This window comes from Streptomyces sp. NPDC058051, from assembly GCF_042885475.1.
Lineage (GTDB): Bacteria > Actinomycetota > Actinomycetes > Streptomycetales > Streptomycetaceae > Streptomyces.
In genome coordinates this window covers 1-115343 of the sequence record NZ_JBHVRW010000015.1, presented here as the reverse complement: position 1 = coordinate 115343, position 115343 = coordinate 1, and the positions used below count along the sequence as shown (strand labels likewise).

The following is a 115343-nucleotide window of genomic DNA, read 5'->3' as shown; positions in this document are numbered from 1 at the left end:
GGTTGTCCAGGGACACCGCGAGCGCGCTGCTGATGTAGTCGTCCGAAGCGCTGCTGTTGCTCAGGTCGGCGGTGGCGAAGATCTGCTGTCCCCAGTCCACCGGTACCCGGTAGAAGAGCGTCTGCCCGGGTGCGATGCTGTCGTGCCACTCACCGGTCTCCAGGCTGGTCGCGTCGTAGTAACTGCTGCCGCCTGACCGGTTCTGCGGGGCCGCGGTGGGCGGCACGGGCGACGCCGAAGGCCAGTCCTCCGGCGCCTCGGTCGGCACCGAGGCCCCCGGTTTCAGCTGCGGCTCCGACGCGTAGCGCAGTTCCAGGTCCCACGCCTCGGGCGAGGAGGTGGCCTTGCTCTCCCGCTCGATCAGGACGTTGTAGGTTCCGGCCTCCTGGCAGATGTGGCTGTCCTTGTCCGTGATCCGGTAGGCGTAGGCCGCGATCGGACGCGGGAACTCCGTCGACTGGAACCGCGCGTCCTGCGCACCGCATTTCAGATCGGTGCTGTCCCTGATGCTGACCGAGATGCCGTCGCCGTAGGCGACCTGGCCGCCGCCCTTGGGCACGGCCACCGCCGAGACGTAGGCGTTGGTCGTCGCGTCGAGGTTCAGGCGGTAGTAGAGCTTCTCACCGGGCTTGATCGAACTCTTGTAGACCGATCCGGCAGTCAGCACCGACGCCTCGGTACTGACGTCCGCGCCGCTGACCTTCTTCGCCCCGGGGTCGAAGGTGTACGTGGCGGTCTCCCCGGCCGCGTACGCCTGCCCCGGCAGCGCCGCCGCCGCGCACATCGCCGCCGCCGCGGCCAGCGCCGCCCGGCCCCTGTTGCGCTGCCTCATCACGCGCTCCCCCTCGTCGTCTGTGCGGCGCGCCCGCGACGCCCTCGTACGCACGCGAGCACCACGATCACCACCACCACGGCGCCCGCCCCGGCAGCGGCCGCGATGCCGGTCCATCCTGCCCCGCCCGCACCACCGGTGTCTTCGGCGCTGCTCGAATTGCCCCGCTTGTCGTCCTTCTCGGCCACGGCGACGGCATGATGTGCGGGGCCGGTCCGTACGCCGCTACGCCCTCGGCCCGGTTGCCCGGTTGCCCGGTTGCCCGCTTGCCCGCTTGCCCGCTTGCCCGCTTGCCCGCTTGCCCGCTTGCCCGCTTGCCCGCTTGCTCCGGAACGGTAGCCGTCCGCGGAGAGTTGCGGCGCCCCTTGAAGCTGCGGGGCCGGCGATACAGCATCCGGTGCGTTGCTCCGGTGAACCCACGAGCACAGGCGCCACGGTCCCGCAACAGCACGAAGCCCCGGCCGCTCAGCGACCGGGGCCCGCAATCAGGCTGTTCTGTCTCACACACCCGAACCTGCGGGCACGGAGTCAGTCGCCTCCGTCCACAGATCCTGCTCGGCGCGATCCGCCTGGATCTGGCGGTACACGAGGAGCCCGCCGATGGCGGCCAGTGCGACCAGGAGAAGCTTCTTCACCGCGCGACCTCGTCTTTCCTTGACGTAGGGGACTTCTGCCGCCCGACTATACACACCGGCCGATATCGATCGGTGACCTCCCCGCGGCCCAACTGGAGCCCGGGGAAAAGGGATCACCCGAGGTGCGCACGAGTGCCGTCCCGGCCGCAGGCTCCAGCCGCTCCGATCGCCTCTCGCGAGTCCCTCGACGCCGGTTGAACCAGAAGAGTGGTGTTCATCAGAAGATCGTCGGATCAGCAGCGTCGGTCCACGAAACCGCGAGCCACATCCACATCATCGGAAAGGTAAGCAAACCGGATCATTCGGAAGTGAGGGGCCATGAGCACCGTCAAGGCCAAGAACATCTGGACCGCCTTCGTCACCGCCTTCTTCGCACTCCTCGCCGCACTGGGGTTCATGAGCGCCCCGGCGTCGGCCACGGAGTCCGGGACCACGGAGCCGGCCGCCACGAACCAGAAGCACACGGGTGCGACCGCGGCAACCGCGAGCACCCCGTCGGTGCGCTGGACCCTTCCGCGTGACAGGGCGCTGCCACCCACGATGAAGCAGCGCATCCGCGCCGAGGCGCACGGCTCCTCACCCGCCACCCGGCATCTGTCCGCAGACACGACGGACGCCCCGGAGACCAGAAGCATCGCCCGCTCCGCCCACGGGGCCACGGCGGGGGACGCCTCCCTGCTCCCACCGTGAGAGCCGCGCAGCTGACATGCCGCGCAGCTGACATGCGGAGCCCCCGGGACCGGTTCACACCGGACGGGGGCTTCTTCGTGTGCGGATTCTTCGCATGCCCTCTCCGTACGCCCGCCCCTTCGCGTGCCCTCTCCGCACAGCCCCCCTTCGCGCGGTCTCTACGCACACCTCCCCGCACGAGGACCGCACCGGAACCGCGTCCCTCACCCCCTGACCGGGCACGCGCACACAAACGGGAGCACATCGCACCGACCACGCGCAGAAGGCCCGGTATCTCCGAAGAGATACCGGGCCTTCAACTTTCACTGTGGGGCTAACAGGATTTGAACCTGTGGCCTCATCCTTATCAGGGATGCGCTCTAACCAACTGAGCTATAGCCCCGCCGCGCTGCGCGCTGACTTCTGAAGATTAGCGCACGTCGGGGCCAGTCCCAAAATCGATACCCGGCGCTCTACTCGTCCTCGGCCAGCGTGAGCTCGATGCCGCCCACGAAACCCGCCGACAAGTTGTAGATGAAGGAGCCCAGCGTCGCCAGAGCGGTCGCCAGAACCACATCGATCACCGCGATGACCGAGGTGAAGATGAGGACCCGCGGCAGCGACAGGAACGACTGGAGATCGAAGCCGTTGTTGTCGTTCGAGCCGGTGGCCTCGCTGATCGTGCTGCCCACGGTGGAGAAGACGCCCATCGCGTCCATCACCATCCACAGGACCGCGGCCGCCACCACCGTGCAGATGCCGAGCGCGATGGAGAGCAGGAAGCTGACCTTCATCACCGACCACGGGTCGGCCTTGGCCACCCGCAGGCGCGCCTTGCGGGTGCGCGGAGTGGTCCGCGCACCTGTCCGCGGCAGCCGGGCCGCCTGCGCTGCGCCGGCAGCCTGCGCAGCGCCCTGGGCACCGCCCTGCGTGCCGTACGGCTGGCCGCCCTGGGTTCCGCCCGCGGGCGAGGGGTATGCCTGCGGCGGGTGGTACGGCCCGCTCGCCCCCGGTGCGGGCTCGCGCTCACCGGGCAGCGGCCCGGTCGCGTAACCCTCGTACTGGGGCTGAGGCCCCCGAGTGTCCGTCACTGTGCCCCCTTGGGAGTCCGTGGCGGGGCCACGGGCACCGTTCGCTCCAGCTCCGGAAGCGGCCGAACCGGCACCCGTGGCTCCACTCACGCTCTACTCCTCGTGCTCCCCGGCCGAAGGCGACGTGCCTTCGACATTGCCCTCGACCGTGCTCCCGGCCGTCTCTGCCGTCGTGGCCTCGGCGTCCTCGGACCCCTCGACCTCTTCGGCCTCGCGGCCGGCTTCGGCGTTGCGAGCGATACCGACGACGGCATCGCGCTTGCCGAGATTGATCAGTTGGACGCCCATGGTGTCACGGCCCGTCTCCCTGACTTCATTGACTCGCGTACGAATCACACCACCACCGAGCGTGATGGCGAGGATCTCGTCCGACTCCTCGACCACCAGTGCTCCCACCAGCGAGCCCCTGTCCTCCACGATCTTGGCGGCCTTGATGCCCAGGCCGCCGCGACCCTGAACGCGGTACTCGTCGACAGGAGTCCGCTTCGCGTATCCGCCGTCGGTGGCAGTGAACACGAACGTACCCGGCCGGACAACATTCATCGAGAGCAGTTCGTCGCCTTCGCGGAAACTCATGCCCTTCACGCCCGACGTGGCACGGCCCATCGGGCGCAGCGCGTCGTCCGTCGCGGTGAACCTGATCGACTGGGCCTTCTTGCTGATGAGCAGCAGATCGTCCTCGGCCGACACGAGCTCCGCACCGATCAGTTCGTCGGCCGTGCCTTCGTCGCCGTGGTCCATCTCCCGGAGGTTGATGGCGATGACACCGCCGGAGCGCGGTGAGTCGTAGTCCTTCAGCGCGGTCTTCTTCACGAGACCGCCCTTCGTGGCCAGGATCAGATACGGCGCGACCTCGTAGTCGCGGACCGCCAGGATCTGGGCGATCCGCTCGTCCGGCTGGAAGGCCAGCAGGTTGGCGACATGCTGACCGCGGGCGTCGCGGCCGGCATCCGGGAGTTCGTACGCCTTCGCCCGGTACACCCGGCCCTTGTTCGTGAAGAACAGCAGCCAGTGGTGCGTCGTCGACACGAAGAAGTGGTCGACGATGTCGTCTTCCTTGAGCTTCGTACCGCGCACGCCCTTGCCGCCGCGCTTCTGCGAGCGGTAGTCGTCCGTCTTCGTACGCTTCACATAGCCGCCACGCGAGATCGTGACGACGATGTCCTCCTCGGCGATCAGGTCCTCGATGGACATGTCACCGTCGAAGGGCACCAGCTTGGAACGCCGGTCGTCGCCGAACTTCTCGACGATCGCCGCCAGTTCCTCGCTGACGATCGTGCGCTGCCGCTCCGGCGACACCAGGATCGCGTTGTACTCGTTGATCTTCGCCTGGAGTTCGTCGTGCTCCGCCGTGATCTTCTGGTGCTCCAGCGCGGCCAGTCGGCGCAGCTGCATCTCCAGGATGGCGTTCGCCTGGATCTCGTCGATCTCCAGCAGGCCCATCAGGCCCTCACGCGCCACCTCGACCGTCTGGCTGCGCCGGATGAGGGCGATGACCTCGTCGATCGCGTCCAGCGCCTTGAGCAGACCACGCAGGATGTGCGCCCGCTCCTCCGCCTTGCGCAGACGGAATTTCGTGCGCCGGACGATGACCTCGATCTGGTGCGTCACCCAGTGGCGGATGAACGCGTCGATCGACAGGGTGCGCGGGACGCCGTCGACCAGCGCCAGCATGTTGGCGCCGAAGTTGGTCTGCAGATCGGTGTGCTTGTACAGGTTGTTCAGCACGACCTTGGCGACCGCGTCCCGCTTCAGCACGACGACCAGACGCTGGCCCGTACGCGACGAGGTCTCGTCACGGACGTCCGCGATCCCGCCGACCCTGCCGTCCTTCACCAGGTCGGCGATCTTCTGCGCCAGGTTGTCGGGGTTGGTCTGGTACGGAAGCTCCGTGACGACCAGGCACTGCCGGTTCTGGATCTCCTCGACCGCGACGACCGCCCGCATCGTGATCGACCCACGGCCGGTGCGGTACGCCTCCTCGATGCCCTTGCGGCCCACGACGAGCGCACCCGTCGGGAAGTCCGGGCCCTTGATCCGCTCGATCAGCGCCTCCAGGAGCTCCTCCTGCGAGGCCTCCGGGTGCTCCAGGTACCACTGCGCACCGGAGGCGACCTCGCGCAGGTTGTGCGGCGGGATGTTGGTCGCCATACCGACCGCGATCCCCGCGGAACCGTTGACCAGCAGGTTCGGGAAGCGCGCCGGCAGAACCGTCGGTTCCTGGTTGCGGCCGTCGTAGTTGTCCTGGAAGTCGACGGTCTCCTCGTCGATGTCCCGGACCATCTCCATGGACAGCGGCATCATCTTGCACTCGGTGTACCGCATGGCGGCGGCCGGGTCGTTGCCCGGGGAACCGAAGTTGCCGTTGGAGTCCACCAGCGGCATGCGCATCGACCAGTGCTGCGCCAGGCGCACCAGGGCGTCGTAGATCGAGGAGTCGCCGTGCGGGTGGTACGTACCCATGACGTCACCGACGACACGGGCGCACTTGTAGAAGCCCTTCTCGGGCCGGTAGCCGCCGTCGTACATCGCGTACAGGACCCGGCGGTGGACGGGCTTCAGGCCGTCCCGCACGTCGGGCAGGGCACGCGACACGATCACGGACATCGCGTAGTCGAGGTAGGAGCGCTGCATCTCCGTCTCAAGCCCGACGGGCTCGACACGCATGCCCACGCCCTCGACGGGCGGGACCTCTTCGGGCGTCACGGGGACAGGGGTGTTCTCGTCGGCCATTGCTGGTCAAAGTCCTTTCGCGCTGCGGCTTGCTTGTACGGCCGACTCAGATGTCGAGGAAGCGGACGTCCTTGGCGTTGCGCTGGATGAACGAGCGCCGCGCCTCGACGTCCTCACCCATCAGCACCGAGAACAGGTCGTCGGCCTGAGCCGCGTCGTCGAGCGTGACCTGGCCGAGGACGCGGTGGTCGACGTCCATCGTGGTGACGCGCAGTTCCTCGGCGTTCATCTCACCGAGACCCTTGAAGCGCTGGATCGAGTCTTCCCTGATCCGCTTGCCGTTCTGCTTGCCGAGCTCCACCAGGGCGTCGCGCTCGCGGTCCGAGTACGCGTACTCGAAGTCGTCCCGGCCCCATTTGATCTTGTAGAGCGGCGGGCGCGAGAGGTAGACGTGCCCGGCCTCGACCAGCGGTCGCATGAAGCGGAAGAGGAACGTCAGCAGCAGGGTGTTGATGTGCTGGCCGTCGACGTCGGCGTCCGCCATCAGGATGATCTTGTGATAGCGGAGCTTCTCGATGTCGAAGTCCTCGTGGACCCCGGTGCCGAAGGCCGAGATCAGCGCCTGGACCTCGGTGTTCTGCAGGATCTTGTCGACCCGGGCCTTCTCGACGTTCAGGATCTTGCCGCGGATCGGCAGGATCGCCTGGTACATCGGGTTGCGGCCGGACTTCGCCGAACCACCGGCGGAGTCACCCTCGACGATGAAGATCTCGCACTTCGTCGGGTCGTTGGACTGGCAGTCACTCAGCTTGCCCGGCAGCGAGGCGCTCTCCAGGAGCCCCTTGCGACGGGTCAGGTCACGCGCCTTGCGCGCCGCCACCCGGGCGGTCGAGGCGGCGATGCCCTTGCGGATGATGTCGGCGGCCTCGTTGGGGTTCCGGTCGAACCAGTCCGTCAACTGCTCGTGGACGACCTTCTGCACGAAGGTCTTGGCCTCCGTGTTGCCCAGCTTGGTCTTCGTCTGGCCCTCGAACTGCGGCTCGCCCAGCTTCACCGAGATGATCGCCGTCAGACCCTCGCGGACGTCCTCACCGGTGAGGTTGTCGTCCTTCTCGCGCAGCAGCTTCTTGTCGCGCGCGTACCGGTTGACCAGCGAGGTCAGTGCCGCACGGAAGCCCTCCTCGTGCGTACCGCCCTCATGCGTGTGGATCGCGTTGGCGAAGGAGTAGACCCCCTCGCTGTACTGCGTGTTCCACTGCATGGCGATCTCGACCGAGAGGAGACGGTCCTTGTCCTCGGCCTCGATGTCGATCACCGACTGGTGAATGACGTCGCCCTTGCGGGAGTTGAGGTACTTGACGAAGTCGACGATGCCGTTCTCGTAGTGGTACGTGACCGAACGGGTCGTCTCCTCCTCGGCGACATCGACCACCTCGGCGCTGTCCGCGCCCGCCGTGGCCTTCGCCGACTCGCGCTCGTCGGTGAGCTTGAGGGTGAGGCCCTTGTTGAGGAAGGCCATCTCCTGGAAGCGCCGCGAGAGGGTCTCGAAGGAGTACTCGGTCGTCTCGAAGATGTCGCCGTCGGCCCAGAAGGTGACGGTCGTACCCGACTCGCCGGTGGCCTCGTTGCGCTTCAGCGGGGCGGTCGGGACACCGAACTTGTAGTCCTGGGTCCAGCGGTAGCCGTCCGCCTTGACCTCCACGGCCACCCGCGTGGAAAGGGCGTTGACCACGGAGACACCGACGCCGTGCAGACCGCCGGAGACCGCGTAGCCGCCGCCTCCGAACTTGCCGCCGGCGTGCAGCACCGTGAGGACGACCTCGACGGCGGGCTTGCCCTCGGAGGGCACGATGCCGACCGGGATACCCCGGCCGTTGTCGATGACGCGGACCCCGCCGTCGGCGAGGATCGTGACGTCGATGGTGTCCGCATGACCGGCCATCGCCTCGTCGACCGAGTTGTCGACGACTTCTTGCACGAGGTGGTGGAGGCCTCGCTCACCGGTCGAGCCGATGTACATGCCGGGTCGCTTACGGACCGCGTCCAAGCCCTCGAGGACGGTGATCGCGCTCGCGTCGTACGCGGAGGAGACCCCGCCGGGGGACGATGCCCCGCCCGAGACGGTTGCCTCGACGTTCTCACCGGGTGTGGACGGAATGTTCTCGTTGGGGTTGCCCGAATCGGCCACGAAGCGCCCTTTCTGGCACAGCACAGGCCGTTCTCCGGACAGTCGGGAGCGGCTGCGTCGTTCGGCTTGTATCGACGACTCCCGCGAGGAAGCGGGATTGTTCACCAGTCTACCGGTAGCGCCGACACGAATGGGGGTTTGCCGGTACCTGAGTACGCATGTGCCGCCCTGAATGAGCGCCTGACGACTCCCCATATTCAGGAAGGGCCTTCAGGAGGCTCACACGGGCATTGAGCGCTTCGGCCTGTCAACCTCCCGCTACCGTGAGGGACGCCCCACTCTCCCCGCACGACCTCAACCACCGCATACCGAACAACCCGGGCGGGACGGGCAGTACCGCCCCGGAGACGGCACACGGCCACGACTCACCCTGGAACGGGGCCTTCCTGGATCTCTGAAACAGGGAAAAGACCAGCTCAGAGGCTTCAGCCGTACGTATCGCCAGGCCCGGTGCTCCCCGGCGCCCGCAGCGGACCGAACCTGCGCTGCGGCCCACCCGGCCCCAACACCTTGATCAACCTCACCGTGCCGTGCCCCAGATCCGCGTTCAGCCGGGCCACCAGTTGAGGCGCCAGCAACCGCAGCTGCGTCGCCCACGCCGTCGAATCGCACTGCACCGTCAGCACGCGCTCGTCCGGATCCTCGTCGTACCGCAGCGGCACACAGTGATTGGCCAGGTCCTCGCCGACGATCTGCGGCCACCGCCCCATCACCCCGCCCACCGCCGCCGGGGTCTCCCAGCCGCGCTCGGTGATCAGCCGATTGATCGCCGCACCCAGGGGCAACGGATCACGCCCGTCCGCCCGCGCCCCAGAACGCAGCCCGCCGCCCCGTCTGGCCTGCTTCTTCTGCTGCGCCGCGGCACCACGCGCCCGCGCCTGCTCCTTCGCCGCGCGCAACGCCACCCGCGCCAGATCGACGCCTGACGGCTCCGGCTGCTCGGCGTCACCCGGCCGCTCCCCGGGCGAAGCCCCGGACATGTCCCCGGGCCGCCTCACAGCCGCTCCACCTCACCCGCGGACACCGCGTACCGTGCCCCCGCCAGCACACCCGGAACATCGTCGTCCACCGCGGCCGTCACGAGCACCTGCTCGCCCGGGGCCACCAGCTCCGCCAGCCGCTCACGACGACGCGCGTCCAGCTCCGCGAAGACGTCGTCCAGCACCAGCACCGGCTCATTGCCCTCGCCACGCAGCAGCTCGTACGAGGCCAGCCGCAGCGCCAGTGCGAACGACCAGGACTCACCGTGGCTCGCGTACCCCTTGGCCGGCATCCCCCGCAGTCCCAGCGACAGATCGTCGCGATGCGGACCGACCAGCGTCACCCCCCGCTCGATCTCCTGCTTGCGGACCTCCGCGAGGGCGGCGATCAGCTGCTCGTAGAAATCGTCGCGGGTACGGGCCGACGCCAGGTCCGCACCGACCGAACTGCGGTACTCCAGTGTCACGGGACCGCCGCCGGGCGCGACGTCCGCGTACGCCTTGTCGGCCAGCGGCTGCAAGGTCGCGATCAGATCCAGCCGCTGCGCCAGCAGTTCCGCGCCCACCCGGCCCAGATGCTGGTCCCACACATCGAGTGTGGACAGATCCATCGAGCGCCCGCCGTGCCTGCGCGCCATCGCCGCCGACTTCAGCAGGGTGTTGCGCTGCTTCAGCACCCGCTCGTAGTCCGACCGCACCCCCGCCATCCGCGGCGAACGCGCCGTGATCAACTCGTCGAGGAAGCGCCGGCGCTCCCCGGGATCCCCCTTGACCAGCGCGAGATCCTCCGGCGCGAACAGCACCGTACGTATGATTCCCAGCACATCACGGGGTCTGACCTGCGACGATCTATTGATCCGAGCGCGGTTCGCCTTGCCGGGATTGAGCTCCAGCTCGACCAGCTGCGCACGCTCGCCCTGCGTCACGGCAGCCCGGATCACGGCCCGCTCCGCACCCATCCGCACCAGCGGCGCATCGGAGGAGACGCGGTGGCTGCCGAGCGTGGCGAGGTAGCCGACGGCCTCCACCAGATTCGTCTTGCCCTGGCCATTGGCCCCCACGAAAGCGGTGACGCCCGGATCGAGCGGTACCTCGACCCGGGCGTACGAACGGAAGTCGGCCAGCGAGAGATGCGTGACATGCATGGGTGTGCGCCGACCTTCCCGGCTTCCTGCTCCGTGCTCCGGGTCGGGCACCGCGGCCCGGCCCGCTCCTCGTTGCGGCTACTTCTTGTTCTCGACCGCGTGGCCGCCGAACTGGTTGCGCAGTGCGGCGATCATCTTCATCTGCGGGGAGTCGTCCTGGCGCGAGGCGAATCGCGCGAAGAGCGACGCCGTGATCGCGGGCAGCGGCACCGCGTTGTCGATCGCGGCCTCCACCGTCCAGCGGCCCTCACCGGAGTCGGCTGCGAAACCACGGAGTTTGTCGAGGTGCTCGTCGTCGTCCAGCGCGTTGACCGCCAGGTCGAGCAGCCAGGAACGGATGACCGTGCCCTCCTGCCAGGAGCGGAAGACCTCACGCACATCCGTGACGGAGTCGACCTTCTCCAGCAGCTCCCAGCCCTCGGCGTAGGCCTGCATCATGGCGTACTCGATGCCGTTGTGGACCATCTTCGCGAAGTGGCCGGCACCGACCTTGCCCGCGTGGACGGAACCGAAGTCGCCCTCGGGCTTCAGCGCGTCGAAGATCGGCTGCACCTTCGCCACGTTCTCGGCGTCGCCGCCGTACATCAGCGCGTAGCCGTTCTCCAGGCCCCAGACACCGCCGGAGACGCCGCAGTCCACGAAACCGATGCCCTTGATGCCCAGCTCGACCGCGTGCTTCTCGTCGTCCGTCCAGCGGGAGTTCCCGCCGTCCACGACGATGTCGCCGGGCGAGAGGAGCGCGGCCAGCTCGTCGACGGTGGCCTGGGTCGGCGCACCGGCCGGCACCATCACCCAGACGACCCGGGGGCCTTTCAGCTTGCCCACAAGCTCTTCGAGGCTGTGGACATCGGAGACGTCCGGGTTGCGGTCGTAACCGATGACGGTGTGGCCTGCGCGGCGGATGCGCTCGCGCATGTTGCCGCCCATCTTGCCGAGGCCGACGAGACCGAGCTCCATCAGAGATTCCTTAAGCGTTGTGCCGATTCGTACCCAAGGCCGAGCCTACGCCCGGCCGGGGACAGACCGACGGGCATGCTCGGCGCTGAGCGTGCCCGTCGGGAGCTGCCGTTGCAGGACCGATGGCCGGATCAGCCGGAGAGGCGCACCGGCATGATCAGGTACTTGTATGCGTCATCCGCCTCCGCGTCCACGGCCGGTCGGCCGCTGAGCAGGGCAGGCTTGGTGGACGTCGTGAACGAGAGCTGGGCGACCGGGGAGTCGATCGCGCTCAGCCCGTCCAGCAGGAAGGTCGGGTTGAAGGCGATCGAGATGTCGTCGCCCTCCAGCACCGCGTCGACCCGTTCCACAGCCTGTGCGTCGTCGCTGGATCCCGCCTCAAGAATCAGCACGCCCTGCTCGAAGCTGAGCCGCACCGGGGTGTTCCGCTCGGCGACGAGGGCCACACGCTTGACGGCCTCGACGAACGGAGCGGTCTCGATGACCGCGACCGAGTTGAACTCGGTGGGGAACAGGGTCCGGTACTTCGGCAGATCGCCTTCGAGCAGTCGCGTGGTCGTACGCCGGCCCGCACCCTCGAAACCGATCAGGCCCTCGCCGGCACCCGAGCCGGACAGCGCCAGAGTCACCGTGTCACCGCTGGTCAGCGCCTTGGCGGTGTCCAGCAGCGTCTTGGCGGGCACCAGGGCGACAGCGGAGGTATCAGGGTTCTCCGGCTTCCAGTGGAACTCGCGGACCGCGAAGCGGTAGCGGTCGGTGGAGGCCAGGGTGACGGTGTCGCCCTCGATCTCGATCCGCACACCGGTCAGGACCGGCAGCGTGTCGTCCCGGCCGGCTGCGATGGCGACCTGGGCCGCGGCCGAGGCGAAGACCTCGCCCGGGACCGTGCCCGTCGCGGTCGGCATCTCCGGCAGCGACGGGTACTCCTCCACAGGAAGGGTGTGGAGTGTGAATCGCGAGGAGCCGCAGACCACGGTCGCCCGCACACCGTCTGTGGAGATCTCCACCGGACGGTTCGGAAGGGCGCGGCAGATGTCGGCCAGCAGCCGGCCGGAGACCAGCACCGTGCCGTCCTCGTCGACCTCGGCGTCCACCGAGACCCGGGCCGATACCTCGTAGTCGAAGCTGGAGAAGCTGAGGGCGCCGTCCTCAGCCTTCAGCAGAAGGCCCGCAAGAACGGGCGCCGGCGGACGGGCCGGGAGGCTACGGGCCACCCAGGCCACAGCCTCCGCGAGTACATCGCGCTCCACCCGGATCTTCACCGGAACCGCCTCCTGCTGTTGCTCGCTCGCCCTGCCGGCCTTCGTCGTCTGATCGGGTCTCCCGCCGATGACAGCGGGAGGACGCCGGGGACCAGTCTGACGTACGGCACCGACACTCGGTGCTGCTCGGGGTCAAGTCGAGACGAGAGGCGCGGAGGGGTCCGGCGCCGAGTTGTGCACAGGCCCTGCTTCGAAGCGGATTCCGGGCTAACTCTAGGTGGCAGTAGTAGTAGGGCCTGTGGAAACCGTGGATAACGTCGTTTCCGCAGGTCAACCCACGTTTTTTGTCCACCGGTCCTGTGGGTGGCACCAGTGGACAACCCGGTGTTTCTGTGGACACGCGAAAGTTCTGCACACCCGATGCACAGGACAGGGGGGTTTCTCCCCAGCTCTGTCCCCAGCTTTACCCACGTTCCCCACAGCCCAACCGAGCCTCTTGGTGTGACGCCTTTCACTCGGCGCAGTGAAGGGCGGTGTTGCGTTGCCGAACAGTGGACAGAGGTGTGGAGAAGCTCGACGAAGCTGGGGACAACACGGCCCAGGCTGTGGGTCGCCGGTGGACAACATCATCGGGCCCTTGTCGGTGAATCCTCTGTCCACAGGCTGTGGATCACGGTTGGCCACAAATCCCCAGGGTCTTGACCTGGCCTGATGGAGTATCGACAGTCGCCCCTGTGGAAGCAATATGGACAACTCCTGGATCCCCAGGCTGTGGAGGAGAAAAATCCCCCGGATCTGTGGAGAACGGGCGATCGGAGTCGACTATTCGAACACCGCGATTGTGTCGAGGACCTGGAAGCCCGGTCCGGAGGCGGCTTCCGAGGCGGCTTCCGAGGCTCAGGAAGGACCTCGGGTCGGGGCGGGACGGATGCCGGAGGGCTCCGTATTGGCCTCCGTATCGGCACCGCGAGGGCTTCGCAGTGGCATCAGGAGGGCTTCGCAGCGGCTCCGCGAGGGCTTCGCAGCGGCTCCGGGAAGGCGGAGGGAGCGTTCCGGAAGGCTTCGGGCCCGCACTGGACGAGCCCGGGGACAGCGCTGAATGAGAAGGGGCAGCTCTCCGGACACGTCGGGCGCCCCCTCCAGCACCGACGGACAGATCCTTCTGGCACCGACGAGGGCAGCGCTCCGGCCGACGCGGGCAGCCCTCCGGACGCCACAGGGACACTCCTCGGGCTGCGAAGAAGGGCGTTGGGGGGGGACCCCCCGGGGGGGGCCAACCCCCACAAAGGGGCCACACAGCCACCGACCCCGCGGCCCCCCCGCCCCACCCCTCGGGCACCACCCTGGGGCTGCTTATAGGGGCGTTGGGAGAACCCCGCGGGGTTCTCCCAACGCCCTTCTTCGTGCCTACGGAACGTCGACCGGTGGCCGACCCGTCAGCCGTTCTTGATGCGGTTGGTGAGCTCGGTGACCTGGTTGTAGATGGAGCGTCGCTCCGCCATCAGCGCGCGGATCTTCCGGTCCGCGTGCATCACCGTCGTATGGTCCCGCCCGCCGAACTGCGCACCGATCTTGGGCAGCGAGAGATCGGTCAGTTCCCGGCAGAGGTACATGGCGATCTGCCGGGCCGTCACCAGCACACGGCTGCGCGAAGTTCCGCAGAGATCGTCCACCGTCAGACCGAAGTAGTCCGCGGTCGCCGCCATGATCGCCGCGGCCGTGATCTCCGGAGCCGAGTCCTCACCGCCGGGAATCAGGTCCTTCAGCACATGCTCGGTCAGCCCGAGGTCCACCGGCTGACGGTTGAGACTGGCGAAGGCCGTGACCCGGATCAGCGCCCCCTCCAGCTCCCTGATGTTCCGGGAGATGCGGGAGGCGATGAACTCCAGTACCTCCGGCGGGGCGTTGAGCTGCTCCTGCACCGCCTTCTTACGGAGGATCGCGATCCGCGTCTCCAGCTCCGGCGGCTGCACATCGGTGGTCAGGCCCCACTCGAAACGGTTCCGCAGCCGGTCCTCCAGGGTCACCAGCTGCTTGGGTGGCCGGTCCGAGGACAGCACGATCTGCTTGTTCGCGTTGTGGAGCGTATTGAAGGTGTGGAAGAACTCCTCCTGCGTCGACTCCTTGCTCGCCAGGAACTGGATGTCGTCGACCAGCAGGATGTCCACATCGCGGTAGCGCTTGCGGAAGGTGTCGCCCTTGCCGTCGCGGATCGAGTTGATGAACTCGTTGGTGAACTCCTCGGAGCTCACGTACCGCACCCGGGTGCCCGGATAGAGGCTGCGGGCGTAGTGCCCGATGGCGTGCAGCAGGTGGGTCTTGCCGAGACCGGACTCCCCGTAGATGAAGAGCGGGTTGTACGCCTTGGCGGGTGCTTCGGCGACGGCGACCGCGGCGGCGTGCGCGAACCGGTTGGACGCACCGATGACGAAGGTGTCGAAGAGGTACTTCGGATTCAGCCGCGCCGCCGGCTCGCCGGGGCCGGGTGTGGGAGCGGGCTGTGCGCCCATCGGTCCCGCGACGCCGCCGGGCCGCCCGGTGCCCGCGCCGGGCTGACGGTGCTGCGGCTGGGCCGACTGCATGTCGTGACGCTCGGGGTGCTGCTCGTACCCCTGGCGCTCGGGGTGCTGCTCGTACCCCGAGCGCTCGGGCGGCTGCGACCGGTAGTCGTGCTGCGGCTGCTGGGCGCGGCCGCCGGCGTACGGCTCGCGCCACTGCTCCGCCGACGTGTCGCGGTCCTGGAAGCCGCCGAGCCGGGGCTGCTGCCAGGAGAGATCCTCCTGGGTACGGGGCCACGCACCGGGTTCGGGGCGTGGCTGCTGGTAGTCGGGGTAGGCGGGCCTGGCGGTCGGCATGCCGTCGTCGGAGGGCCGGTGCCCGTATCCGTCGTACGCGTCGTTGTGCTGGCGCTCGTCGTGCTGCGGTCCCTGGTAGCGATGCTGCTGAGGCTGCTGGGACTGGTGCATCGGAGGCGCGGGCGGGCTCGGCGGCTCGCCCACGGAGTCGTCGACGGTGATCGCGATCCGGATCGGACGGCCGCACTCGCGGCTCAGCGTCTCGCTGATGAGCGGTGCGAGCCGGCCTTCCAGCACGCGCTTGCCCCATTCATTGGGGACGGCGAGCAGCGCCGTGTCGGCGACCAGTGCCAGCGGCTGGCAGCGCTCGACCCACTGTTTGTCCTTCGGCTCGATGCCTTGCTGGCCCTCCCCGAGGAGTTGTTCGAGCACTCGTGGCCACACTGCGGCAAGATCGGCAGGTACGTCAGCCACAAGGCACGCTCTCTCGCTGGTCCCACGAATGTGTGCTTCTCGGGACGGGATGGGTCGGGATGGGTGAGGACCGGCAGGCAGGAAGAAAAGAACCGGAGTTCAGCCACGGTAGTCAGGCCGACCCTGGTGGTTCAAGTTGTTGTCCACAGGCTGTGCACAGTGGTGGGTGCTGTGGAGCCGGTTTGACCGGATGGCGTAGCCGCGCGTACCGTGACCAGGTCGAGTTGTCGATGGCTGCTGCCGCCTGCCTCCGATGGGCAAAGATCACGATCTGTGATCGTGAAGCGGTGCACTAGGGCGTTTACGCGAAGTCTCTCGTGGGCGCACGGTGACAGCCAGGCGATGTCCCGCCAACACACGAGTCATTTCTGGAGCCCCCGAGTGAGCAAGCGCACCTTCCAGCCGAACAACCGTCGTCGCGCGAAGACCCACGGCTTCCGGCTGCGTATGCGCACCCGTGCCGGCCGCGCGATCCTCGCGTCCCGCCGTGGCAAGGGTCGCGCCAACCTGTCCGCCTGATCGTCTACAGGTCATGACGTGCTGCCTACCGAGAATCGGCTGAGGCGGCGCGAGGACTTCGCGACCGCAGTACGTCGAGGACGCCGGGCTGGTCGCCCGCTTCTCGTCGTTCATCTACGCAGCGGTGCCACGGACCCGCACGTGACTGGGGAGAACTCTCCCCCGCCGCGTGCGGGTTTCGTTGTCAGCAAAGCTGTGGGTGGAGCGGTTGTGCGCACAGCAGTGAAGCGCAGGCTTCGCCATCTGGTCCGCGAGCGACTGGCCCTGCTGCCCCCCGGTAGCCTGGTTGTCGTACGAGCGCTGCCCGGAGCGGGCGACGCCGACCATGCACAGCTGGCCCGAGACCTGGACGCCGCTCTGCAGCGGCTGCTGGGAGGGGGCGCGCGATGAAGTACCCGCTGCTGGCTCTCATCAAGTTGTATCAGTGGACGATCAGCCCTCTTCTCGGGCCTGTCTGCCGTTACTACCCGTCGTGTTCCCACTATGGATATACGGCGATCGACCGGCACGGAGCGATCAAGGGAACCGCGCTGACGGCTTGGCGCATCCTGCGGTGCAATCCGTGGTCGTCCGGCGGCGTGGACCACGTTCCACCACGTAAACGTCCGCGTTGGCACGAACTGCTGCGCAATGCCATGCGCGGCAGGAAGGGCGGGGACTCCGCCGCTGATGTGCCTCCCCGGGGGCCGGTTTCCGAACCCCCGAGCCCGGCCGCAGAGACTTCGCCCAATGCTCAAGGAGCCTGATTAGTGGACACGATTGCCAGTCTGTTCAGCTTTATCACCTGGCCTGTTTCATGGGTCATCGTCCAGTTCCACAAGTTGTACGGAGCGATCTTCGGCGATGACACGGGCTGGGCCTGGGGCCTGTCCATCGTGTCCCTGGTGGTGCTGATCCGGATCTGCCTGATCCCGCTTTTCGTGAAGCAGATCAAGTCGACCCGGAACATGCAGGTGCTCCAGCCGAAGATGAAGGCGATCCAGGAGCGCTACAAGAGCGACAAGCAGCGTCAGTCCGAAGAGATGATGAAGCTGTACAAGGAGACGGGTACCAACCCGCTCTCCTCGTGCCTTCCCATCCTGGCGCAGTCGCCGTTCTTCTTTGCCCTGTATCACGTGCTCTCGGCCATCGCCTCGGGCAAGACGATCGGCGTCATCGACCAGCCGCTGCTCGACAGCGCCCGGAAGGCACACATCTTCGGTGCCCCGCTCGCTGCCAAGTTCATGGACAGCGCGTCGGACGTCAGCGCTCTCGGTGCTTCTCTGACCGACGTCCGGGTCGTCACCGCGGTCATGATCGTGATGATGTCGGCGTCGCAGTTCTTCACTCAGCGCCAGCTGATGACGAAGAACGTCGACCTGACGGTCAAGACGCCGTACATGCAGCAGCAGAAGATGCTGATGTACATCTTCCCGCTGATCTTCGCCGTCATGGGTATCAACTTCCCCGTCGGTGTCCTCGTCTACTGGCTGACCACCAACGTCTGGACCATGGGTCAGCAGATGTACGTGATCAACCAGAACCCGACCCCGGGCAGCAAGGCGCAGGACCAGTACCTGGGGCGTCTGCTGAAGAGCATCACCGCGCACAGCGAGGTCCGCGGCAGGACCAAGCGCAATACGATCAAGCGCGTCGTGTCCAAGGGTGCGGATCGCAATGACATCGAGCGGAAGTTCATCACGGGACTGGCCAAGCTGGGCTTCGTCGCCCAGGAGGACGGCACCGTGATCAAGGGCGATACGGCGCATGCCGAGTCGGAGAGCGGAACCGCTCAGCGGCGTCAGCAACCCAAGCGCCAGAGCAAGGCCCAGCGCCATACCGGTGCCGCGCAGCAGCCGGGAACCAAGGGAACCGGATCCGACGCGTCGGATGCCAAGACCTCTCTGGACAAGCCAGGCACGTCGCAGGACGACAAGCCCAAGCCGGAGGGCAAGTCCGCGTCCGGCTCCTCACGCCAAGCCAAGTCCGGACAGCGCAAGGGTCCGCAGCGGCCCAAGCACCCGTCCAAGAAGTAAGAAGGAGTCCATCCGTGACGGAAGGCACCACCTCCACGGCCGCCGAGGGCAGCGACACCTTGACCCGCCTTGAGCAGGAGGGCGAGATCGCAGCGGACTACCTCGAAGGTCTGCTCGACATCGCCGATCTCGACGGCGACATCGACATGGATGTCGAGGCTGACCGGGCCGCGGTCTCGATCATCAGCGATTCGGCACGTGATCTGCAGAAGCTCGTGGGCCGCGACGGTGAGGTGCTGGAGGCGCTCCAGGAGCTGACGCGGCTTGCTGTGCACCGCGAGACCGGTGATCGCAGCCGGCTGATGCTGGACATCGCGGGCTTCCGTGCCAAGAAGCGGGCGGAGCTCGCCGAGCTGGGTGCCAAGGCCGCGGATCGCGTCAAGAGCACCGGTGAGCCGGTGAAGCTGGATCCGATGACGCCGTTCGAGCGCAAGGTCGTGCACGATGCGGTCGCGGCCGCCGGTCTGCGCAGCGAGTCCGAGGGCGAGGAGCCGCAGCGCTTCGTCGTTGTTCTCCCGGCCTGACCGGACCCTTGTTCTGTCGGCCCCGTCTGTTCGCAGACGGGGCCGAACTTGTCAGCCTGATAGTCAGCCACCCACGGTGCGGTAGTGCGGTATGGAAGGACGGTTCCCGTGACGGAGGAAGTAGAGCTTCCCGAGGCGCCCGAAGGAGCGCAGGAGGTTTTCGGTGAGTTCTTCCCGGAGGCTGTCCGGTACGCGGAACTGCTGGCGGACGCGGGCGTGAAGCGGGGGCTGATCGGCCCGCGTGAGGTACCGAGGCTGTGGGAGCGGCATCTGCTGAATTGCGCGGTGCTCTCCGAGGTCGTGCCCGATGACGTCACGGTCTGCGATGTGGGCTCCGGAGCGGGGCTGCCGGGTATCCCGCTGGCGCTGGTGCGCCCGGATCTCAAGATCACTTTGCTGGAGCCTCTGCTCCGACGGACGAATTTCCTTCAGGAAGTCGTCGAGCTGCTGGGCCTGGACCATGTGACGGTCGTACGTGGTCGGGCCGAGGAGGTTCTGGGCACACTTCAGCCGGTTCACGTGGTGACGGCACGGGCCGTGGCGCCGCTCGATCGGCTGGCCGGCTGGGGCGTTCCGCTGCTGCGTCCGTACGGAGAAATGCTGGCGCTCAAGGGTGATACGGCTCAGGAGGAGATCGACGGCGCGCGTGCGGCCTTGAGCAAGCTCGGTGTGGTGGAGACCGAGGTGCTGCATGTCGGAGAGGGTGTTGTCGATCCGATGTCCACAGTGGTGCGTGTCGTGGTCGGCGAGAGCCCGGGTGGTGTGAGGTTCGCCGCAAAGCGAGCCAAGGCCGCAAGGACAAGCCGGACCAGACGTCGCCGGTGACGCTTCCGGTGACGCCATGAGATGAGTCATTACATACAGTTTGCGCGGTCTGTCCGTGGCGCTCCCCACAAACAGGCATACGGATCCCGCGCGGAGTGTCGTGCCCCTGTAGCTAGGCTGCAGGGGCATCGTGTTTCACGTGAAACGTCGCTCTCTGCTGCATGGGATCATCGGCCGCGGCCGCGCGGCCGCCGCGCCGCGGTATCGCGGGCCCGTTAGGGCTACGGGGTTGTCCACAGAAGTGGATTCATCCACAGAAGAGCGGGCCTCGCTGGTTCACGACCCCGAAAGCATGGCAGGCTCTGCTCATTGCGAGCCTGAAGTCGAGGAGAGTGAATCCTTGCGGTCCGACGCCAACATTGCGGGACCGATGACCGATCCGGTCCCCGGTCCCCGAACCGAATCGGCGGGGGAGGGTGTTTCACGTGAAACACCGCCGCCGATGGATGACACACCCATCGGTCGCGCGGCCCAGCTGGCGGTTGAGGCCCTTGGCCGCGCCGGCGAAGGGCTGCCCCGTCCTGACCGGACGCGCGTCATGGTGGTGGCCAATCAGAAGGGCGGAGTGGGCAAGACGACCACGACGGTCAACCTTGCTGCCTCGCTGGCGCTCCACGGCGCACGCGTTCTGGTAGTCGACCTTGATCCGCAGGGGAACGCCTCTACGGCTCTGGGTATCGATCACCATGCCGAAGTTCCCTCCATCTACGACGTCCTGGTGGAGAGCAGGCCGCTCTCCGAGGTGGTTCAGCCTGTTCCGGACGTTGAAGGTCTTTTCTGCGCCCCTGCCACGATCGATCTTGCTGGTGCGGAGATCGAGTTGGTGTCGCTGGTAGCGCGAGAGAGTCGACTCCAGAGGGCGATCCAGGCGTATGAGCAGCCACTGGACTACATCCTTATCGACTGCCCGCCCTCGCTCGGTCTACTGACGGTCAACGCCATGGTCGCCGGTGCCGAGGTGCTGATTCCTATCCAGTGCGAGTACTACGCGCTGGAGGGGCTGGGGCAGTTGCTGCGCAATGTGGACCTGGTGCGGGGACATCTCAATCCCGATCTTCATGTGTCGACGATTCTGCTCACCATGTACGACGGCCGGACCAGGCTCGCTTCGCAGGTTGCGGAGGAGGTGCGCAGCCACTTCGGCAAGGAAGTGCTGCGGACGAGCATTCCGCGGTCGGTGCGGATCTCGGAGGCGCCGAGTTATGGCCAGACCGTGCTGACCTACGACCCGGGTTCGAGCGGGTCGCTGTCGTACCTTGAGGCAGCGCGTGAGATCGCCCTACGGGGTGTCGGGGTGCAGTACGAGGCCAAGCATGCCCACACGGGCACGGGGAACAGTCAGCAGAGCATTTCGGAGGGGATCCAGTGAGTGAGCGTCGAAGAGGGTTGGGGCGTGGGCTGGGTGCCCTGATTCCCGCCGCTCCGCAGGAGAAGCAGGTGCCGTCCACGGGAGTGGGCTCGGCCTCTCCAGGGGCGGGGTCTGTCATGTCGGCAGAGCGGGGGGTGGCCGCTGCGAAGCTGGCGGCACTCGCCTCCGCTCCCGTTGTGCCGGAGCCGAGTGCGCCGGTCTCGGAATCCGAGGCAACCGCGGAGTCGGTGGGATCTTCGGGGGCGTACTTTGCCGAGGTTCCTCTCGACTCCATCACCCCGAATCCTCGTCAGCCCCGTGAGGTGTTCGACGAGGACGCGCTTGCCGAGCTGGTGACCTCCATCAAGGAGGTGGGTCTTCTCCAGCCTGTCGTGGTGCGGAAGACGGGTCCGGAGCGCTACGAGCTCATCATGGGTGAGCGGCGTTGGCGGGCCTGCCGTGAAGCGGGCCTGGAGCGGATCCCGGCCATCGTCCGGGACACGGATGACGAGAAGCTTCTCCTGGATGCGCTGCTGGAGAACCTTCACCGGGCTCAGCTGAACCCGCTGGAGGAGGCAGCCGCGTACGACCAGCTTCTCAAGGACTTCAAGTGCACCCATGATCAGTTGGCCGACCGGATCGGGCGTTCTCGCCCACAGGTGTCCAACACACTCCGTCTGCTGAGGCTGTCGCCTCCGGTGCAGCGGAGGGTCGCGGCCGGGGTGCTGTCGGCCGGTCACGCACGGGCCTTGCTGTCCGTGGATGACTCGGAGGAGCAGGACAAGCTGGCACACCGCATCGTGGCCGAGGGGCTGTCGGTGCGCGCGGTGGAAGAGATTGTGACCCTCATGGGCTCCAGGCCCACGAGCACCGCCAAGGCCAAGGGTCCGCGGGCCGGCGGCCGGGTATCACCGGCGCTGTCCGATCTTGCTTCCCGGCTCTCGGACCGTTTCGAGACCAGGGTGAAGGTCGACCTCGGACAGAAGAAGGGAAAGATCGTCGTCGAGTTCGCATCGATGGAGGATCTGGACCGCATTCTCGGCAGTCTGGCACCGGGCGAGGGGCGTGTGCTGGATCAAGGTTCCTCTGAGGATGCTGCCGACAGCGACGAAGGCTGACCGCCGCTGGAGCGTCTGGAGGCGGGCTGTGTTCCGGTGGGTACCGGAACACAGCCCGCCCTTTGCGTTCTCTCGGTGTCAGGTTCATCTCTGGGTGGATACGATGCGTTCTGGTATGGCACATCCGGCTTGAGTCACCTCGGCGGGGGGAGAGCCATGCGGCCAGTGAGCCGCAGCCGACTGGTGACAGTAGGGCTGGGCCTGGGGGGCTGTCGGAGAGTCCGTCGGCAGCCTGCTCCTTGAACGGAGCGCAGTGACTCTCGCGCGCGACGCGGCGGGCGAAGGAAGCGAGGAACAGCCTTCATGGGGCGTCGGCTCGTACCGCTCACACTGGACAACCTTTCCGATCTCCCCAGGCGTTGCCGCTCATGTGTCTTCTGGGAGCTTGATCCGGTCAGCGGAGAAGCTGCAGTGAAGGCGGGAACGCCTGGGCGGGAGAAGGAGGCATGGATCTCTGCTGTCCTGCTGGAATGGGGATCGTGCGGCCGTGTTGTCCATGTCGACGATGTACCGGTGGGCTTCGTTCTCTATGCGCCCCCTGCTTACGTACCGCGTTCGACCGCGTTCCCGACGAGTCCCGTCTCCCCCGACGCTGTGCAGTTGATGACGGCCTGGATCCTGCCGGAATACCAGGGGCAGGGGCTGGGCCGGGTGATGGTGCAGACCGTTGCCAAGGATCTGTTGCGTCGGGGATTCAAAGCGATTGAGGCTTTCGGTGACGCTCGCTGGAAGGAGCCTGCCTGTGTGCTTCCCGCAGATCATCTCCTTGCGGTCGGCTTCAAGACCGTGCGGCCCCACCCTGTCCATCCGCGGCTGAGGCTGGAACTGCGCACGACGCTCTCCTGGAAGGAAGACGTGGAGCTGGCACTGGACCGGTTGCTGGGGGCTGTCCAGAAGGAACCGGCGCTGCGGCCGCTCTGAACCCGAGCGCCCATGACAACGTGAAACGGGCCCATCCCCCGAGGGACGGACCCGTTTCACGTGAAACAGCGGACCGTGGTCCTAGCCGATGAAGCCTTCGAGGTCGCGAAGGATCGCGGCCTTCGGCTTGGCTCCGACGATGGTCTTGGCGACCTCTCCGCCCTGGTAGACGTTCAAGGTCGGGATGGACATGACGCCGTACTTGGCAGCTGTGTTCGGGTTCTCGTCGATGTTGAGCTTGACGATCTCGATCTGGTCGCCGTGCTCAGCCGCGATGGCCTCCAGCGACGGTGCGATCTGGCGGCACGGACCGCACCACGCGGCCCAGAAGTCCACCAGCACAGGCTTGTCGCTCTTCAGGACGACCTCGTCGAAGGAGTCGTCGGTCACGTTCTTCAGGGCGCCGGCCACGGCGGCCTCCTTAACTTCTTGGGGTGTGGGGTGAGGCGTGGATCAGACGGCGGCCGCAGCGGCCTTCTCGTCGTCGGCGAGCGCAGCGAGGAAGCGCTCGGCGTCGAGAGCGGCCGAGCAGCCCGTACCAGCAGCAGTGATGGCCTGCCGGTACGTGTGGTCGACAACGTCACCGGCGCCGAAGACACCGGTCAGGTTGGTACGCGTCGAGGGAGCTTCGACCTTGAGGTAGCCCTCTTCGTCGAGGTCGAGCTGGCCCTTGAAGAGCTCGGTGCGAGGGTCATGGCCTACTGCGATGAACAGGCCGGTCACCGCGAGCTCGGACGTCTCGCCGGTCTTGGTGTTCCGAAGGGTCAGGCCGGACAGCTTCTGCTCGCCGTGGACTTCGGCAACCTCACTGTCCCAGGCAAACTTGATCTTCGGATCGGCGAATGCGCGGTCCTGCATGGCCTTGGAGGCACGCAGCGAGTCGCGGCGGTGGACGATGGTGACCGACTTCGCGAAGCGGGAGAGGAAGGTCGCCTCCTCCATCGCGGTGTCGCCGCCGCCGACCACGGCGATGTCCTGGTCCTTGAAGAAGAAGCCGTCACAGGTGGCACACCAGGAAACGCCGCGCCCGGAGAGGGCGTCCTCGTTGGGCAGGCCGAGCTTGCGGTGCTGGGAGCCGGTGGTCACGATCACGGCCTTGGCGCGGTGCACCGTGCCCGCGGTGTCGGTGACCGTCTTGATGTCTCCGGTGAGGTCCACGGAGACGACGTCGTCCGGAACGAGTTCGGCACCGAAGCGCTCTGCCTGCGCGCGCATGTTGTCCATGAGCTCCGGGCCCATGATCCCGTCCTGGAAGCCCGGGAAGTTCTCCACGTCGGTGGTGTTCATCAGCGCACCGCCCGCAGTGACGGCGCCTTCGAACACCAGCGGCTTCAGCGAGGCGCGTGCGGTGTAAAGGGCGGCCGTATAGCCCGCGGGGCCGGAGCCGATGATGATCACATTACGGACGTCGCTCACGGGTTTCTTCCTCGTCTCTGCAGACTGCCTACTGTCCACGCCTACTGGGGCCGGTTCAACGACTCTCACCCCACCCAACGGATCCTACGGGGGATGCATTCCCGACGTGCCGGGGCGGCGGCAGGCGGGATTCTCAGGGGCGCGGGTAGGCGTGAGTCAGCAGGAGCTTGCCCTTCGAAGCGGGCTCGTCCCGGACGCAGGCGGCATCGACGACGTACGCCTGGACGCGGGTCGGGTCGGAAGAATGAGGGAGGACGACGAGGAAGGCATCTGAGCCTTCGAACGTGCCTTCTTCCATGGCGAGGGCTGCGGTCTCCCGCCCGATGCCCTGCTCCACACAGGCCGGGACGGACACGACCGGTGCACGCAACGGTGTCCGGGGTGCATCGGTCGCGGAAGGGGTGGGCGTCGACTGCGCCTCGATGGATGGGTTCTGCTGCTCAGCGCCGACGTCGTCCGGACTTGATGGCTTCGTGTTCAGAAGGAGCGTCTGAACCTGGCCTTCGAGTGCGGATTCCGAGAAGGCGGCTGCGCGTTTTGCCGCCGAACTGGATCCGCGGTCTGCTGCTGTGACGTCGGATTTCTCCTGGGACGGTTGGACACTCTGCAGCATGAAGACGCTCACGCCGACCACGGCCGCACCGAGAGCAGCGCCGAGCACGACGGCACCGCGGCGGCGTCGGGCGGGGCGCCGACCGGGGCCGGTGATGGCCCGGGGATGTCCTGTCGGGCGGTCCGGGGGGCCCGATGCTGTGTCCGGCTTCCGTGCCACGGAGAGCTCTGTTTCACGTGAAACATGCACCGCGCCATCCGGTGCCGTGGCGTTGAGTGCTTCGGCGGCCAGCGCGGCGTCGATACGGTTCGCGACGTCGTCGGGCATCTGTTGTGGCCCAGGCACGGTGCCGAGAAGTGTGCTGATCTCCATGAGGGAGGCACGGACATCACCGCAGAGTTCGCAGCCGTCCACGTGGTTCCGCACCTCTGCCGCATGGGGTGGCGGGAGCAGGTCTTCCAGGAGGTCGGAAATCTCCGAGACATCCGGGTGCCGGGTTGTGCCGGTCGTTGATGTCATGTGCGCCCACCTCCGCCCTTCACTGCCGCGGGATCACTCGTCCCCGCGTCTCTCGGCCCCGATGCTGGTGGGACGGATGCACGCGGTGTTCGGTTCCTTCCCGTGGCGGGTTCGCCGGCTTCTGTGCCTTCGCCGCGTAGATGGGTGAGCAGAGGGGCCAACCGGGCCCGGCCCCGTGCACAGCGGCTCTTCACGGTACCTGTCGGAACGTCGAGGATGCGTGCCGCCTCAGCCACGGGGTAGCCCTGCATGTCCACAAGGACCAGAGCGGCACGCTGCTCGGTGGGAAGAGTGGCGAGTGCGGCCAGAAGTTCGCGATGGAGGTCCTGCCGTTCCGCCGGCGCCTCCGCGGACTCGTGCGGTTCAAGGAACTGCTCGAACCGTTCGGCGTCACTGACCGGTGAGGTCTTGCGGGTGGCCGCCTTACGGACCCGGTCGAGACAGGCATTGACCGTGATGCGGTGCAGCCAGGTGGTGACGGCGGATTGACCGCGGAAGGTATGGGCGGCCCGGAAGGCGGAGACCAGGGCGTCCTGGACGGCGTCGGCGGCTTCCTCGCGATCGCCCAGGGTACGCAGTGCCACGGCCCACAGCCGGTCGCGGTGGCGTCGTACGAGCTCACCGAAGGCGTCCGGTTCACCGGCCACGTGGCGAGCGAGGAGGTCTGAGTCGCTGAGTGGTTCTGACGGCTCGGCGGCCACCTCCCCCTCCCTCTCTCTCTGCGTCACGGTGCGTCTGTCTATCACGATTCGCGGGACCAGGGGCAGAGGGCGGGGAGATGCGCAGGAGGCCGTGGGGGCGTGATCGTTCGCGGCGGACCGGCCAATTGCGCGAAAGGCCGATGGGAGGTGTTCTCCCATCGGCCTCTTTCGTCAGCCGAGCACCGAGATCTCCGAGATCCCGCCCCGGTAGCCGTCACCTGTTCCGTCCGACGGCAGTTCGGTGAGGTGGATCAGGACGTAGCGGGCCCGTACGGGCTGGTCCAAGGTCTTCTTCAGATCGCTCCCCACGGTTTCGAGCTTCGTGAGGCGCTGAGAGAAGTCCGAGAGCGACGACGGGGCGGAGGTGCTTGCGTCGGCGGCGAGTACCTCGGCCTTCTGTCCGCTGCGGTACATCGTGACTTCGATGCCGCCGATGTTCTGCACGCTGCCGAGGTCGACGATTATGCCGCTGCCGTCTCGACGCTTGGCGATGTTGCCGAAGTTCGCGTAGCCGAGGTACCGGGGGGTGACCCAGGCGGTGTCGGCGTTGCCGTCGACCGCGTTGGGTACGTCCTTCTGGCTTATCCCCGAACCGCTGGGCATGAACTCCGCCGCACTGCTGATCCGCAGCGGTTCGGCCGAGGCCGGAGGCTCGTTGTCACCGTTCTTCGGAGTGGTCTGTGTGGTGTCGTCGGTGCCCGAGCCCTTGCCGCGGTCGATGAGCGTCTCGGCGAGCTGCCAGCTGCCGAGGCCCAGGGCTGCGATGAGCAGCGCGGACACCGCCCACTTGAGGACCTTGCCGGTGCGGCTCTGGAGCGGGGCCGGCGGCACGGCGATCACGGGCTGCGGAGCGACGCCAGGGCCTGCGGGCGGTCGTCCGTAGGTGCCCTGCTGGTAGGTCGTGCGCTGGTACTCCGGAGGCGCCGTGAAAGCGGGCTCCGGGGGGCGGATGCGAGGCATCGCGGCAACGGCTTTGGCCAGCTCGTCGGGGGTCGTGCACGGCTGCTCCTGACGGGATGCGGTGGCGCCGTCATTGGCGAGTGCACGCATGGCGAGCTCGGAGAGGCCGCGGTGCACACCGGCCCGTACCTGGTCGGGAGCGATCAGCCCCACTCCCTTGGGCAGCCCGGACATTCCGTAGGCGTCGGTCTCGTACGGCCAGCGCTGGGTCAGTGCGGCGTAGAGCAGGGCACCGATGGCCTCGGTGTCCGCACGCTGTGGACCGTCGGCGGTGATCCCCCGGAGGGCGGCGTTCACCGCGAGGCCGCGGATCCGGTACTGCCCCGTCGAGCTCCGCAGCACCGCGCCCGGGGTCAACCTCAGATGGGCGAGCCCTTCGCGATGGGCCGCGGCCATGGCCTGCGAGACCTGGCTGACGAGCTGGTACGCGTCGTGCGCGTCCATCGGCCCCGCGGCCAGCAGAGAAGTGAGCTCGGTGGCGTCGGGGAGCCATTCGTGGACGACGTAGACGAGGTCGTCCTCCTCCACCGCATCGAGTACCTGCACGAAGCGCGGGTCGCCGAGCAGGGCGGAGGAGCGGGCTGCCGCCAGTACGGAGCGGGCCCGGGGGTGGTCGGCGGGCAGCAGATGGACGCCCACGGCGCGGCGCAATTTCTCGTCCACGGCACGCCAGCTGCTGAATCCGTCCAGACGGGTGACGCACTCTTCGAGCCGGTAGCGTCTGGCCAGTTTGTGTCCGCTGTGCAGATCAGGGGTGAGCAGGGTGGCCTCGGAGCTGGTGCGCTCATCGTCCGTGTCCTGCGGCTTTGTGCCCGTTGTGTCCTGAGCTTCTGCCGTCCCGTCGGTCGTGACCTCGTCCGCCTTGGCGGTCAGCGGTTCATCACCGCTGTTGTCGGCCACGTCGACGGCAGCCGTGCTACGTTCCGCCACCGTCGTTCCTGCCTCCCCATCCGTTGCGCGATGCCAGCCAGCTCTGCACAGTCACGCCAATTGTGCCCACACTCCGGCGCTATGCACGACACGCAAAGGGCGGTGATGGTTGTGCGGCCGTGAACCTCAGCGCCCGAGCCGCCCTCGGACCATACCGACCATGCCGTTGATCTCCTCGATCCGCATCCGCTTGGCGGCGACGAAGAAGACGCCCAGCAGAACGGCCCCACCGAAGATCAGCGCGACGAGGGAACCGAAGGCACCTTCGCCGAGTCCCAGGAGAATGGCGAAGCCGACGCCGCCACCCAGCACCGCTGCCGGGATGGCAGCCAGGCACAGGCGGGCGTAGGTACGAACGACGTGGGAGCCGTCCAGATCGCCGCCCAGGCGGTTGCGCAGCCGTCGCCAGGCGACACCCACGCCGACGGCGTAGGCGAGCCCGTACGCGCCGGCCATGCCGACCACGGCCCACTGGGCCGGCAGAACCACATAGCAGAGGGCCGACACGGCCGCGTTGACCGCAGCGACGATGACCGTGTTGTAGAAGGGCGTCCGGGTGTCTTCGTAGGCGTAGAAGCCTCGCAGCACCACGTACTGCACGGAGTACGGGATCAGGCCGAGTCCGAAGGCCATCAGGATGAAGCCCATGGAGCGGGCGGCCTCGGTGCCCGCGGAGGAGTACAGGAGGCTGCACATCGGCAGGCCGAGGGCGAGGAACGAGAAGGCCACCGGCACGATGGCCACGGCGGAGTTCCGCAGCCCCTGGGAGATGTCGTCGCGGACGGCGCCGGGGTCGTTGTCGTGGGCGGCGCGGGAGATGCGGGGCAGCAGGGCCGCCATGACCGACACGGTGATGATCGCTTGGGGCATGCCCCAGATCAGCTGGGCGTTGGAGTAGGCCAGGAAGCCGGTTCCGTCCTTGCCGGACAGCTTGCCCGCCGAGGTCGCGAGCTGTGTGACGACGATGACGCCCGCCTGGTTGGCCAGGACGAACAGGACGGTCCACTTGGCCAGCTTGATCGTCTTTCCGAGTCCGTGTCCCTTCCAGTCGAAGCGCGGGCGGAAGCGGAAGCCGGCGTCACGCAGGTACGGGATCATGGCCAGGGCCTGGACGACCAGACCGAGCAGGGTGCCGATCCCCAGGAGCCGGACGCCCTCCGGAGGGATCGTCTGGACGCCCATCCGGGACTCGGCGGACGTGCCGTAGACCCAGATGAACATGCCGAACGTGAAGATCATCACGATGTTGTTGAGGACCGGGGTCCACATCATCGCGCCGAACTTGCCGCGGGCGTTGAGGATCTGCCCCATCACGACATGCACGCCCATGAAGAAGATGGTCGGCAGGCAGTACCGGGCGAACGTCACGGCGACGCTGTTGGCGGCCTGGTCTCCGGCGATCGTCGGCGACATCATGTGGATCAGCAACGGTGCGCCGAACACCGCGATCGCGACGATCACACCGAGGGCGACCATCACGAGGGTCAGCAACCGGTTGGCGTAGGCCTCGCCGCCGTCCTCGTCGTCCTTCATGGAACGGACGAGCTGGGGAACGAAGACCGAGTTCAGTCCACCGCCGACGGTGAGGATGTAGATCATCGTCGGCAGGGTGTACGCGATGGTGAAGCTGTCCCCGAGCAGCGCCGCACCGAGCGCGGCGGTGATCACGAGGCTGCGGACGAATCCGGTGAGCCGGGACACGAGCGTGCCCGCCGCCATCACCGCACTGGACTTCAGCAGACTGGATGCCCGGCCGCCGGACTTCGGCGGTGTGGGCGCCGGGGCCGGCTCGGGCTCGGCCGGAACGGGAGAGGATCCTGTCGGGCCCTCCTGATCCCGGAAAAGGTGCGCGAAGGCATCCTGCTGCCCGCGGTCCTGGGACGCCTGGCCGACGAGATCGTCCACACCGACGAACTGGGTGGTCGCCGGGTCATCGCCGTACGGCAGGTATCGCGAGGCCCCGTCGGGCTCGGGCGGCGGGGCCTGCGCCCAGATACGCGGATCGGGTGCGTACTGCGCCGCGGGCGGCTGCTGATAGAGCGGCTGGGGCTGCTGGTACGTGCCCGGGGGCGGTGGCGGGTGCGAGGCGCGGTCGTACAGCGCCTCGGTCACCGGGTCCTGGGCGGACAGATCCTGGGCCCGGTAGGGATCGTGGTCGTAGGCGGCCTGCAGGTACGGATCGGGCGTCGGTGGAACCTGGCCCGGTCCGGGTGGCATCGGGGGTCCGCCGGAAGACCCGGCTCCGCCCGCACCCTGACCGCGGTCACCGTCGTACGGCGCGTTCATCGAAACCCCACCTCATCGTCCCCGGCCGACCGGCCACGACAGACATCGCTCAACGTTCCACTTTCTCACCCGAGTCCGACGGCTCCGTGCTTTCCGGACCGGTGTCCGGAGTCGGGTCACTCGGCTGCTCGGGTTCGCCACCGTTGTTCCCGTCGGCGCCGTCGGCGTTGGCCCGCTTGCGATGGGTGTACATCCTGATGCCCGCGAGGACCAGAAGAAGCAGCCCGCCGGCGATCACCAGCAGCACGGTCGGCGTGAGTTCGGACACCTTCACCGTGAAGTTCATCTCCCCGCCGTAGGGAGTTCCGTCCTCGGTGTAGAGCTGTGCGGTCATCTGCACCTGGCCATTGATGTTGGCCGCTGCGTCGAACTTCACGGACTGACTGTGGCCGGCGGCGATGCGGATCGGCTGTTCCGCCACGGCCCCGCCGTCGTTCAGCTTGAGCCGGGTCGCGTTCTCCGACTTCAGCCGGAGGACCAGGTGGTCCACCCCCTGCAACAGCCTGTTCTGCACGGTCACCGGGATTGTCGCGCTGCGACCGGACAGGGTGACGTCCGACTTCGAGATGAGCTGGACCTCGTTGACGAGGCTCTGCAGATACGTGCGCACCGAGTCCCGGTACTGCTGGGCCTTCAACGGCCTGCCGCGCCACGACGTCGACATGGACCGGTTGACCGCGTTGCCGAAGGGGGTCACCACCCGCTCGGGCTGGGTGAGGATGACCTGGAAGTTGTTGAGCGAGGCCTGGGTGGACTTGATGTCCTGGAACGCCTGGGTGGGCAGCTCCTGGCTACGGAGACCCTTCGGGTACTGGGAGGACCCGGGGACGGTGGTCGTCGCGTCCGAGTCGGGCTTCGCTTCCGCCGCGTCCACGAGCCCGAGGGGCTCTGTCCAGCGTTCGTCGTCGAGGGCGTGCAGGGTTTGGGCCATCGACTGGGCCTGGGCGACCGTCGGCATCCGCTGCGGCGCGACGACGATGCTCCGTTCCTTGTCGGTGTCCTGCTGGGACAGTGCCAGGGTCAGAGCGAGGAACTTCTGCACGGCGAGGGTGGAGCTGCCCGCCTTCGACATGTCGCCCTGGAAGGCGGTGGAGAGCCGGGCATCGGAGACCACGGCGGTCGTCCCGCCGCCGATCGGCCGGGCCGCGGTCGGCGTGTACGGCAGACCACCGGTCTCCTGGAGGCTGTCGTTGCGAGCGATCACCTTGTGGGCACCGGCCGAGGTGGCGACATCGACGATCGACGGGTCGATCGCCCCGTCGACGGGCCACGCGAAGTCGGTCGACGGCTTCACATGGAGGATGGTCTGCACCGTTGTCCCGGCCACCTCCGTGGCGGTCTGCAGGTGGCCGAGGGTGCCCGAGACGTTCTTGCCGCGGTGTGCGATGGACGCGAGATCGGGGTCGGCGAACGGCAACGCGACGACCTTGCTGTCCGAGACCGCGGCCTCCAGGGAGGCGAGCCATTTCTTGGCGACGGCCTGGTTCTTGCCGGCGACGGTGGTGTCGCCGGACTTGACGCGGTAGCTCCTCGCCATCGCGTCGACGCTCGCCAGCAGATCCGGGTCGACGACCCACGTCACGGGCAGCTGGCTGCCCAGTGAGACGAGCTGTTCGAGGCGTCCCCCCGGAGCGAGCTCGGCGGCCAGGTCGTCGTCCGTGAATACGGGTGTCTGCTGATCGTCGGAGCCCGTCTCAGCCGTGACATGGGCCGATGAGATGAGCGGCCAGAGATAGGTGATCTTCGTCTTGGAGTCGCGCTCCTCCTCCTGCCACGGCAGGAAGGTGCGCTGGATCCCCAGGACATGGTCGTACTGTGCGCGGGAGGTCTGCCCCGACAACGAGACACCGAGCTGGTAGACGCCGTCGTCACCGAGTTCCAGCTTGTTGACCGGGACGGACAGCGTGAAGTCCTGGCTTATTCCGGAACGGAGTTTCGCGAACTTCACCGTGTATTTGCCACCGAGCGGGGCGGGGTCGGTGCCGGGGATGTACCCCGTGCGCTTGGCAGCGGTGTCGATCGATGTCCTGCTGAAGAGCCTCGGGCCCACCCGCAGATCGACCTGCGCCTGCGTAATGGTTTCCTTGCCCCTGTTGGTCAGGGTGCCGGAGACGGTCAGGGTGTCGCCCTTCACGGGTGCACTCGGAGCGAGGGTGTCCAGGGACACCTTGACTGTTTCGGAGCCGGTGGGCGTCTTGGCGGTCACGCCGGCCTGTGCGGCGGGCGCGCCCGCGCCCGCCAGCAGAGCCGCGACGATCGGTGCCCCGATGATCAGCGAGGCTGTGCGCCGCAGCCACCGGCGAGCAGGAGAGGGACCGATCCCCTGAATGTCTGCCGCCTCGGCCACGCGCCTACCCGTCCCTCGTCGTCGTCAGCTGGTGTCGATGGTTGTCGGTTGTTGCGTCCCCGCATGGTAACGATGTACGCGGGTGCCACGTGCTGCGGAGTCCGCTACATGATCGGAAGAGTCTTGCGGGACGGGACGAAACCAGGACGACCGGGCCGGTCCGGGCACGTACCCTTTTCTGTTGTGTCGAACGCCAACGAAGACAGCTCCCGTGCCCTGACCCTGGTGCAGCACCGCGCAGTCAGCGAACTGCTGCGGGTGTCCCCGGTCGCCGATGACCTCGCAGGCCGATTCCAGGATGCCGGATTCAGTCTCGCCCTGGTCGGCGGTTCGGTCCGGGACGCGCTTCTCGGCAGGCTCGGGAACGACTTGGACTTCACGACCGACGCCCGCCCCGAGGCCGTACTGGAGATCGTCCGGCCGTGGGCCGACTCGGTGTGGGAGGTCGGGATCGCCTTCGGCACCGTGGGTATCCAGAAGGACGGTTACCAGATCGAGGTCACCACCTACAGGTCGGAGGCGTACGACAGGACCTCGCGCAAGCCGGAGGTGTCCTACGGCGACTCCATCGAAGAGGATCTCGTCCGTCGTGACTTCACGGTCAACGCGATGGCCGTAGCGCTTCCCCAGAAGGACTTCATCGATCCTCACGGAGGTCTTGAGGATCTCGCCGAACGGGTTCTTCGGACTCCGGGAACGCCCGAGGAGTCGTTCTCCGACGATCCGCTGCGCATGCTGCGTGCCGCCCGCTTCGCCGCGCAGTTGGACTTCGATGTCGCTCCCGACGTGGTCGAGGCGATGACGGAAATGGCCGGGCGGATCGAGATCGTGTCCGCGGAGCGGGTCAGGGAGGAGCTCAACAAGCTGCTGCTCTCCGCCAACCCTCGCAAGGGGCTGAGGCTGCTCGTCGACACGGGCCTGGCACAGCAGGTACTGCCGGAACTTCCGGCGCTGTGCCTGGAAAGTGACGAGCATCACCGTCACAAAGATGTCTACGAGCACTCGCTGACCGTTCTGGAGCAGGCGATCGACCTGGAGGAGGGCGGCCCTGATCTGGTTCTGAGGCTTGCCGCTCTCCTCCATGACATCGGCAAGCCGAGGACGAGGCGCTTCGAGGAGGACGGGCGCGTCTCGTTCCATCACCACGAGGTGGTGGGCGCCAAGATGGTCAAGAAGCGGATGACCGCCCTCAAGTACTCCAACGACATGGTCAAGGACGTCTCGAAGCTTGTGGAGCTTCATCTGCGCTTCCACGGCTACGGCGACGGCGAGTGGACCGACTCCGCGGTGCGCCGATACGTACGCGATGCGGGGCCCCTGCTTGAGCGGCTGCACAAGCTGACCCGCTCGGACTGCACGACGCGGAACAAGCGCAAGGCCGCCGCCCTCTCGCGGACCTATGACGGGCTTGAGGAGCGCATTGCGCAGTTGCAGGAGCGGGAGGAGCTGGATGCCATCCGGCCCGACCTCGACGGCAACGAGATCATGAAGATCCTGGGTGTCGGTCCCGGCCCGGTGATCGGCAAGGCCTACGCGTTTCTTCTGGAGCTGCGGCTGGAACACGGGCCGATCGGGCATGACGCGGCGGTCGAGAAGCTCAAGAAGTGGTGGGCCGCACAGGACTGAGGCTGTCGGCGGAACGAGGTGCGGGGTGTGGTCAGTTTCCATTTAAACTTACACACCACCCCGCCATGGTGAGGGGCGCTGTTTCACGTGAAACAGCGCCCCTCACCATGGCTCGCAGACCGGTGCTGTGACCGGAAAGCTTCACCGGCTCGCGATGCCCAGCCGCAGCACTAGAGCGTTCTTTCGGTACGGCTCCACCGGAACAGCATGACGGCGGTAACTGTGTAGAGCACGGCCACCCCGGTCACCACCACGAACGAGCGCCCGTCAGGAGGCAGCAGCAGGGCTGCGACTGCGGCGGCGCCCACGAATGCCACGTTGAACAGCACGTCGTAGAGGGAGAAGATCCGGCCGCGGAAGGCGTCGTCCACCGAAGTCTGTACCACCGTGTCCGTCGCGATCTTCGCTCCCTGGGTGATGAGCCCGAGGACGAACGCTGCGACGAGTACGGGTGCGGGGGTGAACCACAGCCCCAACGCGGGTTCGAGTACGGCAGCCGCTGCCGCACACACCGCCATCCAGCGGAAGCGTCCGAGCCGCCCCACCGCCCAGGGTGTGACGACGGCCGCCACGAAGAAGCCGGCTCCGGAGATCGCCACAGCGAGTCCGAGAAGAGCCAGGCCTTCGGACTCGCTGTCCGACCAGGCGTACCGGCACAACATCAGCACCATCACCGTCAGCGCCCCGTAGCAGAAGCGGATCACGGTCATGGCGGCCAGCGCCAGGCCTGCTCGCCTCCGTTCCGCCAGATGGCGCAGCCCGTCGGCAAGCCCCCGTGCGGTGATGGCCAGCGACTTCCTCAGCTCGACGCGGTGATCGTTCCGATCCGGGCCGAGGAGCGCGGTGGCAAGGCTCAGAGATGCCAGCGCCGAGGCGAGGTAGAGCGCCGCGCCCAGCAGTACCACCGCAGCGTCGGAGTCGGCGAGCAGCAGGCGCACGACGAAGGCGAGGCCGCCGCCGGCCGTGGCGGCGAGCGTGCCGGCCGTCGGTGAGAGCGAATTCGCCAGAAGCAGCCGGTCCCTGTCGACGACGCGCGGCAGCGCGGCCGAGAGCCCGGCCAGCACGAAGCGATTGACCGCGGTGACGCACAGCGCCGAGGTGTAGAAGAGCCAGTCGGGCGCGGAGCCGAGGATCAGGAGTGCGGTGCAGCAGGCGAGAGCGGCGCGCAGCAGATTGCCGTACAGAAAGACCTGGCGCCGTGACCAGCGGTCCAGCAGCACACCGGCAAAGGGGCCGATGAGTGAGTACGGCAGCAGCAGGACGGCCATCGCCGAGGCGATCGCCCCCGCCGACGCCTGCTTCTCCGGGGAGAAGACGACGTGAGCCGCCAGCGCCACCTGGTAGACGCCATCGGCCGACTGTGAGAGAAGTCGTACGGCGAGCAGACGACGGAAGTTCCGAAGGCGCAGGAGTATGCGTAGATCACCTACGACAGGCATGTGATCAAGGGTCACATACGTTGAGGGCCCCCGGGTGGATTACCTGGGAGCCCTCAACGGCGCGGTAAGGCAGAAACACTGCCGCTCGTCACCGAGCCGCGCCGACGTACCGTGTCCGGTCGCGTCAGTTGGCGACTTCGCCCTTGATGAACTTCTCGACGTTCTCGCGGGCCTCGTCGTCGAAGTACTGGACCGGCGGGGACTTCATGAAGTACGAGGACGCGGAGAGGATCGGGCCACCGATGCCGCGGTCCTTGGCGATCTTCGCCGCGCGGACGGCGTCGATGATGACACCGGCGGAGTTCGGGGAGTCCCAGACCTCGAGCTTGTACTCCAGGTTCAGCGGAACGTCACCGAAGGCGCGGCCCTCAAGGCGCACGTACGCCCACTTGCGGTCGTCCAGCCAGGCCACGTAGTCCGAGGGGCCGATGTGGACGTTGTCCGCGCCGAGCTCGCGGTCACGGATCTGCGAGGTGACGGCCTGCGTCTTGGAGATCTTCTTGGACTCCAGGCGCTCGCGCTCAAGCATGTTCTTGAAGTCCATGTTGCCGCCGACGTTCAGCTGCATCGTGCGGTCCAGGACGACGCCCCGGTCCTCGAAGAGCTTCGCCATCACGCGGTGCGTGATGGTCGCGCCGACCTGCGACTTGATGTCGTCGCCGACGATCGGGACACCGGCCTCGGTGAACTTGTCCGCCCACTCCTTGGTGCCGGCGATGAAGACCGGGAGAGCGTTGACGAACGCGACCTTGGCGTCGATGGCGCACTGCGCGTAGAACTTCGCAGCGACCTCGGAACCGACGGGCAGGTAGCAGACGAGGACGTCGACCTCGCGGTCCTTGAGGATCTGGACGACGTCGACCGGAGCCTCGGCCGACTCCTCGATGGTCTGGCGGTAGTACTTGCCCAGGCCGTCGTGGGTGTGGCCGCGCTGGACCGTGATGCCGGTGCTGGGAACGTCGGCGATCTTGATGGTGTTGTTCTCGCTGGCACCGATGGCGTCCGCGAGGTCGAGGCCGACCTTCTTCGAGTCGACGTCGAAGGCGGCGACGAACTCGACGTCCCGCACGTGGTAGTCGCCGAACTGGACGTGCATCAGGCCGGGCACCTTGCCGGCCGGATCGGCGTCCTTGTAGTACTCGACGCCCTGGACCAGCGAGGCGGCGCAGTTGCCCACGCCGACGATGGCTACGCGAACCGAACCCATTCCGGTTGCTCCCTGTGTGTAATGGATGTTCCTGATGAGGCCCCGCGGAACTGCGGGGACCTCACTGTGAGGTGTCGTCGGACGGATCCGGCGGGGTGTCACCCCGGTGCCGGGGCAGGCCGCCCGTCTCTCCTGCTGTGTTCCGCTGAGCTTCGCTCCCGGGCGAGGATCGTCGCTGATCCCGTCCCGACCGCTCGCTCTCGATGAGCTCGTTCAGCCAGCGCACTTCGCGCTCCACGGACTCCATGCCGTGTCGCTGCAGCTCAAGTGTGTAGTCGTCGAGGCGCTCGCGGGTGCGGGCGAGAGACGCCCGCATCTTCTCCAAGCGCTCCTCCAGCCGACTGCGCCGGCCCTCCAGCACCCGCATCCGCACTTCGCGCTCCGTCTGTCCGAAGAAGGCGAAGCGGGCTGCGAAGTGCTCGTCCTCCCAGGAGTCGGGGCCGGTGTGCGAGAGCAGTTCCTCGAAGTGCTCCTTACCTTCCGGGGTCAGCCGGTAGACGATCTTGGCGCGACGCCCGGCCAGCGAGGAGCTGGGGGCGGCCGCACGGCCGGCAGTCGGCGGAAGGTCGGCCGGGGAGCTTCCCGGCTCCTCGATCAACCAGCCGTTGGCGACCAGCGTCTTGAGGCAGGGATAGAGGGTGCCATAGCTGAAGGCGCGGAAGATCCCCAACGAGGTGTTGAGGCGTTTGCGCAGCTCGTACCCGTGCATCGGGGATTCGCGGAGCAGACCGAGAACGGCGAATTCGAGGATGCCGGAGCGTCTGCTCAATTTCGCCTCCTCCTTCTCCGAGTGCTCCGCGGAGCCTTCTGCCGGGCCGATGTGCCGAGCTGATGTATCGAGTCGATACATCATGACGATAGATCGGTCACCGCGCTGCGACAAGGGGGAGCATCGTGAACGGCGTCACATCGCGAATTCCTAGGAACCGACTTGCGTTGTTTGGGGTGAAGTTCGGCCCTAGGAGGGTTTTGACCGTGCGTAGTCTGTGCGGCATGCAGACCACCGGGAACCGTGAGACGCCTGTACGCGTCAGTCTTCGCGGGCTGATCGGATGCACTGCGGACGGGCCTGTCGCAGGGTCGGTCCGCAATTCGGGGGGACCGGATCTCAACTGCCGCTTCCAGGCGCTCTTGCCTGCCCGAGGAGTAGTCGTTCGATGAGCGAGCACCGTCGCAAGACGCCCGAACCGCAAGGTGGCGGGCGTGCAGCGGCCAGACGAGCCGCCCAGCAGTCCTCCAGACGCCGCGTCGCTCCGTCACGCGGAGTTACGTCTGAGTCACCGTCAGAGTCATACGGCGAGGACCGTCCCTACAGCGGACGGGCCGAGGCGAGACGAGCCGCCCAGCGGGGCGGCGGGGGCCGGGGAGGCAGTGGTGGAGGCGGCCGCCGCCGAGGCGGCGGTGACAGCGGACACGATGGCCCGGGCAGGGGGCGTGGCCGCGGCGGCCAGCGCCCTGCCAAGAAGCGTTTCATCGACTACCCCCGCGCCGGCAAGTACGGCGTGCGGCGCTGGGTGCCGTCGTGGAAGCTGGTCTCCAGCCTCTGTATCGGCTTCATCGGGCTGCTCATGGGCCTGGCCGGCGTCGCGTACGCGATGGTGACCACACCCAAGGTGAAGGACACCGCCACAGCGCAGAACAACGTCTACTTCTGGGACGACGGCTCGCAGATGGTTGCCACGGGCGGCGAGGTCAACCGCCAGATCATCGACTACGAGCAGATCCCCGCAGCCATGCGGAACGCGGTCATCTCGGCTGAGAACAAGTCCTTCGAGCATGACCGGGGCATCGACCCCATGGGCATCGGCCGCGCCCTGTTCAACATGGCCAGCGGTGGCGAGACCCAGGGTGGCTCGACGATCACCCAGCAGTACGTGAAGAACTCCTACCTGTCCCAGGACCAGACCCTGAGCCGGAAGTTCGAGGAGCTCTTCATCACGGTCAAGGTCGCGAACAAGATGGACAAGAAGAACATCATTCGCGACTACCTCAACATCTCGTACTACGGGCGAGGTGCCTCGGGGATCCAGGCGGCGGCCCGTACGTACTACGGCAAGGACGCCAAGGATCTGAACCCGAGTGAGTGTGCGTTCCTGGCCACGCTGCTCAAGGGCGCGACCTACTACGACCCGGCAGGCGTCCCCGAGATCGATGCCAAGCTGGCCACCGAGGCGAAGAACACCGATCGGGCCAAGAGGCGCTGGAAGTGGATCCTCGACGAAGAGGTGAAGGACAAGCGCCTCTCGGCCGCGGAGCGTGCCAAGTACACCGAGTTCCCGATGCCCGATCCGCCGAAGAAGAACGCTCAGCTGGGCGGCCAGGTCGGCTACATGGTCGACCTTGCGAAGTCGTACTTCCTCAACAACAACACCGAGGGCGTCACGGCGGAGAAGCTCGCCCAGGGCGGCTACGAGATCCACACCACCTTCAACAAGAAGAAGGTCAACCAGCTCAACACCGCGGTCAAGAAGGTCTACGACAACAAGATCAAGCCGAAGCAGCGGCCCAAGACGGACACCCACGTCCAGTTCGGCGGCGGGTCGGTCGATCCCAAGACCGGCGCCATCGTGGCGATCTACGGCGGTCAGGACGCGACCAAGCACTACACCAACAACGCCGACCCCACGGGTGCGCAGGTCGGTTCGACCTTCAAGCCGTTCGTGCTGGCGGCAGCGATGGAGTACGGCAAGCGCGACCCCTCGCTCGGCGAGGACCAGGATCTGTCGCAGCGCGAACAGGTTTCGCCGCTGAGCATCTACAACGCCGACGACAGGCTGAAGATCAAGAAATACGACGGCCAGATCTGGACCGACGAGAACGGCGACGAGTGGCTGCAGGCCAACGACGGCCATGAGTCGAAGGGCAACATCACCCTTCGCGAGGCGATGCAGTGGTCGGCCAACTCCCCCTACGTGCAGCTCGGCATGGACGTAGGCACCGACAAGGTGAAGGACGTCGCGATAGCCGCCGGTCTCAAGGACGACCAGAACATGGCGGACTCGCACGTGCCGTCGTTCTCCATCGGTACGTCCTCGCCCAGCGCCATCCGTATGGCCGGTGCGTACGCGACCTTCGCCGCCAGCGGTCAGCAGCGCGACCCCTATTCGGTCGCCGAGGTGAAGTACCGGGGAAGGTCCATCTACCGGCACAAGGACGTCACCAAGCGTGCCTTCGGTCCCGAGATCGCCGACAACGTCACCGATGTCCTGAAGAACGTCGTCGAACACGGAACCGGTACCCCCGCGCAGCTCCCCGGCCGCGACGTGGCAGGCAAGACGGGTACGACGGACGAGAACAAGTCGGCCTGGTTCGTCGGCTACACCCCGCAGCTGTCGACGGCCATCAGCATGTACCGGCTGGACGACGACGAGAACAACGCGGACCGCAAGTTCGAGGAGATGTACGGCACGGGTGGCGAGAAGACGATCCACGGTGCTTCGTTCCCGGCCCAGATCTGGCACGACTACATGGCTGAGGCGATGAAGGGCAAGCCGGTCCTGACGTTCCCGAAGCCGACGTCGATCGGCAAGAAGGTCTACGGTGGCGGCGCGTCGAGCCCCAAGCCGTCGCCCAGCGCGTCCCCGTCCCCGTCGCCGTCCCCGTCGGAGCCGGCGATGCCCTCGCCCACCCCGTCCGCGCCCGAGCCCGACCCCAGCGACACCTGTGGCACCTGGGACGTGACCTGCCAGAACAACAACGGTGGGACCAACTCCGGTACGGGGGATGGCGGGACCGACGGCGGTGCCAGCACCAGTCCGACGACATCAGCCTCGCCACCGGGCAACGGCAATGGGAATGGCAACGGCAACGGCAACGGCGGCTGGTTCGGCGGACCGTCCGGCTGACGTCCGTCCGGCCGGGGCCGGTGATCCGGCCGACGCGACCCGGTCATGAGGGCCGCCGCACCACATGGTGCGGCGGCCCTCGTCGTTTCCACAGTCCCGTACGGCAGGATGAGCGGCATGCCAAGCGCCAAGGACACGAGTGTGCAGCAGGAACGGTCCATCGTCCGGCCGACGCATCAGGACGAGATCGCCGAAGCGGGCAGCGAGCTGATCGGTGGCCGGTCGGGGCGCTGGACGCGGATCGGCAGCACGGCGCTCACGCCCGTGGCGGTCGTCGCGCTGATGGCGCTCGGCATGTTCGCGCTGGGGATGGTGCAGAAGCTGCCCTGCTACAACTGGGCCTGGTTCAGGGGCGCCGGTTCGCAGTACACGCACGCCTGCTACTCGGACATTCCGCACCTCTATGCCGCGCGTGGCTTCTCCGACGGCCTCGTGCCGTACTTCGACCGACTGCCCGGCGACATGCAGTACCTGGAGTATCCCGTCCTGACGGGCCTGTTCATGCAGATCGCGTCCTGGCTGACACCGGGCGGATCCCTCCAGCACCGTGAGCAGATGTACTGGATGGTCAACGCAGGCATGCTGATGATCTGCGCCGTGATCATCGCCGTCTGTGTCGCCCGTACGCACCGGCGCCGCCCCTGGGACGGACTGCTGGTGGCCCTCGCACCGGCCTTCGCGCTCACCGCGACGATCAACTGGGACCTGCTGGCCGTCGCGCTGACGGCCGCGGCGATGCTCATGTGGTCCCGGGGAAGGGCGCTGGCGTTCGGCATCCTCATCGGGCTTGCCACGGCCGCCAAGCTCTATCCCGTGTTCCTGCTGGGGCCGGTCTTCGTGCTGTGCTGGCGGGCAGGCAAATGGCGGGAGTTCGGCTCGGCGACGCTCGGGGCGGCGGTGTCCTGGCTGGTGGTGAACCTGCCGGTGATGCTCCTCGCTTCCGAGGGGTGGGAGAAGTTCTACACATTCAGTGAGAAACGGGGCATCGACTTCGGCTCGTTCTGGCTGATCATCACACAGCGCACCGGAAGGACCTTCGAGGTCACGACCGTCAACACCGTCTCGTCGCTGGTAACGCTCCTGCTGTGCGCCGTCATCGGTGCGCTGACGCTGACGGCACCGCGCAGGCCGCGCTTCGCGCAGCTCGTCTTTCTCGTCGTCGCCGCCTTCATCCTCGTCAACAAGGTCTATTCGCCGCAGTACGTGCTGTGGCTGATTCCCCTGGCCGCCCTGGCCAGGCCGCGCTGGCGCGACTTCCTGATCTGGCAGGCGTGCGAGGTCATGTACTTCCTGGGCATCTGGATGTACCTCGCGTACACGACGAGCGGGGACAAGCACCAAGGCCTGCCCACGGAGGGATATCAGCTGGCGATCACCCTGCATCTGCTGGGCACGCTGTACCTCTGCGCCGTGGTCGTACGGGACATCCTCATGCCGGAACGGGACGTCGTACGGCGCGACGGCTCGGACGATCCGTCCGGCGGGGTGTTCGACGGGGCCGAGGACGTGTTCGTGCTGGGGCCGGCGGCGCATCCGCCGCGGCATGCCGTGCCCGCCGTCGAGGGACCGCGGGTGGAATGGGGCGCCGCGCGCGCACCGGCCGTCGACTGAGCCGGTTCTCTCCGGGTGGGCCGTGGCCCCCCGGAGAGCCTCTCAGCACCCCCGTACCGGCCCGCGGGAACCGGACCACCGGTCGCGACGAGGCGCGGCCGGACCACCGGCCGGGCAGCCGGCCCAACGGTCGACGAGGCAGTCGAACCGGGTGGTCGTCTAACGGTCGACGAGGCGGTCGAACTGGGTGGTCGTGTGGCGCAGGTGGGCCACCAGTTCGTCGCCCACCTTCGGCTCCTGCGCGTCCGAGGGGACGAAGAGGATCGACACCTGCATGTGCGGCGGTTCGGCGAACCAGCGCTGCTTGCCGGCCCAGACGAACGGTGAGAGGTTGCGGTTGACGGTGGCCAGGCCCGCCCGGGCGACCCCCTTGGCGCGCGGCATCACACCGTGCAGGGCCTTCGGGGCCTCCAGGCCCACGCCGTGCGACGTACCGCCCGCGACGACCACCAGCCAGCCGTCCGACGCGGTCTTCTGCTGGCGGTAGCCGAACCGGTCGCCCTTGACGACGGGCGTGACGTCCAGAACGGCACCCCGGTACTCCGTCGCCTCGTGGTCGCCGAGCCACAGCCGGGTACCGATGCGGGCGCGGAAACGGGTCTGCGGGAACTGCTGCTGGAGCCGCCCCAGCTCTTCGGCGCGCAGATGGCTGACGAACATGGTGTGCAGCGGCAGCCGGGCCGCGCGCAGCCGGTCCATCCAGCCGATGACCTCCTCGACCGCGTCGGAGCCGTCCGTGCGGTCCAGCGGCAGGTGCAGGGCGAAGCCTTCGAGACGTACGTCCTCGATGGCGGCGTGCAGCTGCCCGAGCTCTTCCTCCTTGACGCCGTGGCGCTTCATCGAGCTCATGCACTCGATGACGACGCGTGCGCCCACGAGGGCGTGCACGCCGTCCACGGAGGAGACGGACCGGATGACCCGGTCGGGCAGCGGCACCGGCTCCTCGCCCCGTCGGAACGGGGTGAGGACCAGGAGATCGCCGCTGAACCAGTCCTTGATGCGGGCCGCTTCATAGGTGGTGCCGACGGCGAGCATGTCGGAACCGAAGCGGATGGCCTCGTCGGCGAGCCGCTCGTGACCGAAGCCGTATCCGTTGCCCTTGCAGACCGGGACGAGGCCGGGGAACTGGTCGAGGACGGATTTCTGGTGCGCCCGCCAGCGCGCGGTGTCGACGTAGAGGGAGAGCGCCATGGCCGGTCCGGAACCCTTCTGGTGGCTGCGGTGTGTGGGAGGTGTACGGATCTTGTCGGAGCGCCGGTCGCGGGAACCGGCGGAGGGATCTGCCGGACTGTGCGCCGGCGCGATGCCCTCGTTGGCTCGATGTCCCCATTGAAACGAACAAAGCCGGTTTCGTCAGCGGGACGACGCGTATCAGCGACGCGACATATAGATGTCGAGCGCCTTGTGCAGCAGCTTGTTGAGCGGGAAATCCCACTCGCCGAGATACTCGGCCGCCTGCCCGCCGGTGCCCACCTTGAACTGGATCAGGCCGAAGAGATGGTCGGTCTCGTCCAGTGAGTCGGAGATCCCGCGCAGGTCGTAGACGGTGGCGCCCATGGCGTAAGCGTCGCGCAGCATCCGCCACTGCATCGCGTTCGAGGGCCGGACCTCGCGCTTGTGGTTGGCGGACGCGCCGTACGAGTACCAGACGTGCCCGCCGACGATCAGCATGGTCGCCGCCGCGACGTTCTCGCCCTCGTGCCGGGCGAAGTACAGCCGCATCCGGTTGGGGTCCTCATTGTTGAGGGCCGTCCACATGCGCTGGAAGTAGCCCAGCGGACGCGGACGGAACCGGTCGCGCTCCGCCGTTATCTCGTAAAGACGCTGCCACTCGGCGAGGTCCCCGTAACCGCCCTGGACGACCTCGACGCCGGCCTTCTCGGCCTTCTTGATATTGCGTCGCCACAGCTGGTTGAAGCCCTTGTGGACATCTTCGAGAGACCGGTTCGCCAGCGGCACCTGGAAGACGTAGCGGGGCTGCACGTCCCCGAATCCGGCCCCGCCGTCCTCGCCCTGCTGCCAGCCCATCTTCCGCAGCCGGTCGGCGACTTCGAAGGCACGCGGCTCGATGTGCGTGGCCTCGACGTCGCGCAGGCGCTTCACGTCCTGGTCCTGGATGCCGGACTTGATGGCGGCCGCGTCCCAGCGGCGGATGACGACTGGCGGGCCCATCTTCACGGAGAAGGCGCCCTGCTGCTTCAGATGCGCCAGCATCGGCTGCAGCCAGTCCTGCAGATTCGGGGCGTACCAGTTGATGACCGGGCCCTCGGGAAGATAGGCGAGATAGCGCTTGATCTTGGGCAACTGCCGGTAGAGCACCAGGCCGACGCCGACGAGCTGTCCGGTCTTGTCGAACCAGCCCAGGCTCTCCGAGCGCCACTCGGCCTTCACGTCCGCCCACGCCGGGACCTGCATGTGACTCGCCGCGGGCAGATTCTGGAGGTACGCCAGATGCTGCTCTCGGCTGATGGTCCTCAGGGTCAGGCTCATGCGGGGCGCTCCTCGGCAGGTGTGTCCCCATCGGTCAGGGGCTCCGGCTCTCGCGCCGAAGCCTACTGTGACCGGGGGGCGCGCCGTCTGGCCGTATGGAACCTGCCGGTCCGTCCCTGCGGAACCCGGGCGGTGCCGTGCTCGTACGGGCAGCGGTGCCGGATCCCTGTACAGGGATCCGGCACCGAGCCGTCGTGTCTGGTTGAGGTCCTGTCGGGACTGTCTCGAATCAGCCCACCACGCCGCCGAAGAGGCCGCCGTGGGCCATGCCCAGGAAGAATCCGATGGCGCAGGCGCCCATGCCGATGATCAGCGGGAACCTTTCGCGCGTGGTCACCGAGACGTACTGCCCGTAAGCGGCCGTGAGGATCCCGATGAGTCCGGCCCACGAACTGATCAGATGCAGGCTGTGGAACATCGCCGTCACGAAGGCGAGTGCGCCGAGAACCAGCGTCACCGCCACCAGGGCCTGCTGGAGTGGATGGGTCTTGCCGTCCGTGGCGAGAAGGGAGACGGGAGGACGGGGTCGAATTGCCTGTGCCATGGAGTACCTCCTGGCCGAAAGGCGGCGCATCGTGGCGCCGCTCACACCCGATGTCTACAGACTGCGTCTCCTGAGCACCGGATTTCAACCGGGAGCCGGTGTGCGGGTAGTCTGTAACGTCTGCACCGGTGTCTGCCCAGGCCAGCCCGTCAGTCATCGCCCGACAGGGCGTTGTCAGTGACGACTGTTCTACTCGGAGACACTGTTGCTCACGCATCACGACCCTCCTGCCACGGAACGACCGTGGCCGCTGAGTCCAAAGGAGGTGGGTTCCACATGCGTCACTACGAGGTGATGGTCATCCTCGACCCCGATCTCGAGGAGCGCGCTGTCTCCCCGCTGATCGAGAACTTCCTCTCCGTCGTCCGTGAGGGCGATGGAAAGGTGGAGAAGGTCGACACCTGGGGCCGTCGTCGTCTCGCTTACGAGATCAAGAAGAAGCCCGAGGGCATCTACTCGGTCATCGACCTGCAGGCCGAGCCTGCGGTCGTCAAGGAGCTCGACCGCCAGATGAACCTGAACGAGTCGGTCCTCCGGACCAAGGTCCTCCGTCCCGAGATCCACTGAGCGTCTAGCTCAGTGGTCATCGGGTTCGAGTAGCAGCAAGCAGCCAGAAGCAATCCCCGCCGAGAGGTTCACCCATGGCAGGCGAGACCGTCATCACGGTCGTCGGCAATCTCGTCGACGACCCCGAGCTGCGCTTCACCCCGTCCGGTGCGGCGGTCGCGAAGTTCCGTGTCGCGTCCACTCCCCGCATCTTTGACCGGCAGACCAACGAGTGGAAGGACGGCGAAGGCCTGTTCCTCACCTGCTCGGTCTGGCGTCAGGCGGCGGAGAACGTCGCCGAGTCGCTCCAGCGAGGCATGCGCGTCGTCGTGCAGGGCCGGCTGAAGCAGCGGTCGTACGAAGACCGCGAGGGCGTCAAGCGCACGGTCTACGAGCTGGACGTCGAGGAAGTCGGCCCCAGCCTCAAGAACGCCACGGCCAAGGTCACCAAGACCACCGGTCGCGGCGGTCAGGGCGGCCAGGGTGGATACGGCGGCGGCCAGCAGGGCGGCGGCAACTGGGGCGGCGGTCCCGGTGGCAGTGGCGGTGGCGGTGGCCAGCAGGGTGGTGGCGGCGCTCCCGCCGACGACCCGTGGGCCACGAGCGCACCGTCCGGCGGCCAGCAGGGCGGCGGAGGCGGCGGAGGTGGCTGGGGCGGCAGCTCCGGCGGTTCCGGCGGCGGCTACTCGGACGAGCCTCCCTTCTAGGGCAGCTCGTACCCCCACTTCTTGATCACACAGGAGAAACATCATGGCGAAGCCGCCTGTGCGCAAGCCTAAGAAGAAGGTCTGCGCATTCTGCAAGGACAAGACCCAGTACGTGGACTACAAGGACACGAACATGCTGCGGAAGTTCATTTCCGACCGCGGCAAGATCCGTGCCCGCCGCGTGACCGGCAACTGCACGCAGCACCAGCGTGACGTCGCCACGGCAGTGAAGAACAGCCGTGAGATGGCGCTGCTGCCCTACACGTCCACCGCGCGATAAGGGAAGGGTGACCGAATCATGAAGATCATCCTGACCCACGAGGTCTCTGGCCTCGGTGCTGCGGGCGACGTCGTCGACGTCAAGGACGGGTACGCCCGTAACTACCTGGTTCCGCGTGGCTTCGCCATCCGCTGGACCAAGGGTGGCGAGAAGGACGTGGCGCAGATCCGCCGCGCCCGCAAGATCCACGAGATCGCCACGATCGAGCAGGCCAACGAGATCAAGGCCAAGCTTGAGGCCGTGAAGGTCCGTCTGGCCGTTCGCTCCGGCGACGCCGGCCGTCTCTTCGGCTCCGTGACTCCGGCCGACATCGCCTCGGCGATCAAGGCGGCCGGTGGCCCCGACGTCGACAAGCGTCGCGTCGAGCTCGGCTCGCCGATCAAGACGCTCGGTGGACACCAGGTGTCCGTGCGTCTGCACCCCGAGGTCGCTGCACAGCTCGGCGTCGAGGTCATCGCTGCCTAAGGGCATCGCTCGTCAGAGCAGGCAAGGGTCGCATCCCGTGGGGGTGCGGCCCTTGCCTGTTTCACGTGAAACGGGCGCCGGGGTGGTTCAGCGGGTGGCTCCGGTGACCATCCACCTGCCCGATCGGGTGCGCAGCCAGAGCGTCAGCATGCGGACGGTCATCATCAGGGCCATCGCCCACCACAGCGCAGTCAGACCGCCGCCGAGTGTCGGCAGCAGCAGGGCGGCCGGGGCGAAGACGGCCAGTGTGAGGAGCATGGCCCAGGCCAGATACCGACCGTCTCCGGCACCCATCAGCACACCGTCCAGGACGAAGACCACGCCGGCTATCGGCTGTGACAGCGCCACCACCAGCAACGCCGGGAACAGCGTGTCCTGGACGGACTGGTCGCTGGTGAACAGGGGCACGAACAGCGGCCGGGCAAGGACGACCAGGGCTCCGAACACCACGCCGGAAGCGATGCCCCACTGGACCATGCGTCCGCACGCCTCGCGTGCGCCCTTGGTGTCCTCGGCTCCCAGGTAGCGGCCGATGATGGCCTGTCCCGCGATGGCGATGGCGTCGAGGGCGAAGGCCATCAGGCTCCAGAGGGAGAGGATGATCTGGTGCGCGGCAATCTCGGTGTCGCCGAGTCGGGCGGCGACGGCGGTGGCGATCATCAGCACGGCACGGAGGGACAGGGTGCGGATCAGTAGAGGCACGCCTGCCTGGGCGCTGGCCTTGATGCCTGCGGCATCGGGCCGAAGCGAGGCACCGTGTCGGCGCGCTCCCCGCACCACCACGATCAGGTAGGCGGCAGCCATGGCGAACTGTGCGATCACCGTCCCCCAGGCCGATCCGGCGATGCCGAGCCCGGCCCCATAGACGAGTCCCGCGTTGAGGACTCCGTTGGCAGCGAAGCCTCCGATGGCGACGTAGAGGGGGGTTCGGGTGTCCTGCAGACCGCGGAGTACGCCGGTTGCGGCCATCACCACGAGCATGGCCGGGATGCCGAGGCTGGAGATCCTCAGATACGTGGTGGCGTAAGGGGCTGCGGTTTCGGAGGCACCGAAGGCGTCCACGAGCCAGGGTGCTGTGGGGAGCGTGACAGCGATGACAAGGATGCCGAGCAGGAGAGCCAGCCAGATGCCGTCCATGCCCTGCCGGATCGCCGAGGCCCGATCGCCCGCTCCGACCCGCCGCGCCACTGCCGCGGTGGTGGCGTAGGCGAGAAAGACGAAGACGCTGACGGCGGTGGTCAGCAGGGCTGCGGCGACGGCCAGGCCGGCCAGCTGTGATGTGCCGAGGTGGCCGACGATGGCGCTGTCGACCATCACGAAGAGCGGCTCGGCGACGAGAGCGCCGAAGGCAGGAACGGCGAGCGAGATGATCTCGCGGTCGTGCTGTCGACGACGAGGCGGCGAGGGCGCCGGGGCCTGGGTCATGGGGGTCAATCTAATCTTCCACAGGTAATAGATGCAATCCTTCTTAGTCCCTTACATCCTCTCTGGCCCGGCGTTCTCTCGTGTGCTGTTTGTCGTGATCTTGTGCTGACTCGGAAAGTTTTTCTCCCCCACAGCCCGTGGATGGAGAAAGTCCAGGTCAGAGTGGTGATGATGAGGGCGCTATGAGTTTGTCCACAGTGCTGTCCCCCGCTTCGTGCACAGGTTCTGCAGGGTTCTCCACAGCATCTGGTCCGTCGTCCACATGCCCTGTGGATAACCAGATTGGCTGACGGTGCTGAGCGGCCTAACGTGGTCCGGCGCCCGCACCCTTTTCCGGCTCTGGAACCCGCGGCACGTGATCCGCGAGAACCGGAGTCGGGCGTCTTGTTTGTCGGTGCTGTGCCGTAAGAAAGAGTGGCATGGCGAGGTCCGCGGAGCGGACGGGAGGAGGTGGCCGGGTGAGCATTCCCGAGCCTTTGGACGACCCCTGGGCCGACACCGGTCCCAGTGACCGTCTGCCTGTGACCCGTCAGCGACGCAGTGAAGGCCGGGACCGCGGCGAGCAGCACGAACGCGGCAGGGAGAGCGGCGGATGGGAGAGCGGCGCCCCCGGTTTCGAACGGGTGCCGCCCCAGGACCTCGACGCGGAGCAGTCGGTCCTGGGCGGCATGCTCCTGTCCAAGGACGCCATCGCCGACGTCGTGGAGATCATCAAGGGGCACGACTTCTATCGCCCCGCCCACGAGACCGTCTATCAGGCGATCCTCGACCTCTATGCCAAGGGCGAACCGGCCGACCCGATCACGGTGGCGGCCGAGCTGGTCAAGCGCGGCGAGATCACCAAGGTGGGCGGAGCGCCGTATCTGCACACCCTCGTCCAGTCGGTGCCTACTGCGGCCAACGCTTCGTACTACGCGGAGATCGTCCACGAACGGGCGGTCCTCAGGCGGCTCGTCGAAGCCGGCACGAAGATCACGCAGATGGGATACGCGGCCGACGGAGATGTCGACGACATCGTGAACTCCGCGCAGGCCGAGATCTATGCCGTCACCGAGCAGCGCACCAGCGAGGACTACCTGCCGCTCGGCGACATCATGGAAGGCGCACTCGACGAGATCGAGGCGATCGGTTCGCGCAGCGGTGAGATGACCGGGGTGCCGACCGGTTTCACCGACCTCGACGCCCTGACGAACGGGCTGCACCCGGGCCAGATGGTCGTCATCGCAGCGCGTCCGGCCATGGGTAAGTCCACACTGGCGCTGGACTTCGCCCGTGCCTGCTCCATCAAGAGCAACATGCCCAGCGTGATCTTCTCCCTCGAAATGGGGCGCAACGAGATCGCGATGCGACTGCTCTCGGCCGAGGCGCGGGTGGCGCTGCACCACATGCGTTCCGGCACCATGACCGACGAGGACTGGACGCGGCTGGCGCGCCGGATGCCGGATGTCTCGGCCGCGCCCCTCTACATCGACGACTCCCCGAACCTCTCCATGATGGAGATCCGGGCGAAGTGCCGTCGTCTCAAGCAGCGCAACGACCTCAAGCTCGTGGTCATCGACTACCTCCAGCTGATGCAGTCCGGAGGCTCGAAGCGTGCCGAGAGCCGCCAGCAGGAGGTCTCCGACATGTCGCGAAACCTCAAGCTGCTGGCGAAGGAGTTGCAGCTGCCGGTCATCGCGCTCTCCCAGCTGAACCGTGGCCCCGAGCAGCGCACGGACAAGAAGCCGATGGTCTCCGACCTGCGTGAATCAGGTTCCATCGAGCAGGACGCCGACATGGTGATCCTGCTGCACCGCGAGGACGCGTACGAGAAGGAGTCACCCCGGGCCGGCGAGGCCGACCTGATCGTCGCCAAGCACCGTAACGGCCCGACGGCGACGATCACCGTCGCCTTCCAGGGCCACTACTCGCGCTTCGTGGACATGGCGCAGACCTGAGTGACCCCTGTCAGGTCTCAGATTTCGTGGCCGAATCTCACGAGCGATGGCCAAGCGATGGCTTATCTGACACGAATCTGAGACTGGCAGGTCAAGCCGCCCACTCGTAGGGGTGATTGGGCTCTGATGCTGGTGCCCTGGTGGAAGCCCGCTGACACCGTGGGCTCACGGGGCATCGCTCGTGGGCTTGAGGGTGTGCGGTGGGGGAGATCGCCGCGACGGTGAGAGGAAACACCCATCCAAGCCGTGAGACAGCGGGAAGCTGCTCAGCGCCTCGTCTCGTACCTGGTCAGGACCACGCCGCCGGGAAACGTCCGCGTCTCCACCAGGTTCAGGTTCACCCAGCTGTCCAGCGTGGTGAAGAACGGCGTTCCGCCGCCCACCAGGACCGGATGGGCGGCGATCGCGTACTCGTCGATCAGCCCGGCGCGCATGGCCGCCCCGGCGAGCGTTGCGCCGCCGATGTTCATCGGGCCGCCGTCCTCGGCCTTGAGCCGGGTGATCTCGGCGATCGCGTCGCCGGTGACCAGGCGGGTGTTCCAGTCGACCTTGTCGATCGTCGAGGAGAACACCACCTTCGGCGTGTCCCGCCAGTTCCGCGCGAACTCGATCTCCGCCGGGGTGGCGCCCGGCTGCTGGTCGCCGGTCGGCCAGTAGGAGCTCATCGTCTCCCACAGCTTGCGCCCATACAGCGACAGGCCACTCGCCTGCTCGTGGTCGAGCCACCACTGGAACAGTTCGTGGCTCGGCGGTCCGCTCCAGCCGATGTCGTCGCCGGCCGCGGCGATGTAGCCGTCCAGGGTCAGGTTCATGCCGCAGATCAGTTTCCGCATGGCCCAGCCTTCCGTCCGTGGGTGTCCGGCGTATAGACCAGCGCGGCGCGGGAAACTCATCGGTGCGCGCTCTGGGCTCGCCGGTAGTCCTCGTGCTCGGGGCTCAGCGTGGTGTACTCGGCCGACACGGGCAAGCCGCCTGATCTCGACCTCGCCCTCGCGAGGAAATGCCACGGATTTGAGACTGATCACGGGTGACAAGGCCGTGAGACAGCCAAGAACGCCCAGGTCACGCACGATCGACATGTCACGAGCGGCGAGACCCTACAGCTGTGCAGCGTCTCAGATTTCGTGTGGGAATCTCACGGGCGATGTCGGATCCAAGAATCTGAGACCTCGGCATCCACCAGTCCACCCTGGTGGTCCGGATCAACCGCCTCGAAGCGGACCTCGCCCTGCCCCTCTTCGAACGAGCCGAGCGCGGTACGGCCATGAAACTGACCGGATTCGTGAAACGCTGCGCCGCAGCCGGAGGGGTGATGGCCGGTGGGTGGAGACCGCGCTGGAGGTCATGATCGCGCTGGCTGGACGACCGGCTTCCTGGTCGTATGTGGTCACCTTCAGCCAGGTTGGAAGAACGCGAGCATTTTCTGGGCGGCGTCCGGAGACGTCAGCAATTCCTGCATGTCCGCGGACATCCGGGCGGCAGCGCTGGTGCGTTCGAACATCTCGCGTTCGTACTCTTTGACGGCGGCGGGAAAGTCGTCCGGGTGCACGGCCAGCGCGCGACCGAGCAGGGCGCCGTCGAGCAGCGCCATGTTGGCGCCCTCTCCCACCGGCGGCATCAGATGCGCGGCATCGCCGAGCAGCGTGACGCCTGGCGTCGACGGCCAGGTCAGGCCGACCGGGAGAGTGGTGATCGACCGCGGCACGATCGTGTCGTCGCAGGCCGCGATCAGTGCGGTGAACCGTGAGTCCCAGCCGGGGAGCAGGTCGATCAGCCGCGCCCTGGCGGCGGCCGGGTCGTCGAACGGGATCCCGCTGGTGGCGAACCAGTCCTCGGTGGTGTTGTAGAAGCTCAGGCCGATGCGAACGCGGCCGTCGCCGTTGCGCTGCGCCGCCAGGGACAGTCCGTTGCCGAGCACCCAGTAGTTGCCGCGCCCGACCATCGCCGCGAGGTCGGGGTGCGTGCGGTCGATGTCGGGAATGCCGACCTCGACGATGTTCTGGCCGATATGCGTCGGTCGGGCGTCGGTGAGCAGTGCGCGCACCCGGGACTGCGCGCCGTCCGCGCCGACCAGCAGGTCATACGGGGCACTGCTGCCGTCGGCGAAGTGCAGCAGGGCGTCGTCGGCGGATGTGAACGCGTGTCCCCAGCGCACCACGTCTTCGGGGAGGGAATCCAGCAGCAGGTTGCGCAGATCGGCGCGGTCGACCTCGGGTCGCTCAAGCGGGGCGTCGTCAGGCGTGTCCTCCTGGAACAGCAGAGTGCCATCCGGTTCGAGAAGACACATGTCCTGGCCTTCACCACGGGCAATCGCGTAGAACCGGTCGATCAGACCGGCCTCGCGCAGCGCCCGCTGACCCGAGTGGATGTCGAGCATGCCGCCCTGACCGCGCGCACCGCGTGACGGTTCACGTTCATAGACGACGGCGTCGATGCCGTTCACGTGCAGCACTCGGGCAAGGGCCAAGCCGCCCAAGCCGGCTCCGACAATGGCGATGGTCACGGTTGCCTCTCCTCGATACGCCGTACTGACCGATACACTGTATCGCTCGATGCGATGTATTGTTAGCGGCATGTTGGTGTGGGAGAGGCCGGAGCCATCGAATCGACCCGTGCCGGCCCCGTTGAGTCGGGAACGGATCGTGCGAGCGGCGATCCAGCTGGCCGACGCGGACGGCCTGGATGCGGTGTCGTTGCGCAAGGTCGCCACCGCGCTGGACGTTCGTCCGATGCGGCTGTACGGCTACATCGCCGGCAAGGAGGAGCTGCTCGACCTGATGGTCGACGCCGCTCACGCCGAGATCCGGCCAGTCGGAGACGGCTGGCGGGAGGTGCTCCGGTCTCTGGCCGACGCCACTCGGCACGCCGTTCACGCGCACGAATGGCTCGCCGATCTCCTGGGTGGCCGACCCCAGCTCGGACCGCACGCGCTGGCCAGTGGGGAGACCGTGGTGGCCGCGCTGGACGACGTCGACGTGGACGCCATCATGCCGGTGGTCGCCGCAGTCAACGCGTATGTGATCGGCGCGGTGCGTCGGGAGATCGCCGAGCGGCGTGCTGAGCGGGCCACCGGGATGGACGAGAAGCGTTGGCAGGCCTCACTCGGGCCCTATCTGGTGCGAACCTTCGCCACTGGCCGATTCCCCGCGCTGGCCACGGTGGTGCGAGATGCAGCCCACCTGGACGCCGACCACACCTTCCGGATCGGCCTCGACTTCCTGCTCGACGGCGTCGAAGCCCGCATCTCAAGGTGACGCGCGGCCGAAGGCCCGGACCGGCCATAGCGCCAGGTCGGCGCTGACGCGTTGGGATGACGAAATGCGCTCGCCACAGCTCGGTCTCTGCGGGTAGTTGTTGTGCATGACCTCTGCATCTGAACAGCTGCTCCCCGGTACACAGCGCGCTCTGCTGCACCGCATCGCCACCGCGCAGTCGGAGGGCCGGGCTCCCGGGCTCGTCGCCGCAGTACAGAGGCAGGGGAAGGTCGTCTGGAATGGCTCCCGCAGCTGTGTGGACGGCCACGCGCCCGACGCCGACACCCAGTTCAGGATCGGCTCTCTCACCAAGACCTTCACGGCGGTGCTGGTCCTGCGGTTGCACGACGAGGGACTTCTGGACCTCGACGACCCGCTGGAGAAGCATCTGCCCGGCACGGGCGTCGATGGAGTCACCGTCCGTCAACTCCTGGGACACAGCGCGGGGCTGAGTGCCGAGGCACCTGCACCCTGGTGGGAGCGGACCCCAGGAACGCTGCGTCCCGAGCTTCCCGACGTACTCGGTGAGAACAGACGGATGCATGCCCCCGGCCGCCGACACCATTACTCGAACCCCGGCTACACCGTGCTGGGCTCGCTGATCGAGAAGGTACGAGGAACGAGCTGGTCGGAGGTGCTTCAACACGAGATCCTGGAACCGCTGGGGATGCACCGTACGAGCGTCCGGCCGCAGGCGCCGCACGCCGGCGGCTGGGCCGTGCATCCCTGGGCGGACGTCATGCTGCCCGAGCCGGCCGAGGATCTCGGGCTGATGGCTCCGGCCGGCCAGCTCTGGTCCACCACGGACGACCTCCTCCGCTTCGCGGCCTTTCTCGTCCAGGGGGACGACCGGGTGCTCTGTGCCGCCTCCGTGAAGCAGATGCGCGAACCGTCCGCGCCGGCCGAGTCCGGTGACTGGGAGTCCGCCTACGGTCTGGGGCTTCAGATCGGACGGAAAGAGGGCCGCACGCTCCTCGGGCACACAGGCTCGCTGCCGGGCTTCCTGGCCGCGCTCTGGATCAGCGTCGAGGACGACGTGGCGGCCGTTGTTCTGACCAACACCACCTCGGGACTGATGGTCGGTGGTGTCGCCGCCGACCTGGTGAAGATCGTCGCCGACGCCGAGCCCCGCATCCCGGAGCCCTGGCGCCCGCTGCCCGAGGTGGACGAGGAACTGCTCGCACTGACCGGGCCCTGGTACTGGGGCACGCACGCGAATGTCCTGCGCCTGACCTCGGACGCCGGGCTGGAGCTTCGGCCCCTGCGCGGCAACGGCCGTGGCGCCCGGTTCACCGCACAGCCCGACGGCACCTGGATCGGTCTCCACGGCTATTACGCGGGGGAGACGTTGCGCGTCGTCCGGAACGGTGACGGCAGCGTGAACCACCTCGACCTGGGGTCGTTCGTCTTCACCCGTGAGCCGTACGACCCCGCGGCTGCCGTTCCCGGCGGTGTGGACGAGGGTGGGTGGCGAGGACTCGAAGTGTGAGCACCGCGTTTCACGTGAAACGGGAGGGGGTGGCCCGATCGGGCCACCCCCTCCCGTTGTCCGTATGGCGATCAGAGTGCGAGCTTGAAGCCCACGTGGCTGGCAGTGAAGCCGAGTCGCTCGTAGAAGCGGTGAGCATCGGTCCGGGCCGCGTCGGACGTCAACTGGACCAACTGGCAGTGCCGGCGACGGGATTCGTCAACGGCCCATTCGATGAGCCGGCTGCCGAGACCGCTGCCGCGCTCGTCGGCGTGGATACGGACGCCTTCGATGACCGAGCGGGTGGAGCCGCGCCGGGAGAGCCCGGGGATCACCGTCAGCTGCAGCGTCCCGACGGTGCGGCCCCCGCGCACGGCGACGACCAGGTGCTGGTTCGGATCAACGGCCAGACGCCGGAACGCGGCGTGGTACGGGGCGAGGTCGTTCGGTGACTCCCGCTCGGCGCCCAGCGGATCGTCGGCGAGCATGGCCACGATCGCGGGGAGGTCGGCGAGGGCCGCCGGGCGTATGTCGAGATCGCTCATGATCGGCAGACTACGCACCGCACCGGTGCTGCGGGAGAAGCCGTAGGCGTCAACCGCTCTGTTTCCTGCTCTGGGCGCCATGCGACCGGTGGCGGCACGGGAGCTCAGGCGGCTGGTACGGGGGCCTTCAGTTCCTCGACTGCCTTGACGAGCGGGGCCAGTTCGGGGTTCCTGGCGGCCTGGTCGAGTGCGGAGCGCAGGGCGGTGTCATTGGTCGGCCGGGCCTCGGCAAGCAGCGCCAGACCGGCCTCGGTGACATCGGTATAGATGCCGCGGCGATCGGTGTCGCAGAGGTACCGGGTCAGCAGTCCGCGGTCTTCGAGGCGGGTGACCAGGCGCGTGGTGGCGCTCTGGCTGAGTACGACAGCGTCCGCGACCTGCTTCATCTGGAGATGGCCACCGGGACCGTTGTGTTGTCGGCTCAGGACGTCGAGCAGGGAGTACTCCCGCACGCTCAGTCCATGCCCGGTCTGCAGTGCCCGCTCGATGCGGGCCTCGATCTTTCCGTGGAGCAAGGAGAGAGCGCACCAGCCCTGAGAGAGGGCGGTCAGTGCGGGGTCTGTCGCTGTCATGTGTCTCTCCTCCGCGTCGGAGCCGCTTGCGTCCAGAGTAGGCGACGATTGCAATAGCCCGCGCTTGCAATTAATCGGCGCCTGCAATTATTGTGAACGCTCGTAAGACGCATGCACAATTATCAGAGAAGGGGAAACCCATGCCGCTCGCGCTCCTCGCCCTCGCCATGGGGGCTTTCGGGATCGGAACCACAGAGTTCGTGATCATGGGGCTGCTCCCCGAGGTCGCCACGGACTTCCAGGTCTCGATCCCGACCGCGGGATTCCTCGTCACGGGCTACGCCCTCGGTGTCGTACTCGGCGCCCCGCTGATGACGCTCCTCGGTACTCGCGTCACCCGCAAGCGCATGCTCATGCTGCTGATGGGGCTGTTCGTCGTGGGCAACATCGTCTCCGCCGCGGCACCGGTCTTCGGCGTCATGATCGCGGGCCGTGTGATCGCCTCGCTCGCCCACGGTGCCTTCTTCGGCATCGGGTCGGTCGTGGCGGCCGATCTGGTCGCCCCGCAGAAGAAGGCCGGCGCGATCGCCCTCATGTTCACGGGGCTCACCGTCGCCAATGTCATCGGCGTACCGCTGGGCACCTATATCGGGCAGAACGTCGGTTGGCGGGCCACCTTCTTCGTCGTCGCCGCGCTCGGTCTCATCGGCCTTCTCGGTGTGGCCGCGCTCGTCCCCGAGCAACCCCGGCCCGAGGGGGTGCGGCTCCGCCACGAGCTGGCCGCGTTCCGCAATGTGCAGGTACTTCTCGCCATGGCGATGACGGTGTCGGGCTTCGGCGGAGTCTTCGCCGCGATCACCTACATCACCCCGATGATGACCGAGATCGCTGGGTACTCCGCGTCCTCCGTCACCTGGCTCCTGGTTCTCTTCGGGCTGGGCATGGTGGGCGGCAACCTGCTCGGCGGCAAGTTCGCCGACCGCCACCTGATGCCGATGCTGTACGTGTCGCTGGGCGCCCTCGCCGTAGTCCTGGCCCTTTTCACCCTGACCGCTCACAACAAGATCGCAGCGGCCTTCACCATCGTGCTGATCGGGGGCCTGGGATTTGCCACGGTGCCGCCACTGCAGAAGCGGGTGCTCGACCAGGCAGCCAGCGCTCCGACCCTCGCCTCCGCCGTCAACATCGGTGCCTTCAACCTCGGCAACGCGCTTTCGGCGTGGCTCGGCGGCCTCGTCATCGCTGCCGGGCTCGGCTACACCGCTCCCAACTGGGTCGGCGCTGCACTGGCAGCCTTTGCCCTCGTCCTCGCGATCGTCTCCAGCGCTGTGGAACGTCGCACGGCTTCCCGGGGCCGGCTGGTCGCCCAGCACCGCCCGGAACCGGTCGCGACCCCCGCGCCCCAGCGGTGAGCCCCGGCAGGCCTCAGCACCGGATGCGGCGAGTCCGGCTCCGGCGCCGAGGCAGGCCGGCCCTCACACCGTCCCTCGCACACAGCACCAAGGAGCCGGCTCATCGGCGCCATCGGCGTCGGCGGAGGAACCTTTGAACAGGACCACGGCTTCGCGCCGGCCGCTGTGAAGGCTCTCGTCTGACGCGCGTCCCGCCCGCCGGGGTGGAGCCGACGCGCGTGGCTCAGCCCGTCGCCAAGGTCAGCGGAGCGTAGCGACGGGTCCAGTCGCCCGGCAGGTCCGAGATGCCGTGCGTCATCGCCGTGGTTTCGGAGCCGGTTCGCAGGCCGCACTCCTTGAACCAGGTGAGCAACTCTTCATGGCGCGCGTCGACGTCCGCGCGCAACGGCAGGTCCGTCGCCCCCGCGAGCGAGGCGACGAGCGCCCGGGCCGCAGTGGTGTCGGGCGCGACCAGCGGGCCGATCACCTGCGTACGGTCGCTCGGCCAGCTAGCCGCGTAACCGACGAGTGCTCCGTCGCGCTCCGCCACGCGGATGTGGTCGGCGTACGCCGGCAGCCGGGTAAGTACATGCGTCCGGTCGGAGCCGAAGACGTCCAAGTCCAGCCGGACCATGGCCTGCAGATCGTCCGCCGTGGCCGGGCGGACGGTCACGGCGGATGCTTGGACTCCGGACGGCCGGAAGAACCCGGTGACCCGCTCGACGCGTCCCACGACCGTGAAGCCGAGCTGCTCGTAGAGCGGTTGTCCCGCGGATGTCGCGTACAGGCTGAGAGGTGTGTCTGCGGCCGCGTCGATCACATGGCGCATCAGGTGGCGGGCGACTCCCTGTCGCGCGTATCGCTCGGCGACGAGCAGCATGCCGATGGCGGCAAGGCGCGGGCCGTAAGAGGTCACCACACATGTGGCCAGCAGGCCCTTGCCCGCAGGATCGTCGATGCCGTACCCGGTTCCTGCGGTGAGGAGCAGACCCCATCGGTGCTCGTCGCGTGGCCACCCGCGGTCCTCACAGAGATCGGCGCAGGCGACCAGGTCACCCAGGGTGAGGCGCCGGACAGGCGTATCGGCGAGCGGACGCGGCAGCGGGGTGGGCATGAGGGTCAGGCTGTCCGATGCGGCGACCGTGCGTCCACTCCTTTACCAGGACAGGCCGGGGTGTTTAGCGGGACGGGCCGGGGTGCGTGGCTGTCGGCTGCGCCTTTCCACCCTCAGGGGTTCGGTAGCGGGGCTGTGGCTTCGAGCGCCGGCAGCCCTACGGCCAGTCCGAGTCGGCTCACGGATGCCATGACATGTGCCACGAAGAAGCTACGGCGAGCGGAACGTTTGAGTGGTTTCACGTGAAACGCGGTGCCGGGAACGGGGCGACCGGGCTTCCGGCGGCGGGAGCCACCGCGCGTACTCGCCTCGGCGTACAGTACGCACTCCTCTTCGGTCCGGGCCGCCAGGCGCGTTGGAGTGCCCTGCTGGTCCTCGCCCGAGATCGGTCGGTGCGCGGTCCCGCACGGGCGTGGATGTGGACATCCGGAGTGGAGCCACGGCTTGGTCCTGAGGCCAGGGGACGTAACCGGGAAGCTGCTTCAGATACCCGGACTTCCCGCTATTTGTCCGGTCCGCGTCCGTGACAGGGGATGCTGGAGCGAGACACGGCGAACGGGAACCGATCGGGAGCCGACCGGCGACCTAAGCAAGACCCGAGTGCGCCCGTAGGCACGTGCTGCGGCCGCGTGAGTGCGTAAGGCGACCAGAAGACCTTCGAGGCGAGGCAGAACATGGATGCTCCGGCCACCGGGTGGACCGAAGACGGAACGGACCGATCTCCCGACGCGACCCTGATCCATCGCACTCTGGCCGAGATCTCGCCCGTCGCGGACGACGCGACCTCGTATTTCTACGCCCTGCTCTTCATCCGTCGCCCCGATCTGCGCGCGTTGTTCCCGGTCGCGATGGATGTCCAGCGCGACCGTCTGTTCCGCGCGATCCTCGCCGCGACCCACCGACTGGACGATCCCGAGGCGCTGTCCGCGTATCTCGGCGCACTGGGCCGGGGGCACCGCAAGTACGGCACACTGCCCACTCACTATCCCGCGGTGGGCGAGGCCCTCCTCGGAGCGCTGAGCCGCTACGCGACCACCACATGGGACGCGGAGACGGAAGCGGCGTGGGTCCGTGCCTACACCGCCCTATCGCAGATCATGATCGATGCGGCCGCCGAGGACGAGCAGCGGGCTCCCGCCTGGTGGCACGCCGAGGTCGTCTCGCACGACCTCAGAACCCGTGACATAGCGGTCCTCACGGTCCGCCCCGACCATGCCTACCCCTTCCTCGCAGGCCAGTACACGGCAATGGAGACCCCGTGGTGGCCCCGGACCTGGCGGCACTACTCCTTCGCCTCGGCCCCCCGGCCGGACGGTCTCCTCACCTTCCACATCAAGGCGGTCCCGGCCGGCTGGGTCTCCAACGCTCTGGTGCACCGGGCCCGTCCCGGCGACATCCTGCGCCTCGGCCCGCCCACCGGTTCGATGACGGTCGACCACTCCACCCACACCGGTCTGCTCTGCCTGGGCGGCGGTACGGGAATCGCCCCCATCAAGGCGCTCGTGGAGGACGTCGCGGAGTATGGCGACCGCCGCCCCGTGGAGGTCTTCTACGGGGCGCACAGCGATCAGGGCCTGTACGACATCGACACGATGATGCGGCTCCAGCGGACCTATCCCTGGCTCTCGGTGCGCCCGGTGGTGTCCACCGGCCCGGGAAGGGCGGGCGGTCTGACGGGACTGCTGCCCGACGCCGTGCGCCAGTGCGGCCCGTGGCACGAGTACGACGCCTACCTCGCGGGACCGCCCGGCATGATCCGCAGCGGCGTGCATGTGCTCAGGGGTATCGGTGTACCGGCCGAGCACATCCGGCACGACTGGTTCGAGGAACTGGCGATCAACGGCTCCGGCTGACCCGCACAGCGGCAGCCACCGGCGTCGCCCCAGGCACAGGCAGTCGTCGCCGCCCCGGGAAGGCGCGGCTGTCGGTCCAGGACCCGCGCGGCTGCCGGTCAGCCCAGGTCGGGTGCGTGCATCGCCCGCACGCCCTCGATGTTGCCGTCCAGATAGTGCCGCAGCGACAGGGGTACGAGATGAACGGCGGCGATCCCCATCCGGCTGAACGGCACGCGTACGACGTCGTACTCCCCGCAGGGGTCCTCGATCTCGGGGCCGTGGCGCAGAGACAGGTCCATCGACTCCAGCCGGCAGACGAAGAAGTGCTGGACCTTGACGCCCTTCACCCCGCCGCCCTCGATGTGCTCCACGGTATCGACGAAGCAGGGGACCACATCGGTGATCTTGGCGCCGAGCTCCTCGTCCAGCTCACGGTGCAGAGCGTCGACCACGGTTGCGTCCTCGGGTTCGACTCCGCCTCCGGGCGTGAGCCAGTACGGATCCACCCCGGGCTTGGTGCGTTTGATGAGGACGAGGTCGTTGCCGTCGAGGAGGATGGCACGTGCGGTGCGCTTGACCACAGGACGTTCGGTCATGGCAAGAGCGTGGCCCACGGAACGGGTTCTGAAACACCGGACCCGTGTCGGCCCGCCCTGCGCTCACCAGGCGGCTGCGGCCCGTAGCAGCCACTCGTGTGCCCGCGCGGTGTGCGGCAGCGAGTGCGTGCCGGTCCACACGACCAGGGAATACGTGCGCAGCGGACCGCGCAGGAGGGGGCGAGGAGCGTCACGACCTCGCCCCGTTCCAGCGCCCCCCTCGCGCAGAGAGCGCGATAGCACGGCGAGGCCGGCGCCCGCCGCCACGCACTCCAGGACCGTCCGGAGGTCGGGCGAGGAGAATCCAGATGTACGGATAAGCGCCTGTTGCCGCTGTGCCAGGGGCGCTGACCGGCAGTCAACCAGCCGTGTCCGGGCGGTCCTTCCTCTGCGGACCGGGAGGGTCCGGGTCATGAGGGGGAGGCTCGGACCGTCCGTGCCACCGGTCGGTTCAGCCGTCGCCCAGCGCCGCGTCCAGCGCCCGCTCCACGTCGGCCACCAGATCCTCGGGGTTCTCGGCGCCGACGGAGAAGCGGATGAAGCCCTCCGGCACGGCGTCACCGCCCCAGCGCCCCCGCCGCTCGGCGGTGGAGCGCACGCCACCGAAGCTCGTCGCGTCGTCGACCAGCCGCAGCTCGGTGAGGAAGCGCTCGGCCCGCTCGCGGTCGGGCAGGACGAACGACACCACGGAGCCGAAGCGCCGCATCTGTCGCACAGCGTTCGGGTACGAAGGGTCGGTGGGCAGGCCGGGGTACCGCAGCCCGGTCACCCCCGCGCGCTTGCCCAGAGCCTCCGCAAGGGTCAAGGCGGTGGAGCACTGCCGGTCGATCCGCAGCTCCAGCGTGGCGAGTGAACGGTGCGCGAGCCAGGCCTCCATCGGTCCCGGAATCGCTCCGACGACCTTGCGCCAGCGCCGCACACCGGCAGCCAGCTCAGGATCGCGGCAGGCCACATGACCGAGCAGGATGTCTCCGTGGCCGGTCATGCCCTTGGTGTCACTGGCCACCGAGAAGTCGGCACCCAGTTCCAGCGGGCGCTGGCCGAGCGGTGTGGCGAGGGTGTTGTCGACAGCCACCAGGGCGCCTGCCGCGTGTGCGGCATCGACGAGCCGCCGTACGTCGCAGACGTCGAGCCCCGGATTGGACGGGGTCTCGATCCACAGCAGCTGGGCACCTTCGAGGACCGCCAGCTGAGCATCGCCGCCGGTCGGGGCGGTTCGCACCTCGACCCCGTAGGCTTCCAGCTGCTCACGTACCAACGGCAGCGCCTGATAACCGTCATCGGGCAGCACGACCACATCGCCGGTGCGCGCCCGGGACAGCAGCACGGCCGAGACCGCTGCCATCCCGGAGGCGAAGACGATGCTCTCGACCGGCTCCCCCGGTGCCTCCAGCTCACCGATGGCCCGCTCCAGACGCGTCCAGGTCGGGTTGGTGTCGCGGCCGTAGGTGTACGGGCCGGTCGGCTCACCGGAGAGATGGAAGTGCGCGGCGAAGACCGGCCCGGGCAGGGTGGGCTCGAACTGTTCCGGTTCGGGCAGCCCGGCCCGTACCGCCCGGGTTCCGTCACCCATGGTGCTCATACCGCTTCCCCACTCCTTCTGGTGTGCCACTGGTCCGACCTGCACTGTTTCAGGAGCCGTCGGATCAGTCCTCGTCGGGCAGGACCACGTTCAGCGCCCACGACACGATCGAGATGATCAGACCGCCGAGCACAGCGGTCCAGAAGCCGTCGACATGGAAGCTCAGGCTGAACTGACCGGCCAGCCAGGAGGTCAGCATCAGCATGAGCGCGTTGACCACCAGGGTGATCAGCCCCAGCGTGAGGATGAAGAGCGGCAGGGTGAGAAGTTTCACTATGGGCTTCACCACGAAGTTCACCAGGCCGAAGAGCAGGGCGACCAGGAGCAGCGTGAGTGTTTTGCGCCAGGTGCTGCCGCCGTTCAGCGTGATGTCCTGGAGCAGCCAGATGGCCACGGCCAGCGCACCTGCGTTGGCGATCGTCTTGACTACGAAATTCTTCATGTGTCTGATCGTGGCAGACGTGATCGGTGGTGGACACCGGCAGGACAGAGGCAGGGGCGGACTGGCCATGAAGGCATTCAGACTCGATGAACTGGAGGCGGAGCGAGCCGCCAACGACGGCGCGTATCTGCAGTTCGTGAAGGAACGGAACATGTCCGTCGGCCTGTACGCCCTGGACGCCGGCGAGCTCGATCCCCAGCAGCCCCACAACCAGGACGAGGTCTACCTCGTCGTCAGCGGCCGCGCCTCGATCACGGTCGGCATGGAAACCACACAGGTGGGCAGAGGAAGCGTGGTGTACGTGCCTGCCGGTGTGGCCCACAAGTTCCACCACATCACCGAGGATCTGCGGGTCATGGTGGTCTTCTCCCCGCCGGAGAGCTGAGCCCGCCCCTGCGGAGGAACGGGTTCCGGCCTCAGGGATCCCTCAGGGGTCGGTCAGGGGACTTCAGGGGGTGCGGAACCCCCGCCGCCTCCCTCGCGCCTCTAGCATCGGAGTATCGGAGCAGGAACTCACAGAGACGAGGCAAGGACGATGGCCGTGCGGGAGATATTCGCGGGGATGCCCTGGTGGGTGAAGTGGATCGCGGTGCCGGTCATCGCGATCGTCGTGTTCGGCGGTCTGATCGCCAGCGTGGTCGGGTTCGTGATCGGTCTGCTCTTCAAGGTCCTGGTCTTCGTGATCCTGGTCGGCGGCCTCATCTTCGTCGTGCGCAAGTTCATGTCGTCCTCCTCGCGCAGCGACTGGTAGGACGATCGGAATCCGGCCACCGGATTAGCCCAGCTGAGCTAAGTGCAAGACGAAACGACCCTCCGTGCGGGTGTGGCCGATATGGTGGCAATTCGCTGCCGCCACCTGGGAATTAACTGTCCGTCACCACCGTGACCAGTGGTTTGTACGGCGTTCGGCCTCCGGACCCCAGTCATGCGGCGGTCTGTGGGGGCGGCCCCCACAGGCGGGCTGACCGCCCGTCACCATGCCTGGGGGTGACCGTTGACCACGGCATCGAGCACTGCTGTCCCGACGCTGATCGGTTCGGTGCAGCGAGCGCTGAGGCTGCTGGAGGCCGTGGGCGCCCACCGAGACGGGGCGCCCGCGAAACAACTGGCCAGGGAAGCGGGTCTTCCTCTTCCCACCGCCTACCACCTGCTGCGCACCCTGACCCATGAGGGCTATCTGTGCCGGGAGAACGGGGTGTTCCGCCTCGGGTCCGCCGCCGAACGCCTCGTCGGAGAGCGCCTGCTGCGGAATCGGCGCAGCAGAATGACGGAGTCGCTGAGCCGCTGGCGGGACACCATCGGAGCACCGGTGTACTGCGCCGTCTACCGCGAGGGTGAGATCGAACTCATCGCGGTCGCCGACGATCCCGCCACACCGGCGGTGAACGAGTGGGCGTCCTTCCGGGAGACCGGACACGCCCATGCGATCGGCCAGTGTCTGCTGAGCCAGCTCGACGAGCATGCCCGCGAGGACCATCTGAACCGGCACCCTGTGCGACCGCTGACCCGCTACTCGGTACGGGATCGCGCCGCGTTCCTTGAGCGACTGCGGTCGTTGGAACGTATGGAACCCGTCATCGAACGGCAGGAGTACGCCTTGGGGACGGTCTGTGCGGCCATCCCCATCACGGCCGGCTTCACCGCCGCCGCGGTGGCGATTTCGATACCCCTGGAGCAGGAAGAGCGGTTGCTCCCCGCAGTCGAACAACTACGTGGCGAAGTGGCCAACCTCTTGCGCTCGTTCGTGTTCTCTATCAGTATCTGAAAAATCACTCCTTGTGATCTGCTATCGCGTGCACCACGATGGCGTCAATAGGGCCATGGGGGATCATTCCTGGCCAGATTCATCTACTGCGGGGTTGAACGATGCGCGAGTCGGTTCAAGCTGAGGTCATGATGAGCTTCCTCGTTTCCGAGGAGCTCTCTTTCCGGATCCCGGTGGAGCTCCGGTACGAAGTGAGCGATCCGTATGCGATCCGGATGACCTTCCACCTGCCCGGCGACGCCCCCGTCACCTGGGCATTCGGTCGTGAGCTGCTGCTCGACGGCCTCAACAGCCCCAGTGGCGACGGCGATGTGCATATCGGGCCCACGGAGCCCGAGGGGCTTTCCGACGTACACATCCGGCTCCAGGTGGGCACGGATCGCGCCCTCTTCAGGGCGGGCACGGCGCCACTTGTGGCCTTTCTGGACAGGACGGACAAGCTTGTGCCGCTCGGTCAGGAGTGCACGCTGGGTGACTTCGAGGGCAATCTGGAAGAGGCTCTGGGCCGGATCCTCGCCGAGGAACAGAACGCCGGCTGAAGAGCACGGCGTCATCGACCGGCCCGCCGGTCGAATGCGATATCTGCCGAATGAGTGAATCGCTCTCCGTGCGGAGGCGTTCACGTTCTCGTCCTGCGGCGACGCCCCTTCCCGGTCCGTACGGGTGCCGAAGCTCCGGCTTCTGCGCCGACCCCTGTGCGGTCCGCGGAGACGACCAGCGCGGCGAGCACCGTCGTCACCGGCACCGAGGCGACGAGTCCGATCGAACCGACCAGCGTTCGTACGATCTCCTCCGCCACCAGCTCGCTGTTGGCCACCGCCCCCACGCTGCTCTGGGCGATCGAGAAGAGGAGCAGCAACGGCAGCGCGGCGCCCGCGTAGGCGAGCACCAGCGTATTGACGACCGAGGCGATGTGGTCGCGTCCGATTCTGATCCCTGCCCGGTACAGCCCCCGAGCACCCATTGTCGGGTTCGCCTGGTGCAACTCCCAGACCGCCGACGTCTGGGTGACCGTCACATCGTCGAGCACCCCGAGCGAACCGATGATCACACTGGCCAGCAGGAGACCGCTCATATCGATCTGCGGATACAGGCCATGGATGAGGCCGGTGCTGTCGTCGGTGTTGCCGGTCAGGCCGGCCCAGCCGATGAAGAGCGATCCGAGCAGCCCGATCAGTAGCAGCGAGATCAGTGTGCCGATCACCGCGACCGAGGTGCGGGCGGTCAGGCCGTGGCACATGTAGAGCGCGATCAGCATGATCGCACTGGCCCCCACCACCGCCACGATCAGCGGATTCGATCCCTGGAGGATGGCCGGAAGGATGAACAGGGTCAGCACGGCGAACGACACGGTGAGAGCGATCAGCGCCATCACGCCGCGCATCCTGCCCACCGCGACCACGACCAGGGCGAAGAGCCCGGCCAGCAGCGCCATCGGGAACTTCCGGTTCACATCCGTCACCGAGTACTGGAGGTCGTGGGGCGCGTCGGGTGCGTACGCCACGACCACTCCCTGACCCTTGCGCAACTGGCGAGGTGCGTCGGGCTGGACGACCTCCACGAAGGTCCGGCCCTTGTCGTGACCGGTCGTCACTTCGACGGTGGCCTTCTCGCACAGGTGCGAGCCGTTTCCCGGCGACGGGGCCGTCGCGCCGCTGGTGGGTGTCTGGGAGGCGTTCACGTCCTTGCAGTCCACCTTGTCGATGTTCACCACCTTTCCCTGCTGGGTCTGCCGGTCGAAGCCGACGCCGGTGCGCTCGTGCGCGGGCGCGCCGCCGGGCCAGAGCACCAGCAGGCCGACGACGACCGCGGTGGTGAACGGGATCAGCACGGCCGCGATGACCTTGCGCAGATGTGTGGAGACGGGCGCGGCAGGGCCATGACTGTGCGAGTGGCCGTGCTGATGGCCCTGCGGTTCGGGGTCGATCTGGGGGGACGTCACCGGCCGATCATCGCAAGAAGAGAAGGGGCCTCTGTTCATGACGCCGGACAGGGCGCTAGCGTGGAGGAAACCTTTTTTACCCGCGGGAGCTCGGAGCACCGGGCTGAGAGGGCGCTGATATCCGTACGTCTGTACGGGAGAGGCTGCGCCGACCGCCGAACCTGTTACCGGGTAATGCCGGCGTAGGGAGTAGGTCTCATGACCACATCGGACGCACGCACGCCTGCCTCGAACCAGAGCGACGAGGCCGGGAAGTCCATCGGCTGGCACAAGGGATACGTCCAGGGCTCACGCCCGGACCTCCGGGTGCCGGTCCGGCAGGTGCACCTCACCAATGGCAAGGACGTGACGCTGTACGACACGTCGGGGCCGTACACGGATCCCGGTATCGAGACCGATGTCCGTCGCGGGCTCGCACCTCTGCGGGACCACTGGATCAGCGCGCGCGGCGACACCGAGGAGTACCCGGGGCGCCCGGTCCGCCCCGAGGACGACGGGCTCAGGCACACCTCGCCGCGTGGCGGACTGCGCAACCTCGACGCGGTCTTCCCCGGCCGGCCGCGCCTGCCGCGCCGCAGCCGGGGCGGGCAACCGGTGACCCAGCTCGCGTACGCCCGCCGGGGCGAGATCACCCCGGAGATGGAGTACGCGGCGATCCGGGAGAATGTGCGACCCGAAGTGGTGCGTGAGGAGATCGCCGCAGGCCGGGCCGTGCTGCCTGCCAACATCAACCACCCCGAGATCGAGCCCATGATCATCGGCAAGCGGTTCCTGGTGAAAGTCAATGCCAACATCGGCAACTCCGCGGTGACGTCCTCCATCGAGGAGGAGGTGGAGAAGATGACGTGGGCGACGCGCTGGGGCGCCGACACGGTCATGGACCTTTCCACCGGCCGCAACATTCACACCACCCGTGAGTGGGTTCTGCGCAACTCCCCCGTGCCGATCGGCACCGTTCCGCTCTACCAGGCGCTCGAAAAGGTCGACGGCAGAGCCGAGGAACTGACTTGGGAGATCTACAAGGACACCGTCGTCGAGCAGGCCGAGCAAGGTGTCGACTACATGACGGTGCACGCCGGCGTACGCCTGCCGTATGTGCCCCTGACCGCCCGTCGCAAGACCGGCATCGTCTCCCGCGGCGGCTCGATCATGGCCGCGTGGTGCCTCGCACACCACAAGGAGTCCTTCCTGTACGAGCGCTTCGAGGAGCTCTGCGAGATCCTCGCCGCCTACGACGTGACGTACTCGCTGGGCGACGGGTTGCGCCCCGGCTCGATCGCCGACGCCAACGACGAGGCGCAGTTCGCCGAGTTGCGCACGCTCGGCGAACTGAACGCGGTGGCCAAGCGGTTCGGTGTCCAGACCATGATCGAAGGCCCGGGCCACGTCCCCATGCACAAGATCAAGGAGAACATCGACCTCCAGCAGGAGATCTGCGAGGAGGCGCCCTTCTACACGCTCGGCCCGCTGACCACCGACATCGCGCCGGCGTACGACCACATCACCTCGGGCATCGGCGCGGCGATGATCGCCTGGTGGGGCACGGCGATGCTCTGTTACGTCACGCCGAAGGAGCACCTCGGCCTGCCCAACAGGGACGATGTGAAGACCGGTGTCATCACGTACAAGATCGCCGCCCATGCGGCGGACCTCGCCAAGGGGCACCCGGGGGCGCAGGACTGGGACGACGCGCTCTCCGACGCCCGGTTCGAGTTCCGCTGGGAGGACCAGTTCAATCTCGCGCTCGACCCGGTTACGGCCCGGGAGTTCCATGACGAGACGCTGCCGGCCGAGCCGGCGAAGACGGCACACTTCTGCTCGATGTGCGGACCGAAGTTCTGCTCGATGAAGATTTCCCAGGACATCCGTCGTGAACACGGCGGTTCCCAGGCGGAGATCGACGCAGGCATGGAGGAGAAGTCGAAGGAGTTCGCGGCCGCCGGTAATCGGGTCTATCTGCCCATCGCGGACTGAAGCGGCACCCGTGTGACGGGACGTCGTCCGGGAGGCCCGGCTTCCCGGACGACGTCCCGTCGTCGGTCCGGGAAGCCGGGCCTCCCGGATCAATCCGGTTCGTGTTCGGGGCCGCCGAAGTCGGGGCTGGTGAAGTCCGGGCTCGTGAAGGTCGGGCGGGGGCCCGCCGCAGGGCCGTCGTCCGGGCTGGAGAAGTCCGGCCGGCTGTACCCGATCTTCGGGATGCGGTTCGCCGAACGATGCGGTGTGCGCGACGCGCGGCCGGCGTCGGGGTCGGCGAGCGCGTCCCGCAGGAACGGCAGGATGCCGCGCTCCAGCAGTGCGTGGCGCCATGCCTCTCTCGCACGCGCCACATCCTCCGGCAACTCCCTCGCGGCGTCCTCGGCGGAGTCCGTCGCCGATCCGTTGCGCAGTGCCGTGATGAGCAGGCCGATGGCAGCGACCAGGATGGCGGCGGCCATGACCACCGCGAAGAACCAGCCCGCGGAGACCATGGTGGAGGCGAAGGACGGCGGCGGATTGAGCAGCCTCAGCAGATATCCGGCAAGCAGGAATATGAACGCGGCGGTTCCGGCCAGCACGGGTGCCAGAACCGCGATGACGGCTCCCGTGCCGGCTCCCGACTGGTTCCTCGCGTCCGTGCCGGAATCGGAGCCCGCGTCCTGGCCCTCTCCTTCGGCCGGTGCGCGCAGTTCTTCCCGGGCCTTCACATAGTGCTGGTACTCGGTGGCGGCCGTCTCGGTGATCATCTTCGTCGCGTCCAGTGCCATGGTGCGCAACTGCACGGCGTTGAGCCGCTCGCCGAGTGCGGCCAGATCCGGTCGCTCATGGGCGTGGCGTAGTGCGTCGTCGAGGATCCGCTCGTACTCGGGGCGGTCCTCGGCCAGCAGGTGCGGAGCGCTGTTCATGTGCATCCCCCGATGCTCCGTAGGGCCTGAGTGACCGCCGGGTGCGGGCAGTTGGGCGGAAACGGAGGAGAGCCTGCTACTGATACGCCGATGGTAGAGCGCCCACGGCACGAGGTGACAGGGGGTTTCCGGAAATAGGCCCAGCGGTCGGCGTGGTCAGGTCGTCGATGCGTCTTCCCAGAAGAATGTCAGTCATGCAGGGGCAGTTGGACGACCAGTAGCTTTCCGGCCATGGTCACCCCGCCGTCCATGGCGATGGCGAGCCCGTCCGCGTACACGTGCGGGCCGTCGACCACGGGGCCGGAACCGTCCTCGCCGTCCTCCGAGCCGACCTCGCCGAGCAGATACGGAATAGGGCTGTGGCCATGGACGATGCGCTGCCCGCCGTAGGCCGACATCAGCTCCCTGACCGCCTGCGGCCCCGACTCGTCGCGGAACGCGAACCGCTTGGTCAGCTTCCGGAAGAGGTCCCAGCACTCATCGGCGTCGTTGCGCGTGAGAATGGCGTGCACGGTGTCGTTGACGTCCTCGATGGTGGCGCCGTAGTCGAGGTATGCCGTCGTGTCGGAGTGCATCAGTAGATGCCCGTCCTCCTCGACGATCGCGTCGAGCCGGGACATCCATTGCAGATGGACGTCCTGAAGACGCTCCATGTCGTTCTTCTGGCCGCCGTTGAGGAGCCAGGCGGCCTGGAAGGTGGCGGTGCCCGCGCCCGAGTTCACCGGGGTGTCGCCGAACCTCTTGGCGCCGATGAGCAGCAGTTCGTGATTGCCCATCAGGGCCTTGCAGTAGCCGCCGGCGGCCGCGGCCTCGGCGGACAGGCGCATCACGAGGTCGATGACGCCGATGCCGTCGGGCCCCCGGTCGGTGAAGTCGCCGAGGAACCACAGCCGGGCATGGCCCGCGGCCCAGCGGCCCTCCGTGTCGATGAGGCCCTGTTCGGCGAGGGCGGCGTGGAGTTCGTCCAGGTAGCCGTGGACATCGCCGACGACGTACAGCGGTCCGAGTCCCGCTTCAGGGACGGGCCGCGGGTCGGGGACGGCCCGCACCTGGACGGTGTCGCCGCGGTTGATCACGGGAAGATCGCGCGCGGTGGGTGTGTACCCCTCCGGCGGTTCGTCTCCCGGAACGGCGTTGCCCGGGTGCGGTGGTGAAGGCGGCACCGGAGTCTGGGCGTAAGGCGGTACGCGGAAGTCGCGCAACGTCGCAGTCCGCACCACGGGTTCCTGACCGGCCCCCTGTGTCATCGACCCCTCCACCACCGTCGCGCCGCCGTACACCTGACGGGCCCTGCTGGTCGGGCGGTCCGCGGTGTCGTGCGCCCATCATAGGAATGCGAATCGTGCTGTGTGACGCACCAGGGGTGGTGAATCCGGGCGCACGCCAGGTTCACCGACCCATTCGTCCGAAATCGCCTGATCAATCCCCGGCGGGGGAGCGCGGCGCGCTGACCGTGGTGCGGGGTGGTCGGCGTTGCGAGGACGTCCGGACGATGAGCTCCGTCGGTATGACCTGCTCCACCGTTCCGTCGTGTTCGACGCCTTCGATGGCGTCGATCAGAAGCTGGACGACTGCCGTGCCGATTCTCCGCGGCTTGAGCGAGAGCGTGGTGATGGGGGGCTCGGTCGTTGCGTACACGGTGGACTCGCTGCAGCAGACCAGCAGCAGGTCCTCGGGCACGCGCAGACCGTAGCGGCGGGCGGCCGCCAGCAGATCGGTGCCGTTGGGGTCGAAGAGCCCGTAGACGGCGTCGGGCCGGTCGGGGCGGGCGAGCAGCCGGTCGGCGGCGACCGCGCCCGCGCACGGGTCGTGGGCGGGGTAGGACTCGTACACCGGGTCCTGGCCCACGCGCTCGCACCAATGGAGGTACGCGGTGGTGGAGAGCCGGGTGTACGTGTCGGTGGTGGTGCCGGTGAGCAGGCCGATGCGGCGGGCCCCGGCGGCGGCGAGATGGTCGAGGAGGTCGAGCACGGCCGCCCGGTGGTCGTTGTCGACCCAGGCCGTGACCGGGAGGGTGCCGGCCGGCCGTCCGTCCGAGACGATGGGCAGCCCTTGGCGTGCGAGTTCCGTCACGACCGGGTCCTGGTCGGAGGGGTCGATCACGACGGTGCCGTCGAGAGCGACATTCGACCAGACGTCGTGGCGTGAGGTGGCGGGCAGGATGACGAGGGCGTAGCCGCGGGCGAGCGCGGCGGAGGTGGCCGCTCTGGCCATCTCGGCGAAGTAGGCGAATTCGGTGAAGGTGAAGGGTTCGTCCCCATAGGTCGTCACGGTCAGACCGATGAGGCCGGACTTGCCGGTCCGGAGGGTTCGGGCCGCGGCGGAAGGGCGATAGCCCAGGCGCTCTGCGACCTCGCGGACATGGCGGCGGGTGGCTTCCGGGAGCCTGCCCTTGCCGTTGAGCGCGTCGGAGACGGTCGTGATGGAGACCCCGGCGGCGGCGGCCACATCCCGGATTCCCGCTCGTCCTTGCCGGCCGCCGCGCCGGGGTGTCTCCGTCCGGCTCACCTGGTGCTTCCCTGCTGCTGTCATGGCGAGCCGATAGTAGGGCTCGGACGGGAGGTTGGCCTGGTCGCATATGCACGCGTTGACAGGCACGTTTCTGCATGATCATAGAGCGTCAAATGCCTTGCAAATAAAGGACGTTGGTGAGAATGATCGCAATGTGTCATGCATCGAACTCGATGGGCCTACTAAATGGTCGATGTTTCGAAGCGGTCTCATCTCACCTCTTCGAGGGACGCGCGCCACGGCGTGAGCCACCGGCGCGCGTCGCAAGGAGATGTGCTCCCCCCATTCCCGGTCGCATCGGATATTTGGACGCTCCGGCCATACGCCGCATGGCCCAATCCTCATAAGGTGAGCAGTATTGATGTGTACAGACGGTCGAGGAGGACCTGCGGTGAGCGAGACGAGCCCCAAGCTGCGCGCCGAACTGGACGGCGTCCCCGCCTACGTGCCGGGCAAGCCGGCCGCTGCCGACGGACCGGTCGCGTTCAAGCTGTCCTCCAACGAGAACCCGTATCCGCCGCTGCCCGGGGTGATGGAGTCCGCCCTGGCCGCGGCCGCGAGCTTCAACCGCTACCCGGACATGGCCTGCACCGGTCTGATGAACGAGCTGGCCGACCGCTTCGGTGTGCCCGTCTCGCATCTCGCCACGGGAACCGGTTCGGTCGGTGTGGCGCAGCAGCTTCTCCAGGCCACCTCGGGGCCGGGCGACGAGGTCATCTACGCCTGGCGCTCCTTCGAGGCGTACCCGATCATCACGCAGGTCAGCGGTGCGACGTCGGTGAAGGTTCCGCTGACCGACGGTGACGTGCACGACCTCGACGCGATGGCGGACGCGATCACGGACCGCACGCGGTTGATCTTCGTCTGCAACCCGAACAACCCGACCGGCACCGTGGTGCGCCGGGCCGAGCTGGAGCGGTTCCTGGACCGGGTGCCCAGTGATGTCCTGGTGGTGCTCGACGAGGCGTACAAGGAGTTCATCCGCGACGCCGAGGTGCCGGACGGCATCGAGATCTACCGGGACCGGCCGAACGTCGCGGTGCTGCGGACGTTCTCCAAGGCGTACGGTCTGGCCGGTCTGCGGGTCGGTTTCGCGGTGGCCCACGAGCGGGTGGCCGCCGCGCTGCGGAAGACGGCGGTGCCCTTCGGGGTCAGCCAGCTCGCGCAGGACGCGGCGGTCGCTTCGCTGCGCGCCGAGGATGAACTCCTGGGGCGGGTGGGCTCCTTGGTGTGCGAGCGCGACCGGGTGCAGCGCGCGCTTGCGGACCAGGGGTGGACCGTGCCGGAGTCCCAGGCGAACTTCGTCTGGCTGCGGCTCGGCGAGCGCACCGCCGACTTCGCCGCGGTGTGCGAGCGGGCTGGTGTGGTGGTCAGGCCGTTCGTGGGCGAGGGGGTGCGGGTCTCGATCGGGGAGGACGAGGCGAACGACCTGTTCCTGAAGGTGACGGAGTCGTACCGCAAGGAGCTGTAGCACCGCGGGCCGCCCGTGCGCACACCGGAGGGCCCAGGGCCCCGTACCTCGCTCACCGAGGTGCGGGGCCTTTGTGTTCGGCGCCTGAGGGGTACCCGAGAGGCGCCCGGGACCTCACGTTCCGGGTGTCTGCTTCGGGGGGATTGCTCGGAACATCCCAAGAGGCACCCCCCGCTCGAACGTCCCGAAAGCGTGTGCGTCATAATTGCTTGTGAATGTGAACGCGTTCACAAGCGTGTCCTGTTTCCTCCCGTGATTAGTCGGATTTAAAGGGCAAACTGCCGGTGCGACTACGGCGACGTAAGGAGAAGACGACGTGGAGCTAGCTCTGGCGCCAGAGACCCTGGCGCGATGGCAGTTCGGTATCACCACCGTCTATCACTTCCTGTTCGTCCCACTGACGATCTCTCTCGCCGCGCTCACCGCCGGCCTGCAGACCGCCTGGGTGCGGACCAACAACGAGAAGTACCTCAGAGCGACGAAGTTCTGGGGCAAGCTCTTCCTGATCAACATCGCCATGGGCGTCGTCACCGGCATCGTCCAGGAGTTCCAGTTCGGTATGAACTGGTCGGACTACTCGCGGTTCGTCGGCGACATCTTCGGTGCCCCGCTCGCGTTCGAGGCGCTGATCGCCTTCTTCTTCGAGTCCACGTTCATCGGACTGTGGATCTTCGGCTGGGACAAGCTGCCGAAGAAGATCCATCTCGCCTGCATCTGGATGGTCTCCCTCGGGACCGTCCTGTCCGCCTACTTCATCCTGGCGGCCAACTCCTGGATGCAGCACCCGGTCGGCTACCGGATCAACAAGGAGCGCGGCCGGGCCGAGCTCACCGACTTCTGGCACGTGCTCACCCAGAACACCGCGCTCGCCCAGTTCTTCCACACCATCACCGCCGCCTTCCTGGTCGGAGGCGCGTTCATGGTGGGCATCGCAGCCTTCCATCTGGCACGCAAGAAGCACATCCCGGTGATGCGGACCTCGCTGCGGCTCGGGCTGGTCACCGTCGTGGTCGCCGGACTCCTCACCGCCGTCAGCGGTGACCAGCTCGGCAAGGTCATGTTCAAGCAGCAGCCGATGAAGATGGCCGCCGCCGAGGCGCTCTGGGAGGGGCAGGACGCCGCACCCTTCTCGATCTTCGCGGTCGGCGATGTGGCCAAGGGCCACAACACCGTGGAGATCTCCATCCCGGGGATACTGTCCTTCCTCGCGGACGACAGCTTCACCTCGTACGTCCCCGGAATCAACGACATCAACAAGGCCGAGCAGGAGAAGTTCGGTCCCGGTGACTACCGTCCCAACATCCCGGTCGCCTTCTGGAGCTTCCGCTGGATGATCGGCTTCGGCATGGCGTCCTTCGGCCTCGGCATCCTCGGACTGTGGCTGACGCGGAAGAAGTTCATGCTGCCACCGGGGCTGCGGACCGGTGAGGACGAAGTGCCCCATCTGGTCCTGTTCAAGAACAAGGCCCTCAGCCCGAAGCTCACCAAGTGCTATTGGATCGTCGCGCTCTGGACCCTGCTCTTCCCGCTGATCGCCAACTCCTGGGGCTGGATCTTCACCGAGATGGGCCGCCAGCCCTGGGTCGTCTACGGCGTGTTCCAGACCCGCGACGCCGTGTCCCCCGGTGTCTCGCAAGCCGAGGTGCTCACCTCGTTGATCGGCTTCACCCTGCTCTACGCCGTGCTCGCGGTGGTCGAGGTGAAGCTGCTCGTGAAGTACATCAAGGCAGGGCCGCCGGAACTCACGGAGGCCGACCTCAACCCGCCCACCAAGATCGGCGGCGACGACCATGACGACGCCGACCGGCCGATGGCCTTCTCCTACTGAGAGCAGAGGAGCTGAGAGATGGAACTCCACGACGTCTGGTTCGTACTCATCGCCGTCCTCTGGATCGGCTACTTCTTCCTGGAGGGATTCGACTTCGGTATCGGTGTCCTCACCAAGCTGCTGGCCCGCGACCGCAAGGAGCGGCGGGTTCTGATCAATACGATCGGACCCGTCTGGGACGGCAACGAGGTGTGGCTGCTCTCCGCGGGAGGTGCGACCTTCGCCGCGTTCCCCGAGTGGTACGCCACGCTGTTCTCCGGTTTCTATCTGCCGCTGCTGATCATCCTGGTCTGCCTGATCGTGCGAGGGGTCGCCTTCGAGTACCGGGCGAAGCGGCCCGAGGAGAGATGGCAGGCGAACTGGGAACACGCGATCTTCTGGACCTCGCTGATTCCGGCCCTGCTCTGGGGTGTGGCCTTCGGGAACATCGTGCGCGGCGTGAAGATCGACGCCGACATGGAGTACGTGGGCGGCTTCTGGGATCTGCTCAACCCGTACGCCCTCCTCGGAGGACTGGTCACGCTCTCCCTCTTCACCTTCCACGGTGCCGTGTTCGCAGGGCTCAAGACCGTTGGGGACATCCGGAAGCGGGCGCGCACGCTGGCGCTCAAGCTGGGGCCGGTCACCGCGGTGCTGGCACTCGGTTTCCTGATCTGGACCCAGATCCACACCGGCGACAGCTGGAGCCTGCTCGCGATGATCATTGCCGCGGTGGCGCTCGTCGGCGCGATCGTCGCCATCGCGGCGGGGCGTGAGGGCTGGTCGTTCGCGCTCTCCGGAGTGACCGTCGCGGCCGCGGTCGCGATGCTCTTCCTGGCGCTCTTCCCGAACGTCATGCCGTCCTCGATGAACGACGCCTGGAGCCTCACGGTCACCAACGCCTCGTCCACGCCGTACACGTTGAAGATCATGACCTGGTGCGCCGGCATCGCCACGCCCGTCGTCCTCCTGTACCAGGGCTGGACGTACTGGGTGTTCCGCAAGCGCATCGGTACGCAGCACATCGCCGAAGCGCACTGAACGCACCTGGGGCCTGTCCGGCCCTGAATCCTCCGGACAGGCCCCAGCCCGCCGACTGAGCTCACTGGGGGCTGTTTCACGTGAAACCGATCGACCCGCGCCTGCTCCGCCACGCCCGCGCCACCCGATTCTTCCTGGCAGCCGTGGTGGCACTCGGAGCCGTCGGGGCGACGCTGGTCATCGCCCAGGCCATGCTCATCGCGGAGGTCGTGGTGGGCGGGTTCGAGGACGGGCTGACCGCCTCCGGACTGCGGACCCCTCTGCTTCTGCTCGCCGCTGTCGCGCTCGGCCGGGGGCTGGTGTCCTGGCTGACCGAACTGGCCGCGTACCGGGCCAGCGCGGCGGTCAAGTCGGAACTCCGCGGCCGACTGCTGGAGCGGGCCGCGGCGCTCGGGCCCGGACGGCTGAGCGATCAGCGCACCGGTTCCCTGGTGGCGCTCGCCACCCGGGGCATCGACGCGCTCGACGACTACTTCGCGCGTTACCTGCCGCAGCTCGGGCTCGCGGTGGTCGTCCCGGTGGCGGTCCTCGCCCGGATCGTCACCGAGGACTGGGTCTCCGCGGCGATCATCGTGGTCACGCTGCCGCTCATCCCGCTCTTCATGATCCTCATCGGCTGGGCCACCCAGTCGCGGATGGACCGCCAGTGGCGGCTGCTGTCCCGGCTCTCCGGGCACTTCCTCGATGTGGTCGCCGGACTGCCGACGCTGAAGGTCTTCGGCCGGGCCAAGGCGCAGGCCGAGTCCATCCGCACCATCACCTCGCAGTACCGGCAAGCCACGATGCGGACCCTGCGGATCGCGTTCCTTTCGTCCTTCGCCCTGGAGCTGCTGGCGACGCTCTCGGTGGCTCTCGTCGCCGTCACCATCGGCATGAGGCTCGTGCACGGCGAACTCGACCTCTACACCGGCCTGGTGGTGCTGATCCTGGCACCGGAGGCGTATCTGCCGATCCGCCAGGTCGGTGCGCAGTACCACGCGGCCGCTGAAGGGCTCTCGGCCGCGGAGGAGATCTTCTCGGTCCTGGAGACCGAGTCCCGGCCGGGCGGCACGGCGGACATCCCGACGTCACTGCGGCTGGAGCTGGACGGGGTGACCGTACGGCACGAGGGCCGCACCGAACCTTCGCTGGACCGGGCCTCGTTGGTGGTGGACGAAGGGGAGACCGTCGCCCTGGTCGGGCCGAGTGGCGTGGGGAAGTCGACCCTGCTCGATGTGGTGCTGGGATTCACGGCACCCGACGAGGGGCGGGTGCGGGTCGGCGGCGCCGATCTGGCAACACTGGCGCCCGAGCGCTGGCGGGAACGGATCGCCTGGGTGCCGCAGCGCCCGTATCTCTTCGCGGGCACGATCGAGGAGAACGTGCGGCTGGCCCGGCCGGACGCGGACGCAGACGCGGTGGCGGCGGCGCTGCGGGACGCGGGCGCGTACGCCTTCGTCGCGGAACTGCCGGACGGCGCCCAGACGCTTCTCGGCGAGGACGGCGCGGGTCTCTCCGCCGGCCAGCGCCAGCGCCTCGCGCTCGCGCGGGCCTTCCTCGCCGACCGGCCGCTCCTGCTGCTCGACGAGCCGACCGCGAGCCTGGACGGCGAGACGGAAGCGGGCATCGTCGAAGCGGTACGGAGGCTGTCGGAGGGGCGGACCGTGCTGCTGGTCGTGCACCGGCCGGCCCTGCTCTCGGTGGCCGACCGGGTGGTGGCCCTGGAACCGGGCGTGACACCTCGGCCGGAGAAGCCCGGGGCTCCGGTCATGGTTCCGCGGCCGACGAGCACGACCGACGACAGGACCGACACGGTGCCGGAATCCGGGACGGCGCGGAGCACCGCGGCCCGCCCGGGGCGGGCCCTCGCCCGGGTCAGGGAGGCCGCAGGGGCACAGCGCGGACAACTGGCACTCGCACTGCTGCTGGGAAGCCTGGCCCTGGGCTCGGCCGTCGGGCTCATGGCCGTCTCCGGATGGCTGATCTCCCGGGCCTCCGAGCAGCCGCCGGTGCTCTATCTGATGGTCGCTGTGACCGCGACCCGCGCCTTCGGTCTCGGACGGGCCGTGTTCCGCTACGCGGAACGCCTGGTGTCGCACGACGCCGTGCTCAAGATGCTCGCCGAGCTGCGCGTGTCGGTCTACCGAGGGCTGGGGCGCATCGCCCCGGCCGGCCTGCGCCGGACTCGGCGCGGGGATCTGCTCTCGCGGCTCGTCGCCGATGTCGACGCCTTGCAGGACTACTGGCTGCGCTGGTTGCTGCCCGCCGGGACCGCCGTCGTCGTGGGGGCGGCGACCGCCGGATTCGTCGGCTGGCTGCTGCCGGCGGCAGGCATCGTGCTGGCCGCCGGACTGCTGCTGGCCGGAGTGGGAGTGCCGTTGGTCAGCGGTGCCTGCTCCCGCCACGCGGAGCGCCAACTGGCGCCCGCACGTGCCGATCTGGCCACTCGGATCACGGACCTGCTGGGCGGGACGGCCGAACTGACCGTCGCGGGCGCTCTGCCCGTCCGGTCGGAGCGGACCCGGGAGGCCGACGGTGTTCTGACCCGCATCGCCGCTCGCGCGGCCACCGCCACCGCGCTCGGCGGCGGTCTCATCGCCCTGATCGGCGGCCTCACCGTCGTCGCCACCGCACTGGTCGCCCTCCCCGCCGTGCACGACGGCCGGCTCGCGGGCCTGGAGCTCGCGGTGGTGGTGCTCACGCCGCTGGCCGCCTTCGAGGCCGTGACCGGGCTGCCGTCGGCCGTGCAGTACCGGCAGCGGGCCAAGCGGAGTGCGGAGCGTGTGTACGAGGTGCTGGACGCCCCGCTTCCGGTGCGTGAACCGGAGAGCCCGGCCGCGACGCCCGGGTCGCCCTTTCCTCTGGAGCTACGGGGACTGTCGGCGCGGTACGCGGAAGCGGAGCGGGACGCCCTGGACTCCATCGACCTGAGGCTGACGGCCGGCCGGCGTATCGCCGTCGTCGGCCCCTCGGGATCGGGAAAGTCGACCCTCGCGCAGGTTCTGCTCCGTTTCCTGGACGCCCGGGAGGGGACGTACCGGATCGGCGGTGTCGACGCCTGTGCGCTGGAGGGGGACACGGTCCGGCAGTTCGTCGGGCTGTGTGCCCAGGACGCCCATGTCTTCGACAGTTCCATCAGGGAGAACCTGCGGCTCGCCCGCACCGGTGCGACGGACGAGGAACTGCGGGCCGCTCTCGACCGGGCGCGACTGCTCGACTGGGCCGAAACGCTGCCCGACGGGCTCGACACGCTTGTCGGCGAACACGGCGCGCGCCTCTCCGGCGGCCAGCGTCAACGGCTCGCCCTGGCCCGCGCGATGCTCGCCGACTTTTCCGTACTCGTTCTGGACGAGCCCGCGGAGCATCTCGATCTGGCGACCGCGGACGCCCTGACAGCGGACCTGCTGGCCGCCACCCGGGGGCGTACGACGGTGCTGATCACCCACCGGCTGCACGGGCTCGAAGCCGTCGACGAGGTGGTGGTGCTGGATGCCGGCCGGATCGTGCAGCGGGGGCCCTACGACGATCTCGCCGCCGTGGAGGGCCCGTTGCGGCGGATGCTGGAACGCGAGCGGGAGACCGTACGGGTGCCTGAGGAAGCCGTGGGTGCGCGGGCGTGAGCCGGACGGCACCGTAGCCGACTTTCCTCCCCAATAGGGACTAATTAGTCTCAGGGTATGTCTGAGCAGGACCCGAAGGACTCACTCGAAGCCGCGACCCGGGCGACCCGCAGCCTGCAGGGCCTGTCCACCGAACTCACCGCCCGTGTACCGCAGCTGCTGGAGGCCATGCGTTCCGTCGGCACGGGCCTCGAACTGCACTCCACCCTCGACCGGATCTGCGAGACGGCGGCCGAACTCGCCCACTGCCGGTACGCCGCCATCGGTGTCGTGGACGAGGAGGGTGCGGGGCTCTCCGATTTCGTCACGTACGGGGTTTCGGACGAGGTGGCACAGGCGATCGGCCGTCGCCCCGACGGTCACCGGGGGCTGCTCGGCGCACTGATCCGCGACCCGGTGCCCGTGAAGCTCGCCGATCTGACGGCCGATCCGAGGTTCGCCGGGTTCCCGCCCGGCCACCCCCGGATGCGGAGCTTTCTCGGGGTTCCGATCCGCGTACAGGGAGAGGTCTTCGGAAATCTCTATCTGGCCGAGAAGGCCGACGGAGGCGAGTTCAACGACTACGACCTGCACATGGTGCGGGTGCTAGGCACGGAGGCCGGAATCGCCATCGGCAACGCCCGGCTGTACGAGGCGGCACGCCAGCGCGAACGGTGGATCGACGGCTCGGTGGCCGTGACCACCGCGCTGCTCTCCGGCGGAGACGCCGATGACGCGCTGTCCGTCGTCGCCGAACAGGCCCGTCATCTCGCCGTGTCCGCTGCCGGGATCGTGATGCTGCCGACCGAGGAGGGCGGCCTGGAGATCGTCGCCGTCTCCGCGGACGACGCCTCCGCCCAGCTCGGGGTGATCATCGGGCCGGAGAGTCCGGTGGTGGCGAAACTGCTGGCCGGCGAGGCGGTATTCGTGGACGACTCGGCCACCGATCCGGACATGGCCACCACGCCGGCCGACCGGTTCGGGCCCAGCATGCTGCTGCCCCTGCACAGCGGCGGCCGGGTGCTGGGTGCGCTCGCCACCCCGCGGGCCCGGGGCGGGAGGCCGTTCACGGAGACGGAACGGACTCTGGCCACCCAGTTCGCCTCACAGGCGGCACTTGCGCTGATGATGGCGGAGGCGCAGCGGGACCGGGAGCGGCTCGCGGTGTACGAGGACCGTGACCGGATCGCCCGCGATCTGCACGACCTGGTCATCCAGCGGCTGTTCGCCACCGGGATGATGCTGGAAAGTGCCCAGCGCCGGTCGGTCGTGCCGGAGGTGCAGACGGGGGTGGGCCGGGCGGTCGACGAGCTGGATGTGACCATCCAGGAGATCCGTACGGCGATCTTCGCGTTGCAGCAGGAGCCGGCCGAGGCGCCGTCGGGGCTGCGCACGCGCGTCCTGCGGGAGATCAACATGGCGGCGGTCCCGCTGGGCTTCAAGCCTTCGCACCGCTTCCTCGGGCCGGTCGACTCGCTGGTCGGCGAGCTGACCGGCAAGAACCTGATCGCCGCGTTGCGGGAGGCGTTGTCCAATGCGTTCCGGCACGCCGAGGCATCGTCGATCGACGTGGTCGTCGACGCGACCGCCACACTGCCCGACGGGCGGGACGCGGTGCGTCTGTCGGTCGCGGACGACGGGGTGGGCATTCCGGAGGGCGGTCGGCGCAGCGGGCTCCGGAATCTGGCGCGCCGCGCGGAATCGCTCGGCGGTGCGAGCTGGTTCGGGCCCGGCATCGGGGAGGACGGCGGCGGCACGACGGTGGTGTGGGAGGCGCCGATCTGAAGACGTCCGGGCGTGCGCAGGCCCTGCGGGTACGGGTCCGGTGGCGCGGGGGGCGGTACGCGGCGGTACGGGGCGGGCATGGTTCCGGCACGCGGCAGCGCGGCCTGTGCCGGACGCTCGGCTCAGTGTGCCGCGTCGTTCGCTCGGCGCTCGGCGAGGATCCTCTCGATGACCACCGCGACGCCGTCGTCGCCGTTGGTGGCGGTCCGGCCCGAGGCGGCGGCGAGTGCGTCCGGGTGGGCGTTGTCCATCGCGTACGACGTGCCCGCCCAGCGCAGCATCTCCACATCGTTGGGCATGTCGCCGAAGGCGACGACCTCGGCGGGCGAGATGCCGCGCTCGGCGCAGCAGAGCGCCAGGGTGCTGGCCTTGGAGACTCCGGGGCCGCTGACCTCCAGCAGGGCCGTGGGGCTGGACCGGGTGAAGGAGGCCCGGTCGCCGGCCGCCGCACGGGACAGGGCGAGGAAGTCGTCCGGGGCCAGTTCGGCGTGGTGGGCGAGGAGCTTCAGCACGGGGGTGCCGGTACCCGGCGTCTCCTCGTGGAGCAGCTTTTCGGCGATGGCGACGGTGGCACCCGGGTCCAGGTGAAAGGGCGGGTAGGCCGGTTCGTAGTGGATGCCGGTGGCCAGTTCGACGGCGAAGGACGTGCCGGGGACGGCGGCGCGCAGGGTGTGCACGACGTCGAGGGCGATGTCGCGCTCCAGGGGACGGACCTTGACCAGCGCGCCTCCCGCGTGCAGATCCGCGACCGCGGCTCCGTTCGCGCAGATCGCCAGGCCGTGGCCGTGGACATGGTCGCTGACGACATCCATCCAGCGGGCCGGGCGACCGGTGACGAAGAAGACCTCGATACCGGCTTCCTCGGCTGCGGCGAGCGCGGCGACCGTGCGGTCCGAGACGGTCTTGTCGTCACGCAGCAGCGTGCCGTCCAGGTCGGTGGCGATCAGCCGGGGTGTGGCAGGCGAAGGCGCGTCGGTAGCTGAGGTCACACGGTCATTCTCGCGTACGAAGGTGCACGGGCGTGCGGAGGGGCGCACATATGAGGATGCGCGCCTCTGACCGGGGAACATGCCCCTTGCATATGCCATCGGGTTCGAGTGCGCGCGAACCGGCCCGCGATCCGTCGCGGGCCGGTCGGCGTGCGCACCGAGCGATGGCGCGGCGGTCGTCCGCCCGGCAAGGGACAGCGGCCCGGCCGACGCCCGAGCCGGGTCCGTCAGCGGCTGGGAGGGGGCCGTCGCCCGGGCCGGTCCGGCTCGTCGGCGGCCGGCGGGGGTCGGTCCGGTTCGTCGGCGGCCGGTGAGGGCCGGTCCTGGGGCGAGTGGGTTCGGCGGTGAGTGGCGTGGGTCGGTCCCGGGCCGAGCCGGGCTCGTCAGTGACCGAGCTGGGCCAGGCCCTCGGTGGCGATGCGCTCGAAGACCTTCTCGTCCGCCGCGAAGTCGGAGTCCGGGATCGGCGTATGGAGGACGATCTCCGTGAAGCCCAGCGCGAAGTGGGTGCCCGCGAAGTCCACGAAGGCGTCGAAGGACTCCAGCGGGCGGTCCGGCGTGAAACCGGTGAGAAGGATCTTGTCCAGCTCGGCGGCGTCCCGTCCGATGGCCTCGCAGGCCGCGCCCAGCTTGGTGAGCTGCCCGCGGATGGCTTCCACGGACTGCTCCGGGGTGCCCGTTTCGTACAGCTTCGGATCGCCCGTGGTGACCCAGCCCTGGCCGTACTGAGCGGCGAGCTTCATTCCGCGCGGCCCTGTGGCGGCCACCGCGAACGGCAGCCGGGGGCGCTGTACGCAGCCGGGGATGTTCCGGGCCTCGTTCGCCGCGTACAAACGGCCTTCGTGCGTCACTGAGGGTTCCCGCAGCAGCTGGTCGAGCAGCGGCACGAACTCGTCGAAGTGGTCGGCCCGTTCACGCGGCGTCCACGGCTTCTCGTCGCTCCGGCGCAGCGTCGTGGCATCGAAACCGTTGCCGCCCGCGCCGATGCCGAGGGTGACGCGCCCGTCGGAGACGTCGTCCAGCGTGATGAGGTCCTTGGCGAGCGTGACGGGGTGCCGGAAGTTGGGGGAGGTGACGAGGGTGCCCAGGCGCAGCTGCTCCGTCGCGGCCGCTGCGGCGGTGAGGGTCGGCACGGCGCCGAACCACGGCCCGTCGCGAAAGGTCCGCCAGGCCAGGTGGTCATAGGTGTAGGCGGCGTGGAATCCCAGCTCTTCGGCGCGCTGCCAGACCTTTCGGCCCTCGCTCCAGCGGTGGATCGGCAGAATCACAGTGCTCAGACGCATGTATACGACCATACGGGTCCGCGAAAGGGTGGGGTCGGCCGTGGTGGAAACACACGGGCCCCGGCGGGTCCGGAATCGCGGGATCAGTCGCGAAAGCGCAGGAACGCGGGCGGTACGGAAGCGGTGAGCCAGACGCCGTTGGCGCTGACGTAGAAGGTGTGGCCCGCGCGGTGCATCGCGGCAGCGTCCACCGACAGGACCACGGGTCGGCCGCGCCGGGCGCCGACCCTGGTCGCCGTATCGCGGTCGGGTGAGAGATGGACGTGGGTGCGGTTCATGGGGCGCAGGCCCTCGCTGTGGATCGCGTCCAGTGCGCGGCCCACTGTGCCGTGGTAGAGGAACGCGGGCGGCTCGGCCGGCGGGAGGGCGAGATCGACGGGGACGGTGTGGCCCTGGCTGGCGCGGATGCGGCCGTCCTCGACTGCGAAGCGCCGCTTGTCGTTGAAGGTGACCACATGGTCGAGCTCGGTCCGCGTGATGGGGAAGTGGTGACGGGCCGTGGCGCGCAGCAAGTCGTCGATCGCCACCCAGCCGTGGGGGTCGAGCGTGATTCCGATCCGCTCCGGCTGGTGCCGCAGATGTTTCGAGAGGTACTTGGACACCTTGACGGTGCGTCTTTCGTCCATCCCGTCAGAGTGCCCGCGGCGGTCGCGCACGCGCATCCGAATTTCACCCCGATTCACTACAGCAATTTTAATTCACCGTAGCAATTTTCTTCTGCAGGTTTGATCCACAGCCAACGCTACTTATCCACAGGTTGGTTGGTGATTCTGTGGACAAGTCACGTCAACATGTGCCCTTTTGGGCAACACGTGTAGTTTCGACAACAGATGGAATGAGTGCATCCAATGTCCTTGCCTGTACCTCGCGTTCTGTCGCTGCTGTGATGAACGCGGCCACGTTCTCCTGGCCAACCAGGTGCTGAACACGGCGGATTGTCTCCGCCGGCAGATCCGCACGAGGTGTGGAAGGTGTCGAGGTCATCGAGGCGAGGGGGGTGTCGGTGTCGAGATGGTGGCGCAGATGGCGGGTGGCGAACATCCGCATCGCGCGAGCCAGTTCGGCATCGACGGTCTGCTGGGCGAGCGGACGAAGCCTGCGTACCATCGTGGCCGCTTCCGCAGCGTCCGTCTCCGTCGGTGGGCGATGCCCGAGATAGCGCGCGAAGACGTGTTCGGTGGTGAACTCCAGGAAACGCGCGGCGATCTGCTCCACCTGTCCGCGAAGTTCCCGCAGGTGACCTGAGATTGCGGCGAGAGGTACCCCCGACGCGTACAACTCGGCTGCGACAGAGAGTTCTTGAGGGCTGGGTACGAGGAACTCGTCGTCGCTGCCCGGTATGCGTTCGAGTACACCGAGCTCCACCGCCTCGGCAACGGCCCCGTCGTCCGGGGTGCCGCCGAATGTGCGGTTCAGCTCGGCTCTGGTGATCCGGTCGGCCCGCTCGTCGGTCCAGGGGCCGTGCACCTCGGCGACGAGCCCGAGCACCCCGCCCAGACCGCGGCCCGTGTCCCAGGCTTCCAGGAGTTCCTTGATGCTCGCCAGGGTGTAGCCACGATCCAGCAGCTCGGCGATCTGCCGGAGCCGGGCGAGATGGGTGTCCCGGTACACATTGGCCCGGCCGCGCCGCTCCGGCGTCGGCAGCAGGCCGCGGTCCTGGTAGGCGCGGATCGTACGGACCGTGGCACCGCTCGCGTGTGCCAGGTCCTCGATGCGGTACTCGGCGCCGGCGGAGCGGCCGACCGCCGCGGACGACTGCCCGGGGGTGCTCACAGCGGCGGCCTCAGCCGGGCGATCCGGCGCAGTGCGCCGGGGCTGAAGCGGGACAGAAGGCGGGCGCCGCGGGCCTCCGGCGTCACCGGAACCACCGCTTGATTGCGGACGACGGCCTTGAGAATCGCGTCGGCGACCTTCTCCGGTGGATAGTTGCGCATTCCGTAGATCCGGCTGGTCCGCTGCCGCAGACGCTTCTCCTCCGCGGTATCGGTACCCGCGAAGCGCGCGGTCGCTGTGATGTTCGTGTTGACGAGGCCCGGACAGATCGCGCTGACCCCGATCGAGCGGTCGGCGAGCTCGGCCCGCAGGCATTCGCTGAGCATCAGCACGGCTGCCTTGGAGGTGCTGTACGCGGGCAGCGCCCGGGAAGGCTGATAGGCCGCGGCTGAGGCCGTGTTGACGATATGGCCGCCCTGACCGCGCTCGGCCATCTGCCTGCCGAAGATCCGGCAGCCGTGGATGACACCCCACAGATTGACGTCGAGGACCTTTCTCCAGTCCTCGCTCGTGGTCTCCAGGAAGGATCCGGACAGACCGATTCCCGCGTTGTTGACCAGGACGTCGACGATGCCGTATTCGGCGGCGACCTTCTCGGCGAGCTTCTCCATCGCCTTTTCGTCGCTGACGTCGACCGCCTCGCCCCAGGCCGCCGGTGAGCCGATCAGCCGGGCCATCTCCGCCGTCCTGGCCGCCCCCTCCGCGTCCCGGTCCACGGCCACCACCCGGGCGCCCGCCTCGGCGAAGGCGAAGGCGGTGGCCCGTCCGATGCCGGCTGCCGCGCCCGTGACCAGGACCAGCTGCCCGCCGAAGCGGTCCGCGTACGCCCCGGTCGGCGCGGTGTCCTGCACGGGCCGGCCGTCCTCCCGCGCAGTCTCGTTGGTGGTGACGAACTCACTGATCCAGGAGGCGATCCGGTCCGGGCGGGTGCGCGGCACCCAGTGCTTGGCCGGCAGGGAGCGCCGTACCGACTGCGGTGCCCACAACTCCAGTTGGTCGTACAGCGTCTCCGACAGGAAGATGTCGCCGGTCGGAGTGATGAGCTGGACCGGCACATGCGCATAGGCGTCGGGACGCGGTCTGCTCAGCCGTGCCCGGACGTTGTCGCGGTACAGCCAGGCGCCGTGCGCCGCGTCGTCGGGCAGGGACGACGTCGGATAGTCGCCTGCGGGCACCTTCTCCAGGCGCTGGAGGATCCGGGGCCATCGCTTGCCGAGCGGTCCCCGCCAGGCGAGCTCGGGCAGGACCGGCGTATGCAACAGGTAGACGTACCAGGACTTGGCTCCCTGGCCGAGCAACTGGCCGACCCGGCGTGGGGTGGGACGGGTCATCCGCTGCTTGATCCAGTGCCCGAAATGGTCCAGGGAAGGCCCGGACATCGACGTGAACGAGGCGATCCGGCCCTCGGTCCGCGCGACCGTGACGAACTCCCAGGACTGGACCGACCCCCAGTCGTGCCCCACCAGATGCACCGGCCGGTCCGGGCTCACCGCATCGGCCACGGCCAGGAAGTCGTCGGTGAGCTTCTCCAGGGTGAAGCCGCCTCGCAGTGGTGCAGGCGCTGTGGACCGGCCGTGCCCGCGGACGTCGTACAGCACGACGTGCCACTGGTCGGCCAACCGCGCGGCCACCTCCGTCCAGACCTCCTTGCTGTCCGGGTAGCCGTGCACGAGGACGATCGTCGGCCGCTCCTCGTCGCCCAGCTCGACGACGCAGAGCTCGATTCCCCCCGTACGCACGCGGCGTTCACGCGCTCCCGGCAGACTCAGCAGGCTCATGCCGCCACCTTCTCCTCGGCCCAGCGCCGCACGTGCGGCAGATCGTCGTCAAGCCAGAAGGCGCCCTGTTCAGGGTCCTTGGAGTCCGTGACCACCAGGATCTCCTCGAACTTGGCACCCGTACCCCGGAATCCGAGGTGGGGTTCGACCGCGCACAGACCGGGCTGCGGCGGATGGTCGGAGAACCGGTAGGGACTCCACAGTGGCGACCAGTCCCGCACCCCGCGCTCGCGCAGCCACGCGTGCTGCATGCGCGCGGCCTCGCGCTCCGTCACCCCCGGCGTCAGCCGGGCGGCGACCGATTCGGCGCATGCGTACGCGAGACGTTGTACCTCTCGGAACCCCCGCAACTCCGGGGCCTGTTCGTCCTTCACTGCCGAGGCCATGCCACCATCCGTTCCCCCACCGTCCGTTCCGAGCGTTCGCTGCCGTGTGCGGTACGTGTCCGTAACGTGACACTGATGAATGTGACAATGCCCGGCGGCTACGTCAAGGGCTGTGGGCGGACCTGTGGACAACGCGGCGGGAGCCCCATTCCCCGGGGTTGAGGCTCCTCCCGGATGGTGGCCCCCTACGGGTCCGTACATCTGGAGTCTGATGCGGATCCAGCCGCATGGGCTGACGACCGGAGTGGTCCGCGCCACTACCTTCGAAGGCGTGACTGTGATCGCGACCGAAAGCCTGAGCAAGCGGTTCCCCCGGGTGACCGCGCTTGACCGGCTCTCCTTGGACATCGGGCCCGGTGTGACCGGCCTGGTGGGATCCAACGGGGCCGGCAAGTCCACATTGATCAAGATCCTGCTGGGTCTGTCCCCCGCCACCGAAGGCCGGGCCGCGGTGCTCGGACTGGACGTCGCCACCGACGGTGCCGCCGTCCGGGAACGGGTCGGGTACATGCCGGAGCACGACTGCCTGCCGCCGGACGTCTCGGCCACCGAGTTCGTCGTGCACATGGCGCGGATGTCCGGACTGCCGCCGACGGCGGCGCGTGAGCGCACCGCCGACACCTTGCGCCACGTCGGTCTGTACGAGGAGCGCTACCGCCCCATCGGCGGCTACTCCACCGGCATGAAGCAGCGCGTGAAACTGGCCCAGGCACTGGTCCACGACCCGCAGCTGGTTCTGCTCGACGAGCCGACGAACGGCCTCGACCCGGTCGGCCGTGACGAGATGCTCGGGCTGATCCGTCGCGTACACACGGACTTCGGCATCTCGGTCCTGGTCACCTCCCACCTCCTGGGTGAGCTGGAACGCACCTGCGACCACGTCGTCGTCATCGACGGCGGCACACTTCTGCGCTCCAGCTCCACCAGCGACTTCACGCAGACCACGGCCACCCTCGCGGTCGAGGTCACGGACAGCGACGCCCACCCGGACGGCACCGACGCGCTGCGTCAGGTCCTCACGCGGGCCGGCGTCACGCTCATGGGCCACGACGGGCTCGACGGCCAGGGGCTGCCCGGTGCGGGCCACATCCTGCTGATCGAGGCGACCGGCGAGGAGACGTACGACATCGTGCGCGACAGCGTCGCCGGGCTCGGGCTCGGGCTCGTACGGATGGAGCAGCGACGCCATCACATCGCCGAGGTCTTCCGTACCGAAGGGGCACCGCAGGCAGCGACCGCCGGGCAGTCCGTGTCCGCGGTTGTCGGGCAGTCCGCTTCCACGGACGCCGGGCAGTCCGTGTCCGCGGCCGGCGGCGACCGAACAGCAGGAGCGGCGACCGTACAGCAGAAGGGGAGCGCTCGCGATGAGCACTGAGACCGGGGCAGTGAGCGGGAGCGAGACCTCCCGGATCCACAACATCGGGTACCGCTCCTATGACGGCATGCGCCTGGGCCGCGGCTATGCGCGGCGTTCGCTCTACTCGCAGTCGCTGCGGGGTTCCTTCGGGCTGGGGCGTTCCGCGAAGTCCAAGGTGCTGCCGATGCTTCTGTTCGGCGTGATGTGCCTGGTTTCGGCGATCATTGTCGCGGTCGCCGTCGCGACGCCGGGATCCACGGCCCTGCCGGTCAAATACACGGCGTTCGCGATCTATCTGCAGGCCGTCATCGGCCTCTTCCTCGCCGCGCAGGCACCGCAGTCGGTCTCCCGCGACCTGCGCTTCAAGAGCGTGCCGCTGTATTTCTCGCGGCCGATCGAGCGGGTCGACTACGTCGTCGCGAAGTTGGCGGCGATGGCGTCCGCGCTCTTCGTCCTCACCGGCGCGCCGCTCGTCATCCTCTACGCGGGCGCACTGCTCGGGAAGTTCGACTTCGCCGAGCAGACCAAGGGGTTCGGACAGGGGCTGGTGTCGGTGGCGCTGCTTTCCGTGCTCTTCGCCGGACTGGGCCTGGTGATGGCCGCGCTGACACCGCGCCGCGGTTTCGGTGTCGCCGCGGTGATCGCCGTACTGACGATCTCCTACGGAGCGGTCTCCACGATCCAGGCCATCGCCTGGCAGACAGGTTCGACGGGGGCCGTCGAATGGCTGGGGCTCTTCTCCCCCATCACGCTCATCGGCGGCGTGCAGACCGCGTTCCTCGGGGCCCGTTCGGCCTTCCCCGGAGGGGAAGGCCCGGGAGCGGGGGTCGGCGTGGTCTATCTGATCGTTGTCCTCGCGCTCGTCGCCGGCTCGTACGCCGTACTGATGCGCCGCTACCGGAAGGTCGGGCTGTGACCACCATCGAGATCGCACACGCCTCGCGCTGGTTCGGCAATGTGGTCGCCGTCAACGACGTGAGCATGACGGTGGGCCCGGGAGTCACCGGGCTGCTCGGCCCCAACGGTGCGGGAAAGTCGACGCTGATCAACATGATGGTCGGCTTCCTCGCGCCGTCGACGGGCACTGTCACGCTCGACGGACAGGCGATCTGGCGCAACGAAGCGGTGTACAGGGAGATCGGCATCGTGCCGGAGCGGGAAGGGATGTACGACTTCCTGACCGGCCGCGAATTCGTCGTCGCCAACGCGGAACTGCAGGGACTCGACGTTGCGGCGGCGCAGAAGGCGCTGGCCACGGTCGAGATGGAGTACGCGCAGGACCGCAGGATCTCGACGTACAGCAAGGGGATGCGCCAGCGCGTGAAGATGGCGTCCGCCCTGGTCCACGAACCGTCGGTGCTGCTCCTCGACGAGCCGTTCAACGGGATGGATCCGCGCCAGCGGATGCAACTGATGGAGCTGTTGCGGCGGATGGGGTCGGAGGGCCGTACGGTGCTCTTCTCGTCCCACATCCTCGAAGAGGTCGAACAACTCGCCTCGCACATCGAGGTGATCGTGGCGGGACGGCACGCGGCGTCCGGTGACTTCCGGAAGATCCGCCGGCTGATGACGGACCGCCCGCACCGCTACCTCGTGCGCTCCAGCGACGACCGCGCCCTCGCCGCCGCGCTCATCGCCGACCCGTCGACGGCCGGTATCGAGGTGGATCCGGGCGAACAGGCCCTGCGTATCCAGGCGGTCGACTTCGGACGCTTCACCGAGCTGCTGCCGAAGGTCGCGCGTGAGCACGGAATTCGCCTTCTGACCGTATCGCCGTCCGACGAGTCCCTCGAATCGGTCTTTTCCTATCTCGTAGCGGCCTGAGTAGTGGCCTGAAAGGAGCTGTGAAGCGTCATGTACGACCCCACAGTCGCCCGGCTCACCTACCGGGCCCTGCTCGGCCGGCGCCGGGCAGCCATCCTCTTCGTCCTGCCGGCGCTGCTGGTGGTCATCGCCGTGGCGGTACGGGCGTTCGCCGGTGCGGACGACCAGGTCGCCTCGGACGTGCTGGGCGGTTTCGCCGTCGCCACGATGGTGCCGCTGATCGGCGTGATCGCCGGAACCGGAGCCATCGGTCCCGAGATCGACGACGGGTCGATCGTCTATCTGCTGGCCAAGCCGGTGAAGCGGCCGGTGATCATCTCCACCAAGCTGATCGTGGCCATCGCCGTCACGATGGTGTTCTCCGCACTGCCCACGCTGGTCGCAGGGCTGATCCTCAACGGCAACGGTCAGCAGATCGCGGTGGCGTACACCATCGCCGCGCTGGTCGCCTCGATCGCCTACAGCGCTCTGTTCCTGCTGCTGGGCACCGTCAGCCGGCACGCGGTCGTCCTCGGCCTCGTCTACGCACTGGTGTGGGAGGCCCTGTTCGGCACCTTGGTACCGGGGGCGCGCACGCTGAGCGTTCAGCAGTGGTCCCTCGCGGTAGCCGAGAAGGTCGGCGGAGGGGGCGTGATCACCTCCGATGTCGGGCTGCCGGCCGCGACGATCCTGCTGGTGGCGGTCACGGTGGTGGCGACCTGGTACGCGGGGCAGAAGCTGCGCACGCTGAAGCTGGCCGGCGAGGAGTGAGCGGGGGTCTCCCACCGGACACCTGTCCCGCGATCCACGACTGATCACGTCGACTCGATCCGCGTCAACCCTCGCCTCCTGGGCGAGGGTTGACGCGTTTCGGACAGGAGTACGCGTAACTGTACGGTTATCGGTTCGTTGTGCAGTGCGCGTGGAGGCAACTGGAATCTGTGGCGTCGTAGCTTTCGTGAAATCAGGGATTGCCGATGCCGGTGAGGGAGTACCCCCTCCGGGTCGGTCATTGAGTGAGTGGCAACTGTGAGCGTCCTCCGCCCCTCAAGTCCGGGAAGGGCTGTCCCTCGTCGGTTTCACGAACGGAAGGCATGTCCATGCCTATGGAAGTCGCCCTGCTCGAATCGCGTGCGCTGCGTGGTGAGCAGATGGAGCGCGTCGACGTCCTCGACAAGGTCAAGAGTCTTGTCATGCTCCCGGACGGAATTCACCTTCGCACAGAGGATGTGGCTCGCTACTTCGAAGTATCCACAGAGGCCGTCAAGAAGGTGACCCAGAGGCATCGAGCCGAGGTCGCGGAGAATGGGCTCACGCTTCTTCGTGGCTCTGAGCTGCGAGAATTCCATAGGGACATGTTGTCCCTATGGGGCGATGGGGAGGGTGAAAGTTATCCACAGGCTGCCACTCAGCTCATCCTCTACACCCGCAGGACCGTGCTCAACGTCGCGATGCTTCTTCGCGACAGCGACATCGCTCGATGCGTCCGTACGTACCTGCTCGACGCCGAACAGGACCTGCGTGCGGGCTACGCCTCGCTCGAACACCGGGTCACCCGGGTCGAGAGCTGCCTCGCCGGTGTGGGCAGCGCGCTTCAGGAGCTCGGGCCCGTCCTCAATCGGATGTCGAACCGGCTCGACAGCCTCGACCGAAGGCTGGACGCCACGCATCAGGTCGTCGGGGCCATGAGCGTGCGGCTGGGGCATCTGTCCGAGGACGTCGTCCGTATCGACGGCAGGATGGATGTGCTCGCCCGCCACCTGAAGGATCTGAGCCGCCGCAACAAGCAGCGCTGATCCGAAGCCCGTTCACGGCCTTTCGGCGCTGCCCGGAAAATGGGTGGCGCCGAAAGGCCGTCCTGGGCACAGTAGTTGGTGCAGTACGCGCCGGAAGCGGCGCAGCACACCCGACACCGCACCAGCCGCACGCCGACATGCACGCCACAGGCCGGGAGAGGAGCGCGACGATGACCGAGAGTCCGAGTCCGTCGAGTTCCCAGCAGGGCGGGCCCGAGCCGGCACCGGAGTAGCCATCGACGACTCCGCCGTGCCGATCGGAGCAGGACGCCCGGGGCGGCCATGTCTGCGCATCGCGCGGCCGCCCTCCCGGAGGATTGGCCGAGTGGTAAGGCAGCGGCTTGCTAAGCCGTCGTCGGGGCTGTGAACCCCGCGCGCGTTCGATCCGCGCATCCTCCGCAGCAGCAGCGCCGGGTATGACTATGGGACAGCCCTTAGTGCCACAACAGGCGGGGCACTAGAGCAACCGCTCCAGCACCACTGCGATGCCGTCGTCCTCGTTGGACGTGGTGATCTCCTGGGCCACGGCCTTGAGATCCGTATGTGCGTTGGCCATGGCTACGCCCCGCTGCGCCCAGGCGAACATCGGAATGTCGTTCGGCATGTCCCCGAACGCCAGCGTGTCGGCAGCCTTCAGACCCAGACGGCGTGCGGCCAGCGAGAGTCCGGTCGCCTTGTTCAGCCCGAGCGGCAGGATCTCCACCACACCGGGACCGGCCATGACCACGTCGACCAGGTTGCCGACGGCCGAGCGTGCGGCGGTCGCCAGCGCGTCGTCGTCGAGAGCGGGATGCTGGATGTAGACCTTGTTCAGAGGGGCTGACCACAACTCGGCCGGGTCCTCGGCGAAGACAGCCGGAAGCGGCCCTTCCTGCACGCGGTAGCCGGGGCCGACCAGCACTTCGCCGTCGAGCCCGTCGCGGCTCGCCGCGATGGCCAGTGGACCCACCTCCGCCTCGACCTTGGACAGGGCGAGGCCGGCGAGCTGCCGGTCCAGCGTCAGCGAGGTCAGCAGCTTGCGCTCGCCCGCGTGGTAGACCTGCGCGCCCTGGCCGCAGACCGCGAGCCCCTCGTAACCGAGGTCGTCCAGGATGTGCCGGGTCCACGGGACGGCGCGGCCCGTGACGATGATGTGGGCGGCACCGGCCGCGGTGACCGCGGCCAGTGCCTCACGGGTGCGCTCGGAAACCGTGTCGTCGTTACGCAGCAGCGTGCCGTCGAGATCGGTCGCGACGAGCTTGTACGGGAAGGTCACTTGGCGATCGGTTCCAGAACCTCGCGCCCGCCCAGGTACGGCCGGAGCACCTCGGGCACCCGTACGGAGCCGTCGGCCAGCTGGTGGTTCTCCAGGATCGCCACGATCGTGCGCGGTACGGCGCACAGCGTGCCGTTCAGCGTGGCCAGCGGCTGGACCTTCCTCCCGTCGCGCATCCGCACGGACAGGCGGCGCGCCTGGAAACCGTCGCAGTTCGAAGCGGACGTCAGCTCGCGGTACTTGCCCTGCGTCGGGATCCACGCCTCGCAGTCGAACTTTCGCGAGGCCGAGGCTCCCAGATCTCCTGTGGCGACATCGATCACCTGGAAGGGCAGCTCAAGTCCGGTGAGCCACTGCTTCTCCCAGTCCAGGAGCCTGCGGTGCTCGGCTTCGGCATCCGCCGGGTCGACGTACGAGAACATCTCGACCTTGTCGAACTGGTGGACGCGGAAGATGCCTCGGGTGTCCTTGCCGTACGTACCGGCCTCGCGGCGGAAGCAGGGCGAGAAGCCCGCGTACCGCAGCGGCAGCTTGTCCGCCTCGATGATCTCGTCCATGTGGTACGCGGCGAGCGGGACCTCGGAGGTGCCGACCAGGTAGAAGTCGTCCTTCTCCAGGTGGTACACGTTCTCCGCGGCCTGGCCGAGGAAGCCGGTGCCCTCCATGGCGCGCGGGCGGACCAGCGCGGGCGTCAGCATCGGCACGAAGCCGGCCTCGGTGGCCTGCGCGATCGCCGCGTTGACGAGGGCGAGCTCCAGCAGCGCCCCGACGCCCGTCAGGTAGTAGAAGCGCGAACCGGAGACCTTGGCGCCACGCTCCATGTCGATGGCGCCGAGCTTCTCACCGAGCTCCAGATGGTCCTTGGGCTCGAAGCCCTCGGCCCCGAAGTCACGGATCGTCCCGTGCGTCTCCAGGACGACGAAATCCTCCTCGCCGCCGACCGGCACGTCCTCGTGGACGATGTTGCCGAGCTGGAGCAGCAGGCTCTTCGCCTCGGCGTCGGCCTCGTCCTGTGCGGCGTCGGCCGCCTTGACGTCCGCCTTCAGCTGCTCGGCCCTTTTGAGGAGCTCGGCACGCTCCTCGGGAGAGGCCTTGGGAATGAGCTTCCCGAGCGATTTCTGCTCGGAGCGGAGCTCGTCGAAGCGGACGCCGGACGACCTGCGCCGCTCGTCGGCGGAGAGAAGGGCGTCGACGAGTGCGACGTCCTCTCCACGGGCGCGCTGGGAGGCGCGAACACGGTCGGGGTCCTCACGGAGCAGGCGAAGGTCAATCACCCCTCCAGGCTACCGGTGCGCGCTTCTCCCGCTCGAACCGATATCGCCAAGCGTGTCACTTTGCCCGAATTGCCTGAATTGGTAATGCTGGCGAATAATGTGCGACTGGAGCTGATCTCGGCCGTCAATAAAACGAGTCTATTCCCCTAAATGGGGCGGAAGGTGTTGACCGTCTTGACGCATCCACCTTGCCTGATGGGGGAGTTGGCCGCCACTTGTCCACAGGTATGGGTCTCGCTTCGAGTTATCCACAGGGTGTGAGGAAAGTCTGTGGACATCGGAAGAGATCATTCCGGAGGCGGTGCGGAACTCATGGATTCACCGTTCAAACCACCATCAGACGCTCGTTCGGGTGGGAATTCGCCGCCCTAAAGAGTTGATTGAGGGAATTGAGGCGACACGGGGTGACCGGGGTGACCTGTCGACCTGTGGACGGATGTGGGTCGACTGGGCTGATATGTCGACCATGTCGCGTCGAGGTGTCGACTTGTCCCCAGGTCGAGAACCGAGCCTGTGGATAACTCTGTGGATAATGAAAAGCAGTAGATAACACCGCTGATTCGTACGCGTCGACGCCCGTACGCGTCGACGCCCGGGAGGGTCGGTACTCGGGATCGACGACAGCCAGGATCGTCGGCACCCTGAGCAGCCAGCAGCCAGCAGCCAGCAGCCAGCAGCCAGCAGCCAGCAGCCAGCAGCCAGCAGCCAGCAGCCAGCACAACCGGCACAACCGGCACCCCGGGACGGACGGCACCCCGGACGGCCAGTGCCCGGGACGGACGACGTCGCCCAGGCACACCGATCGCATGGTTCCCGCGCATCGGTCCGGGGCCACCGGTCTGCCGTTCCGGACCGGCGTCAGCCCCGGCCGTCGAGATTGCGGGCCAGCCAGTCGGAAGCCTCCGTGAACTCCGCGTCCGATGTCCCCGCCCGCAGCGGCCGTACGTCCTGAGGCGTCACCCCGGCGCGCGGATACGAGCCGAGGAAGCGGATCTTCGGGCAGATCCGCTTCAGCCCCATCAACGCCTCGCCGACCCGGCGGTCCGCGATGTGCCCCTCGGCGTCCACCGCGAAGCAGTAGTTGCCGATGCCGGCCCCCGTGGGCCTCGACTGGATCAGCATCAGGTTCACTCCGCGCACCGCGAACTCCTGAAGCAGTTCGAGTAGCGCACCGGGATGGTCTTCGCCCAGCCAGATGACCACCGATGTCTTGTCCGCGCCGGTCGGCGCCGCCGGCCGGGCGGGCCGGCCCACCAGAACGAAGCGGGTCTGCGCGTTCACCGCGTCGTGGATCTCGGTCACCAGCGGTTCGAGGCCGTAGGTGGCCGCCGCGAACTCACCGGCGAAGGCGGCGTCGTGGCGTCCCTCCTGCACCAGCCGGGCACCGTCGGCGTTGGAGGCCGCCGACTCCCACACGGCATCTGGGAGATGAGCGGCCATCCAGTTGCGCACCTGCGGCTGTGCGGCCGGATGCGCGGTGACCGTCTTGATCTCGGACAGCTTGGTTCCGGGCCGCACCAGCAGAGCGAAGGTGATGGAGAGCAGCACCTCGCGGTAGATCATCAGCGGATCACCGGAGGTCAGCTCATCGAGCGTCGCGGTGATGCCGCCCTCGACGGAGTTCTCGATCGGTACGAGTGCTGCCGCGGCGGCTCCGCTGCGTACCGCGTCCAGGGCCACCGGCACGGAGACCATCGGGACGAGTTCACGAGTGGCGGCTTCCGGGAGGGTACGGAGGGCAACCTCGGTGAAGGTGCCTTCAGGGCCGAGATATGCGTAGCGCGTGGCGGACATACCGTCACCCTAATGCGCTCCGGATCCTCAGGACTCCAGCAGCCGCTGACCCACGTACTCGCCGTCCCCCGCACCGCCCGGCACCGCGAACAGGCCGCTGGCCTCGTGCCGGATGAACGGTGACAGGGCATCGCCACGGTCCAGCTTCCGCTGCACCGGCACGAACCCCCGCAGCGGGTCCGCCTGCCAGCAGACGAACAGCAGCCCGGCATCCGGAGCACCGTCCGCCGCGATGCCGTCGTGGTACGAGAAGGGGCGCCGCAGCATGGCCGCGCCGCTGTTCTTCTCGGGGGACGAGATGCGCGCGTGGGCGTTGTCCGGGATGACGAGCTTGCCGTCAGGGCCCGCCTTGTCGAGGTCCATCGCGGTGGTCTCGGTGCCACCGCTCAGCGGAGCACCGTCCTTCTTGCGCCGCCCTATGACCCGCTCCTGCTGTTCCACCGGGAGTTTCTCCCAGTCGTCGAGCAGCATCCTGATCCGCCGTACGACCGCGTACGAGCCGCCTGCCAGCCAGTCGTACGGCGCGTTCGTTCCGGTGGGGACGAAGATGCGCCGGTCGAAGTCGCTCTCGGTCGGCTTCGGGTTACCGGTGCCGTCGATCTGCCCCATCAGGTTGCGCGCGGTCATCGGCTGCGCGGTGGCGCCGGGGCTGCGGTTGAAGCCGTTCATCTGCCAGCGGACCCGGGCGGCCGGGGTGGCCTCCTTCTGCACGGCACGCAGCGCGTGGAAGGCGACGAGTGCGTCGTCGGCGCCGATCTGTACCCAGAGGTCACCGTTGGAGCGCTTGGCCTCGATGTGGTCGGACGAGAAGGGCGGCAACGGATCCAGCCCCGGTGGCCGCCGGTCGACCAGGCCCGTGCGTTCGAAGAAGGTGCGGCCGAATCCGAAGGTGACGGTCAGCGAGGACGGTCCGGCATCCAGCGCGATCCCGGTGTCATGGGGCGCGCCGTCCGCCGTGCCGCCGTCGGCGGGCTCACCCGCCATCAGGCGCCGGGCCACGGCCGACCAACGACGCATCAGGGCAGCCGCCTCCTTACGTCCCGCGCCGGGAGCAAGATCGAAGGCGACGAGATGGCCGCGGGCCTGAAGCGGAGTGGTGATCCCCGGTTGATGTTTCCCGTGAAACATCACCTGAGTGGAGCCGACCGTGGCCAGAGAGGCCGGTTCGTCGGGCCGGGTCGCCGCGAAGCCGGCTGTGCCTCCCGCCGCACCCAGCACCAACCCGGTCGCACCCGCCGCCCCCGCGCTGCCGAGCAGCCGTCGCCGGGAGATGGTGCCGTCGGACCGGGCTTTGTCGTCTCCACCACCGACCGAAGCGACTCCACCACCGACGGAAGCGTTCCCGCTGCCCCCGGAGATTCCGCTGCCCGCGGAGGTCCCGCTGCCCGCGGAGGTCTCTCCTCTGCCCGCGGAGGTCCCGCTGCTCGCAGAGGTCTTCCCACGGCCGGTGGACGTCTCTCCTCTGCCCGCGGAGGTCTTGCTGCCTGCGGATGTCCCGCCGCCCGCCGCGGTTCCGCTGACGGCGGAGGTCTTCCTGCTGTTCGGGACGGTCTTCCTGTTGCTGTTTCCGCTCACGATCCTGCTCAGCCGATCTTCACGTTCTTGTCGATGGTCGTCTGATCGATGTCCGACGTACGCACGGTCACCGCGACCTTCCAGTTGCCCGCCATCGGGATCTGGACGCCGCTCGCGGTCCAGTGGCCCTCGGTGAGCCGGACAGGGGCGACGGGGAGCGGGCCGATGTTCTTGGCGCTCAGAGTGAAGGCGAGCTTCAGCTCGGGGACGTCCATGGCCTTGCCGTCGCTGCCGTCGATCCAGATGTGGAGCTCATTGGTCCCGGTACGGGCGGGATCGATGTCCATCCGTACCGTTCCCTTGCCGTTCGTGCCGCCTGTGTCGAAGGGCAGCTCCAGGTTGACCGGGCCCGAGGCCGCGGGGGCGGTCGTCGCCGTCGACGAGCGGGCCGCGTCTTCCTCGGTGCGGGCAGGCTCGGTCGACGTCAGTACGGTCGTCACGGCCAGCAGCACCACGGCGACCCCTACCTCGGCGAGCACCGAACGGCGAAGCCCCGACCGGTCGGGGTCGGCATCGCGGATCCGCTTCTTCTCGGCGGTGGCCCGGGCGGCCCTCTGCCGGGCGAGCTGGGTCGCCCGGGCGGGATCCTCGGCCGGAGCCGCGAGTCCGCCGACGGCCCCGGACTTCACGGCCCCGGACTTCACAGCCCCCGACTTCACAGCCCCGTCCTCGGCTTTCTTGGCCTCGGCGCCGACCTCAACCCTGTCTCCGGCCCGGGCCTCGACCCCGTCCCCGTCCTCGACCCCGTCCCCGCCCTCGTCCCGGTCCTCGTCCTCACCCCTGCCGACGGCTTCCTCTTCCGCCCTGCCGGCTCCGCGCGTGACCAGCTGTGCGGTCCAGCGGCGCGACATCCAGGCGATGCCGACCAGCAGGGCGACGAGACCCACCTTCACCAGCAGCAACTGCCCGTACCGCGTGCCGGTGAGCGCGGACCAGGTACCGACCTGGCGCCAGGACTGGTAGATCCCCGTGGCGGTGAGCACGAGCACGCTGCCGAACGCGACGCGGGAGAAGCGGCGTACAGCCGCCGTTCCGATGTCCGGTGTCCGGTACAGCGCGACCAGCAGAGCCACCAGCCCGCCCAGCCAGGTCGCGACGGCCAGCAGGTGGAGGACGTCGACCGGCATGGCGATGCCCGGCTGGATTCCGGTCGAGGCGTGTTCGGCGAGTGCCCAGGTGCCGGCGATCCCGGCGGCGATCACCGTGCCGCCCAAGGCCAGTCCGAAGGTGAGGTCCTTCTTCTCGCGCCCGTCCTCGCGCTTCGCGTACGCCCCGAACAGCACAGCGATGAAGAGTGCGGAGGCGCCGAGCAGCAGCAGCCGGGATACGAGTGCTGCCCCGGACTTGGTGTCGAGCACGGCCTTCAGGCCGTCCAGGTCGAAGGCGTCCGCGAGCTGGCCGGAGCCGGTGTACGGGCTGCGCAGGAGCAGCATGGCCAGGGTGGCCGCGGTGAGGGTCATCCAGCCGCCCACGACCAGGCGCTGAAGCGGGCGCGCACCCGCGCCGCGCTGCCAGCAGGCCAGTACGAAGGCGGCGCCGCCGGCCATCAGGACGAAACCCGCGTACGCGGCGTAGCGCGCGATGTCGTAGAGCGTGCCGACGAGTCCGCCGCCGGCTTCGTCGGCCGGGAGCGTGACGCTGGTGCTGGAGGGGGCTCCGATGGAGAAGGTGAAGGCGCCCGAGACGGGGTGGCTGTCGGCCGAGACGGCGTGCCAGGCAACGGTGTACGTGCCGTCGGGCAGTCCGCTGTGCAGCGAGACGCCGTACTTCACGGTGGAGCCGCTGTGCAGATCGCGTGGCGCGGCGGCGGTGTCGGCGCGTTTGCCGTTCGGGTCCAGGACCCTGATGGAGTCGTCGCTCATGGCGACCTGTTCGGAGAAGGTGAGCGTGACCTCCTTGGGGGCGGTGTCGACCACCGCCCCGTCCTGCGGATCGCTCCCGGTGAGTGCGGCATGTGCGGACACGGGTGCCGCGCCGCCCAGCAGCAGGCCGAACACCATGGCCGCGAGGGCGGCAAGGAGTGCGGCCGCGGAGAGCGGCCGGCGCGGCACGGTTGCGGACGGGGACGGTCCGAAGTGCGGGGCGGTGGCTGTCATGGCGAGTCAGTCCCTCACTGCTTCTTCGGGTTGTGGGTGGTCTCCTTCACGGGAAGGTCGACCCTTATCGGGTCGGCCTTCTCGAAGTGCAGCTCCACGGACACCTTCTCGCCCTGCTTGGGCTGCTGCTTGAGTTTCGTGAACATGATGTGGTTCCCGCCACGTTCCAGATCGAGCTCGCCGCCTGCGGGCACCTCGAAGGACGTCACCATGCGCATCGTCTGGTTGTTCGTCTCGTGGATCGTGACGTCGTCCGAGAGCGGGCTGGTGACCGAGGTGAGCCGGTCGGGCGCGCCGCCGCTGTTCTTGACGACGAGGAAACCGGCCGCCATGTCGCTGACGGGCTGTGGCATGAACGCGCCGGTCACCTTCAGCTCGGGTGTGCCGCCCGAGGACGAGCACCCCGCCAGCGTCAGCCCGGTGGTGAGGGCGACGACGCCGGCGAGGGTGGTGCGGCGGTTCACGGGGTCTCCCCCTTGACGATCTTGGGGAGGTCCTTGGTGTAGTCGTCGGGCGAGGTGTCCTCGCTGTACACGAGGTACCCCTGGTCGGTCTTCGGCGAGAACGCGATGACCTGGGAGCCGTGCATCGAGACGATCGTGCCGTCCTTTTCCTTCTTCGGGGCGTCGATCCCGATGCCGATCTGGCGTGCGCCCGCCTGGATGGTGGGGAAGTCGCCCGTGAGGCCGATGAAGGAGGCGTCCTGGGCCTTGAGCCAGCTGCCGAGCGAGGCCGGGGTGTCGCGCTCGGGGTCGGTGGTCACGAAGACGACCTGAAGGTTGTCCTGGTCGGCCTTGGGGAGGGACTTCTTGGCGATGGCGATGTTGCTCATGATGAGCGGGCAGACGTCGGGGCAGTTGGTGTAACCGAAGTAGATGAGCGTCGGCTTGCCCTTGGTCTGCTCACGGAGGTCGTACTTCTTGCCGTGGGTGTCGGTGAGGACGAGGTCGGGTTTGGTGAACGGCTGGTCGAGTACGGTCGCGGCCTTGGTGTCGGCCTCGACCGACACATCGGCTATGGGCTTCTTCGCGTCGTCACTGCTGCCGCAGGCGGACAGGGTGAGCGCGGTCGCGGCGACGAACGCCGCGACCAGCACCGTTTTCTTACGCATGGAGCACTGATTCCTGGTGGGTCGGGTGGGTCGGGTGGGTCGGGTGGGGCGGGTGGGGCGGGTGGGGTCGGCGGTCAGGCGGTGCGGCGACGGCCGGCGAGGACCCCGAAGGCCACCCCCGCGGCGCCGATGACGATGCCGACGATGCCGAGGACGCGGGCCGTGATGTCACTGGAGGATTCGTCCGACGCGGCTGTCGTGTGCTTGTCCGCGGCTGTCGCGGTGGTGTCGGCACCGCTCTTGTCGTCGGCGGCCGCACCGTGCTCGCCGGTGGTCGCGGCAGTCAGCTTGAGGACCGGTGCCGGGCTCTCGGGTTCGGCGGCACCATCCTTCTGTTCCTCGATCCAGCGGACGACCTCCTTGTTGTCGTACGTCTGGATGGCCTTGAACACCAGCTGGTCGGCGTCCTCGGGAAGCTGGCCGATGGAGAGCGGGAACTGCTGGAAGGTGCCCGGGCGGATGCCGCGTTCGTCCTTGTCGCCCGTGGCGGTCCAGGTCACCTTGGAGACGGCTTCGCTGATCTTCTGGCCATGCATGTCGAGCGGCTTGGCCAGCTTGCTCCGGGTGACCTGGATGTCCCAGCCGGGCACGGCCTGCGGCATGACGGAGGCCAGCGGGTGGTCGGTCGGGAAGTTGACCTCGACCTTGGCCGTCGAGGCGTCGTCGCGCTCGTTGGGAACCTTGACGTTGACGGTCGCGTAACCGCCCTTGGCGGCCTCGCCCTGCGGCTGCACGCTGACGTGCGCGGAGGCGGTGCCGGCGAGGATCAGCACGGTGGACGCGGCGATACCGCCGGCGAGAGCGATGCGGGAAACGTTCATGGCAGGGATCACTCCACAGAAGCACGAAGGAAGGTGTGCCCGGCGCGCGGGTGCGCGACGGCATCGCGACACCTCTGCCCAGTGCGTCGTACGCACGCCGGCCCGTATGGCCGTCCTACGCACGTCGGCCCGTATGGCACCGAGTGGTCCATGTGCCGGGTCGTCCATGCGTCGGGTGGAGGGTGTCGCGTCAGGCTGCGCGTGCGTATACGGGTGGAGGTCCGCGCCTGATCACCATGTGCAGCAAGGGATCCCCGGTGGCGGGGGCCGGGGCGTCGACCGCGGTACGGAGCGTGCGCGGCCCGGTCGTGGAGCCTCCGCGGAGTCCGGCCCGTAGGGCGTTCACGAGCGCGAGCGCGGCGCGCAGCGCCCGCAACCGGGCCCCGGCCGCGATCTGCTGGACGCCGTACGCGGAAAGCCGGGCCAGGCCGAACAGGGCGATCTCGCCGCGCCGCAGCAGCCAGCCGGTGACCACGGCGGCCAGCAGGTGACCGAGCACCATGGGCACACTGGGCAGCAGAGCCGCCGTCCCCGCCAGGACAGAGGAGCCCGAGCCGGAAGCGGAGACCATGTGCTGGTGGCCGCGGTCCACCACCGACGCCGGGTCGATGCCCGCGGTGGTGATGATGCGGTGCGCGTCGGCGGCGTTCAACTGCGCCGGGCCCGCGCCGCACACGATGCTCGCCGCGAATCGGATCAGGAGGTCGTCGCCCGCCGCGGTGTCCGTGGACGTGGTGTGTGTGCCCACCCCGAACAGGGTGTGCAGGGCGATCTGTCCGCCGGCCAGTGCGGCGGCGATGGACGGCAGGGAGCGCTCGCGCCCGGCGAGCAGTGCCGTCACCGCGAAGATTCCCAGGAATCCGGCGAGCAGGGTCCACCAGGGGACGATCGCGCAGGAGGCCAGGGAGTGCCCTGCCGCGGACAGCGCTACGCAGACCACGGTGAACACCGTGGCCCTCAGGAGCCGCAGACCGGCTCCGGCGCGTGCGACAGGCGTAGACATGGCGAGGTCATCATCGCACCACGACCCGGGCGCCCGTGCGGCAGGTCCGGAAGGTCACCTTCCGTCCGGTTGGTCGTGTGCCGGGTCGCCGTGGCCGGATGTGAACCCTGATCGCGAACACCGGCCGGTCCGACATACACGGGTGCACCGGGTGCGGGTACCCGCCGAATGAGCGGTCTCACATCCGGTCTGTGCTTACGAACGGCCATGTGCGGCAATACGTATCGGTATGTCGAGCCGCAGCCAGGAGGCTGGAGCATGAGCATCTGGTGGTCCCTCCATTTGCGGCGCGAGGCTGCGAGTGTTCCGCTCGCCCGTCGTTTCCTGCTGGGCGCGATGGAGAACGCGGGGGTCGATCCGGACGTCTCCTTCGACCTGTCGGTCGCGCTCACCGAAGCCTGTGCCAACGCCGTTGAGCACGGTGGCGATCACAGGCCGCAGGGAGAGCGGAGCGTCGACCATGAGCCGTGGGACGCGGGGGACGGGCTGTCGCGGACGGCGTGCGGGCAGTACCGGGTCACCGCTTATCTGGACGGCGAGAAGTGCCGTATCGAAGTGGCCGATTCGGGGCCGGGGTTCCCCGCCCGGCGCACGCTGCGTACATCCGCGCACCAGCACGAACCCCTGCCGTACCCGTCGCTCAGCGCGGAGGACGGCCGGGGACTCTGTCTGATCGAGCAGCTCGCCGATCACGTCCAGTTCGGCAACCGCCCCGGCCGTGGCGCCGTCGTGAGTTTCGACAAGGTCCTGAAATGGCGCGAGGGCGCCCTGCTCATGGTGTCCTGAGCGGGGCGCCCTTCGACGCGTGGGTGCGCCCTTCGGCGCGCGGCGGGACCGGCGCCGGACCTGCTGGAGGCTTCTTTGCCGCCGGGAGTGTCGGACCCGGATCTGCCGGATGTGTCCGTCACCGGAGGTCTCTCCGTTACCGGACGTGCCGGATCAGCCCTTCAGCTGAGCCATCCAGGCCTCGACCTCGTCGGCCCGGCGCGGCAGCTTGTCGGAGAGGTTCCGGTTGCCGTCCTCGGTGACGAGGATGTCGTCCTCGATCCGGACGCCGATGCCCCGGTACTCCTCGGGGACGGTCAGGTCGTCGGCCTGGAAGTACAGACCGGGCTCGACCGTGAGGCAGACACCGGGCTCCAGCGTTCCGTTGACGTACGTCTCGGTGCGCGCGGCGGCGCAGTCGTGGACGTCCATGCCGAGCATGTGGCCGGTGCCGTGCAGCGTCCAGCGGCGCTGGAGGCCCAGCTCCAGGACCTTGTCCACGGACAGGTCGCCCAGCAGGCCCCACTCGACGAGCTTCTCGGCGAGCACGCGCTGCGCGGCGTCGTGGAAGTCGCGGTAGTCGGCACCGGGCCTGACGGCCGCGATGCCTGCCTCCTGTGCCTCGTACACCGCGTCGTAGATCTTCCGCTGCAGAGGCGTGAACGTGCCGTTGATCGGCAGGGTGCGCGTCACGTCGGCGGTGTAGAGGTCACGCGTCTCCACACCGGCGTCGAGCAGCAGGAGCTCGCCGGAGCGCACGGCGCCGTCGTTGCGTACCCAGTGCAGGGTGGTGGCGTGCGGGCCGGCGGCGCAGATCGAGCCGTAGCCGATGTCGTTGCCCTCGATACGGGCACGCAGGAAGAAGGTGCCCTCGATGTAGCGCTCGCTCGTCGCCTCGGCCTTGTCGAGGACCTTGACGACGTCCTCGAAGCCGCGTGCGGTGGCGTCGCAGGCCTTCTGCAGATCGGCGATCTCGAAGGCGTCCTTGACCAGTCGGGCCTCGGAGAGGAAGACGCGCAGTTCCTCGTCGCGCTCCGCGGTGACCTTGTCGGTCAGCGCCGCCTCGATACCGGCGTCGTGGCCGCGGACGTTGCGGACCGGACCGGTGACCTCGGTCAGCGCGGTTGCGAGCTTGCGCACGTCCTTCGCCGGGATGCCCAGCAGCTGCTCGGCCTCGGCGAGGGAGTGGCGGCGGCCGACCCACAGCTCGCCCTGGCCGTCGAGCCAGAACTCGCCGTTCTCGCGGTCGGAACGCGGCAGCAGATGGATGGTCGCCTCGTGTCCGTCCTCGGTCGGTTCCAGGACGAGGACGCCGTCCTGGGTCTGGTCGCCGGTGAGGTACGCGTACTCGGTGGAGGCGCGGAAGGCGTATTCGGTGTCATTGGAGCGGGTCTTCAGGTTGCCCGCGGGGATGACCAGACGCTCACCGGGGAAACGCGCGGAGAGCGCGGCGCGGCGGGCCGCCGTGTGCTCGGCCTGGGCGATGGGTTCGAGGTCGTGCAGCTCGGTATCGGCCCAACCGGACTTCATGTTCGCGGCGAGTTCATCGGAGACGGCCGGGTACAGGCCGTTCTTCCGCTGCTTGACCGTTTCTTCTTCGGTCTCCGGGTTTTCCGGGGTGAGCTCCTCAGCCACGACTTGTCTCTCCTTGGTACGACACTGGACCCTCCCCATCGTACGGGTGCACGGAAGGGGCACAGGGCCGGAGTACCTGTTACATGCTCGCCCGGGGAGGGCGGCGCGGCTCAGCGGAAATGTGCGGCTCAGCGGGAACACACGGCTCGCTCGAAACGTGCGGCTCAGCGGAAACGTGCGGCTCACTCGAAACGCGCGGCCAGAACGACCACGTCCTGTGTGCCCTCGCCCGTGTCGGCCCCGTCCGCCAGGACGGTCCGCAGCACATGGTCGGCGACGGATCCTGCGTCGTCGCGCAGCGCCTTCGGCACGCACGCCGCCGCCGAGTGGAGCCGCGCGAACGCCCGGTCCGTCGAGTCGCCGGTCCGGCGCAGCAGCTCGTCGGTGTAGAGGAGTACGGTCTCGCCGGGCGCGACGGTGATCTCCACGCTGGGCGCCTCCCAGCAGGCGAGCATGCCCAACGGGGCGGAGACCGAGGTCTCGACGAACTCCGTGCGCCGGTCGCCGATCACGAGTGGCGGGGTGTGGCCGGCGTCGGCCAGCAGGATCTTGCGAGGGGCGGGTTCGCAGTAGGCGAACAGAGCGGTCGCGGACCGAGCGGGTTCGGTCAGCCGCAGCAGGAGTTCCAGATCCGAGAGCACGGCGACCGGATCCTCGCCCTCCATCACCGCGTAGGCCCGCAGTCCGGCCCGCAGCCGGCTCATGGCGGCCAGTGCGCTCGGCCCCGAGCCGTTCACCGAGCCCACGGCGAGACCGAGCGCGCCTTCCGGCAGGGCCAGCGCGTCGTACCAGTTGCCGCTGCCCTGCGGGGTCGTGCGATGGCGTGCGGCGAGCTGTACGCCGGTGACCCGGGGCAGTCGGCTGGGCAGCAGCTCCTCCCTGAGGGTGGCGGCGTCGGCCCTGGCTCGTTCCAGCTCCAGGACCCTGGCCAGATGCTCGCCGGCGAATCCGGCGTAGAGGCCGACGAGATGGCGCCGCCGTTCCAGCGGTTCGGCGGGTTCGTCGTACAGCCAGACGGCCGCACCGAGTCGGCCGGTCGACTCGGCGGTGAGCGGCAGGGCGTAGCTGGCGCCGTATCCGAGCCGGGCGGCGACCTCGCGGCGGCGGGGGTCCAGGCTGGTGTCACCGAGCAGATCGGGAGTGGCCCGCGCTCCCTCGGCGTCCGGGAACCCTTCCAGGATCCGGCCGTAGGAGGTGGCGCTGCGCGGCAGCGTCTCGATGTGCCCGAGTTCGGCATGGGCGAGTCCGAGGCCGATGGTGCGCACGGGGCCGCGGTGGTCGGACGGTTCGAAGACGACCAGACCACGGCGGGCGCCGACCAGGGCGGCTCCGGCGTCCAGCAGTTCGTGCAGCGCGTCGTCGAGCGTGCTGGTCCGGGCCAGGCGCTCGGTGAGCTCGTGCAGCGTGGTGAGGTCGGAGACGGATCCGGCCAGCCGGTCCTGGATGAATGTTCCGGGTGTGGCCGGTACGTCGGACAGAGATCCGGCAGGACTGTGTGCTGAAACGGGAACCATGGGATCGATTCCAGCCACTTTCGGAAGGTGCGGGGCGCTCATTGCAGTCGACTTTCCCACCCGTGCGATTCGTCGAATAGCATCGCAAACCCCCATGTCGTTCTGCGCCGCTATCAGTGCATCCACATGTACGCGCGGCATCCGCAGGTACGCGTAACATCCACATGTACACGTACAAGTAAGGCGATGTCCAGCATTGTCCCTGCGGGTTTTGTGGTGTCCAAGAGACTCTTAAGTTGGCCAAAAAATGCACCCTATGGCGGCTATTTGCGGTCGACTGGGTCCGCTCGACGAGGGAGTGCTCTCGGGGGTGAAGTCCCGAGGGAGCGTCATTTCGGGCATGCTGGGTACGTATTTCGATGATGGCCAGGGGCAGTTCCGATCGCCCCGGAACCCGGCAGCGAGCCCGGACGTCCTCATCTGTGACGGCCACGCCCCCACTCCCGAGTGGCGAGGTTTGCACCATCGGACGACAGGCACGACATGTGCGCTGTTCCTCGCCATGTTCGTGTCCGGATCCGTCTCGGCCCCGCTCGACCCGGCTCAGCGCATGCTCGGTACCGATGCCCCACCCGTACCGCAGATTTGAAGAGCATGTACGCACAGTGAAGTTGTGAACGCGTGTCGTGATGCACGCATGGTGTGATGTGGACCCCCGGCGTTCAACGGAAAGGAACGAGCGCTCATGCGCGAGATCCTCGGAAGGCGACGCAGGCTCCGGCTCCGGCGCAGGGTGAGGCCCGCCCAACTGGACGCGGTCCTGACCTGTGCCACCGCATGGCAGTGGCCCGTGCTCCCTGGAGTGGGACTTGAGGCGGCCGGTGGCCGTGGCGGCCGTGACCGTGGCTGTGCCTGCCCCGATCCCGAGTGCGCCGTGCCCGGCGCACACCCCTTCGACCCCGGTCTCCTCGCGGCGACCACCGACGAGCGCATGGTGCGCTGGTGGTGGGCCAACCGGCCCACCGCCCCGATCGTGCTGGCCACGGGCGGCAGCGCCCCGTGCGCGCTGAGCCTGCCGGCCGTCGCGGCCGCCCGGGCGCTGGCTGAGCTGGATCGCATGGGTGTGCGGCTCGGCCCCGTGGTGGCGACGCCGACCCGGTGGTCGCTGTTGGTCGCCCCGTACAGCCTCGAACGGCTCGGCGAGCTGCTGCATGCCAAGGACCAGGTGCCCAGTTCGCTGCGTTTCCATGGCGAGGGCGGCTACCTCGTCCTTCCGCCGTCCGAGGCGGGAGCCGGGCAGGTGCGCTGGGAACGGGCCCCCTTCACGGGCCCCCGGCTGCGCTCGGGTGGTACGGCGCTCGCCGCCGGGCCTGCGGCGCCGTGGCTGCCGGATGTGGCGGCGGTGCTCGACGCACTGGTCGAGGCGAGCAACGGCGCACCGGACGGCGGCAGTCGGCTCGCCTACTGAGGCGTGGTCGGCGACCGGCCGAGTCGCCCCCTGCGGGCAGGGAATGCGCGGTCGGCTCACACATTCGGTGGCCGGCTCGCTTACGGGGCGGTCGGCTTACGCGCGTGGCAGTCGGCCTACTCGCGTGGCGGTGGGCTCACTTACGGGATGGTCGGCTTACTCATGCGGCGGTCGGCTCACTCATTCGGGCGTGAGTCGGCCTGATTTCCCAGCGGAATGGGGCGCGTGGCACCGGGTGCGCATATTCCTGTGGAATGTCCGGCGGGCTGTCGGGCGGGCTGTCGAGAATTCGGGTGAAGCCGACCGCGTCGGTCCATGCGAAGTCTGCCGTTGCAAAGCGCGTCGGTGGCGGGATTTCTGGACGACTCCGCAAACTCTTTCGAGGCATTATTCGAAGATTTATTCGACCGATGGAGTGGAGGGTATTCGTAAGGGATTTTCGGCCATCGAATTCTGTCCGAGAATTAGCGCTCCGGTCGGAACGGATGTGGGGCCTGGTGAAGCGGCCTCCGCTGCCGGTTGATGATCCGGCGTCAACCTCGGCCCTGTCGCGCAGGGTTGACGGCGACGAACGGGCGCCGGGCTGCCGGGGACTGATGCGGAGGCGGGGCGGGCTGTGCCGGCGAGCGGGTTGCGTCAGCGAGTGGGCCGCGCCGGCGAGGCGAGGGGATCGTGCGCGGGCGCGTGCGCCGCGTCACGGGCCGTGCGCCGTACCCGGAAATGAGGATGCCCGATCGCTGGCGACGGGGGATGCACCAGCGACCGGGCTTCTAGAACGGTAACAAGAGATCTGCCGTTCGCAAATTCGATCTCACGTATGAGTTCAGCGATTTACCTGCGGGTACGGCGATTTGTGACGCGAATCACCGTACGGATCAAGGTGTCGTCACTGTCAGCTGAGCGTCACTTGGCGGTTGGTGAGCCCGCCGCGGGCCCGCCGCTCCTCGGCGGTGAGCGGCGCGTCCGAGGCGAGCGCCGCGGTCAGCCGTTCGCCGAGTTCGGCCGCGGGCTTCTCGCACTCCTCGGCCCCCATCGTGCTCGGCAGATCCCAGACCGGGACCATCAGCCCGTGTGCCCGGAAGGAGCCGACCAGCCGCGTCCCCTCGCCCAACGAGGAGGTTCCGGCAGCGTGCAGCCGGGCGAGGGCGTCGAGAAGCTGTTCCTCGGAGTGCGGCATGACCCAGCGCAGGTGGTTCTTCTCCGGGGTCTCGCACCAGTACGCGGCGTCCACGCCGGAGAGTCGCGTCGTCGGGATCGCCGCCTCGTTGGCCCGCTCCAGGGACGCGGACACCTCGGGCGTGGCGTTCTCCGCGTCCGGAACCCAGAACTCGAAGCCGGAGTGGACGACAGGCTCGAACGCCGCGTCGGGATCGAGCAGGTCCTGCAGCCGCGGACCGTCGGCCGGTGCGCGTCGGGAAGCCACGGGAGAACCGGGCTCGGCGTCCAACGCCCGTTGCAGCGTGTCCGCGAGATCACGGCTGAGGTCACCGGACGGGGTGTCGTTCTGCAGGGCGAGCAGCACCGTGCCGTCGTCGCGGCGGAGCGCCGGCCATGCCATCGGCAGAACGGTCGCGAGGGTCACGGCGGGAACGCCCTCGGGCAGTCCGCCCTTCAGCGTCAGTTCGACCGTGGCCGCGGGCACCAGCTCGCGCAGCGCGACCCAGTCGCACTCGCCGGCCAGACCTTCGAAGGGGCGGTGGACGAGCTCGGTCACGGCCTGGGCGGCGGCGCGTCCATGACACGCCTTGTAGCGGCGGCCCGAACCGCACGGGCAGGGCTCGCGAGCCCCGACCACCGGGATCTCGCCGTCCTTGAGCTGCTGCTTCCCGGCCTTGGTCTGAGGGCGCTTCTTGGCCATGGTGGGCTTTCTCCCGATTGCGACAGTGCGGTCTGGGCCGCGAGCCTAGCGGGCCGTGTGGCGTCCGGGGCGCATCCCCTTGTGCGCCCGGCGTTACGGCGAGGGCGCAACGCCCGCGCCTGCCTCGGCCCTTGGCGTGTGTGGGACGGTATGTGCGTGGCGGCACGGGGCAGGTCCGTATGGCCGCCGTTGCCGCCATCGTTGACAACCCGTACCTGTAGGGGACGTCGGCCCGCGTCGTCGAAGGCGTCCGCGGAGCCCGGCCCGTGGGGCGGCCCGCGTCCGTGGGGCACGGCATCGGGGCTCGGCAGCGGGGCCCGAGCCGCCACCGCCGACACCTGTATCCGCAGCCGTGCGGATACGTCAGCCCGCGTCCGCGAAGCCCAGCTCGTCGAGCCCCGACATGTCCGGCATCCCTGAGGCAGTCGGTCCTCCGGACACCGGCCCGTGTCCCTCGCTGACGAGAACCCAGACGGTGACCTCGCCGGACGAACTGTCGCGTACGCCCCACTCCTCGGCGAGCGCGCTGATGATGTTGAGCCCGCGTCCGCCGCGCGCCGTCACCGACGGTGTGGCCGGAATCGGTCGGGTGGGACCGCCTCCGTCCGTCACTTCGACGGTCAGTCCGCCTGTTCTGTCCACGCACCACGCGGCGCGGATGTCGCCGTCACCCACATCTGTGTGCCGCCCCAGTGGCCTGCCGTGCCGACAGGCATTGCTGAGTAGTTCGGAAAGGATCAATACAGCATCGTCGACGACCGAATCCGAGACCCCGTAGCTGCGCAGTTGTTCACGCATCCGGTGCCGCGCCTGACCCACGCCCGCAGGGCCATGGGGTACGGCCATGCTCGACGACGTGGGCACTTCCTGTGCCACCACCAACGCCACCCCCGAGACCTCCTTTGCCCCACGCCACGGAGTGGATGCCCTCCCGGGCTGGACCGGAAACCGGCCAATCGCTTGTCAGTGACGCACTCGTAACGATCGAATACGATTCGAATGCGCCGGTGTACTCCGTGTAACTGATGTTAAGAGCGTCCCAGTTGTGACAGAACCTGTTTCGGGCGATTCGTGATGATTGCCTCAACTCCGAGCTCGACGCAGAGCTCGACGTCCTCCGGTTCGTTGACCGTCCAGACGTGCACGCGATGGCCGGCGCGGTGCAGTCGCTCGATGTAGCCGGGGTGGCTGCGTACGATCCGCATCCCCGGACCGGCGATCTGCGCCCCGGCGGGCAGCCGTCCGTCCCGCATGCGTGGCGAGACGAACTGCATCAGATAGACGGTGGGCAGGGTGGGGGCCGCGATCTGGACGCGATGCAGGGAGCGCGCCGAGAAGCTCATGATCCGTACCGGTGACGGGCCGTCGGCCGGCGGCGTGTCGAGCTCGAAGCGCTTCAGCAGATCCAGCAGCCGCTCCTCGACCTGGCCCGCCCAGCGGGTGGGGTGCTTGGTCTCGATCGCCAGCTGGATCTTGCGCCCGGTGGCCTTTGTCTCGGCGACCAGTTCGAGCAGCCGCTCCAGCGTGAGTACGGAAGTGAGCTCTCCCGGCACCGGATCCCAGTCCGGGGACTCCGTCTCCTCGCGGTCCTTCCAGGAGCCGAAGTCCAGGGCCGCGAGCTCGGAGAGCTCCAGCGCGGAGACGGCGCCGCGGCCGTTGGAGGTGCGGTTCACCCGGCGGTCGTGCACGCAGACGAGGTGCCCGTCGGCAGTGAGCCGTACATCGCACTCCAGTGCGTCGGCACCGTCCTCGATAGCCTTCCGGTACGCGGCCAGGGTGTGCTCGGGGGCGTCGTCGGACGCGCCCCGGTGGGCGATGACCTGGATGGGACGGTGCGTGGACTGCTGCCTTGCGTGAGTCACTGCGTCATGGTGTCACCGAGGGGCGACTGTTGCGTACAGCTGGGCTGGCTGGCGGGTGACCGCATGGTGCGCCGCGGGTGACCGCATGGTGCGCCGCGGGTAACCGCACGGTGCGCCGTGGATGTCCTGCTGCCGGAAGCCGCGGTTGAGGGCGCCTCGTACCGGTGGACCGTTTTGTCGGATGTAAAGATTGGTGTGCGGATGCACAGCTCCTGCTTACAGTGGCCTGACGCGTCTTGGGAAAAGCTGTCCGAGGACACGTACACAGCGGATCTCTTGCCGAAAATGATGTGGAACCGAGGAGTAAAGAGCTGTGAGCACAGAGAACGAGGGCAACGAGGGCTCCGCGGCCGAGGCCGTACCGCCCGTTCCGTCCGCACCTCCAGTGCCGGCCGATGCTCCGCAGGGGTCGTCCGAGAGCACGCCGGCGTCCACGCCGGCCGCCCCGGCGCACCCGCAGGCGCCGGACGCGACAGCCGCGCAGCAGTCGCCCCCGGCGCAGCCGTTCCCTCCGATGGAGGAACCGGCAGCCTCGACCACCCCCATGCCGTCCATGCCGGGTACGGCTCCCCCCGGCATCCAGTCGGCCGCCGAGGCCAACTGGCCCCCGCCCCCGCCCGCCGTTCCCGCGTACGCGCAGCACGGCTCGGACGGCGGCGGCGCCGGTCCGGTCTGGGGAGCCCCGGCGCAGCTCCACTCCCCCGAAAGCCCGCGCAAGCGGGGCGCGGGCGCCTTGGTGGCCGCGGTGGCGGTGGCGGCGCTGATCGCCGGCGGCGTCGGCGGTGCTCTCGGCTACTGGGCGGCCGACCGGAACGACAGTTCCAGCGGCTCGACGACCGTCGCGGCGTCGGCCGATCCGCAGGACCTCAAGCGCGATCCCGGCACGGTCGCGGGCGTGGCCGCCAAGGCACTGCCGAGCGTTGTCACCATCGACGCGCAGGGCGGTGACGGCGAGGGCGGTACGGGCACCGGCTTCGTGTACGACAAGGAAGGCCACATCCTCACGAACAACCACGTGGTGGCCTCCGCCGCGGACAGCGGCCAGCTCACGGCGACGTTCTCCAACGGCAAGAAGTACAACGCCGAGGTGGTCGGCCGGGCGCAGGGCTACGACGTCGCCGTGCTGAAGCTGAAGAACCCGCCGGCGGAGCTCACCCCGTTGAGCCTCGGCAACTCGGACAAGGTCGCGGTCGGTGACTCGACCATCGCGATCGGCGCCCCGTTCGGTCTGTCCAACACCGTGACCACGGGCATCATCAGCGCCAAGAACCGCCCGGTCGCCTCCGGCGACGGTTCCGGCGGCAGCAACTCGTACATGAGCGCCCTGCAGACCGACGCCTCGATCAACCCGGGCAACTCCGGCGGACCGCTGCTCGACGCACGCGGCGCGGTCATCGGCATCAACTCGGCCATCCAGTCGACCGGCAGCGGTGTCGGCCAGACCCAGGCGGGCTCCATCGGCCTCGGTTTCGCCATCCCGATCAACCAGGCGACGAACGTGGCCCAGCAGCTGATCAAGACCGGTCAGCCTGTTTACCCGGTGATCGGCGCCACGGTCACGATGGACGAGGGAAACGGCGGTGCCGTCATCTCCGACCAGGGCGCGGGCGGCACGGCAGCCGTGTCACAGGGCGGGCCCGCGGACCGGGCCGGTCTCAAGGCGGGCGACGTCATCACGAAGTTCAACGACACGGTGGTCGACAGCGGCCCGACCCTGATCGGCGAGATCTGGACCCACAAGCCGGGCGACCAGGTGACGCTGACCTACAAGCGTGACGGCAAGACGGCAACGGCCCAGGTCACCCTGGGCGAGCGCAAGGGCGACAGCTGACCGACCGGCGCTCGGCGCGCGGGGGGACACCGCCTCCATGCCGCTGGGCCGCCCGTTCGCCGGCACCCGCGCCTACGTTCTGGACTCCGGGCAGCGCCCGGTTCCGCTCG

The 115343-nt window shown here is 68.2% G+C and carries 99 protein-coding genes, 2 tRNA genes, 1 pseudogene and 1 riboswitch (1 of these 103 running past the window's edge); of the genes and pseudogenes, 43 read left to right on the top strand and 59 right to left on the bottom strand.

What is annotated here, in order from left to right; translation table 11 throughout:
* From ACFVUT_RS23425 to ACFVUT_RS23415, 3 genes are all read right to left on the bottom strand, one after another.
* Nucleotides 1-832: the 5' portion of a hypothetical protein gene (locus ACFVUT_RS23425; protein WP_389650607.1), read on the bottom strand. It extends 545 nt beyond the left edge of the window; only the first 832 of its 1377 coding nucleotides appear in the window; the start codon lies at nt 830-832; its stop codon lies off the left edge, out of view.
* Nucleotides 832-1020, bottom strand: a complete 189-nt coding sequence (locus tag ACFVUT_RS23420) for a hypothetical protein (RefSeq protein WP_389650610.1) — start codon at nt 1018-1020, stop codon at nt 832-834. Before ACFVUT_RS23420 ends, ACFVUT_RS23425 begins: the two co-directional genes overlap by 1 nt.
* A gap of 312 nt (nt 1021-1332) precedes the next feature.
* The gene (locus ACFVUT_RS23415) at nt 1333-1467 is read right to left on the bottom strand and encodes a DLW-39 family protein (RefSeq protein WP_003958712.1); all 135 of its coding nucleotides are present in this window, start codon (nt 1465-1467) and stop codon (nt 1333-1335) included.
* A 318-nt stretch (nt 1468-1785) separates the two neighbouring features.
* Here ACFVUT_RS23415 and ACFVUT_RS23410 point away from each other — a divergent pair, with 318 nt between their 5' ends.
* Complete coding sequence (locus ACFVUT_RS23410) at nt 1786-2157, top strand: DUF6344 domain-containing protein (RefSeq protein WP_389650613.1); 372 nt, start codon at nt 1786-1788, stop codon at nt 2155-2157.
* A 308-nt stretch (nt 2158-2465) separates the two neighbouring features.
* On the opposite strand, the gene ACFVUT_RS23405 is transcribed toward ACFVUT_RS23410, so the two are convergent.
* From ACFVUT_RS23405 to gyrB, 4 genes are all read right to left on the bottom strand, one after another.
* Nucleotides 2466-2539 (bottom strand) — tRNA-Ile (locus ACFVUT_RS23405).
* Between the two features lie 70 nt (nt 2540-2609).
* The gene (locus ACFVUT_RS23400; protein ID WP_389650616.1) at nt 2610-3227 is read right to left on the bottom strand and encodes a DUF3566 domain-containing protein; all 618 of its coding nucleotides are present in this window, start codon (nt 3225-3227) and stop codon (nt 2610-2612) included.
* A gap of 93 nt (nt 3228-3320) precedes the next feature.
* Nucleotides 3321-5960, bottom strand: coding sequence for a DNA gyrase subunit A (gyrA, locus tag ACFVUT_RS23395; RefSeq protein WP_389650619.1), 2640 nt, complete (start codon nt 5958-5960; stop codon nt 3321-3323).
* A 46-nt stretch (nt 5961-6006) separates the two neighbouring features.
* Nucleotides 6007-8112: a DNA topoisomerase (ATP-hydrolyzing) subunit B gene (gene gyrB / locus ACFVUT_RS23390; RefSeq protein WP_389650622.1), complete on the bottom strand. Its 2106-nt coding sequence runs from the start codon at nt 8110-8112 to the stop codon at nt 6007-6009.
* Nucleotides 8113-8351: 239 nt separating this feature from the next.
* On the opposite strand from gyrB, the gene ACFVUT_RS23385 reads away from it, so the two are divergent.
* The gene (locus tag ACFVUT_RS23385; protein WP_389650624.1) at nt 8352-8486 is read left to right on the top strand and encodes a hypothetical protein; all 135 of its coding nucleotides are present in this window, start codon (nt 8352-8354) and stop codon (nt 8484-8486) included.
* A gap of 27 nt (nt 8487-8513) precedes the next feature.
* Here the strand turns inward: ACFVUT_RS23385 and ACFVUT_RS23380 are convergent, their stop codons facing one another.
* The 5 genes from ACFVUT_RS23380 to dnaA form a co-directional block, all read right to left on the bottom strand.
* Complete coding sequence (locus tag ACFVUT_RS23380; protein WP_389650627.1) at nt 8514-9068, bottom strand: DUF721 domain-containing protein; 555 nt, start codon at nt 9066-9068, stop codon at nt 8514-8516.
* 14 nt (nt 9069-9082) lie between these two features.
* On the bottom strand, nt 9083-10213 hold the full coding sequence (gene recF, locus ACFVUT_RS23375; RefSeq protein WP_389650630.1) for a DNA replication/repair protein RecF: 1131 nt from the start codon (nt 10211-10213) through the stop codon (nt 9083-9085).
* 78 nt (nt 10214-10291) lie between these two features.
* Nucleotides 10292-11170: a phosphogluconate dehydrogenase (NAD(+)-dependent, decarboxylating) gene (gnd, locus tag ACFVUT_RS23370; protein WP_389650633.1), complete on the bottom strand. Its 879-nt coding sequence runs from the start codon at nt 11168-11170 to the stop codon at nt 10292-10294.
* 131 nt (nt 11171-11301) lie between these two features.
* Nucleotides 11302-12432, bottom strand: coding sequence for a DNA polymerase III subunit beta (gene dnaN, locus ACFVUT_RS23365; RefSeq protein ID WP_389650636.1), 1131 nt, complete (start codon nt 12430-12432; stop codon nt 11302-11304).
* 1376 nt (nt 12433-13808) lie between these two features.
* Nucleotides 13809-15641 (bottom strand): chromosomal replication initiator protein DnaA, encoded by a 1833-nt coding sequence (gene dnaA, locus ACFVUT_RS23360; RefSeq protein WP_389650639.1) that lies wholly within the window; start codon nt 15639-15641, stop codon nt 13809-13811.
* A gap of 381 nt (nt 15642-16022) precedes the next feature.
* Between dnaA and rpmH the strand changes: the two genes are divergently transcribed.
* The 9 genes from rpmH (at nt 16023) to ACFVUT_RS23315 (ending at nt 22911) form a co-directional block, all read left to right on the top strand.
* Nucleotides 16023-16160, top strand: coding sequence for a 50S ribosomal protein L34 (gene rpmH, locus ACFVUT_RS23355; protein ID WP_030930485.1), 138 nt, complete (start codon nt 16023-16025; stop codon nt 16158-16160).
* An 18-nt stretch (nt 16161-16178) separates the two neighbouring features.
* The gene (gene rnpA, locus ACFVUT_RS23350; protein ID WP_389650642.1) at nt 16179-16550 is read left to right on the top strand and encodes a ribonuclease P protein component; all 372 of its coding nucleotides are present in this window, start codon (nt 16179-16181) and stop codon (nt 16548-16550) included.
* Entirely contained in the window at nt 16547-16906 is a 360-nt protein-coding gene (yidD, locus tag ACFVUT_RS23345) for a membrane protein insertion efficiency factor YidD (protein WP_389650645.1), read from the top strand. Before rnpA ends, yidD begins: the two co-directional genes overlap by 4 nt.
* Nucleotides 16907-16909: 3 nt before the next feature.
* The gene (yidC, locus tag ACFVUT_RS23340; protein WP_389650648.1) at nt 16910-18175 is read left to right on the top strand and encodes a membrane protein insertase YidC; all 1266 of its coding nucleotides are present in this window, start codon (nt 16910-16912) and stop codon (nt 18173-18175) included.
* A 14-nt stretch (nt 18176-18189) separates the two neighbouring features.
* Nucleotides 18190-18699: a protein jag gene (locus tag ACFVUT_RS23335; protein ID WP_389650650.1), complete on the top strand. Its 510-nt coding sequence runs from the start codon at nt 18190-18192 to the stop codon at nt 18697-18699.
* Nucleotides 18700-18807: 108 nt separating this feature from the next.
* On the top strand, nt 18808-19524 hold the full coding sequence (gene rsmG, locus ACFVUT_RS23330; protein WP_389650653.1) for a 16S rRNA (guanine(527)-N(7))-methyltransferase RsmG: 717 nt from the start codon (nt 18808-18810) through the stop codon (nt 19522-19524).
* 292 nt (nt 19525-19816) lie between these two features.
* Nucleotides 19817-20893 (top strand): ParA family protein, encoded by a 1077-nt coding sequence (locus ACFVUT_RS23325; protein WP_389651036.1) that lies wholly within the window; start codon nt 19817-19819, stop codon nt 20891-20893.
* Nucleotides 20890-21990, top strand: coding sequence for a ParB/RepB/Spo0J family partition protein (locus tag ACFVUT_RS23320; protein WP_389650656.1), 1101 nt, complete (start codon nt 20890-20892; stop codon nt 21988-21990). Before ACFVUT_RS23325 ends, ACFVUT_RS23320 begins: the two co-directional genes overlap by 4 nt.
* Nucleotides 21991-22293: 303 nt before the next feature.
* On the top strand, nt 22294-22911 hold the full coding sequence (locus ACFVUT_RS23315) for a GNAT family N-acetyltransferase (RefSeq protein WP_389650659.1): 618 nt from the start codon (nt 22294-22296) through the stop codon (nt 22909-22911).
* A gap of 81 nt (nt 22912-22992) precedes the next feature.
* Here ACFVUT_RS23315 and trxA read toward each other — a convergent pair whose 3' ends face one another.
* From trxA to ACFVUT_RS23280, 7 genes are all read right to left on the bottom strand, one after another.
* Nucleotides 22993-23322, bottom strand: coding sequence for a thioredoxin (gene trxA, locus ACFVUT_RS23310; RefSeq protein ID WP_389650662.1), 330 nt, complete (start codon nt 23320-23322; stop codon nt 22993-22995).
* 42 nt (nt 23323-23364) lie between these two features.
* Complete coding sequence (gene trxB / locus ACFVUT_RS23305; RefSeq protein ID WP_389650665.1) at nt 23365-24327, bottom strand: thioredoxin-disulfide reductase; 963 nt, start codon at nt 24325-24327, stop codon at nt 23365-23367.
* Between the two features lie 133 nt (nt 24328-24460).
* Entirely contained in the window at nt 24461-25399 is a 939-nt protein-coding gene (locus ACFVUT_RS23300; protein WP_389671033.1) for a zf-HC2 domain-containing protein, read from the bottom strand.
* Nucleotides 25396-26100: an RNA polymerase sigma factor SigM gene (gene sigM, locus ACFVUT_RS23295; protein ID WP_389651039.1), complete on the bottom strand. Its 705-nt coding sequence runs from the start codon at nt 26098-26100 to the stop codon at nt 25396-25398. Before sigM ends, ACFVUT_RS23300 begins: the two co-directional genes overlap by 4 nt.
* A gap of 171 nt (nt 26101-26271) precedes the next feature.
* Complete coding sequence (locus ACFVUT_RS23290) at nt 26272-27990, bottom strand: protein kinase family protein (protein WP_389650671.1); 1719 nt, start codon at nt 27988-27990, stop codon at nt 26272-26274.
* A 126-nt stretch (nt 27991-28116) separates the two neighbouring features.
* Nucleotides 28117-30276: a murein biosynthesis integral membrane protein MurJ gene (gene murJ, locus ACFVUT_RS23285; RefSeq protein WP_389650674.1), complete on the bottom strand. Its 2160-nt coding sequence runs from the start codon at nt 30274-30276 to the stop codon at nt 28117-28119.
* A gap of 49 nt (nt 30277-30325) precedes the next feature.
* Nucleotides 30326-32623 (bottom strand): DUF6049 family protein, encoded by a 2298-nt coding sequence (locus ACFVUT_RS23280; RefSeq protein WP_389650677.1) that lies wholly within the window; start codon nt 32621-32623, stop codon nt 30326-30328.
* A 183-nt stretch (nt 32624-32806) separates the two neighbouring features.
* Here ACFVUT_RS23280 and ACFVUT_RS23275 point away from each other — a divergent pair, with 183 nt between their 5' ends.
* Nucleotides 32807-34249, top strand: coding sequence for a CCA tRNA nucleotidyltransferase (locus ACFVUT_RS23275; RefSeq protein WP_389650681.1), 1443 nt, complete (start codon nt 32807-32809; stop codon nt 34247-34249).
* 170 nt (nt 34250-34419) lie between these two features.
* Here ACFVUT_RS23275 and ACFVUT_RS23270 read toward each other — a convergent pair whose 3' ends face one another.
* The 3 genes from ACFVUT_RS23270 to ACFVUT_RS23260 form a co-directional block, all read right to left on the bottom strand.
* The gene (locus ACFVUT_RS23270) at nt 34420-35688 is read right to left on the bottom strand and encodes an MFS transporter (protein WP_389650683.1); all 1269 of its coding nucleotides are present in this window, start codon (nt 35686-35688) and stop codon (nt 34420-34422) included.
* 124 nt (nt 35689-35812) lie between these two features.
* On the bottom strand, nt 35813-36895 hold the full coding sequence (locus tag ACFVUT_RS23265) for an inositol-3-phosphate synthase (RefSeq protein WP_389650686.1): 1083 nt from the start codon (nt 36893-36895) through the stop codon (nt 35813-35815).
* Between the two features lie 61 nt (nt 36896-36956).
* On the bottom strand, nt 36957-37664 hold the full coding sequence (locus ACFVUT_RS23260; protein WP_389650688.1) for a helix-turn-helix transcriptional regulator: 708 nt from the start codon (nt 37662-37664) through the stop codon (nt 36957-36959).
* Nucleotides 37665-38052: 388 nt separating this feature from the next.
* On the opposite strand from ACFVUT_RS23260, the gene ACFVUT_RS23255 reads away from it, so the two are divergent.
* Complete coding sequence (locus tag ACFVUT_RS23255; RefSeq protein WP_389650691.1) at nt 38053-40740, top strand: transglycosylase domain-containing protein; 2688 nt, start codon at nt 38053-38055, stop codon at nt 40738-40740.
* 117 nt (nt 40741-40857) lie between these two features.
* On the top strand, nt 40858-42351 hold the full coding sequence (locus ACFVUT_RS23250) for a glycosyltransferase family 87 protein (protein ID WP_389650695.1): 1494 nt from the start codon (nt 40858-40860) through the stop codon (nt 42349-42351).
* Between the two features lie 159 nt (nt 42352-42510).
* On the opposite strand, the gene ACFVUT_RS23245 is transcribed toward ACFVUT_RS23250, so the two are convergent.
* From ACFVUT_RS23245 to ACFVUT_RS23235, 3 genes are all read right to left on the bottom strand, one after another.
* On the bottom strand, nt 42511-43542 hold the full coding sequence (locus ACFVUT_RS23245; RefSeq protein ID WP_389650698.1) for an alanine racemase: 1032 nt from the start codon (nt 43540-43542) through the stop codon (nt 42511-42513).
* A 180-nt stretch (nt 43543-43722) separates the two neighbouring features.
* Nucleotides 43723-44841, bottom strand: a complete 1119-nt coding sequence (locus tag ACFVUT_RS23240; protein ID WP_389650701.1) for a lipid II:glycine glycyltransferase FemX — start codon at nt 44839-44841, stop codon at nt 43723-43725.
* Nucleotides 44842-45070: 229 nt separating this feature from the next.
* A complete protein-coding gene (locus ACFVUT_RS23235; RefSeq protein WP_389650704.1) occupies nt 45071-45385 on the bottom strand; it encodes a hypothetical protein in 315 nt (104 codons plus the stop codon).
* A 276-nt stretch (nt 45386-45661) separates the two neighbouring features.
* On the opposite strand from ACFVUT_RS23235, the gene rpsF reads away from it, so the two are divergent.
* The 4 genes from rpsF (at nt 45662) to rplI (ending at nt 47383) form a co-directional block, all read left to right on the top strand.
* Entirely contained in the window at nt 45662-45952 is a 291-nt protein-coding gene (gene rpsF / locus ACFVUT_RS23230) for a 30S ribosomal protein S6 (protein ID WP_018957345.1), read from the top strand.
* A 74-nt stretch (nt 45953-46026) separates the two neighbouring features.
* Complete coding sequence (locus ACFVUT_RS23225; RefSeq protein ID WP_389650707.1) at nt 46027-46638, top strand: single-stranded DNA-binding protein; 612 nt, start codon at nt 46027-46029, stop codon at nt 46636-46638.
* A gap of 43 nt (nt 46639-46681) precedes the next feature.
* Nucleotides 46682-46918: a 30S ribosomal protein S18 gene (gene rpsR / locus ACFVUT_RS23220; RefSeq protein WP_003967857.1), complete on the top strand. Its 237-nt coding sequence runs from the start codon at nt 46682-46684 to the stop codon at nt 46916-46918.
* 18 nt (nt 46919-46936) lie between these two features.
* On the top strand, nt 46937-47383 hold the full coding sequence (gene rplI / locus ACFVUT_RS23215) for a 50S ribosomal protein L9 (protein WP_389650709.1): 447 nt from the start codon (nt 46937-46939) through the stop codon (nt 47381-47383).
* 87 nt (nt 47384-47470) lie between these two features.
* On the opposite strand, the gene ACFVUT_RS23210 is transcribed toward rplI, so the two are convergent.
* Complete coding sequence (locus ACFVUT_RS23210; protein ID WP_389650712.1) at nt 47471-48808, bottom strand: MATE family efflux transporter; 1338 nt, start codon at nt 48806-48808, stop codon at nt 47471-47473.
* A 476-nt stretch (nt 48809-49284) separates the two neighbouring features.
* Between ACFVUT_RS23210 and dnaB the strand changes: the two genes are divergently transcribed.
* Nucleotides 49285-50745 carry a replicative DNA helicase gene (gene dnaB / locus ACFVUT_RS23205; RefSeq protein WP_389651041.1) on the top strand — a complete coding sequence of 487 codons (1461 nt, stop codon included), beginning with the start codon at nt 49285-49287 and terminating at the stop codon, nt 50743-50745.
* A 266-nt stretch (nt 50746-51011) separates the two neighbouring features.
* Here dnaB and ACFVUT_RS23200 read toward each other — a convergent pair whose 3' ends face one another.
* On the bottom strand, nt 51012-51578 hold the full coding sequence (locus ACFVUT_RS23200; RefSeq protein ID WP_389650715.1) for a dihydrofolate reductase family protein: 567 nt from the start codon (nt 51576-51578) through the stop codon (nt 51012-51014).
* A gap of 341 nt (nt 51579-51919) precedes the next feature.
* Here ACFVUT_RS23200 and ACFVUT_RS23195 point away from each other — a divergent pair, with 341 nt between their 5' ends.
* Entirely contained in the window at nt 51920-52093 is a 174-nt protein-coding gene (locus ACFVUT_RS23195; protein WP_389651044.1) for a LysR family transcriptional regulator, read from the top strand.
* 45 nt (nt 52094-52138) lie between these two features.
* Here ACFVUT_RS23195 and ACFVUT_RS23190 read toward each other — a convergent pair whose 3' ends face one another.
* Complete coding sequence (locus ACFVUT_RS23190; RefSeq protein ID WP_389650718.1) at nt 52139-53248, bottom strand: FAD-dependent oxidoreductase; 1110 nt, start codon at nt 53246-53248, stop codon at nt 52139-52141.
* Nucleotides 53249-53318: 70 nt separating this feature from the next.
* Between ACFVUT_RS23190 and ACFVUT_RS23185 the strand changes: the two genes are divergently transcribed.
* Both ACFVUT_RS23185 and ACFVUT_RS23180 read left to right on the top strand, forming a co-directional pair.
* A complete protein-coding gene (locus tag ACFVUT_RS23185) occupies nt 53319-53999 on the top strand; it encodes a TetR/AcrR family transcriptional regulator (protein ID WP_389651047.1) in 681 nt (226 codons plus the stop codon).
* A gap of 106 nt (nt 54000-54105) precedes the next feature.
* Entirely contained in the window at nt 54106-55488 is a 1383-nt protein-coding gene (locus ACFVUT_RS23180; RefSeq protein ID WP_389650721.1) for a serine hydrolase domain-containing protein, read from the top strand.
* 71 nt (nt 55489-55559) lie between these two features.
* Here the strand turns inward: ACFVUT_RS23180 and ACFVUT_RS23175 are convergent, their stop codons facing one another.
* Entirely contained in the window at nt 55560-56012 is a 453-nt protein-coding gene (locus ACFVUT_RS23175; RefSeq protein ID WP_389650724.1) for a GNAT family N-acetyltransferase, read from the bottom strand.
* A gap of 104 nt (nt 56013-56116) precedes the next feature.
* Nucleotides 56117-56584 carry a MarR family winged helix-turn-helix transcriptional regulator gene (locus ACFVUT_RS23170; protein WP_389650726.1) on the bottom strand — a complete coding sequence of 156 codons (468 nt, stop codon included), beginning with the start codon at nt 56582-56584 and terminating at the stop codon, nt 56117-56119.
* A 140-nt stretch (nt 56585-56724) separates the two neighbouring features.
* Between ACFVUT_RS23170 and ACFVUT_RS23165 the strand changes: the two genes are divergently transcribed.
* Nucleotides 56725-57936, top strand: a complete 1212-nt coding sequence (locus ACFVUT_RS23165) for an MFS transporter (RefSeq protein ID WP_389650728.1) — start codon at nt 56725-56727, stop codon at nt 57934-57936.
* Between the two features lie 223 nt (nt 57937-58159).
* Here the strand turns inward: ACFVUT_RS23165 and ACFVUT_RS23160 are convergent, their stop codons facing one another.
* Nucleotides 58160-59029 (bottom strand): GNAT family N-acetyltransferase, encoded by an 870-nt coding sequence (locus ACFVUT_RS23160; RefSeq protein ID WP_389650732.1) that lies wholly within the window; start codon nt 59027-59029, stop codon nt 58160-58162.
* Nucleotides 59030-59703: 674 nt separating this feature from the next.
* On the opposite strand from ACFVUT_RS23160, the gene ACFVUT_RS23155 reads away from it, so the two are divergent.
* The gene (locus ACFVUT_RS23155; protein ID WP_389650735.1) at nt 59704-60882 is read left to right on the top strand and encodes a globin domain-containing protein; all 1179 of its coding nucleotides are present in this window, start codon (nt 59704-59706) and stop codon (nt 60880-60882) included.
* A 98-nt stretch (nt 60883-60980) separates the two neighbouring features.
* On the opposite strand, the gene ACFVUT_RS23150 is transcribed toward ACFVUT_RS23155, so the two are convergent.
* From ACFVUT_RS23150 to ACFVUT_RS23135, 4 genes and pseudogenes are all read right to left on the bottom strand, one after another.
* On the bottom strand, nt 60981-61460 hold the full coding sequence (locus tag ACFVUT_RS23150; protein WP_389650738.1) for an NUDIX domain-containing protein: 480 nt from the start codon (nt 61458-61460) through the stop codon (nt 60981-60983).
* A gap of 63 nt (nt 61461-61523) precedes the next feature.
* Nucleotides 61524-61757 (bottom strand): annotated as a pseudogene (locus ACFVUT_RS23145) (LysR substrate-binding domain-containing protein); the annotation flags it as partial.
* Between the two features lie 154 nt (nt 61758-61911).
* Nucleotides 61912-63042 carry a cystathionine gamma-lyase gene (locus tag ACFVUT_RS23140; protein WP_389650741.1) on the bottom strand — a complete coding sequence of 377 codons (1131 nt, stop codon included), beginning with the start codon at nt 63040-63042 and terminating at the stop codon, nt 61912-61914.
* Between the two features lie 64 nt (nt 63043-63106).
* Nucleotides 63107-63484, bottom strand: coding sequence for a phage holin family protein (locus tag ACFVUT_RS23135; RefSeq protein WP_389650744.1), 378 nt, complete (start codon nt 63482-63484; stop codon nt 63107-63109).
* Nucleotides 63485-63551: 67 nt separating this feature from the next.
* Between ACFVUT_RS23135 and ACFVUT_RS23130 the strand changes: the two genes are divergently transcribed.
* The 4 genes from ACFVUT_RS23130 (at nt 63552) to ACFVUT_RS23115 (ending at nt 65788) form a co-directional block, all read left to right on the top strand.
* Nucleotides 63552-63869 (top strand): cupin domain-containing protein, encoded by a 318-nt coding sequence (locus tag ACFVUT_RS23130; RefSeq protein WP_072488196.1) that lies wholly within the window; start codon nt 63552-63554, stop codon nt 63867-63869.
* A gap of 156 nt (nt 63870-64025) precedes the next feature.
* On the top strand, nt 64026-64235 hold the full coding sequence (locus ACFVUT_RS23125; RefSeq protein ID WP_389650747.1) for a DUF5326 family protein: 210 nt from the start codon (nt 64026-64028) through the stop codon (nt 64233-64235).
* A gap of 243 nt (nt 64236-64478) precedes the next feature.
* The gene (locus ACFVUT_RS23120; RefSeq protein ID WP_389650750.1) at nt 64479-65249 is read left to right on the top strand and encodes an IclR family transcriptional regulator; all 771 of its coding nucleotides are present in this window, start codon (nt 64479-64481) and stop codon (nt 65247-65249) included.
* A 101-nt stretch (nt 65250-65350) separates the two neighbouring features.
* A complete protein-coding gene (locus ACFVUT_RS23115) occupies nt 65351-65788 on the top strand; it encodes an SsgA family sporulation/cell division regulator (RefSeq protein ID WP_389650753.1) in 438 nt (145 codons plus the stop codon).
* 80 nt (nt 65789-65868) lie between these two features.
* Here ACFVUT_RS23115 and ACFVUT_RS23110 read toward each other — a convergent pair whose 3' ends face one another.
* A complete protein-coding gene (locus ACFVUT_RS23110; protein WP_389650755.1) occupies nt 65869-67191 on the bottom strand; it encodes a YibE/F family protein in 1323 nt (440 codons plus the stop codon).
* 72 nt (nt 67192-67263) lie between these two features.
* A riboswitch (TPP riboswitch) is annotated at nt 67264-67399 on the top strand.
* Between ACFVUT_RS23110 and thiC the strand changes: the two genes are divergently transcribed.
* The gene (gene thiC / locus ACFVUT_RS23105) at nt 67390-69165 is read left to right on the top strand and encodes a phosphomethylpyrimidine synthase ThiC (RefSeq protein ID WP_389650758.1); all 1776 of its coding nucleotides are present in this window, start codon (nt 67390-67392) and stop codon (nt 69163-69165) included. (Overlaps the previous riboswitch by 10 nt.)
* 89 nt (nt 69166-69254) lie before the next feature.
* Here the strand turns inward: thiC and ACFVUT_RS23100 are convergent, their stop codons facing one another.
* From ACFVUT_RS23100 to ACFVUT_RS23090, 3 genes are all read right to left on the bottom strand, one after another.
* Nucleotides 69255-70079, bottom strand: coding sequence for a hypothetical protein (locus tag ACFVUT_RS23100; protein ID WP_389650760.1), 825 nt, complete (start codon nt 70077-70079; stop codon nt 69255-69257).
* Between the two features lie 182 nt (nt 70080-70261).
* Nucleotides 70262-71320: a metallophosphoesterase gene (locus ACFVUT_RS23095; protein WP_389650763.1), complete on the bottom strand. Its 1059-nt coding sequence runs from the start codon at nt 71318-71320 to the stop codon at nt 70262-70264.
* A gap of 172 nt (nt 71321-71492) precedes the next feature.
* Nucleotides 71493-72605, bottom strand: a complete 1113-nt coding sequence (locus ACFVUT_RS23090) for a LacI family DNA-binding transcriptional regulator (RefSeq protein WP_389650765.1) — start codon at nt 72603-72605, stop codon at nt 71493-71495.
* A 370-nt stretch (nt 72606-72975) separates the two neighbouring features.
* On the opposite strand from ACFVUT_RS23090, the gene hisC reads away from it, so the two are divergent.
* From hisC to ACFVUT_RS23065, 5 genes are all read left to right on the top strand, one after another.
* Nucleotides 72976-74055 carry a histidinol-phosphate transaminase gene (gene hisC / locus ACFVUT_RS23085; protein ID WP_389650768.1) on the top strand — a complete coding sequence of 360 codons (1080 nt, stop codon included), beginning with the start codon at nt 72976-72978 and terminating at the stop codon, nt 74053-74055.
* A gap of 316 nt (nt 74056-74371) precedes the next feature.
* Nucleotides 74372-75883 (top strand): cytochrome ubiquinol oxidase subunit I, encoded by a 1512-nt coding sequence (locus ACFVUT_RS23080; protein ID WP_389650771.1) that lies wholly within the window; start codon nt 74372-74374, stop codon nt 75881-75883.
* Nucleotides 75884-75901: 18 nt separating this feature from the next.
* Nucleotides 75902-76903 carry a cytochrome d ubiquinol oxidase subunit II gene (gene cydB, locus ACFVUT_RS23075; protein WP_389650773.1) on the top strand — a complete coding sequence of 334 codons (1002 nt, stop codon included), beginning with the start codon at nt 75902-75904 and terminating at the stop codon, nt 76901-76903.
* 80 nt (nt 76904-76983) lie between these two features.
* Nucleotides 76984-80502 carry a thiol reductant ABC exporter subunit CydD gene (gene cydD, locus ACFVUT_RS23070; RefSeq protein WP_389650776.1) on the top strand — a complete coding sequence of 1173 codons (3519 nt, stop codon included), beginning with the start codon at nt 76984-76986 and terminating at the stop codon, nt 80500-80502.
* A 57-nt stretch (nt 80503-80559) separates the two neighbouring features.
* The gene (locus ACFVUT_RS23065; RefSeq protein ID WP_389650779.1) at nt 80560-82266 is read left to right on the top strand and encodes a GAF domain-containing sensor histidine kinase; all 1707 of its coding nucleotides are present in this window, start codon (nt 80560-80562) and stop codon (nt 82264-82266) included.
* 122 nt (nt 82267-82388) lie between these two features.
* Here ACFVUT_RS23065 and ACFVUT_RS23060 read toward each other — a convergent pair whose 3' ends face one another.
* The 6 genes from ACFVUT_RS23060 to ACFVUT_RS23035 form a co-directional block, all read right to left on the bottom strand.
* Nucleotides 82389-83255, bottom strand: coding sequence for a Cof-type HAD-IIB family hydrolase (locus tag ACFVUT_RS23060; protein WP_389650782.1), 867 nt, complete (start codon nt 83253-83255; stop codon nt 82389-82391).
* Between the two features lie 383 nt (nt 83256-83638).
* A complete protein-coding gene (locus ACFVUT_RS23055; RefSeq protein WP_389650784.1) occupies nt 83639-84538 on the bottom strand; it encodes an LLM class flavin-dependent oxidoreductase in 900 nt (299 codons plus the stop codon).
* 83 nt (nt 84539-84621) lie between these two features.
* Nucleotides 84622-85164 carry an RNA 2'-phosphotransferase gene (locus ACFVUT_RS23050; RefSeq protein WP_389650787.1) on the bottom strand — a complete coding sequence of 181 codons (543 nt, stop codon included), beginning with the start codon at nt 85162-85164 and terminating at the stop codon, nt 84622-84624.
* Between the two features lie 160 nt (nt 85165-85324).
* On the bottom strand, nt 85325-86311 hold the full coding sequence (locus ACFVUT_RS23045; RefSeq protein ID WP_389650790.1) for a MerR family transcriptional regulator: 987 nt from the start codon (nt 86309-86311) through the stop codon (nt 85325-85327).
* On the bottom strand, nt 86308-88080 hold the full coding sequence (locus ACFVUT_RS23040; protein ID WP_389651050.1) for an SDR family oxidoreductase: 1773 nt from the start codon (nt 88078-88080) through the stop codon (nt 86308-86310). Before ACFVUT_RS23040 ends, ACFVUT_RS23045 begins: the two co-directional genes overlap by 4 nt.
* A gap of 5 nt (nt 88081-88085) precedes the next feature.
* Nucleotides 88086-88475 (bottom strand): hypothetical protein, encoded by a 390-nt coding sequence (locus tag ACFVUT_RS23035; RefSeq protein ID WP_389650793.1) that lies wholly within the window; start codon nt 88473-88475, stop codon nt 88086-88088.
* A 316-nt stretch (nt 88476-88791) separates the two neighbouring features.
* On the opposite strand from ACFVUT_RS23035, the gene ACFVUT_RS23030 reads away from it, so the two are divergent.
* The 6 genes from ACFVUT_RS23030 (at nt 88792) to ACFVUT_RS23005 (ending at nt 93830) form a co-directional block, all read left to right on the top strand.
* Nucleotides 88792-89850: an ABC transporter ATP-binding protein gene (locus ACFVUT_RS23030; protein ID WP_389651053.1), complete on the top strand. Its 1059-nt coding sequence runs from the start codon at nt 88792-88794 to the stop codon at nt 89848-89850.
* The gene (locus ACFVUT_RS23025) at nt 89840-90748 is read left to right on the top strand and encodes an ABC transporter permease (protein WP_389650795.1); all 909 of its coding nucleotides are present in this window, start codon (nt 89840-89842) and stop codon (nt 90746-90748) included. The genes ACFVUT_RS23030 and ACFVUT_RS23025 overlap by 11 nt, the downstream gene beginning before the upstream one ends.
* Nucleotides 90745-91656 (top strand): ABC transporter ATP-binding protein, encoded by a 912-nt coding sequence (locus ACFVUT_RS23020; protein ID WP_389650798.1) that lies wholly within the window; start codon nt 90745-90747, stop codon nt 91654-91656. Before ACFVUT_RS23025 ends, ACFVUT_RS23020 begins: the two co-directional genes overlap by 4 nt.
* Nucleotides 91657-91686: 30 nt before the next feature.
* The gene (locus ACFVUT_RS23015; protein WP_389650801.1) at nt 91687-92406 is read left to right on the top strand and encodes an ABC transporter permease; all 720 of its coding nucleotides are present in this window, start codon (nt 91687-91689) and stop codon (nt 92404-92406) included.
* Nucleotides 92407-92735: 329 nt separating this feature from the next.
* The gene (locus tag ACFVUT_RS23010; RefSeq protein ID WP_389650803.1) at nt 92736-93431 is read left to right on the top strand and encodes a hypothetical protein; all 696 of its coding nucleotides are present in this window, start codon (nt 92736-92738) and stop codon (nt 93429-93431) included.
* Nucleotides 93432-93742: 311 nt separating this feature from the next.
* Nucleotides 93743-93830, top strand: a tRNA-Ser gene (locus ACFVUT_RS23005).
* Nucleotides 93831-93888: 58 nt separating this feature from the next.
* Here the strand turns inward: ACFVUT_RS23005 and ACFVUT_RS23000 are convergent.
* The 9 genes from ACFVUT_RS23000 to ACFVUT_RS22960 all read right to left on the bottom strand — a co-directional run bounded on the left by ACFVUT_RS23000 (nt 93889) and on the right by ACFVUT_RS22960 (nt 104360).
* Nucleotides 93889-94686: an HAD family hydrolase gene (locus ACFVUT_RS23000; protein ID WP_389650805.1), complete on the bottom strand. Its 798-nt coding sequence runs from the start codon at nt 94684-94686 to the stop codon at nt 93889-93891.
* Nucleotides 94683-95960 (bottom strand): serine--tRNA ligase, encoded by a 1278-nt coding sequence (gene serS / locus ACFVUT_RS22995; RefSeq protein ID WP_389650808.1) that lies wholly within the window; start codon nt 95958-95960, stop codon nt 94683-94685. The genes ACFVUT_RS23000 and serS overlap by 4 nt, the downstream gene beginning before the upstream one ends.
* 858 nt (nt 95961-96818) lie before the next feature.
* Nucleotides 96819-97754 carry a prephenate dehydratase gene (gene pheA, locus ACFVUT_RS22990; RefSeq protein WP_389650811.1) on the bottom strand — a complete coding sequence of 312 codons (936 nt, stop codon included), beginning with the start codon at nt 97752-97754 and terminating at the stop codon, nt 96819-96821.
* Nucleotides 97755-97781: 27 nt separating this feature from the next.
* On the bottom strand, nt 97782-99026 hold the full coding sequence (gene efeB / locus ACFVUT_RS22985) for an iron uptake transporter deferrochelatase/peroxidase subunit (protein ID WP_389651057.1): 1245 nt from the start codon (nt 99024-99026) through the stop codon (nt 97782-97784).
* Nucleotides 99027-99337: 311 nt separating this feature from the next.
* A complete protein-coding gene (locus tag ACFVUT_RS22980) occupies nt 99338-101425 on the bottom strand; it encodes a copper resistance CopC/CopD family protein (RefSeq protein WP_389650814.1) in 2088 nt (695 codons plus the stop codon).
* A gap of 14 nt (nt 101426-101439) precedes the next feature.
* Nucleotides 101440-101889, bottom strand: a complete 450-nt coding sequence (locus ACFVUT_RS22975; RefSeq protein WP_389650817.1) for a copper chaperone PCu(A)C — start codon at nt 101887-101889, stop codon at nt 101440-101442.
* Entirely contained in the window at nt 101886-102536 is a 651-nt protein-coding gene (locus ACFVUT_RS22970) for an SCO family protein (RefSeq protein ID WP_389650820.1), read from the bottom strand. The genes ACFVUT_RS22975 and ACFVUT_RS22970 overlap by 4 nt, the downstream gene beginning before the upstream one ends.
* A gap of 74 nt (nt 102537-102610) precedes the next feature.
* The gene (locus ACFVUT_RS22965; RefSeq protein ID WP_389650822.1) at nt 102611-103357 is read right to left on the bottom strand and encodes a YcnI family protein; all 747 of its coding nucleotides are present in this window, start codon (nt 103355-103357) and stop codon (nt 102611-102613) included.
* A gap of 190 nt (nt 103358-103547) precedes the next feature.
* A complete protein-coding gene (locus ACFVUT_RS22960) occupies nt 103548-104360 on the bottom strand; it encodes a hypothetical protein (RefSeq protein ID WP_389650825.1) in 813 nt (270 codons plus the stop codon).
* A gap of 258 nt (nt 104361-104618) precedes the next feature.
* Here ACFVUT_RS22960 and ACFVUT_RS22955 point away from each other — a divergent pair, with 258 nt between their 5' ends.
* Nucleotides 104619-105146 carry an ATP-binding protein gene (locus ACFVUT_RS22955; protein ID WP_389650828.1) on the top strand — a complete coding sequence of 176 codons (528 nt, stop codon included), beginning with the start codon at nt 104619-104621 and terminating at the stop codon, nt 105144-105146.
* Nucleotides 105147-105299: 153 nt separating this feature from the next.
* On the opposite strand, the gene ACFVUT_RS22950 is transcribed toward ACFVUT_RS22955, so the two are convergent.
* Entirely contained in the window at nt 105300-106760 is a 1461-nt protein-coding gene (locus tag ACFVUT_RS22950; protein ID WP_389650830.1) for an aminopeptidase P family protein, read from the bottom strand.
* Between the two features lie 182 nt (nt 106761-106942).
* Nucleotides 106943-108370, bottom strand: a complete 1428-nt coding sequence (locus tag ACFVUT_RS22945) for a PP2C family protein-serine/threonine phosphatase (protein WP_389651060.1) — start codon at nt 108368-108370, stop codon at nt 106943-106945.
* A 589-nt stretch (nt 108371-108959) separates the two neighbouring features.
* Here ACFVUT_RS22945 and ACFVUT_RS22940 point away from each other — a divergent pair.
* On the top strand, nt 108960-109682 hold the full coding sequence (locus tag ACFVUT_RS22940; protein WP_389650832.1) for a bifunctional DNA primase/polymerase: 723 nt from the start codon (nt 108960-108962) through the stop codon (nt 109680-109682).
* An 892-nt stretch (nt 109683-110574) separates the two neighbouring features.
* Here the strand turns inward: ACFVUT_RS22940 and ACFVUT_RS22935 are convergent.
* The 3 genes from ACFVUT_RS22935 to ACFVUT_RS22925 form a co-directional block, all read right to left on the bottom strand.
* Nucleotides 110575-111540 carry a DUF5926 family protein gene (locus ACFVUT_RS22935; RefSeq protein WP_389650835.1) on the bottom strand — a complete coding sequence of 322 codons (966 nt, stop codon included), beginning with the start codon at nt 111538-111540 and terminating at the stop codon, nt 110575-110577.
* A gap of 363 nt (nt 111541-111903) precedes the next feature.
* Nucleotides 111904-112428: an ATP-binding protein gene (locus ACFVUT_RS22930; protein ID WP_389650837.1), complete on the bottom strand. Its 525-nt coding sequence runs from the start codon at nt 112426-112428 to the stop codon at nt 111904-111906.
* A 140-nt stretch (nt 112429-112568) separates the two neighbouring features.
* Nucleotides 112569-113402 (bottom strand): glycerophosphodiester phosphodiesterase, encoded by an 834-nt coding sequence (locus ACFVUT_RS22925; RefSeq protein ID WP_389650840.1) that lies wholly within the window; start codon nt 113400-113402, stop codon nt 112569-112571.
* 313 nt (nt 113403-113715) lie between these two features.
* On the opposite strand from ACFVUT_RS22925, the gene ACFVUT_RS22920 reads away from it, so the two are divergent.
* Nucleotides 113716-115233, top strand: a complete 1518-nt coding sequence (locus ACFVUT_RS22920; protein ID WP_389650844.1) for a S1C family serine protease — start codon at nt 113716-113718, stop codon at nt 115231-115233.
* Nucleotides 115234-115343 lie beyond the last annotated feature (110 nt).

Coding starts and splice junctions, on each gene's coding strand:
- ACFVUT_RS23115 (WP_389650753.1), top strand. CDS start 65,351: ATGCGCGAGTCGGTTCAAGCTGAGGTCATGATGAGCTTCCTCGTTTCC.
- ACFVUT_RS23245 (WP_389650698.1), bottom strand. CDS start 43,542: ATGGCGCTCTCCCTCTACGTCGACACCGCGCGCTGGCGGGCGCACCAG.
- ACFVUT_RS23170 (WP_389650726.1), bottom strand. CDS start 56,584: ATGACAGCGACAGACCCCGCACTGACCGCCCTCTCTCAGGGCTGGTGC.
- ACFVUT_RS23135 (WP_389650744.1), bottom strand. CDS start 63,484: ATGAAGAATTTCGTAGTCAAGACGATCGCCAACGCAGGTGCGCTGGCC.
- ACFVUT_RS23015 (WP_389650801.1), top strand. CDS start 91,687: ATGTACGACCCCACAGTCGCCCGGCTCACCTACCGGGCCCTGCTCGGC.
- rplI (WP_389650709.1), top strand. CDS start 46,937: ATGAAGATCATCCTGACCCACGAGGTCTCTGGCCTCGGTGCTGCGGGC.
- ACFVUT_RS23240 (WP_389650701.1), bottom strand. CDS start 44,841: ATGAGCCTGACCCTGAGGACCATCAGCCGAGAGCAGCATCTGGCGTAC.
- ACFVUT_RS23065 (WP_389650779.1), top strand. CDS start 80,560: ATGTCTGAGCAGGACCCGAAGGACTCACTCGAAGCCGCGACCCGGGCG.
- ACFVUT_RS23165 (WP_389650728.1), top strand. CDS start 56,725: ATGCCGCTCGCGCTCCTCGCCCTCGCCATGGGGGCTTTCGGGATCGGA.
- rpsR (WP_003967857.1), top strand. CDS start 46,682: ATGGCGAAGCCGCCTGTGCGCAAGCCTAAGAAGAAGGTCTGCGCATTC.
- cydB (WP_389650773.1), top strand. CDS start 75,902: ATGGAACTCCACGACGTCTGGTTCGTACTCATCGCCGTCCTCTGGATC.
- ACFVUT_RS23035 (WP_389650793.1), bottom strand. CDS start 88,475: ATGGCCTCGGCAGTGAAGGACGAACAGGCCCCGGAGTTGCGGGGGTTC.
- ACFVUT_RS23380 (WP_389650627.1), bottom strand. CDS start 9,068: ATGTCCGGGGCTTCGCCCGGGGAGCGGCCGGGTGACGCCGAGCAGCCG.
- recF (WP_389650630.1), bottom strand. CDS start 10,213: ATGCATGTCACGCATCTCTCGCTGGCCGACTTCCGTTCGTACGCCCGG.
- ACFVUT_RS23300 (WP_389671033.1), bottom strand. CDS start 25,399: ATGACATCAACGACCGGCACAACCCGGCACCCGGATGTCTCGGAGATT.
- murJ (WP_389650674.1), bottom strand. CDS start 30,276: ATGAACGCGCCGTACGACGGTGACCGCGGTCAGGGTGCGGGCGGAGCC.
- ACFVUT_RS23150 (WP_389650738.1), bottom strand. CDS start 61,460: ATGACCGAACGTCCTGTGGTCAAGCGCACCGCACGTGCCATCCTCCTC.
- ACFVUT_RS23265 (WP_389650686.1), bottom strand. CDS start 36,895: ATGGGTTCGGTTCGCGTAGCCATCGTCGGCGTGGGCAACTGCGCCGCC.
- ACFVUT_RS23055 (WP_389650784.1), bottom strand. CDS start 84,538: ATGCGTCTGAGCACTGTGATTCTGCCGATCCACCGCTGGAGCGAGGGC.
- ACFVUT_RS23270 (WP_389650683.1), bottom strand. CDS start 35,688: ATGCCTGTCGTAGGTGATCTACGCATACTCCTGCGCCTTCGGAACTTC.
- ACFVUT_RS22960 (WP_389650825.1), bottom strand. CDS start 104,360: ATGTCTACGCCTGTCGCACGCGCCGGAGCCGGTCTGCGGCTCCTGAGG.
- rpsF (WP_018957345.1), top strand. CDS start 45,662: ATGCGTCACTACGAGGTGATGGTCATCCTCGACCCCGATCTCGAGGAG.
- ACFVUT_RS23155 (WP_389650735.1), top strand. CDS start 59,704: ATGGATGCTCCGGCCACCGGGTGGACCGAAGACGGAACGGACCGATCT.
- ACFVUT_RS23185 (WP_389651047.1), top strand. CDS start 53,319: ATGTTGGTGTGGGAGAGGCCGGAGCCATCGAATCGACCCGTGCCGGCC.
- ACFVUT_RS22965 (WP_389650822.1), bottom strand. CDS start 103,357: ATGAACGTTTCCCGCATCGCTCTCGCCGGCGGTATCGCCGCGTCCACC.
- ACFVUT_RS23160 (WP_389650732.1), bottom strand. CDS start 59,029: ATGCCCACCCCGCTGCCGCGTCCGCTCGCCGATACGCCTGTCCGGCGC.
- ACFVUT_RS23140 (WP_389650741.1), bottom strand. CDS start 63,042: ATGAGCACCATGGGTGACGGAACCCGGGCGGTACGGGCCGGGCTGCCC.
- ACFVUT_RS22955 (WP_389650828.1), top strand. CDS start 104,619: ATGAGCATCTGGTGGTCCCTCCATTTGCGGCGCGAGGCTGCGAGTGTT.
- ACFVUT_RS23050 (WP_389650787.1), bottom strand. CDS start 85,164: ATGGACGAAAGACGCACCGTCAAGGTGTCCAAGTACCTCTCGAAACAT.
- gnd (WP_389650633.1), bottom strand. CDS start 11,170: ATGGAGCTCGGTCTCGTCGGCCTCGGCAAGATGGGCGGCAACATGCGC.
- gyrA (WP_389650619.1), bottom strand. CDS start 5,960: ATGGCCGACGAGAACACCCCTGTCCCCGTGACGCCCGAAGAGGTCCCG.
- ACFVUT_RS23100 (WP_389650760.1), bottom strand. CDS start 70,079: ATGCACATGAACAGCGCTCCGCACCTGCTGGCCGAGGACCGCCCCGAG.
- pheA (WP_389650811.1), bottom strand. CDS start 97,754: ATGTCCGCCACGCGCTACGCATATCTCGGCCCTGAAGGCACCTTCACC.
- ACFVUT_RS23235 (WP_389650704.1), bottom strand. CDS start 45,385: ATGGCACAGGCAATTCGACCCCGTCCTCCCGTCTCCCTTCTCGCCACG.
- ACFVUT_RS22940 (WP_389650832.1), top strand. CDS start 108,960: ATGCGCGAGATCCTCGGAAGGCGACGCAGGCTCCGGCTCCGGCGCAGG.
- ACFVUT_RS23255 (WP_389650691.1), top strand. CDS start 38,053: ATGAGCGAGCACCGTCGCAAGACGCCCGAACCGCAAGGTGGCGGGCGT.
- ACFVUT_RS23175 (WP_389650724.1), bottom strand. CDS start 56,012: ATGAGCGATCTCGACATACGCCCGGCGGCCCTCGCCGACCTCCCCGCG.
- ACFVUT_RS22945 (WP_389651060.1), bottom strand. CDS start 108,370: ATGGGGGTTTGCGATGCTATTCGACGAATCGCACGGGTGGGAAAGTCG.
- ACFVUT_RS23095 (WP_389650763.1), bottom strand. CDS start 71,320: ATGACACAGGGGGCCGGTCAGGAACCCGTGGTGCGGACTGCGACGTTG.
- ACFVUT_RS23025 (WP_389650795.1), top strand. CDS start 89,840: ATGAGCACTGAGACCGGGGCAGTGAGCGGGAGCGAGACCTCCCGGATC.
- ACFVUT_RS23200 (WP_389650715.1), bottom strand. CDS start 51,578: ATGCGGAAACTGATCTGCGGCATGAACCTGACCCTGGACGGCTACATC.
- ACFVUT_RS23130 (WP_072488196.1), top strand. CDS start 63,552: ATGAAGGCATTCAGACTCGATGAACTGGAGGCGGAGCGAGCCGCCAAC.
- ACFVUT_RS22980 (WP_389650814.1), bottom strand. CDS start 101,425: ATGACAGCCACCGCCCCGCACTTCGGACCGTCCCCGTCCGCAACCGTG.
- ACFVUT_RS23180 (WP_389650721.1), top strand. CDS start 54,106: ATGACCTCTGCATCTGAACAGCTGCTCCCCGGTACACAGCGCGCTCTG.
- ACFVUT_RS22970 (WP_389650820.1), bottom strand. CDS start 102,536: ATGCGTAAGAAAACGGTGCTGGTCGCGGCGTTCGTCGCCGCGACCGCG.
- ACFVUT_RS23090 (WP_389650765.1), bottom strand. CDS start 72,605: ATGACAGCAGCAGGGAAGCACCAGGTGAGCCGGACGGAGACACCCCGG.
- ACFVUT_RS23225 (WP_389650707.1), top strand. CDS start 46,027: ATGGCAGGCGAGACCGTCATCACGGTCGTCGGCAATCTCGTCGACGAC.
- ACFVUT_RS23250 (WP_389650695.1), top strand. CDS start 40,858: ATGCCAAGCGCCAAGGACACGAGTGTGCAGCAGGAACGGTCCATCGTC.
- ACFVUT_RS23410 (WP_389650613.1), top strand. CDS start 1,786: ATGAGCACCGTCAAGGCCAAGAACATCTGGACCGCCTTCGTCACCGCC.
- ACFVUT_RS23210 (WP_389650712.1), bottom strand. CDS start 48,808: ATGACCCAGGCCCCGGCGCCCTCGCCGCCTCGTCGTCGACAGCACGAC.
- ACFVUT_RS23315 (WP_389650659.1), top strand. CDS start 22,294: ATGGGGCGTCGGCTCGTACCGCTCACACTGGACAACCTTTCCGATCTC.
- thiC (WP_389650758.1), top strand. CDS start 67,390: ATGACCACATCGGACGCACGCACGCCTGCCTCGAACCAGAGCGACGAG.
- ACFVUT_RS23010 (WP_389650803.1), top strand. CDS start 92,736: ATGCCTATGGAAGTCGCCCTGCTCGAATCGCGTGCGCTGCGTGGTGAG.
- ACFVUT_RS22935 (WP_389650835.1), bottom strand. CDS start 111,540: ATGGCCAAGAAGCGCCCTCAGACCAAGGCCGGGAAGCAGCAGCTCAAG.
- ACFVUT_RS23325 (WP_389651036.1), top strand. CDS start 19,817: ATGGCAGGCTCTGCTCATTGCGAGCCTGAAGTCGAGGAGAGTGAATCC.
- yidD (WP_389650645.1), top strand. CDS start 16,547: ATGAAGTACCCGCTGCTGGCTCTCATCAAGTTGTATCAGTGGACGATC.